106 protein-coding genes and 1 pseudogene (2 of these 107 only partly in view) are annotated in these 113,721 nt (G+C 71.7%); 66 read left to right on the plus strand and 41 right to left on the minus strand.

Annotated elements, in window-relative coordinates:
* The 6 genes from EDF24_RS05165 to EDF24_RS19070 form a co-directional block, all read right to left on the minus strand.
* A protein-coding gene (locus tag EDF24_RS05165; protein ID WP_123701315.1) for a hypothetical protein crosses the window boundary here: on the minus strand, positions 1-1,135 show its 5' portion. 302 nt of this gene lie to the left of the window's left edge; only the first 1,135 of its 1,437 coding nucleotides appear in the window; the start codon lies at positions 1,133-1,135; the stop codon falls past the left edge of the window.
* On the minus strand, positions 1,132-2,256 hold the full coding sequence (locus tag EDF24_RS05170; RefSeq protein WP_148070798.1) for a glycosyltransferase: 1,125 nt from the start codon (positions 2,254-2,256) through the stop codon (positions 1,132-1,134). The genes EDF24_RS05165 and EDF24_RS05170 overlap by 4 nt, the downstream gene beginning before the upstream one ends.
* Positions 2,253-3,557: a glycosyltransferase family 4 protein gene (locus tag EDF24_RS05175; RefSeq protein ID WP_185021559.1), complete on the minus strand. Its 1,305-nt coding sequence runs from the start codon at positions 3,555-3,557 to the stop codon at positions 2,253-2,255. The genes EDF24_RS05170 and EDF24_RS05175 overlap by 4 nt, the downstream gene beginning before the upstream one ends.
* On the minus strand, positions 3,554-4,162 hold the full coding sequence (locus EDF24_RS05180) for a sugar transferase (protein WP_123701318.1): 609 nt from the start codon (positions 4,160-4,162) through the stop codon (positions 3,554-3,556). Before EDF24_RS05180 ends, EDF24_RS05175 begins: the two co-directional genes overlap by 4 nt.
* A complete protein-coding gene (locus EDF24_RS05185; RefSeq protein WP_123701319.1) occupies positions 4,159-5,529 on the minus strand; it encodes a polysaccharide biosynthesis tyrosine autokinase in 1,371 nt (456 codons plus the stop codon). The genes EDF24_RS05180 and EDF24_RS05185 overlap by 4 nt, the downstream gene beginning before the upstream one ends.
* 279 nt (positions 5,530-5,808) lie before the next feature.
* Positions 5,809-7,731 carry a hypothetical protein gene (locus EDF24_RS19070; protein WP_185021560.1) on the minus strand — a complete coding sequence of 641 codons (1,923 nt, stop codon included), beginning with the start codon at positions 7,729-7,731 and terminating at the stop codon, positions 5,809-5,811.
* 175 nt (positions 7,732-7,906) lie between these two features.
* Between EDF24_RS19070 and EDF24_RS19075 the strand changes: the two genes are divergently transcribed.
* Positions 7,907-9,229, plus strand: a complete 1,323-nt coding sequence (locus EDF24_RS19075) for a right-handed parallel beta-helix repeat-containing protein (protein ID WP_185021561.1) — start codon at positions 7,907-7,909, stop codon at positions 9,227-9,229.
* 6 nt (positions 9,230-9,235) lie between these two features.
* On the opposite strand, the gene EDF24_RS05200 is transcribed toward EDF24_RS19075, so the two are convergent.
* Complete coding sequence (locus EDF24_RS05200) at positions 9,236-11,692, minus strand: M60 family metallopeptidase (protein ID WP_123701321.1); 2,457 nt, start codon at positions 11,690-11,692, stop codon at positions 9,236-9,238.
* Positions 11,693-11,759: 67 nt separating this feature from the next.
* On the opposite strand from EDF24_RS05200, the gene EDF24_RS05205 reads away from it, so the two are divergent.
* A complete protein-coding gene (locus tag EDF24_RS05205) occupies positions 11,760-12,908 on the plus strand; it encodes a class I SAM-dependent methyltransferase (RefSeq protein ID WP_243698160.1) in 1,149 nt (382 codons plus the stop codon).
* 65 nt (positions 12,909-12,973) lie between these two features.
* Here the strand turns inward: EDF24_RS05205 and EDF24_RS05210 are convergent, their stop codons facing one another.
* A complete protein-coding gene (locus EDF24_RS05210) occupies positions 12,974-13,804 on the minus strand; it encodes an aldo/keto reductase (RefSeq protein ID WP_123701322.1) in 831 nt (276 codons plus the stop codon).
* A 116-nt stretch (positions 13,805-13,920) separates the two neighbouring features.
* On the opposite strand from EDF24_RS05210, the gene EDF24_RS05215 reads away from it, so the two are divergent.
* Positions 13,921-18,111 carry a hypothetical protein gene (locus tag EDF24_RS05215; RefSeq protein ID WP_148070802.1) on the plus strand — a complete coding sequence of 1,397 codons (4,191 nt, stop codon included), beginning with the start codon at positions 13,921-13,923 and terminating at the stop codon, positions 18,109-18,111.
* Positions 18,112-18,159: 48 nt separating this feature from the next.
* Here the strand turns inward: EDF24_RS05215 and EDF24_RS05220 are convergent, their stop codons facing one another.
* On the minus strand, positions 18,160-18,579 hold the full coding sequence (locus EDF24_RS05220; protein ID WP_123654551.1) for a pilus assembly protein CpaE: 420 nt from the start codon (positions 18,577-18,579) through the stop codon (positions 18,160-18,162).
* A gap of 232 nt (positions 18,580-18,811) precedes the next feature.
* Between EDF24_RS05220 and EDF24_RS05225 the strand changes: the two genes are divergently transcribed.
* The 4 genes from EDF24_RS05225 (at position 18,812) to EDF24_RS19465 (ending at position 25,044) form a co-directional block, all read left to right on the plus strand.
* Entirely contained in the window at positions 18,812-21,514 is a 2,703-nt protein-coding gene (locus EDF24_RS05225) for a glycoside hydrolase family 2 protein (protein ID WP_123701324.1), read from the plus strand.
* A 111-nt stretch (positions 21,515-21,625) separates the two neighbouring features.
* Positions 21,626-23,110, plus strand: a complete 1,485-nt coding sequence (locus EDF24_RS05230) for a sugar transferase (RefSeq protein ID WP_123701325.1) — start codon at positions 21,626-21,628, stop codon at positions 23,108-23,110.
* Positions 23,111-23,256: 146 nt separating this feature from the next.
* On the plus strand, positions 23,257-23,544 hold the full coding sequence (tatA, locus tag EDF24_RS05235) for a twin-arginine translocase TatA/TatE family subunit (RefSeq protein ID WP_395867408.1): 288 nt from the start codon (positions 23,257-23,259) through the stop codon (positions 23,542-23,544).
* Positions 23,545-23,646: 102 nt separating this feature from the next.
* Positions 23,647-25,044: an MFS transporter gene (locus EDF24_RS19465; protein ID WP_123701326.1), complete on the plus strand. Its 1,398-nt coding sequence runs from the start codon at positions 23,647-23,649 to the stop codon at positions 25,042-25,044.
* Between the two features lie 84 nt (positions 25,045-25,128).
* Here EDF24_RS19465 and EDF24_RS05245 read toward each other — a convergent pair.
* Positions 25,129-26,247, minus strand: a pseudogene (locus EDF24_RS05245) (heparan-alpha-glucosaminide N-acetyltransferase domain-containing protein); the annotation flags it as partial.
* Positions 26,248-26,364: 117 nt separating this feature from the next.
* Between EDF24_RS05245 and EDF24_RS05250 the strand changes: the two are divergent.
* The 10 genes from EDF24_RS05250 to EDF24_RS05290 are packed head-to-tail and all read left to right on the plus strand — an operon-like array spanning position 26,365 to position 35,118.
* The gene (locus EDF24_RS05250) at positions 26,365-28,533 is read left to right on the plus strand and encodes an ATP-dependent Clp protease ATP-binding subunit (RefSeq protein WP_123654542.1); all 2,169 of its coding nucleotides are present in this window, start codon (positions 26,365-26,367) and stop codon (positions 28,531-28,533) included.
* A gap of 10 nt (positions 28,534-28,543) precedes the next feature.
* Positions 28,544-29,098: a DUF2231 domain-containing protein gene (locus EDF24_RS05255; protein ID WP_185021562.1), complete on the plus strand. Its 555-nt coding sequence runs from the start codon at positions 28,544-28,546 to the stop codon at positions 29,096-29,098.
* Positions 29,099-29,147: 49 nt separating this feature from the next.
* The gene (locus EDF24_RS19470; protein ID WP_260233355.1) at positions 29,148-29,270 is read left to right on the plus strand and encodes a hypothetical protein; all 123 of its coding nucleotides are present in this window, start codon (positions 29,148-29,150) and stop codon (positions 29,268-29,270) included.
* Positions 29,271-29,292: 22 nt separating this feature from the next.
* Positions 29,293-29,946, plus strand: a complete 654-nt coding sequence (locus tag EDF24_RS05260; RefSeq protein WP_123654538.1) for a response regulator transcription factor — start codon at positions 29,293-29,295, stop codon at positions 29,944-29,946.
* Between the two features lie 5 nt (positions 29,947-29,951).
* Entirely contained in the window at positions 29,952-31,076 is a 1,125-nt protein-coding gene (locus EDF24_RS05265; protein ID WP_123701329.1) for a HAMP domain-containing sensor histidine kinase, read from the plus strand.
* Between the two features lie 47 nt (positions 31,077-31,123).
* Positions 31,124-31,633, plus strand: a complete 510-nt coding sequence (locus tag EDF24_RS05270; protein WP_123701330.1) for a hypothetical protein — start codon at positions 31,124-31,126, stop codon at positions 31,631-31,633.
* A 26-nt stretch (positions 31,634-31,659) separates the two neighbouring features.
* Positions 31,660-32,154 (plus strand): hypothetical protein, encoded by a 495-nt coding sequence (locus EDF24_RS05275; RefSeq protein ID WP_123654532.1) that lies wholly within the window; start codon positions 31,660-31,662, stop codon positions 32,152-32,154.
* The gene (locus EDF24_RS05280) at positions 32,151-33,200 is read left to right on the plus strand and encodes a peptidoglycan-binding protein (RefSeq protein ID WP_123701332.1); all 1,050 of its coding nucleotides are present in this window, start codon (positions 32,151-32,153) and stop codon (positions 33,198-33,200) included. The genes EDF24_RS05275 and EDF24_RS05280 overlap by 4 nt, the downstream gene beginning before the upstream one ends.
* Positions 33,197-33,934, plus strand: coding sequence for an ABC transporter ATP-binding protein (locus tag EDF24_RS05285; protein ID WP_123701333.1), 738 nt, complete (start codon positions 33,197-33,199; stop codon positions 33,932-33,934). Before EDF24_RS05280 ends, EDF24_RS05285 begins: the two co-directional genes overlap by 4 nt.
* A complete protein-coding gene (locus tag EDF24_RS05290; protein ID WP_123701334.1) occupies positions 33,931-35,118 on the plus strand; it encodes an ABC transporter permease in 1,188 nt (395 codons plus the stop codon). Before EDF24_RS05285 ends, EDF24_RS05290 begins: the two co-directional genes overlap by 4 nt.
* Before the next feature lie 89 nt (positions 35,119-35,207).
* Here the strand turns inward: EDF24_RS05290 and EDF24_RS05295 are convergent, their stop codons facing one another.
* Entirely contained in the window at positions 35,208-36,131 is a 924-nt protein-coding gene (locus EDF24_RS05295) for an SGNH/GDSL hydrolase family protein (RefSeq protein WP_123701335.1), read from the minus strand.
* A 306-nt stretch (positions 36,132-36,437) separates the two neighbouring features.
* On the opposite strand from EDF24_RS05295, the gene EDF24_RS05300 reads away from it, so the two are divergent.
* From EDF24_RS05300 to EDF24_RS05325, 6 genes are all read left to right on the plus strand, one after another.
* Entirely contained in the window at positions 36,438-37,763 is a 1,326-nt protein-coding gene (locus EDF24_RS05300; protein ID WP_221180734.1) for a sugar ABC transporter substrate-binding protein, read from the plus strand.
* 3 nt (positions 37,764-37,766) lie between these two features.
* Positions 37,767-38,804 (plus strand): carbohydrate ABC transporter permease, encoded by a 1,038-nt coding sequence (locus EDF24_RS05305; RefSeq protein WP_123701336.1) that lies wholly within the window; start codon positions 37,767-37,769, stop codon positions 38,802-38,804.
* Positions 38,801-39,685, plus strand: a complete 885-nt coding sequence (locus EDF24_RS05310) for a carbohydrate ABC transporter permease (protein ID WP_221181339.1) — start codon at positions 38,801-38,803, stop codon at positions 39,683-39,685. The genes EDF24_RS05305 and EDF24_RS05310 overlap by 4 nt, the downstream gene beginning before the upstream one ends.
* Before the next feature lie 177 nt (positions 39,686-39,862).
* Positions 39,863-40,651, plus strand: coding sequence for a DeoR/GlpR family DNA-binding transcription regulator (locus EDF24_RS05315; RefSeq protein WP_123654519.1), 789 nt, complete (start codon positions 39,863-39,865; stop codon positions 40,649-40,651).
* Positions 40,648-41,688: a 1-phosphofructokinase family hexose kinase gene (locus EDF24_RS05320; protein WP_123701337.1), complete on the plus strand. Its 1,041-nt coding sequence runs from the start codon at positions 40,648-40,650 to the stop codon at positions 41,686-41,688. The genes EDF24_RS05315 and EDF24_RS05320 overlap by 4 nt, the downstream gene beginning before the upstream one ends.
* Positions 41,685-43,793: a fructose-specific PTS transporter subunit EIIC gene (locus EDF24_RS05325; RefSeq protein ID WP_123701338.1), complete on the plus strand. Its 2,109-nt coding sequence runs from the start codon at positions 41,685-41,687 to the stop codon at positions 43,791-43,793. The genes EDF24_RS05320 and EDF24_RS05325 overlap by 4 nt, the downstream gene beginning before the upstream one ends.
* A gap of 374 nt (positions 43,794-44,167) precedes the next feature.
* Here EDF24_RS05325 and EDF24_RS05330 read toward each other — a convergent pair whose 3' ends face one another.
* Both EDF24_RS05330 and EDF24_RS05335 read right to left on the minus strand, forming a co-directional pair.
* The gene (locus tag EDF24_RS05330; RefSeq protein ID WP_395867419.1) at positions 44,168-45,196 is read right to left on the minus strand and encodes a UDP-N-acetylglucosamine 4,6-dehydratase family protein; all 1,029 of its coding nucleotides are present in this window, start codon (positions 45,194-45,196) and stop codon (positions 44,168-44,170) included.
* A 42-nt stretch (positions 45,197-45,238) separates the two neighbouring features.
* On the minus strand, positions 45,239-46,933 hold the full coding sequence (locus tag EDF24_RS05335; protein ID WP_123701340.1) for a beta-N-acetylhexosaminidase: 1,695 nt from the start codon (positions 46,931-46,933) through the stop codon (positions 45,239-45,241).
* A gap of 36 nt (positions 46,934-46,969) precedes the next feature.
* Here EDF24_RS05335 and EDF24_RS05340 point away from each other — a divergent pair, with 36 nt between their 5' ends.
* Together EDF24_RS05340 and EDF24_RS05345 are read left to right on the plus strand one after the other, a co-directional pair.
* The gene (locus EDF24_RS05340; protein ID WP_185021563.1) at positions 46,970-48,130 is read left to right on the plus strand and encodes an ROK family transcriptional regulator; all 1,161 of its coding nucleotides are present in this window, start codon (positions 46,970-46,972) and stop codon (positions 48,128-48,130) included.
* A gap of 51 nt (positions 48,131-48,181) precedes the next feature.
* Complete coding sequence (locus tag EDF24_RS05345) at positions 48,182-48,889, plus strand: DedA family protein (RefSeq protein ID WP_123701342.1); 708 nt, start codon at positions 48,182-48,184, stop codon at positions 48,887-48,889.
* On the opposite strand, the gene EDF24_RS05350 is transcribed toward EDF24_RS05345, so the two are convergent.
* Positions 48,876-49,079 carry a DUF2945 domain-containing protein gene (locus tag EDF24_RS05350; RefSeq protein ID WP_123654508.1) on the minus strand — a complete coding sequence of 68 codons (204 nt, stop codon included), beginning with the start codon at positions 49,077-49,079 and terminating at the stop codon, positions 48,876-48,878. The genes EDF24_RS05345 and EDF24_RS05350 overlap by 14 nt on opposite strands.
* 189 nt (positions 49,080-49,268) lie before the next feature.
* On the opposite strand from EDF24_RS05350, the gene EDF24_RS05355 reads away from it, so the two are divergent.
* Positions 49,269-50,321, plus strand: a complete 1,053-nt coding sequence (locus EDF24_RS05355; protein WP_185017255.1) for a serine/threonine-protein kinase — start codon at positions 49,269-49,271, stop codon at positions 50,319-50,321.
* Positions 50,322-50,370: 49 nt separating this feature from the next.
* Entirely contained in the window at positions 50,371-50,997 is a 627-nt protein-coding gene (locus EDF24_RS05360) for a phosphoribosylanthranilate isomerase (protein WP_123701343.1), read from the plus strand.
* Positions 50,998-51,038: 41 nt separating this feature from the next.
* Here EDF24_RS05360 and EDF24_RS05365 read toward each other — a convergent pair whose 3' ends face one another.
* Genes EDF24_RS05365 through EDF24_RS05375 form a run of 3 tightly spaced genes read right to left on the minus strand, consistent with a single transcriptional unit; the run spans position 51,039 to position 52,895 of the window.
* Positions 51,039-51,809, minus strand: a complete 771-nt coding sequence (locus EDF24_RS05365; RefSeq protein ID WP_123701344.1) for an HAD-IIB family hydrolase — start codon at positions 51,807-51,809, stop codon at positions 51,039-51,041.
* A 52-nt stretch (positions 51,810-51,861) separates the two neighbouring features.
* Positions 51,862-52,284, minus strand: a complete 423-nt coding sequence (locus tag EDF24_RS05370) for an acyl-CoA thioesterase (protein ID WP_123654501.1) — start codon at positions 52,282-52,284, stop codon at positions 51,862-51,864.
* 20 nt (positions 52,285-52,304) lie between these two features.
* Positions 52,305-52,895: a nitroreductase family protein gene (locus tag EDF24_RS05375; RefSeq protein ID WP_123654498.1), complete on the minus strand. Its 591-nt coding sequence runs from the start codon at positions 52,893-52,895 to the stop codon at positions 52,305-52,307.
* 114 nt (positions 52,896-53,009) lie between these two features.
* Between EDF24_RS05375 and EDF24_RS05380 the strand changes: the two genes are divergently transcribed.
* The gene (locus EDF24_RS05380) at positions 53,010-53,933 is read left to right on the plus strand and encodes an AEC family transporter (protein WP_123701345.1); all 924 of its coding nucleotides are present in this window, start codon (positions 53,010-53,012) and stop codon (positions 53,931-53,933) included.
* Between the two features lie 103 nt (positions 53,934-54,036).
* Here EDF24_RS05380 and EDF24_RS05385 read toward each other — a convergent pair whose 3' ends face one another.
* A complete protein-coding gene (locus EDF24_RS05385; RefSeq protein WP_123701346.1) occupies positions 54,037-54,873 on the minus strand; it encodes an exodeoxyribonuclease III in 837 nt (278 codons plus the stop codon).
* Positions 54,874-54,979: 106 nt separating this feature from the next.
* Between EDF24_RS05385 and EDF24_RS05390 the strand changes: the two genes are divergently transcribed.
* From EDF24_RS05390 to EDF24_RS05415, 6 genes are all read left to right on the plus strand, one after another.
* Positions 54,980-55,426, plus strand: a complete 447-nt coding sequence (locus EDF24_RS05390) for an Asp23/Gls24 family envelope stress response protein (protein WP_123654492.1) — start codon at positions 54,980-54,982, stop codon at positions 55,424-55,426.
* Positions 55,423-55,614, plus strand: coding sequence for a DUF2273 domain-containing protein (locus EDF24_RS05395; protein ID WP_123654490.1), 192 nt, complete (start codon positions 55,423-55,425; stop codon positions 55,612-55,614). The genes EDF24_RS05390 and EDF24_RS05395 overlap by 4 nt, the downstream gene beginning before the upstream one ends.
* 89 nt (positions 55,615-55,703) lie before the next feature.
* Entirely contained in the window at positions 55,704-56,030 is a 327-nt protein-coding gene (locus tag EDF24_RS05400) for a hypothetical protein (RefSeq protein WP_123701347.1), read from the plus strand.
* Complete coding sequence (locus EDF24_RS05405; RefSeq protein ID WP_123654487.1) at positions 56,027-56,614, plus strand: hypothetical protein; 588 nt, start codon at positions 56,027-56,029, stop codon at positions 56,612-56,614. The genes EDF24_RS05400 and EDF24_RS05405 overlap by 4 nt, the downstream gene beginning before the upstream one ends.
* A complete protein-coding gene (locus EDF24_RS05410) occupies positions 56,611-57,207 on the plus strand; it encodes a hypothetical protein (RefSeq protein WP_123701348.1) in 597 nt (198 codons plus the stop codon). The genes EDF24_RS05405 and EDF24_RS05410 overlap by 4 nt, the downstream gene beginning before the upstream one ends.
* A 4-nt stretch (positions 57,208-57,211) precedes the next feature.
* Positions 57,212-57,985 carry an aminoglycoside 3'-phosphotransferase gene (locus EDF24_RS05415; RefSeq protein WP_311316791.1) on the plus strand — a complete coding sequence of 258 codons (774 nt, stop codon included), beginning with the start codon at positions 57,212-57,214 and terminating at the stop codon, positions 57,983-57,985.
* A gap of 16 nt (positions 57,986-58,001) precedes the next feature.
* Here EDF24_RS05415 and EDF24_RS05420 read toward each other — a convergent pair whose 3' ends face one another.
* Positions 58,002-59,348, minus strand: coding sequence for a M23 family metallopeptidase (locus EDF24_RS05420; RefSeq protein ID WP_148070804.1), 1,347 nt, complete (start codon positions 59,346-59,348; stop codon positions 58,002-58,004).
* A 65-nt stretch (positions 59,349-59,413) separates the two neighbouring features.
* Positions 59,414-61,039 (minus strand): hypothetical protein, encoded by a 1,626-nt coding sequence (locus EDF24_RS05425; RefSeq protein WP_148070806.1) that lies wholly within the window; start codon positions 61,037-61,039, stop codon positions 59,414-59,416.
* A 77-nt stretch (positions 61,040-61,116) separates the two neighbouring features.
* Here EDF24_RS05425 and pyrE point away from each other — a divergent pair, with 77 nt between their 5' ends.
* A complete protein-coding gene (gene pyrE / locus EDF24_RS05430; protein ID WP_123654483.1) occupies positions 61,117-61,668 on the plus strand; it encodes an orotate phosphoribosyltransferase in 552 nt (183 codons plus the stop codon).
* Positions 61,665-63,812 carry a septum formation family protein gene (locus tag EDF24_RS19625; RefSeq protein ID WP_123701351.1) on the plus strand — a complete coding sequence of 716 codons (2,148 nt, stop codon included), beginning with the start codon at positions 61,665-61,667 and terminating at the stop codon, positions 63,810-63,812. The genes pyrE and EDF24_RS19625 overlap by 4 nt, the downstream gene beginning before the upstream one ends.
* A 71-nt stretch (positions 63,813-63,883) precedes the next feature.
* Here EDF24_RS19625 and EDF24_RS05440 read toward each other — a convergent pair whose 3' ends face one another.
* Positions 63,884-64,837: an aldo/keto reductase gene (locus EDF24_RS05440; protein WP_123701352.1), complete on the minus strand. Its 954-nt coding sequence runs from the start codon at positions 64,835-64,837 to the stop codon at positions 63,884-63,886.
* A 68-nt stretch (positions 64,838-64,905) separates the two neighbouring features.
* Here EDF24_RS05440 and EDF24_RS05445 point away from each other — a divergent pair, with 68 nt between their 5' ends.
* Entirely contained in the window at positions 64,906-65,550 is a 645-nt protein-coding gene (locus EDF24_RS05445; protein WP_123701353.1) for a HEAT repeat domain-containing protein, read from the plus strand.
* Between the two features lie 285 nt (positions 65,551-65,835).
* Positions 65,836-67,128, plus strand: coding sequence for a sodium:proton exchanger (locus EDF24_RS05450; RefSeq protein WP_260233356.1), 1,293 nt, complete (start codon positions 65,836-65,838; stop codon positions 67,126-67,128).
* A 366-nt stretch (positions 67,129-67,494) separates the two neighbouring features.
* Here EDF24_RS05450 and EDF24_RS05455 read toward each other — a convergent pair whose 3' ends face one another.
* On the minus strand, positions 67,495-68,184 hold the full coding sequence (locus tag EDF24_RS05455) for a metal-dependent transcriptional regulator (protein ID WP_123654476.1): 690 nt from the start codon (positions 68,182-68,184) through the stop codon (positions 67,495-67,497).
* An 80-nt stretch (positions 68,185-68,264) separates the two neighbouring features.
* Here EDF24_RS05455 and EDF24_RS05460 point away from each other — a divergent pair, with 80 nt between their 5' ends.
* From EDF24_RS05460 to EDF24_RS05470, 3 genes are all read left to right on the plus strand, one after another.
* Entirely contained in the window at positions 68,265-69,254 is a 990-nt protein-coding gene (locus EDF24_RS05460; protein WP_185021564.1) for a CPBP family intramembrane glutamic endopeptidase, read from the plus strand.
* Positions 69,255-69,371: 117 nt separating this feature from the next.
* Positions 69,372-71,162, plus strand: coding sequence for a phosphatase PAP2 family protein (locus tag EDF24_RS05465; RefSeq protein WP_123701356.1), 1,791 nt, complete (start codon positions 69,372-69,374; stop codon positions 71,160-71,162).
* 158 nt (positions 71,163-71,320) lie between these two features.
* A complete protein-coding gene (locus EDF24_RS05470; protein WP_123701357.1) occupies positions 71,321-72,193 on the plus strand; it encodes a L,D-transpeptidase in 873 nt (290 codons plus the stop codon).
* Positions 72,194-72,479: 286 nt separating this feature from the next.
* Here EDF24_RS05470 and EDF24_RS05475 read toward each other — a convergent pair whose 3' ends face one another.
* Together EDF24_RS05475 and EDF24_RS05480 are read right to left on the minus strand one after the other, a co-directional pair.
* Positions 72,480-73,268 (minus strand): methyltransferase domain-containing protein, encoded by a 789-nt coding sequence (locus EDF24_RS05475; protein ID WP_123701358.1) that lies wholly within the window; start codon positions 73,266-73,268, stop codon positions 72,480-72,482.
* Between the two features lie 2 nt (positions 73,269-73,270).
* Positions 73,271-74,068 (minus strand): HAD-IIA family hydrolase, encoded by a 798-nt coding sequence (locus tag EDF24_RS05480; protein ID WP_123654467.1) that lies wholly within the window; start codon positions 74,066-74,068, stop codon positions 73,271-73,273.
* Positions 74,069-74,244: 176 nt separating this feature from the next.
* Here EDF24_RS05480 and EDF24_RS05485 point away from each other — a divergent pair, with 176 nt between their 5' ends.
* The 3 genes from EDF24_RS05485 to EDF24_RS05495 all read left to right on the plus strand — a co-directional run bounded on the left by EDF24_RS05485 (position 74,245) and on the right by EDF24_RS05495 (position 76,032).
* Entirely contained in the window at positions 74,245-74,943 is a 699-nt protein-coding gene (locus EDF24_RS05485) for a TetR/AcrR family transcriptional regulator C-terminal domain-containing protein (protein WP_148070807.1), read from the plus strand.
* Between the two features lie 50 nt (positions 74,944-74,993).
* Positions 74,994-75,290 (plus strand): DUF4190 domain-containing protein, encoded by a 297-nt coding sequence (locus EDF24_RS05490; RefSeq protein WP_123701360.1) that lies wholly within the window; start codon positions 74,994-74,996, stop codon positions 75,288-75,290.
* Positions 75,291-75,357: 67 nt separating this feature from the next.
* Entirely contained in the window at positions 75,358-76,032 is a 675-nt protein-coding gene (locus EDF24_RS05495; protein WP_207909540.1) for a TrmH family RNA methyltransferase, read from the plus strand.
* 57 nt (positions 76,033-76,089) lie between these two features.
* Here EDF24_RS05495 and EDF24_RS05500 read toward each other — a convergent pair whose 3' ends face one another.
* The 5 genes from EDF24_RS05500 to EDF24_RS05520 form a co-directional block, all read right to left on the minus strand.
* Complete coding sequence (locus tag EDF24_RS05500) at positions 76,090-77,079, minus strand: LacI family DNA-binding transcriptional regulator (protein WP_123701361.1); 990 nt, start codon at positions 77,077-77,079, stop codon at positions 76,090-76,092.
* Between the two features lie 66 nt (positions 77,080-77,145).
* A complete protein-coding gene (locus EDF24_RS05505; protein ID WP_123701362.1) occupies positions 77,146-77,949 on the minus strand; it encodes an NAD(P)-dependent oxidoreductase in 804 nt (267 codons plus the stop codon).
* 192 nt (positions 77,950-78,141) lie between these two features.
* Positions 78,142-80,376, minus strand: coding sequence for a YhgE/Pip domain-containing protein (locus tag EDF24_RS05510; RefSeq protein ID WP_123701363.1), 2,235 nt, complete (start codon positions 80,374-80,376; stop codon positions 78,142-78,144).
* Positions 80,373-81,104 carry a hypothetical protein gene (locus EDF24_RS05515; protein ID WP_123701364.1) on the minus strand — a complete coding sequence of 244 codons (732 nt, stop codon included), beginning with the start codon at positions 81,102-81,104 and terminating at the stop codon, positions 80,373-80,375. The genes EDF24_RS05510 and EDF24_RS05515 overlap by 4 nt, the downstream gene beginning before the upstream one ends.
* Entirely contained in the window at positions 81,101-81,745 is a 645-nt protein-coding gene (locus tag EDF24_RS05520) for a TetR/AcrR family transcriptional regulator (RefSeq protein WP_123654459.1), read from the minus strand. The genes EDF24_RS05515 and EDF24_RS05520 overlap by 4 nt, the downstream gene beginning before the upstream one ends.
* A 162-nt stretch (positions 81,746-81,907) precedes the next feature.
* Between EDF24_RS05520 and EDF24_RS05525 the strand changes: the two genes are divergently transcribed.
* The 4 genes from EDF24_RS05525 (at position 81,908) to EDF24_RS05540 (ending at position 87,801) form a co-directional block, all read left to right on the plus strand.
* Positions 81,908-85,501 carry a S8 family serine peptidase gene (locus EDF24_RS05525; RefSeq protein WP_185021565.1) on the plus strand — a complete coding sequence of 1,198 codons (3,594 nt, stop codon included), beginning with the start codon at positions 81,908-81,910 and terminating at the stop codon, positions 85,499-85,501.
* Positions 85,502-85,567: 66 nt separating this feature from the next.
* Complete coding sequence (locus tag EDF24_RS19080) at positions 85,568-85,732, plus strand: hypothetical protein (protein ID WP_165931285.1); 165 nt, start codon at positions 85,568-85,570, stop codon at positions 85,730-85,732.
* A 210-nt stretch (positions 85,733-85,942) separates the two neighbouring features.
* Positions 85,943-87,241, plus strand: coding sequence for an adenylosuccinate synthase (locus EDF24_RS05535; RefSeq protein ID WP_123654455.1), 1,299 nt, complete (start codon positions 85,943-85,945; stop codon positions 87,239-87,241).
* A 2-nt stretch (positions 87,242-87,243) separates the two neighbouring features.
* The gene (locus EDF24_RS05540; RefSeq protein WP_123701367.1) at positions 87,244-87,801 is read left to right on the plus strand and encodes a low molecular weight phosphatase family protein; all 558 of its coding nucleotides are present in this window, start codon (positions 87,244-87,246) and stop codon (positions 87,799-87,801) included.
* On the opposite strand, the gene EDF24_RS05545 is transcribed toward EDF24_RS05540, so the two are convergent.
* Positions 87,798-89,066 carry an MFS transporter gene (locus EDF24_RS05545; protein ID WP_123701368.1) on the minus strand — a complete coding sequence of 423 codons (1,269 nt, stop codon included), beginning with the start codon at positions 89,064-89,066 and terminating at the stop codon, positions 87,798-87,800. The genes EDF24_RS05540 and EDF24_RS05545 overlap by 4 nt on opposite strands.
* Before the next feature lie 53 nt (positions 89,067-89,119).
* Between EDF24_RS05545 and EDF24_RS05550 the strand changes: the two genes are divergently transcribed.
* The 4 genes from EDF24_RS05550 (at position 89,120) to EDF24_RS05565 (ending at position 92,076) form a co-directional block, all read left to right on the plus strand.
* Complete coding sequence (locus EDF24_RS05550; RefSeq protein ID WP_123701369.1) at positions 89,120-89,875, plus strand: helix-turn-helix domain-containing protein; 756 nt, start codon at positions 89,120-89,122, stop codon at positions 89,873-89,875.
* 222 nt (positions 89,876-90,097) lie between these two features.
* Positions 90,098-90,430 (plus strand): hypothetical protein, encoded by a 333-nt coding sequence (locus EDF24_RS05555; protein ID WP_123701370.1) that lies wholly within the window; start codon positions 90,098-90,100, stop codon positions 90,428-90,430.
* 62 nt (positions 90,431-90,492) lie between these two features.
* On the plus strand, positions 90,493-90,813 hold the full coding sequence (locus tag EDF24_RS05560) for a hypothetical protein (RefSeq protein WP_123701371.1): 321 nt from the start codon (positions 90,493-90,495) through the stop codon (positions 90,811-90,813).
* Between the two features lie 141 nt (positions 90,814-90,954).
* Positions 90,955-92,076, plus strand: coding sequence for an acyltransferase (locus EDF24_RS05565; RefSeq protein ID WP_123701372.1), 1,122 nt, complete (start codon positions 90,955-90,957; stop codon positions 92,074-92,076).
* Here the strand turns inward: EDF24_RS05565 and EDF24_RS05570 are convergent.
* Together EDF24_RS05570 and EDF24_RS05575 are read right to left on the minus strand one after the other, a co-directional pair.
* Positions 92,057-92,788 (minus strand): SOS response-associated peptidase, encoded by a 732-nt coding sequence (locus EDF24_RS05570; protein ID WP_123654432.1) that lies wholly within the window; start codon positions 92,786-92,788, stop codon positions 92,057-92,059. The two genes, EDF24_RS05565 and EDF24_RS05570, sit on opposite strands and share 20 nt — an antisense overlap.
* Before the next feature lie 32 nt (positions 92,789-92,820).
* A complete protein-coding gene (locus tag EDF24_RS05575) occupies positions 92,821-93,492 on the minus strand; it encodes a hypothetical protein (protein ID WP_123701373.1) in 672 nt (223 codons plus the stop codon).
* 131 nt (positions 93,493-93,623) lie between these two features.
* On the opposite strand from EDF24_RS05575, the gene EDF24_RS05580 reads away from it, so the two are divergent.
* Genes EDF24_RS05580 through EDF24_RS05590 form a run of 3 tightly spaced genes read left to right on the plus strand, consistent with a single transcriptional unit; the run spans position 93,624 to position 95,412 of the window.
* A complete protein-coding gene (locus tag EDF24_RS05580) occupies positions 93,624-94,049 on the plus strand; it encodes an organic hydroperoxide resistance protein (RefSeq protein ID WP_123701374.1) in 426 nt (141 codons plus the stop codon).
* 4 nt (positions 94,050-94,053) lie between these two features.
* Positions 94,054-94,437 carry a YchJ family protein gene (locus EDF24_RS05585; RefSeq protein WP_123701375.1) on the plus strand — a complete coding sequence of 128 codons (384 nt, stop codon included), beginning with the start codon at positions 94,054-94,056 and terminating at the stop codon, positions 94,435-94,437.
* An 18-nt stretch (positions 94,438-94,455) separates the two neighbouring features.
* Entirely contained in the window at positions 94,456-95,412 is a 957-nt protein-coding gene (locus EDF24_RS05590) for an SDR family NAD(P)-dependent oxidoreductase (RefSeq protein WP_123701376.1), read from the plus strand.
* Positions 95,413-95,426: 14 nt separating this feature from the next.
* Here EDF24_RS05590 and EDF24_RS05595 read toward each other — a convergent pair whose 3' ends face one another.
* A complete protein-coding gene (locus tag EDF24_RS05595; RefSeq protein ID WP_123701377.1) occupies positions 95,427-96,302 on the minus strand; it encodes a shikimate dehydrogenase in 876 nt (291 codons plus the stop codon).
* Between the two features lie 58 nt (positions 96,303-96,360).
* On the opposite strand from EDF24_RS05595, the gene EDF24_RS05600 reads away from it, so the two are divergent.
* The gene (locus tag EDF24_RS05600; protein WP_260233357.1) at positions 96,361-97,377 is read left to right on the plus strand and encodes an iron-siderophore ABC transporter substrate-binding protein; all 1,017 of its coding nucleotides are present in this window, start codon (positions 96,361-96,363) and stop codon (positions 97,375-97,377) included.
* A gap of 69 nt (positions 97,378-97,446) precedes the next feature.
* Here the strand turns inward: EDF24_RS05600 and EDF24_RS05605 are convergent, their stop codons facing one another.
* Positions 97,447-97,851 (minus strand): DUF1304 domain-containing protein, encoded by a 405-nt coding sequence (locus EDF24_RS05605; RefSeq protein ID WP_123701378.1) that lies wholly within the window; start codon positions 97,849-97,851, stop codon positions 97,447-97,449.
* Between the two features lie 114 nt (positions 97,852-97,965).
* Here EDF24_RS05605 and EDF24_RS05610 point away from each other — a divergent pair, with 114 nt between their 5' ends.
* Positions 97,966-98,271 carry a chorismate mutase gene (locus EDF24_RS05610; RefSeq protein ID WP_123654425.1) on the plus strand — a complete coding sequence of 102 codons (306 nt, stop codon included), beginning with the start codon at positions 97,966-97,968 and terminating at the stop codon, positions 98,269-98,271.
* Positions 98,268-99,341 carry a beta-propeller fold lactonase family protein gene (locus tag EDF24_RS05615; protein WP_123701379.1) on the plus strand — a complete coding sequence of 358 codons (1,074 nt, stop codon included), beginning with the start codon at positions 98,268-98,270 and terminating at the stop codon, positions 99,339-99,341. Before EDF24_RS05610 ends, EDF24_RS05615 begins: the two co-directional genes overlap by 4 nt.
* Before the next feature lie 95 nt (positions 99,342-99,436).
* Here EDF24_RS05615 and EDF24_RS05620 read toward each other — a convergent pair whose 3' ends face one another.
* From EDF24_RS05620 to purS, 4 genes are read right to left on the minus strand one after another with little or no spacing between them, the layout of a single operon-like run.
* Positions 99,437-100,357 (minus strand): 2-hydroxyacid dehydrogenase, encoded by a 921-nt coding sequence (locus EDF24_RS05620; RefSeq protein ID WP_123701380.1) that lies wholly within the window; start codon positions 100,355-100,357, stop codon positions 99,437-99,439.
* A gap of 6 nt (positions 100,358-100,363) precedes the next feature.
* Positions 100,364-102,745, minus strand: a complete 2,382-nt coding sequence (purL, locus tag EDF24_RS05625; protein ID WP_123701476.1) for a phosphoribosylformylglycinamidine synthase subunit PurL — start codon at positions 102,743-102,745, stop codon at positions 100,364-100,366.
* A gap of 50 nt (positions 102,746-102,795) precedes the next feature.
* Complete coding sequence (gene purQ, locus EDF24_RS05630; protein WP_123654422.1) at positions 102,796-103,491, minus strand: phosphoribosylformylglycinamidine synthase subunit PurQ; 696 nt, start codon at positions 103,489-103,491, stop codon at positions 102,796-102,798.
* 5 nt (positions 103,492-103,496) lie between these two features.
* Positions 103,497-103,751 carry a phosphoribosylformylglycinamidine synthase subunit PurS gene (gene purS / locus EDF24_RS05635; RefSeq protein ID WP_123654421.1) on the minus strand — a complete coding sequence of 85 codons (255 nt, stop codon included), beginning with the start codon at positions 103,749-103,751 and terminating at the stop codon, positions 103,497-103,499.
* Positions 103,752-103,896: 145 nt separating this feature from the next.
* Between purS and EDF24_RS05640 the strand changes: the two genes are divergently transcribed.
* Positions 103,897-104,505 (plus strand): PadR family transcriptional regulator, encoded by a 609-nt coding sequence (locus tag EDF24_RS05640; protein ID WP_243698158.1) that lies wholly within the window; start codon positions 103,897-103,899, stop codon positions 104,503-104,505.
* Entirely contained in the window at positions 104,502-106,133 is a 1,632-nt protein-coding gene (locus EDF24_RS05645; RefSeq protein WP_123654420.1) for a DHA2 family efflux MFS transporter permease subunit, read from the plus strand. Before EDF24_RS05640 ends, EDF24_RS05645 begins: the two co-directional genes overlap by 4 nt.
* A 263-nt stretch (positions 106,134-106,396) precedes the next feature.
* Here EDF24_RS05645 and EDF24_RS05650 read toward each other — a convergent pair whose 3' ends face one another.
* Positions 106,397-107,197 (minus strand): cytochrome c oxidase assembly protein, encoded by an 801-nt coding sequence (locus EDF24_RS05650; RefSeq protein ID WP_185021566.1) that lies wholly within the window; start codon positions 107,195-107,197, stop codon positions 106,397-106,399.
* A gap of 215 nt (positions 107,198-107,412) precedes the next feature.
* Here EDF24_RS05650 and EDF24_RS05655 point away from each other — a divergent pair, with 215 nt between their 5' ends.
* Together EDF24_RS05655 and EDF24_RS05660 are read left to right on the plus strand one after the other, a co-directional pair.
* Positions 107,413-107,856 carry a Fur family transcriptional regulator gene (locus EDF24_RS05655; RefSeq protein ID WP_123654418.1) on the plus strand — a complete coding sequence of 148 codons (444 nt, stop codon included), beginning with the start codon at positions 107,413-107,415 and terminating at the stop codon, positions 107,854-107,856.
* A 103-nt stretch (positions 107,857-107,959) separates the two neighbouring features.
* The gene (locus EDF24_RS05660) at positions 107,960-109,489 is read left to right on the plus strand and encodes a catalase (protein WP_123701382.1); all 1,530 of its coding nucleotides are present in this window, start codon (positions 107,960-107,962) and stop codon (positions 109,487-109,489) included.
* A gap of 105 nt (positions 109,490-109,594) precedes the next feature.
* Here the strand turns inward: EDF24_RS05660 and EDF24_RS05665 are convergent, their stop codons facing one another.
* Complete coding sequence (locus EDF24_RS05665) at positions 109,595-110,161, minus strand: GNAT family N-acetyltransferase (RefSeq protein WP_123701383.1); 567 nt, start codon at positions 110,159-110,161, stop codon at positions 109,595-109,597.
* Between the two features lie 141 nt (positions 110,162-110,302).
* Entirely contained in the window at positions 110,303-111,187 is an 885-nt protein-coding gene (locus tag EDF24_RS05670) for a VOC family protein (protein ID WP_123701384.1), read from the minus strand.
* A gap of 264 nt (positions 111,188-111,451) precedes the next feature.
* On the opposite strand from EDF24_RS05670, the gene EDF24_RS05680 reads away from it, so the two are divergent.
* The 4 genes from EDF24_RS05680 to EDF24_RS05695 form a co-directional block, all read left to right on the plus strand.
* The gene (locus EDF24_RS05680; RefSeq protein ID WP_132046695.1) at positions 111,452-111,919 is read left to right on the plus strand and encodes a hypothetical protein; all 468 of its coding nucleotides are present in this window, start codon (positions 111,452-111,454) and stop codon (positions 111,917-111,919) included.
* Complete coding sequence (lepB, locus tag EDF24_RS05685; RefSeq protein WP_123701387.1) at positions 111,916-112,527, plus strand: signal peptidase I; 612 nt, start codon at positions 111,916-111,918, stop codon at positions 112,525-112,527. Before EDF24_RS05680 ends, lepB begins: the two co-directional genes overlap by 4 nt.
* A 17-nt stretch (positions 112,528-112,544) precedes the next feature.
* On the plus strand, positions 112,545-113,372 hold the full coding sequence (locus EDF24_RS05690) for an AraC family transcriptional regulator (RefSeq protein ID WP_165931282.1): 828 nt from the start codon (positions 112,545-112,547) through the stop codon (positions 113,370-113,372).
* A gap of 63 nt (positions 113,373-113,435) precedes the next feature.
* Positions 113,436-113,721 carry the beginning of a YhcG family protein gene (locus EDF24_RS05695; RefSeq protein ID WP_123701388.1) on the plus strand. The gene runs 731 nt beyond the window's last position, so the window shows 286 of its 1,017 coding nt (coding positions 1-286); its start codon is at positions 113,436-113,438; its stop codon lies off the right edge, out of view.

Raw genomic sequence — 113,721 nt, forward strand, 5'->3', positions numbered from 1 at the left:
CGAACCCGTCCGCGAACAGGTTGGCGTTCGCGTACCCGTTCGACCCCGGGACCAGGAACGCCGCGATGCGCTTCGGTGGCGGGAGGTCGTACGGGTAGTCGACCCATGTCCGGAGGAACGAGTAGCCGTACCCGGCGACCGGGTTGTCGGAGAAGAACTGGACGTACACGGACGTGAGCAGCCCGGGCGTCAGCATGAAACGACGCGTGAACACCGAGGTCCAGGTGATCCCGCCCTGCAGCGCGTCTGCGACCGCGGAGACGATCATGATCGCGATCGGTGCCACGAGGAAGGACAACGACGCGCGTTGCGCGCGGCCACGGAACAGCAGGGCAACGCCGAGCACCGCGACGAACGAGAACAGCACCGCCTTGAACCCGGTGCTGGAGTAGAGCAGGAACTGGCCGGCCGACGCGAGCACGACGAGTGCCGGGCGACGACGGGCGATCCCCCTGGCCAGCAGGAGCGGGTTGACGACGTAGGCCTGGCCGGTCAGCAGGTACCCGAGCGTGCCGCCGGAGCCGACGTCGGCGGTGTACGCGGCCCGGACGTCGTAGATGTCGTCGAGAGCGAGGAACCGGACGTGCACGCCGACCGTGGCCGTCATCACCGCGTAGGTGAGGGCGGAGTACGCCGCGCACACGGTCCAGGTCAGGGCTCCGCGGTCGACGGACCGTGCGCCGAGGCGGATGACGTCGCGCTCAGGTCCATCGGACGTCGGCACGGACCGAGCGGCAGACGCCCCGCAGACCGCGAACGACGCCCCGACGACCGCGAAGGACGCCCCGATCGTCGCACTCAGCGCGAGGGCGGTCCCGATCGACAGGTACCCCGTCGACGGGCTCATGAGCATCGCCGGCGCGACGCACACGACGAAGATCGTCCAGAGCACCACGTGCGACGCGCGACGGATCGTCGCCGGCAGGCACATCGCGACGCCGATCGTCAACGCCACGACGACCAACCGCGCGGGCCACGGGGCAACGACGTGTGTGAACCCGCTGTACGAGAACAGCGGCGCGACGAGGTGCGCCGCGATCCAGTCCGTCGTCGTCGCGAGCACGGTGACGGTGACCCCCACCAACACCAGGCGGCGGAGCAGCCCCCGGAGCAGGGCGCGCTCGGCCCGCTTCACCGGCGCCCGCCGCGGACACCGGGCAGGAGCTCGTCGTACATCGCGACGAGCCGTTCGGCCTCCGGCTCCCACCGGAACCGCTGGGCCGCGGTCCGCGCCGACGCACCGTGCCGCCGGAGGAGCTCCGGGTCGTCCGCGTAGCGCCGGATCGCCCGCGCGATCGCGCCGGGGTCGTCGCCCGGCACGAAGGTGACGCACTCCACGCCGTCGAGCAGGTGCCGCCACAGCGGCACGTCCGTCGCGATCACCGCGAGGCCCGCGGCGAGGTACTCGAACAGCTTCGTCGGGAAGATCTGGTCCGTCACCAGCGTCCGCCGGAACGGCACGAGTCCGATCCGCGCCGACAGGAGGAGGTCCCGGGCCGCCGTCGGTCCGACCGCGCCGCCGTGGTGCACCCGTCCTGTTCGTGCCGCGGCGTCGAGTCGTGTGCGGTCGGTGGCGGCGTCGATCGAACCGACCAGCTCGATCCGCCACGTCGGCGGGAACGACGGGTCGTCGGCGACCGATGCGACCACGTCGATCCCACGGTCACGACTCAGGAGCCCGACGTGCGCGACCAGGGTGGGGCGAGCCTCCAGGCCGACCTGTCCGTCGTCCTCGGCACGCGCCGTCGGGAAGTTGTGGATCGCGATCCGGCGGGTCGCCGGGAACCGCCGGCCGGTCCAGGCCGTCGCGGTCACGATGCGGTCCGCGGTCCCGGCGACCCGCAGCAGCAGGAGGGAGAGCATCGCGAACACCCCGCGCTGGCGGTGCGACAGGTAGTCCTTGCCCCAGACCTGGTCCGGGAGGTCCTCGTGCGCGTCGTACACCACCCGCCGCCCGGCGACGCGCAGGACGGGGATGGTCCAGATGAGCTCCGGGTCGTGGAGGTGGACGACGCGGGCCCGCGAACGCAGCGCGAGGACGAGCGCCTGGGTCGTGGAGACGGTCATCCGGCGGATCCGTCGCCGACGCGGGATCCGGACCACGTCCACCCCTGTCGGTGGTGCGCCGAGGTCGGAGTCCACCGCGATCAGGCGCACGCGGAACCCGGCCTCGGCCGCGGAGGCCGCCTCGCGCAGGTGCACCCGGTTGTCGACCCACGGGTGCGCACTCGACACGTGGACGATGTCCGGGATCACGCGCGGCTCCGTCCTGCTGACCACGCGGCGTCCAGCGCTGCTCCGTACCGCCGGGCCAGCGCCCGGTAGTCGTGTTCCCGCAGCACGTGCTCGCGGCCGCGTGCGCCCATCGCGGCACGCTCGTGCTCGGGCATGCGGGCGAGCGCGAGGATGCCGTCCGCGAGCGCGTCGGGTGCGTCGGGCGCGACGTGCACGCCGCACCGCGCTGCTGCCACCGGCGCGAGGACCACCGGACTGGCGACCAGCAGCGGCCGGCCCGTGAGCATGTACTCGTACTGCTTGTTCAGCGAGACGCCGTGGCGGTAGAGCGGCAGGTCGTGGACGGCGACCACGAGGCAGCCTGCGCTGCGTCCGATGTCGCGGGCTTCGTCCTGTGACACGCGTCCGTCCCAGATCACGCGGGCACCGGCCGGGAGGCGCGACACGCGCTGTCGGAGAGCGTCGCGGTCCGGCCCGTCCCCGACCATGCGCAGGGTCAGTTGCGGTCCGTCGGTGGGGTTCCGGCGGTGGGCGGCGGCGAAGCCGTCGATGACGGTCTCGAGGGCGTTCGCGGTGCCCATCGAGCCGATGTAGGCGACGGTGAACGGCGCCTGGTCTTGGTCTTGGTCTTGGTTCGGTCGGCGCGGTTGCGGACCGGGCTGCGTGGGCTCGTCGGGGTCGACCCCGTTCGGCACCCACGTGAACGGCCGGGGCTGCCCACGATCTGCGTAGTACCGCCCGACACCGTCGAGCGGGGAGACGACGTGCACGGCCCGTGCGATCGTGGTGCGCTCGATCAGGCGGAGGACGCGGACCACCGGATGCCGCTCGGACATCCGGGTGAGCGCGACCGCGGATTCCGGCCAGAGGTCGCGCGGCTCGAACACGAACGGGACGTGGTGCCGTCGCGCGAGCACCGAGGCGGCCCATGCGGCGAGCGGGTGGAAGGAACCGCCGACGACGACGTCGGGGTGGGGGAGCCCGCGGAGCATCCCGGGCACGAGCAGGAGGGCGGTGAAGAGCCCGATGTCCGCGAGCCGTCGCAGCGTCCGTCGGATGCCGTGTCCGCGGTGGTCGACCCCGCGGAGCCAGCAGAACTCGTGGTCGTCGCCTGCCCACCGTTCGCGCAGACGGACGCCGTCGAGGTGCGCCCGACCCGTCGGGTGGTCGGTGCCGGCCGCGATCACGACAGCGTGCCAGCCGGAGCCCGGGAGACCCGCGGCGAGGTGCTGGTGCCGCGTCGCCCGCCCGTCCCGCTCGCGGTGGTGGGCGTAGTGGTTCACGATCCAGACGGTCTTCACGGGGCGCTCCTGGTGCTTCACGGCGTGCTCCTCGTGCCGTTCGCCGATCCGGTGAACCGGTCGGAGGTGACGTGGCCGGGGGTCGTGATGCCCTCGCGTCTGGCGACGACGACCACGGTGCGCGCCAGGATCCGGGCGTCGAGGGCGAGCGTGGCCGTGTCGACGTACTCCACGTCCGAGCGGAGGCGGTCCGGCCAGGGGAGGGCGTTGCGGCCCCGGACCTGTGCCAGGCCGGTGAGACCCGGCCGGACATCGTGCCGTCGTGCTTCTTCGGCGGTGTAGAGGTCGAGGTACCGGCACAGGCTGGGTCTCGGTCCGACGAAGCTCATCTCGCCGCGCAGGATGTTCCAGAGGCTCGGCAGCTCGTCGAGACTCGTCGACCGGAGGCGCTCGCCGAAGGGGGTCAGTCGATCGGCGTCGGAGATCCGTCCGGCTGCCCGGTCGACCTCGCGCATGGTGCGGAACTTGAGGATCGTGAACGGTACGCCGCCGAGGCCCGGCCGCTGTTGCCGGAACAGCACCGGCCGGCCCAGCCGGATCGCGACGAGGGCAGCGAGTGCGGCGAGGACCGGGGCGAGCAGCACGAGGAGGGTGCCGGCGCCGAGTGCGTCGAGGGCGCGCTTCACCGCGCCGGCTCCGTCGTGCGCCGCGCGCCGTACTCCGAGCGGTAGTACGACCGCCGCGAGATGGCATGCCGGGTCTTGGTCAGGACGATCCCGTCGGCGTGCTCGCCGACGCGAGCGAGTGCCTCCACGACCGCGCGCGCGTCGGAGCGGCGCCCCTGGTTGGCCGCGACGACGATGAGGGTCGTCGAGACGAGGGTGCTCATCAGCGCGGCGTCCGTGACCGCCAGGACCGGCGGGGTGTCGACGAGCACGACGTCGAACCGCCTCGCCAGCTCGGCGATCACGCGCTCCATCGCCTCCGAGCCGATGAGCTCGCTCGGGTTCGGTGGGACAGTCCCAGCCGGCAGGACGTGCAGACCATCGTCGCCCCACGGCTGCAGGACGTCCTCGAGTTCCGCCCGGGCGACCAGCACGTCGGTGAGCCCGGCCGCTCCCTCGAGTCCCATCGTCTGCGCCATCGCGGGCCGACGGAGGTCCGCGTCGACGATGACGGTCCGGAGCCCGCCGGTGCTCATCGCGATCCCGAGGTTCGCGACGGTGGTGGTCTTGCCCTCGGCCTGGCGGGCGCTCGTGACGGCGATCGTCGGAGCGCCGCCGGACCGGAGGAACTGGATGTTCGTCCGGAGGCTGCGGAAGGCCTCCGATCGCGCGCTGGAGCCGTCGTCGCGGACGATGAGCGGGCGGCGCTCCACGTCCGGGTCGAAGGCGACGTCACCGACCACGGGGACGTCGACGTCGAGGTCCTCGGCGGTCCGGACCCGCGTGTCGACCGCGGCGCGGACGAGCGCGAGGAGGACGCCGGCGGCCAGGCCGGCGCCGATCCCGAGTGCGAGATCGGCGGCGGGCCGTGGCGACGACGGCGTGGTCGGCACCGTCGCGGGCATGACGGGCTCGAGCGTGACGGAGGCCATACCGCTCGCGGCCGCCGGCTCGATGTCCGAGACGACCTCGGCCAGGGACGAGCCCACCGCGGATGCGAGGGTCTTCGCGGCGCGGGCATCGGGATCGTTGGCGGTGATGACGATGATCACGGTCCCGGTGCGGGTCGTTGCGGACACCCGGCTGCCCAGGTCGGCGACGGTGGTGTGGAGCCCGAGCCGCTCCACGACCGGACGGAGCACGCGGGGTGAGGAAACGAGGGCGATGTACGACGTGATCTTCTGCTGCGCCGCCGTCGATCCCTGGGCGATCTCGCCGGCGGACAGGGCGTCCTGACCGGTCACGGAGACGTAGAACGAAGTGCTCGCCCGGTAGACCGGGGTCGTCGCGTTCGTGACCAGCAGTGCGGCGCCTGCTCCCAGCGCAGTGGTCGCCATGACGATCCACCAGCCGGCGAGCACGGCGCGGGCGACGGTGACGACGAACATGTCCCGTTCCTCAGCCGACGGGGATCGTCAGGAGTTGGGACTTGACCGTCACGGTCTGCCCCTCACGCCAGGTCGACGGCCACGGGACGCAGTACCCGCTGGTGGTGGTGACGTCCTTGACGTCGACACCGAACCCGGGGGCGCGAGGGCCGTGATGGAGACGAGCGCGGTGAGGGCCGCGGTGGCGAGCCGCCGCCGGAGGAGAAGGGTCATGAGGTGCTCCGAGCGTGGGACGGGGCCGCCGTCGGTCGGACGGCGGCCCCGGGGTGGGTGGTGGGATCAGCGGGTGTTCGCGGGCAGGGTGAAGAGCTTCGTCGTGTAGGACGAGCCGTCGACCGTGATGCGGAACTTGAAGCTGAAGCCGAGCTGGCCCTTCGACACGTCACGATCGAACGACCACTTGCCGTTGCTGTCGATGTCGCGCTTGCCCGGCAGGAGTGGGCTGCCCGAGGCGTTGAGGACCTCGTACTCGGCGTCCGCGGGGCCGGTCCCGGTGAAGGTGTTCAGCTCACCGGGCAGGACCGTCTTGTTGGTGACCGTCACCGGGGCGAATCCGGCGTTCGCAGCGATGACGAACAGCTCTGACCGATCGGTCTGGTCGCCCTTCGTCTGGACGATCCGGAACTGGAACTGCTTCGCATCCCAGCTGATCGTGCGGTCGAACGTCCACGTGCCATCGCTGGCGACCCTGAGTGGACCATCGACGATCGGGGTGCCCGAGACGTTCACCACCTCGTAGGTGGCGTCCGGTTCGGCCGTGCCGCGGAAGGTGTTCACGACGCCCGGTGTCACGGTGGTCGGTGCGACCAGGGTCACCGGCGCGAGTCCGCCGGTCTCGCCGGGGTTGATCGTCACCTCGGCCACGGTCGTGTTCGCACCCTTGGACTTCTGGACCACACGGAGCACGTGCTCCGCACGGTCGAGGTCCGTGGTGTCGAGCGACCAGTTCTTGTTCGGCAGGACGCCGTCCTTGCTCGTGCCGACCAAGGAGTTCCCGCCGTTCGTGACGTCGCGGACCTCGATCGCGGAACCCGGTTCACCGGCGCCCGTCATCCTGAGCGGACCACCGGCGTGCGAGGACCCGTCAGCGGGCGTCGTGACGGTGACGGCGGCACCGTACTCGACGGACCGCGTACGGTCGTGCGCCGAGTCGCGGACGCCGTCCATGAACTGCGCCGCCGTGACCGCGTACCCGCCGCCCCGGTTGGGCGCAGGGATGGTCGTCGTCCACGCGCCGGTGATCGGGTTCGCCGTCACCGTGCTGCCGATCTGCTTGCCGGACGCGTCGAAGAGCGAGACCTCGGCGCCGGGGTGCGCCTTGCCGGAGGCGATCACCGGGGCATCGCGGTTCCCCGAGAACGTCGCGTCGAAGGTGAGCGCGTCGGCGACCAGGTCGGCGTCGAGCACCACGTCGCCGGTCTTGACGGAGCCCTCGTACTGCTCCACCTGGATCGTGTTCTTCCCGAGGTCGAGTCCGCGGACCGACGTCGACCAGCTGCCGTCCTTCGCGACCGTCACCGGCGACCCGCCGTTCACGAGGATCGTGGCGTCGGGGGTGCCCGAGCCGGAGATGTACGCCGTCCTGGTGAGGACGTCCACGCGGTCGAGGTCGGCGCTGAACGCCCCGACGAAGTCGTCGAGCGTGGGGATCCGGTCGGCGACCGTCTGGGACTGCAGGCGCATGACGCTGTCGGTGTTGTACAGACCGAGGAAGCCACCGTTGTACGTCGACTGCAGACCGGTGCCGATCGGGTTGTTCGACCCGGTGTTGGCGGCGAGCGTGAACTGCTGGGCGGGGGCGCCGGCGACGCAGTTCTGGAGCGTCACCGGCGACGAGTTCTCGATCGTCGTCGAGCCAGCCGTCAGGCACCGGCCCGGAGCCGAGACCGGCCGGACGTTGGTCGTGGACCCGGGCGCCGGGATGAACCAGCGTGTGGCCGCTGCCCGCGCTTCCGCCAGGGTCCTGGCACGGTTCGCGGCGACCGCTCCGCCGACGGTGCCGGCGGAGGGGGCGCTGAACGCCGGGCTGTCGGCGAACGACGACGTCTCGGTGACCAGCGGGCCGACCTGTTGCGCATCGGCTGCGCGGGACTCGCCCGCCCAGGCGGCACCGGCGGTGAGACTGCTCGCAACGGTCGCGATCACCACCGCCCCGATGCCGAGAGCGAGCGGTGCGCGCGGGGACGATTGGGACTTCTGCATTGGTGCTCTCTCTTCGTCAAGGATGAATGCGCAGGGAACATATCACATTCACACGCCGAGTCGCGGGGATTTGCATTCAACATTTCTCCTCGCATTATTCAGCGAATATCGCCATGGTGATGAGCGGTATTCTGAGATTCCAGAGAGGGAGACCGAGATGGATGCTCGACATCGCTTGCTCCGCAGGCAGTTGCTCATCGGTGCCGGGGTGGTGGCCGTGGTCGGGGCCGCCTCGCTCGTCGGTGGGTTCGTCCCGCTCGTTGCCGATGGTGAGGAGCCGGGCGTCGATGCGCTCCAACGTCGGCTCGACACCCTGCCAGCCGGTGGCGTGCTCACGATCAGCACCCCGCAAGCCCGGACCAAGAGCCTCGTGGTCCGTCGCGCCGTGACGATCCGTTTCGTGGGGAGCGGTGCGCTGCGGATGGGTGCGGACGCCACGGCGATCCTCGTCACCGCTTCGGGAGCGCGGATCACCGACCCGGTCATCGACGGCGTCGGTGCCTCGACGGGCGGGGACGCACACGCGATCGCGGTGATGGGCACCCGTGCCGCACCGATCAGCGACGTCCGGGTGTCCGGGGGGCGGCTCCGCCAGCTGCCCCACGACGGCGTCCACGTGGAGTACTGCTCGGGGTTCCTGCTCGAGAAGACCTCGATCGCCGCGGTCGGGTACGCGGGCGTCGCACTCCTCGGGGTGCAGGACGCCATCGTGCAGGACACCGCGATCTCCGACGTCCGTCAACCGGCAGGCCGGGTCAACTCGTACGGGATCACGGTGACCCGGGACGCCACCGCAGTGGTGAGCGTCACACGCCGGTCCGCCCGCGTCCGCATCCTCCGCAACCACGTGAGCGGCGTGCCGGCGTGGGAAGGCATCGACACCCACGCCGGGGACGGCGTCGAGATCCGGGACAACGTCGTGACCGGATGTCGCGTCGGGATCGCGGCAGTCCCGAGCAAGTCGGCGACGAACCGGGCGCAGACCGACGTCGCTCCCACCGGCCTCGTGATCGCCGGGAACCGCATCACGCGCACGGCCGCGCTCCCTGCGGGTTCCGGCATCGTGGTCAGTGGAGCCGGCAGCACCGTCGGGTCGACGGCCCCCCGGGCGACCGGGTCGGTCACGGGCAACACCGTCACGGGCGCGGGTGGTACGGATGCTGCCGGGATCCTCGTGAAGCTCACCCGCGGGCTGCTCGTCGCCGACAACACCGTCACGTCGAGCGTCGGGGAAGCGATCCGGATCGAGCACTCGAACGCATCCGTCACGGTTCGTGGCAACCGGATCGCCGAGGTGTCCGGCAAATCCGTCGGCATCGACGTGGCCGCCGGTGCCAACGACGGCTCGATCCTGGCCAACCGCATCGACTCGACGTCACCGCGGGTGCGCATCGGGCTGCGGTTCGGCAGTCCGGACAACCGTTTCGTGGTCCGCGGGAACGCCCTGCGCGCTGCCGTCGTCCCGGAGGCGGACGGTCGAGCCCGGATCACCCGGTGATCGGTTTCACACGCCGAGCCGGACCGATCCGCCGTCAGTGGTGCCGTTGAGCTCCCACCGCATCCCGAACTCGCCCGCGACGGCGTCCTCCGGCGTGTGCACCTGCGGGCTCCACCGCGCCGCGGCTCCCTGGGTCAGTCGGAACGAGGAGGCCGTGTCCAGCCGGAACGAGATCGTACGTCCGTCGGGGGAGCGCTTTCCGTTCCGGAGCGTCATCGACGACGCGGGCCGCCATCCCTCGCCGGGGTTCCGGTACTCCCCGGTCAGGGTCGACTGTCCCGCTGCGAAGACGGTGCCGTCCGGGGCGACGACGACGAGGTCTGCCCGGAGCTCGGTGAGTTCTCGCCCGGCGACGATGCCGAGGGGCACCGCGGTGTCTGCTCCACGCGCGAGCTCCACCGCGTCGACCGGCAGGACGCGCACGGCCGCGTCCACGATCGGCTCGATCCGGTCGTCGACGATGCGGAAGCGTTGGACGCGATCCGAACGGCCGGGGAGCTCGTCGCCGTCGCGGTACGCGGTGAGTCGGGACCGTGGCTCGGCATGTCGGATCTCGAGGACCTGTCCCTCCTCGTACCGCTGCGCGAACGACGCCGCCACGACGGCGCCGGACTCGTCGCCGCGGATGGTCCACTCCCCGAGGACCTGCGCTTCGTCGGCGTCACGGAGGGTGAAGCCGACGTACTCCTCGCCGGTGAACCCGGTGTGCGCCTGGGAGCCCGTGACCTGCACGAAGCGGAGCGCGCTGGCGAGCGGGTCGAGTGCGAGCCACCCGATCGTCCGGTCGCTGAGGCCTCGGAAGCGGAACGCGTTGCCGGCGCCGACGTCGACGGGCGTGGACACGGTCTCTCGGATCCCGCGGTCGTTGCGGAGCACGACGAGCGCGTGCCCGACGCCCGGCTCGTCCGCCTCGAGCGCATGGCCGACGACCCGCGTCGCGCCGGTCCCGTCGGTGTTGCCGAGGTCGGTGGCCCTCGGCGCGGTCCCGAGCTGCCGCTGCCCGACCGTCGCGCGCTCGGTGACCGGCTCGGCGGTGCCGGTCGGCGCACCGTACGTCGGGAGATCCCGTTCACGGACGGTGTCCGCCGACCGCGTGTTGTGCCAGATCGGCGTCGTGAGGGCAGGAAGCCGGGCCATGGACGCCGCGGTGTCCGCGTCGAGCGGGAATCCCCACTGGCGGAAGAACGGGCGCAGGTCGCGGTCGGCGATCTGCGCCGCGATGCTCGCGAAGTGCTGCTGTTTCGCAGCGTCGTCGCGGAGGCCCACCTCGCCGGTCCGGAGTCGGACGCGGAGTTCCTGGTCGAGTGACGGGTAGAACTCCTGCCCGAATGCGCGGCGGAGCTGGTCGAACATGAGCAGCCGGACCCAGACGTCCTCCTCGGCCGCGAAGCTCCGGGTCTCGACGGGCTGTGCGAAGAACCGCGTGATGGCGCTCTGCTGACCGTCGAGACGATTCGCGCCGAACACCGTCGCCTGGACATCGAGCGCGGAGACGTTGTTGACGACCTCGACCATGCCCTTCCAGTTGTAGGCGGGGGGCTGGTACGTGTGTCCGACTTCGTGCCAGAACCCCCAGAGGTCCCCCGCGCGCATCGTGAAGAGCTCGGCGGCGGCGCCCGTGTCGACCTGGAACACGATCCGGTCGTGGCTCGCGCTCGCGTACCCGGCGCCCGAGTCCGGCGAGGCGACGTAGATGCGGTGGGGCGCCTTGCGGGCCGACCCGACGCCCTCGTCGAGCAGTCCGTGGTGGTCGTTCGTGACCTCGATCACCCGGTCCCAGTCGTGGACTCGTGATGCCAGGTCGGACGTCGTCATCGCGGAAGCCGTCCTCGCCTGGAAGTCACCGAAGACCCGTTCCCCGATGATCGTCACCATCGGGGCGTCCGGGAAGCGTTCGAAGTCGCGCAGGAAGTCCTCGTTCGACGTCTGTCCCGCGATGAACACCGGGACGGGTTGGCCGCCAGTGACCTCGACGTCCGCGGAGCCCGACGTGGCGGTACTCGTGAGGAAGACCATGCCGTCTCGATCCGCCGTGACCGTGTTCGCGCCCGGTGACAGTCGGGTCGACTCCATCCCACGGTCCGCGCCGTCGTTGAACGCCGCGTACCTGCCGTCGAGGCCGATCACGACGTGCATCGCAGGAGATCCCATCGGCACGTCGACCGTGACCGGCTGGCCGTGCCGGACGAACCGCCCCGTCGGCTGGAGCGCGCTGTGCCGCATTCCGCGGCCTTCCCGGATCCGTTCGGCTTCCGGGTCGCCGAGTCCGTGGACGAGGATCGTGGTCGACCGGCCGTCCTCGCTCCGCGTGATCGAGGTGGGCAGCGGGCCGTCCTCGGCGGACTCCAGCGACGCCGTTGCACTCGCGGACGCGACGGTGACGACGATCGTGGAGACGACCGCCGCCGTCACGGCGGCGACGAGCGCGACGGTGGCACCGCGACGGAGCAAGAAAATCGGCATTCACTCAGTATTTCACATATTGACAATGCCGTCGAGGAGGCCAGGCTCGACGGGCTACGCTGCACCGGTGCCCGCGTTCGACTTCGCCGACTTCTTCCGACGGACGCCCGACGACGACGGGCCCGACCTCATCACCATCGACGGCACCGATCGGTTCCTCCTCGACGAGGCGCCCCACGTGCACGGCGACGCGCTCCGGCACCCCGGTGCGGTCACGGTGGTCGACGACCAGCGCGGCGTGCTGACGCTCGGAGTCCTCGCCGTGCACGGTGCTGACGACGTCCGCGTCGTGCAGGACTCGCTCGTCAGCGAGCGTGCGCTCGAGTCCATCGCCGGCACGTTCGGACGACGGGGGTTCCACCACCCGGAGACCTACGAGGACGCCTTCACGGACGCCCGACTCGTGCTGCTCCGGCTCTCGAAGTCGCACGACCGCCTCGACGAGGTCGCCCGGGCCGTCGCCCGGTTCGCCGCGCCCGACGTCGTGCTGCTCTGCGGCGGCCGGACGAAGTACATGACGCTCTCCCAGAACGACGTGCTCCGCCGGTCCTTCGGGGAGGTCGCCGCGTCCCGGGGTCGTGGCAAGTCCCGGCTGCTCGTCGCGCAGGACCCGCTCCGTGCGGCTGCGAACCGCGCGGCGATCACCGACCCGTGGCCGCGGCGTGTGCACCTCGACGAGCTCGGGATGACCATCGCCGCGCACGGCGGGGTCTTCGCCGGGGCGTCGCTCGACCTCGGGACCCGCGTGCTCCTCGGGGAGATGGACGCCGCGGTCCCCACCGCCCGGGTCGCGGTCGACCTCGGGAGCGGCAACGGCGTGATCGCGACCGAGATCGCCCGGCGCCGCCCGGGTCTCCGGGTCATCGCGACCGACGTCTCCGCGGTCGCCGTCGCGAGCTCCCGCATGACGGCGGACCTGAACGGGGTCGGAGACCGCGTCCGGACCGTGCGGAGTGACGCCGGTGACGAGCTCGACGAGGGGTCCGCGCAGCTGGTGCTGTGCAACCCGCCGTTCCACGCGGACACCACCGTGAGCACCGACGCGGCCGAGGCGATGTTCCGGAACGCGGCCACGATCCTCCAGTCCGGTGGCGAACTGTGGTGCGTCTGGAACTCGCACCTGCGGTACCGGCCGGTGTTGGAGAAGACCGTCGGCCCGACGCGGCAGATCACCCGGACCGACCGCTTCACCGTGACGGCGTCCCGCCGGTCCTGATCGACGTGGACACGGCATGACGGAGGGCGGCCGCGCACTGCGCGGCCGCCCTCCGCATGCCGGGACTACTCCGGGACGTAGTCGAACGTGTCCGGGTCCGGACCCGTCCGGTGCCCCTTGTCGAGCGTCGTGATGTCGGTCATGTCCTCGTCGGAGAGCTCGAAGTCGAAGATCGCGAAGTTCTCCTCGACACGGGCACGGGTGACCGACTTCGGGAACACGATGTCGCCGCGCTGGATGTGCCAGCGGAGCACGACCTGCGCGGGGGACTTGCCCGTGGCCGCGGCGATGCGGGTGATCGTCGCGTCGTCGAGCACGAGGCCCTGCGCGATCGGGGACCAGGCCTCGGTCGCGATGCCGAGCTCACGGTTCACCGCGCGGAGGTCGTCCTGCGCGAGGTACGGGTGCACCTCGACCTGGTTCACCGCCGGGGTGACGGTGGTCTCCGCGATGAGGCGGCGGAGGTGGTGTGCGTTGAAGTTCGAGACGCCGATCGAGCGCGCGGTGCCGGCGGCGTAGAGCTCCTCGAAGGCCTTCCACGTCGGGACGAAGTCCGAGACGGTCGGGAGCGGCCAGTGGATGAGGAAGAGGTCGGTGTAGCCGCCGAGCAGCTCGGCGGACTTTTTGCCGTTCTCCAGCGCCGCCTCGGGGGCGTGGAAGCCGTTGTTCAGCTTCGAGGTGACGAAGATCTCGTCGCGCGGGATGCCGGACGACGCGATCGCCTCGCCCACCTCTTTCTCGTTGCCGTACATCTCGGCGGTGTCGATGTGGCGGTAGCCGACCTCGAGCGCGGTGAGCACCGCGTCCTTCGTGTCGGCGGGGTCGATCTGGAAGACGCCGAAGCCGAGCTGCGGGATGGTCTTGCCGTCGTTGAGGGTGATGTTCGGAACGGTCATGACCCCAGACAACCAGCGCACCCCCGAGTGTCATTCCGGGGACGTTCAGCCGGGCGCGGCGCGTTCGTATGCAGAATACTGATATTCTCCTGAGGTTGCCCACGGATGAAGGACCCATGACTGCACTCGCTCTGCCCTTGCTTGCTCGCGCCGCTTCGGCGGCCACCGCCCTCGGGCTCCTCGCGGCCCTCGGTACCCCGCTCACCGCAGCTGCCGCACCGAACCCGTCGGCCGTTCGCGGTGCATCCGCCGCGGGCGCCATCACGGGGAAGGACCCGCGGGTGCTGTTCGTGGAGGACTTCGAGCACGGGATGGGGTCCTCCCCGAGGATGCTCGACAAGTACGTCGGCGCGACGGGCGAGACCTACGCTGCCGATCCCCAGTGGCTCTCGTCGGCGTGGTGCAACGGCATCATCACGAGCCGGTCGAGCTCCGACACGGCCGGCTGTTCCGCGAACGCCGGCCTCCGCTCCCTCGCCGGTGCACTCGGGGAGATCAGCGGAACCGATCCCGCGACGAACCATGCCGTGAGCGCCTACACCGACGGCTCGAGTCCGGGCGCGAACCGGATCCAGATCGAGTCCCGTGAAGCGTTCTCCCTCGGCGAGTCCGGACGGTTCGTGTCGTTCGGGGTGTCCGCAGCGGCTCAGAACTGCCATTCGAACCATCCGCTCCTGGACTTCCTGCTCGTCGATGACGGAACCGAGCGTCCGGTGTCCGACCGGCCGCTCGACCCGTGTACCGACCCGCGGTCGAGCGACCACGGATCCGTGCGAGGCGGCGAGTTCGTCTCGAGCGGTGGCGTCCTGTTCTCCGGCGACAGCCTCCGCTGGCGGCTGCGCAACGCGCAGGGCTCCGGTGACGGCAACGACGGCGCCTTCGACCGCGTGACGATCGTCGACTCGACACCGACCCTCGCGAACGAGTTCTCCACCGGCACCATCGTCGGCGACACCGCGCGGATGACCGTCCGCGTCGTGAACACCAGCGAGCACGGCGCGAAGCCCGGGTGGTCCTTCGCGGAGACCCTGCCCGCCGGCCTGACCGTCGCGGCCGATCCGAAGACCGCCACGACGTGCGCGGCGCCGACCCTCGACGTCGACGCGGGTGCCAGCGCGGTGGGCGCGAGCGGTGGCCTCGCCATCGACGCGCCCGACTGCACGGTGACCTTCGACGTGACCGCCGCCACCGCTGGCACCTACACGGTCGCCCCGGACGCGGTCACGAAGCGGGTCGGGCTCGACGCCCCCGCCGCGTCGAGCGTGACCTTCGCTCCCGAGCGCAACGAGCTGCGCGCCGACGAGCAGATCACGCTGGGCGGCGGCAACGGAGACGCCGTCGCGGACCTCGGTGAGACCATGACCTTCCGCACCGTCGTCGAGAACGCGGGGAACGTGCTCGTGCACGACCTCGACGTCTCCGGGACGCAGGGCGCCGTGAGCTGCGATCGTTCGGAACTCACCCCCGGCGCTTCCGCGACCTGTGTCACCGCTGCCCGGCCCGTGACGCAGGCGGACGTGGACCGTGGATCCGTCGAGGACGCCGTCACCGCGTCCGCGTCCTCGCGGCTCGGCGTTCCGGTCTCGGCCACCGCCGCGGCGACGGTGTCCACGACCCCGTCCGCATCAGCTGCCGAACTCACCGTCACGCCCGTGACGACCGGCGGAGCACCCGCGCTCGGCGACGACGTCCGGCTCGCGGTCGAGGTCCGGAACCACGGGAACGTGTCCCTCGACCGGATCGCGGTCCGGGTCGACGGTGAACCGACGATGACCGTCGACTGCCCGACGGGCAAGCTCGCTCCTGGAGCAACGATCACCTGCGCGCTCGAGGGCGCGCACCGCGTGACACAGGGCGACGTCGACGCCGGAACCGTCGTGTTCCACGCGGCGATGACCGCCGTCGACACCGCCGGGAAGCCGGTCGCCGCTGTCGCGACCGCGACCCAGGAGACGCAGACGCAGGCTCCGGCGCTCGCCACGACGATCACGCCCGTCCTCGAGACGGCCGGGAAGGCCCCGGCCGTCGGCGACGAGGTCGCGCTGACGATCGCGGCGCGCAACAGCGGGAACGTGACCCTCACCGACCTGCGCGGCGTCCTCCGCGGTCGCGACGGTGCGGCGGACTGCCCCGCCGGCGCACTCGCGCCCGGTGCTCCTGCGACCTGCACCCTGCCGAGTCACGTCCTGACGCAGGACGATCTGGACCGGGGGGAGATCCAGTTCGAGGCGACCGCCTCGGCGACGGGGCCGAAGGGACAGGCAGTGTCGGCATCGGACTCCGCCACCGTGACGCTCGACCGTCAGCACGGCATCGTGGCCACCGTCACCGCGGCCCTCGCCGACGACGGAGCCGCCCCGGTCGCGGGTGACGCGGTCGGCCTCCACGTGGCCGTCCGGAACTCGGGCAACGTCACCCTCCGTGACCTGACCGGCGAGGTGGACGGCCGGTCGATGGACGTCGAGTGCGCCGACGGCGCGATCGCCCCCGGTGCCGAGGTCACCTGCACCATTGACGACCATCGGCTCACGCAGGCCGACGTGGACCGTGGGCGGGTGAGCTTCGACGTCAGCATGACCGCCGCGACGCCGTCCGGTGGGACTGCCTCCGCCACGGACGCCACCGAGGTCCAGCTCGCTCGTGCTCCGCACGTCGCAGTGTCCGCGACGAGTGTCCTCGACGCCTCCGAGCACGAGGTCCCGCGGGCCGGCGACGGCGTCACCGTGGCGATCACGGTCCGCAACACCGGCAACGTCACGGTCGTCGACGTCGACGGCGCGGTGCGCGACCGGAAGGGCATGGACGTCACGTGCCCCGGTCGTGCGCTGGCACCCGGCGAGGAACTGACCTGTGTGGTGACCGCGTACGAACTCGGTCAGGACGACGTCGACGCCGGCACCGTCCGGTTCGAGGTCGTCGGGTCGGCCACCGGTGCCGGTGGCACCCGGGTCGAGGGAACCGCATCGACCGAGACGACCATCGTGCGAGCGGCCTCGATCGCCGCGAGCACCTCGGCCCGTCTCGAGTCGACGGGTCGGGAACACCCGGTCGCCGGTGACACGGCAGCGCTCCGGGTGGCGGTCCGGAACACCGGGAACGTCACGGCGACGGACCTCGACGGCTTGGTCGAGGGACGCGACGGCATGGTCGTGACCTGCCCGGCCGACGCGATCGCTCCGGGCGGTTCGGCGGAGTGCGCTTCGTCGACGACGGTGACGCAGGACGAGGTCGACGCGGGCACCGCGCGGTTCACCGTCCGGTCCACGGCGACGGCTGCCGGTGGGAGCCGCGTCACGGCCGAGTCGGACGCGTCGGTCGCGATCGAGCGATCGGCTGCGGTCACGCTCGACCTGACGGCGCACCTGGCGGACACGGAGCGTGCGCGCACCGACGACCCGAAGGCGGGCGACCACGTCTCGGCGTCGATCAGCGGCACCAACGCCGGGAACGTCACGCTCCGTGACGCCCACACGGAGGTCGTCGAGCTCGCTGACATGACGGTCGAGTGCGCACCAGGGTCGGTGACGCCGGGAGCCACGATCGACTGCACGGTGCCCGACCACGTCCTGACCCAGTCGGACATCGACCACGGCCAGGTCACCATCGCGGCCGTGCTGGAGGCCACCGGACCGGACGGGCGACGGGTCACCGACCGCGCCGATGTCCGCGTCGGCCTCACGGCCGGCAGCGCGCTCGACCTGACGGGCGAACCGGTGCTCCTCGGGTCCGACGGCGAGCCGTCCCCGATCCCGGAGGGCCGCGCGGTCCGTCCGGGCGAGCAGGTCGCGATGCGCTACGAGGTGCTGAACACCGGGAACACGACGGTGGACGACGTCCAGCGCACCGGTTCGACCGGGCCGTTGACGTGCGAGCTGACGACGCTCGAGCCCGGCGCGAGCACCGCCTGTGCGAGCAGTGCCGCGCACACCGTCACCGCGGGCGACGCCGAGCGGGGCGAGGTCGTCACCGTCGGTCGGGTCAAGGGCTCGGTCACGCGGGCTGACGGCGAGACCGTCGAAGCTCCTGGTGCTGCAGACACGACGCAGTCCGGCGTGCGGACGCGTGCAGCGGCCGTGGCGAACGGCCGGGTGTGGGTGTTCTCCCAGGAGCTCCGCACCGTGGCGAAGGCCGAGCTGGAACCACAGCAGGTGGAGGGGACGGAACCGGACGAGCTCGCGTTCACCGGGTCGGAGATCACCGCGGTGGTGCTCCCCGCGGGCATCGTGCTCCTGCTGGCAGGACTGACGCTGCTCGTGTACGTCCGGCGTCGTCGACAAGGGGACGACATCACGACGCCGCGCTCCTGATCGACTGACGACGGAGGGCACCCCGAGCGGGTGTCCTCCGTCGTGGTGTCAGTCCAGCGCCGCCGCGATGTACGCCGCCAACGCCTCCCCGTACGCCACGGCCGGGTCCGCCGCCGCGAACGTCCGGTCCTCGCCCCGCAGCGCGATCGTCACGGTGTACACGACCCGGGACGCCGCGGCGACCCGCGTCAGCCCGACGAACGAGGGCCCGAGGAGCTCGCGGAGCTGGTCCTCGCGGGGCAGCCACAGCGACTCCTCCGCGGACACCGAGTCGAGCGCCCACTCGGTCGTCCCGTTGAAGCCGAGCGTCGTGCCCGTCGGGTGGTCGTGCCGCTCGACGGTCATCTCCGACACCGTGTAGACGTCGTCGTCGACGCCGGGCTTGTCGATGACGAACCGGTCGCCGGTCGCCGGGTGCCAGCGGAGTCCTGCGTCGCGGAGGGTCTTGGCGAGTTCGACGGTGATCACCACCCCAACCTGCCACGGTCGCCCGTGCATATGTTCCGGAAAGCAACCCGTACTAGCATCGCGGGGCACCCCTCGTGCGCGGATCGCCCGACGCTCCGCGCGCGCGACGCGACGACGCCCGGACGACCGGTGCCGTGCCTCCAGGCCGTACGAACCGGCCCCGGGACGGACCGAGCGCCGGACCCCGACCGCGGCTGACCGCACCAGCGGCCCGCTGAAGAGAAGGACCGCAATGACCCTCGACCGCGAGGAACTCCGCGACCGCTGGACCGTGTCCATGGTGCGCGAGAACGCGCCGGCCGGCGCACCGGCCGGAGCTGCCGCCGGGATCCCCGCGACCGTCCCCGGCCAGGTCCACACCGACCTGCAGCGCGAGGGACTCCTGCCGGACCCGACCCTCGACCGCAACGAGGACGCCGCGAAGTGGGTGGGCCGTTCCGACTGGACCTACCGCCGCTCGGTGGACGTGGACCCGCGCGGCCACGAGCGCGTCGACCTGGTCTGCGACGGCCTCGACACCGTCACCGAACTGACCCTCGACGGCGTGCAGATCGGCGCGACGCGGAACATGCACCGCCGCTACCGCTTCGACCTCCGCGACGTGACGGACGGCAGCAACGCGCGGACGGAGCGCGACCTGGAGATCCTCTTCGAGTCCCCGTACCGCGAGGCTGGCCGCGTCGCCGCCCGGGCCGGCGCGATGCCGGGCCCGTACGACGAGCCGTTCCCGTACGTGCGGAAGATGGCGTCGAACTTCGGCTGGGACTGGGGGCTGACCGCCGTCACGAGCGGTCCGTGGCGTCCCGTCGCGATCGAGCGCTGGTCCACCGCGCGGCTGCGCGACGTCCGCCCGCTCGTGGACGTCGAGGCCGGGGAGGGCGTCCTCGACGCGCACATCGCGTTCGAGCGCTCCGGCATGAACGACCTCGACCAGGACGGCGAGGACGACGACCTCGTGCTCGTCGTGACGGTCGCGGGGGAGACCGCCGACGGCACGAAGACCCGGCAGCGTTCGCGGGCGCAGGTGACCCCGAAGGAGAACGAGACCGTCGTCACGGTCCGGATCCCGGAGGCCCGGCTCTGGTGGCCGCGCGGGTACGGCGAGCAGCCCCTCTACGACGTGTTCGTCGAGCTGCAGACGGTCGAGGGCGAGGTCCTCGACCGGCACACCTTCCGCACCGGTTTCCGGTCGACCCGGGTGGACACCGCGGTCGACGACATCGGCCGCCCGTTCAACATCCACGTCAACGGCACGCTCATCGACGTCCGCGGCGTGAACTGGATCCCGGACGACGTCATCGTGTCCAGGGTGGACCGGTCGCGCTACGAGGACCGGCTCACGGCTGCCGCGTCGCTCAACACGAACCTCGTCCGCGTCTGGGGCGGCGGCGTGTACGAGTCGCACGACTTCTACGAGGTCTGCGACGAGCTCGGGCTGCTCGTCTGGCAGGACTTCCCGTTCGCCTGCTCGGCCTACCCCGAGGACGAACCGCTCCGCAGCGAGGTCGTCGCCGAGGCGCGTGACAACGTCGCCCGGCTGTCCCGGCACCCGTCCCTGGTGCTGTGGAACGGGAACAACGAGAACATCTGGCTCCACGACGCCGACGGCTGGGGCGAGGTGCTCGGCGACCGAGGCTGGGGTCTCGACTACTACCTCGACCTGCTGCCGACGATCGTCGACGCGGTCGACCCGTCGCGCTTCTACACGGTCGCATCGCCGTGGTCCGGCTCGGAGTCGCTGTTCGCGAACGACGTCGACCACGAGACGCACCACTCGTGGGACGTCTGGAACCGCGAGTCCGACGACCACTACCGCGACTCCGTGCCGCGCTTCGTCTCCGAGTTCGGCTGGCAGGCGCCGCCGGCCTGGCGCACGCTGCGTGACGCCGTGTCGGACGAGCCGATGACGCCGACCTCGCCGGGCGTCGTGCACCACCAGAAGGCCGCCTCCGGCATGGCGAAGCTCGCGAACGGCCTTTCGCCCCGCTTCGGCACCGGCTGGGACACCGACTTCGACCGCTGGCACTACCTCACCCAGCTGCAGCAGGCGCGTGCGATCGCGACCGGCGTGGAGCACTGGCGGACGCACTGGCCGCGGAACACCGGCGTGGTCGTCTGGCAGCTCAACGACCTGTGGCCGGTCTCGTCGTGGTCGGCGATCGACTCCGCCGGGCGGCTGAAGCCGCTGGCGCACGAGCTGCGTCGGCTCTACGACGACGTGCTGCTCACGATCCGGCCGGCGTCCGACGTGACGGTCGCGGTGGGTGGTCCGGTCGCGGACACGGCAGGGCGGCCGGGAGGCTCGGAGCAGGTGACCGCGTCCCTTCCCGTCCCCGACATGGCCGGGTCCGGTGCCGCGGGTCCTGCCGCGGGTTCCGCCGCTGGGGACACCGCGGTCATCGAGACGTCCGGTGCGTCGCGGATCGAGGTCGCGGTGCGGTCGACGCGTCGCGGCCTGGACAGCGTGGTGCGGGTCCGCCGGATCGACATGTCCGGGCGCACGCTCGCCGAGGTCGAGCTCCCCGTGCACCTCGACGGTGCCGGGGTCGCGGTGGTGGCGCTGCCGTCGTCGGTCGGCGTCGTGGCCGACCCGACGGCCGAGCTCGTCGTCGCCGACATGGACTGGCGTCGCGCCGTCTGGACACCGGCGCCGGACAAGGACATGCGCTGGGAGCCGGCGCACTACCGGGCGGCGTTCTCGCCGGCGGCGGACGGCGACGGCCTGGACCTGGTCGTCGAGGCCGAGTCGCTCGTGCGGGACCTCCTGCTGCAGCCGGACCGGGTCCGGCCCGAGGGCACGGTCGACCGCGGCTTCATGACGCTGCTGCCGGGGGAGCGGGTGGCCTACCGGCTGCGCGGGGTCACCGAGGCCGACGTCCCGCAGCTCACCGGCACCGCGGTGCTCTGGAGTCTGGACCGCGTCCTCGACCGTTGATATACAACATACAACTTGATATATTGGGGAGGCGCCGACCTGTGTCGTGACCCGTGATGACCCGGCGTCCGGTGCGACTCTGTCGCGCCGGTGGCCAGCAGGAGGTCTCCGTTGTCAGTCGCGCTCCACCCCACCCCGTCGCCCGCTCCGTCACCCGCCCCCGCGTCCGCCCGCGCCGGGGGTGCTCGGCTCCGAGGCAGTCGCGCGCTCGGTGTCGCCGCGCTCGACCTCGGACTGCTGCTCGCTGCGTTCGGCGGCGCGCACCTGCTGCGCTTCCCCTGGGACGCGGCGACCGGCATCGCAGGGGAAGGCTGGCTCGAGGTCGTCGTCGCTCCGGCGATCATCGTCCTCTGGATGCTGCTGCTCTCGACGTTCCGCACCCGTGACCCACGCATCGCCGGGGTCGGCGGCGACGAGTACCGCCGGCTCCTCACCGCGAGCCTCCTGACCGGGGCGCTGGTCGCCGTGGTCGCGTACGCCCTCCAGGTGGACATCGCCCGCGGGTACGTCGCGATCGCCCTTCCGCTCGGCCTCCTGCTGCTCGCGCTCGGTCGGAAGAGCACCCGGGCCGCGCTCGCACGCCGCCGGGCATCCGGCGAGCAACTCATGGACGTGCTGCTCGTCGGCGACGCCGAGGACGCCCGCTACGTCGGGCGCCGCATCGCCGCCAGCCCGGGGGCCGGCTACCGGGTGCGCGCGGTCGTCACCGACTGTCTGCCGGTCGGGACCGAGATCGAGCTCGGGGACGCCGTCGTCCCGGTCCTCGGTGGTGTCGGCGGGGTGCTGGCCCTGGCCGAGGCCACCGGCGTCCCGGCGGTCGTCATCGCCGGGGCGGTGCCGGGCGGCCACGAGCGACTCCGTCGACTCGGATGGCAGCTCGAGGACCGGGGTGTGGAGCTGGTCGTGTCCTCGCCGCTCGCCGACATCGCAGCGGGCCGGGTGCACGAGCGCCCGGTCGACGGGCTCCCGCTCATGCACGTCGAGACGCCCGAGTACCGGCGTCGCTTCGGCAAGCGGTTCGTCGACGTCGCCGGAGCGGGCCTCGGGCTGGTGCTGCTCGCCCCGGTGATGGCCGCCGTCGCACTGCTGATCCGGCTCGACGACGGTGGACCGGTGCTCTTCCGGCAGACGCGCGTCGGGCGAGGGGGCGTGGACTTCTCGATCCTGAAGTTCCGGACGATGTGCGTCGACGCCGAGGGCCGGATGGCCGCCCTGCGGTCGCAGAACGAGGGCGCCGGCCCGCTGTTCAAGATGCAGGACGACCCCCGCGTCACCCGGGCCGGGGCGTTCCTCCGCAGGACGTCGCTCGACGAGCTGCCGCAGCTCTGGAACGTCCTGGTCGGGTCGATGAGCCTCGTCGGACCCCGCCCGGCGCTGCCCCGTGAGGTCGCCCTCTACGAGGACTTCGCCGACCGACGGCTGCTCGTGACCCCCGGGATCACCGGCCTGTGGCAGATCAGTGGCCGCTCGGACCTGGACTGGGCCGACGGTGTCCGGCTCGACCTGCACTACGTCGAGAACTGGTCCTTCGTGCACGACGTCGTGATCCTCGCCAGGACGATCCCCTCGGTGCTGCGATCGCGCGGGGCGTACTGAGGGTGAATTCCTGTGCGAACGGTGTCCGTTCAGGAGTGCGGCCTGGGCATCCCGGCCCGCGGGAGTTACGATGGGACGAACTCGGCTTCCGCCGGGCGGATCGATGACGACCCGCTGACGGCGACCACTTCCAGAACCAAGGAGTCATGATGCTCGGAAACCTCACCGGTGTGCACCTGCTGATCATCCTCGGCATCGTCGTGCTGCTGTTCGGTGCGACCAAGCTCCCGGCCCTCGCGAAGGGGCTCGGCCAGTCGATCAACATCTTCAAGAAGGAGATGGACATCGACGACAAGAAGGCCAAGGGCACCGACACCACGGTCCAGAACACCGCCGCTCCGGCAGCCCCCGCCGAGCCGGTCGTGAACCAGGCCCCCGTCGTGAACCCGGGCCCGTCGGTTCAGCCGAACGCCACCACCGACCACCGGAACTGATCCGGTCCCGCCCCGTCACCGAGCCTTCGGGCTCGAAGCCCCCGTGATCCCACACGGGGGCTTCGTCGTGTGCGCAGCGCCCGGAACGCGCATGATGAGCGCATGACTGCTCCCGTCCACACCGCACCGCTCCGTGACGACCGGCGTGTGGTGCTCGTCGTCGCGATCCTGGCGTCGTTCGTGGTCGGCCTCGACTCGAGTGTCGTGAACGTCGCGCTCCCCGCGATCCGGCAGGAGCTCGGCGGCGGGCTCGTCGTGCAGCAGTGGACCGTCGACGCGTACCTCGTGACGCTCGGTTCGTTGATCCTCGTCGCGGGTTCGCTGTCCGACCTGTACGGCCGCGTCCGGATCATCCAGTGGGGCCTCGTGGTGTTCGGGATCGCCTCGATCGTGTGTGCGATCGCACCGAACGGCGAGGTCCTCATCGGTGCCCGGGCGCTGCAGGGCGTCGGCGGTGCCCTCGTCACCCCGAGTTCGCTGGCGCTGATCATCGCGGCGTACCGGGGAGCGGCCCAGTCGAAGGCGATCGGCTCGTGGACGGCGTGGTCGAGCGCGGCGATCATCGTCGGACCGGTGATCGGCGGCCTGATCGTGGACGGCATCGGGTGGCGCTGGATCTTCGTGCTCACCGCGATCCCCATCGCCGTGACGATCCCGCTGGTCCGGCGCATCTCCGGGGACGTCGTCGCCGGGGACCACCCCCGAGTGGACGTCGTCGGGGCGGTGCTCGCGGTGGTCGGGGTCGGCGGCGTGGTGCTCGGGCTCATCGAGCAGGAGCGGCTCGGGTGGGGCTCGCCCGTGGTCGTCGTGGCGCTCGTCCTCGGCGCCGTGGCGCTCGCCGCCTTCGTGCCGTGGGAGCTCCGCGTGACTCGGACGACCGGCGCCCCGCTGGTGCCCCTCGGACTGTTCCGTGCCCGGAACTTCGCGGTCGGCAACATCGCCACGCTCTCGATCTACGGCGCGCTCGGGATGGTCGGATTCGTCGTGACGCTCTTCCTGCAGGAGGTCTGGGGCTTCCCGGCCTGGCTCGCCGGTCTCGCGACGCTGCCGCCGACCGTGGTGCTCCTGCTGCTGTCCACCACCGTCGGCGGCTTCGCCGGGCGGTACGGTCCGCGGTGGTTCATGGCGGCCGGGCCCGCGATCGCCGCGATCGGTGCGCTGCTGATGGTGACCGTGGGGAGCCAGCCGGACGGGTACTGGCCCGCGGTGTTCCCGGGGCTGGTCCTCATCGGCCTCGGGATCACCCTGATGGTCACACCGCTGACCAGCGCGGTGCTCGGATCGGTCCCGCAGACCGAGGCAGGCGTCGGGTCAGCGGTGAACAACGCGATCGCCCGGATCGCCAGTCTCGTGATGGTCGCGCTCGCCGGCGTGGTGCTCGGTGGCGAGATGAGCGTCGCGGGTCTGCACCGCGCGGTGGTCGTGATGGCGCTGTTGCTGGTCGCCGGGGCTGTCGTCAGTGCGATCGGCATCCGGAACCCGGACCGGCCGCGGCCCTGACGGCGCTGGGTCGTCGAACCGCCGCGATGCCCACCGTGTGAGTCGTTCGAGCGGCCCGCTCCCGCGGAGCCGTCGCCAGAGGACCGCGAACACAGTGCTGGCGAGGGCCAGCACGAGGAACGGAACCCACCCGCCGAGCGGGGGCGCCGGGTCACCGCCCGTCGGCCCGCCCGGTTCCGCGGCGCCGGGGGTCCCGAATGCCGTCCAGATCCGGAACGCGACCACGTGGGCGCAGTACAGCGTGAGCGCGAGCGTGCCGACGGTGGCGATCGGGCCGAGGACGTGGCGTCGACGGCGGGTGAGCAGACAGCAGATCGCCAGCACTGCCATCGCGACGCCCAGTCCGCCGAGCAGCTCGGCGGTCGAGCCGGCGTGCGGGAAGAGCCCGGTCAGTCGCTCCCAGTCCAGGTGGACGCCCGCGGACCCGTCGGTCGCGATGGGGGCGACCGAGCCGTCCGGGGGCACGGCGACGGAGGAGCCGCCTGCGGAGTCACCCCCGAGGTCGGCGGCGTTCACCGACGTCGACGGCGCCGGGGGCTCCAGCCCGAGGCCGAGGCGCAGGAGGACCCCGCCGCCGTACCCGACGAGGGCGCACCCGGTGCCGGCGACGAGCAAGAGCGCGAGCGCACGGCCCCGCTCGAGGCCGGCCCGGCCCACCACGACCCCGGCGAGCACGATGCCCCACCAGGAGACCGCCGGGTACCCACGGACGAGGACGTCGCCGACGAATCCGGACCCCGGACCCGTGAGTGCCTCGCCGACGACGGCCACGACCGGCCCCACCACGAGCGAGGTGCCCGCCAGCAGGACGAGGGTGCGGAGCCGGGCCCGCAGGAACGGCACAGCGGCGACGAAGAGCACGGCGTAGGTGGGGAGGATGACGTTGATGGGCGTCTGCAGGACCATCAGCACCGCCCCGAGGGCGAAGACCGCGATGGCCCGGCCGGCCACACGTCGACGGTCCGTCACCCTCGCGAGCGGCCCGTCGACACGACCGGCGGTGGCGAGCACCAGGGAGACGCCCGCACAGAAGGCGAACAGGATCGACGAACGGCCGTGCACGAGCGCGGACCACGAGGCAGGGTCGGCCCAGGTGAAGGGCGTGGCAGCGGCACCGACGTGCGCGGCGAACATGCCGAGGACGGCGATTCCACGAGCGACGTCCAGCCCGTTTACCCGTGGACGAGTGTTGAGGTTCATCATGTGGAGAGCACACCGCTCCCGGTGTTTCGCGGACGTATCCCGGAATACGGCCCGCCGGGCGTAAGTTGAGTGCAGTAGACTCAAGTTCAGGACCAACGCAAGGAAAGGACAGAACGCATGGCGAACCTCCAGGGCGCTCCTGACTCTGCGGAGCAGCAGAAGACCGCCCTCGAGCAGTACGGCGTCGACCTCACGGCGATCGCCCGGAGCGGCAAGCTCGACCCCGTGATCGGCCGCGACGCCGAGATCCGGCGCGTCTCCCAGGTGCTGACGCGCCGCACCAAGAACAACCCCGTGCTCATCGGTGAGCCGGGCGTCGGCAAGACCGCCGTCGTCGAGGGACTCGCGCAGCGCATCGTCGCCGGTGACGTCGCCGACTCGCTCAAGGACAAGCGCCTCGTGTCGCTCGACATCTCCGCGCTCATCGCGGGTGCCAAGTACCGCGGTGAGTTCGAAGAGCGACTGAAGGCCGTGCTCAAGGAGATCAACGAGTCCGACGGCCAGGTGATCACCTTCATCGACGAGCTGCACACGCTGATGGGCGCGGGCGGCGGAGAAGGATCCGTCGCTGCCTCGAACATGCTCAAGCCGATGCTGGCGCGTGGCGAACTGCGACTCATCGGGGCGACGACGCTCGACGAATACCGCGAGTACATCGAGAAGGACGCCGCACTCGAACGCCGCTTCCAGCAGGTCTACGTGGGGGAGCCCAGCGTCGAGGACTCGGTCGCGATCCTCCGCGGGCTCAAGGAGCGCTACGAGGCGCACCACAAGGTGACGATCAACGACTCCGCCCTCGTGGCCGCGGCGAGCCTGTCGAACCGGTACATCTCCGGCCGACAGCTCCCGGACAAGGCGATCGACCTCATCGACGAAGCAGCGTCCCGACTCCGCATGGAGATCGACTCCAGCCCCGTCGAGATCGACGAGCTGAAGCGGAACGTGGACCGGCTCCGGGTGGAGGAGTTCGCGCTGAAGCAGGAGAAGGACGACGCGTCCAAGGCGCGCCTCGAGATCCTGCGGAACGAGCTGCACACGCGCGAGGAACGGCTCGCCGAACTCGAGGCGCGGTGGCAGGCGGAGCGGGCGTCGCTGAACCGCATCGGTGAACTGAAGCAGCAGCTCGACGAGCTCAACATGCGCTCGCAGCGAGCCCAGCGCGAAGCCGACTTCGAGACGGTGTCGCGGCTGGAGTACGGCGAGAAGCCCCGGATCGAGGCCGAACTGGCCGCAGCGGAGCAGGCCGAGTCGGCCGACCGGATGGTCAACGACAGTGTCACCGACGAGGACATCGCCGCCGTGATCGCGCAGTGGACGGGCATCCCGATGGGGCGTCTGCTGCAGGGCGAGACCGAGAAGCTCCTGCACCTCGAGAGCGAACTCGGCCGCCGCATCATCGGGCAGCGCACCGCGGTGCAGGCCGTGTCCGAAGCCGTCCGCCGCACCCGCGCCGGCATCTCCGACCCGGACCGTCCGACCGGGTCCTTCCTGTTCCTCGGGCCGACCGGTGTCGGCAAGACCGAGCTCGCGAAGGCACTCGCCGAGTTCCTGTTCGACGACGAGAAGGCCCTCGTCCGCATCGACATGAGCGAGTACGGCGAGAAGCACTCGGTCGCACGGCTCATCGGTGCCCCGCCCGGGTACGTCGGGTACGAGGCCGGTGGCCAGCTCACCGAGGCCGTCCGGCGGCGCCCGTACTCCGTGATCCTGCTCGACGAGGTCGAGAAGGCGCACCCCGAGGTCTTCGACGTGCTGCTGCAGGTGCTCGATGACGGGCGGCTCACCGACGGGCAGGGCCGCACGGTCGACTTCCGGAACACGATCATGGTCCTCACGTCGAACCTCGGCTCGCAGTTCACGACGGACATGTCGCTGACCGAGGAGCAGCGCGAAGAGGCCGTGCGCGAACTCGTGCAGCAGGCGTTCCGCCCCGAGTTCATCAACCGGCTCGACGACATCGTGGTGTTCCAGGCGCTCACCTCGGAAGACCTCGGGCAGATCGTGTCGCTGTACGTCGACCGGCTCGCACGACGGCTCTCGGACCGCAGGCTCGAGCTCGCGGTCACCCCCGAAGCCCGGGGCTGGCTGGCCGAGCGCGGGTACGACCCGGTCTACGGCGCACGTCCGCTCCGCCGGCTCATGCAGCGCCAGATCGACGACCAGCTGGCGCGCGCGATCCTCGCCGGTGACGTCCGGGACGGCGACACCGTCCGGGTGGACGTCGCCGAGGATGGCAACGGGCTGGTCGTGGAACCCTTCGAACTCGCGGAGATCGTCGAGGAGTAGCGTCCAGCGCATGCCGGAGATCCTCGCGATCCGTCGCGTCACCGAGTCCATCGAGCACGCGAGCGTGCTCGACAAGGCCGTCGACATCGACCGCAAGGTCGTCGACGCCCTCGTCCGCCCCCGAGGCCTGCGGAAGCTGCTGCACGGCGTCCCCTTCGGGCACCCGCTGCACCCGCTGATGGTGCAGGTCCCGCTCGGCGCATGGATCTCCGCCGCCGTGCTCGACCTGCTCGGCGGGAAGGGCAACGCGAAGGCGGCGAAGACGCTGGTCGGCGTCGGGCTGGTCTCCTCGGGCAGCGCGACGGCCGCCGGGTACGCCGACTGGTCCGAGCTCGACCGCGAGCAGCTCCGGACCGGATGGGTGCACCAGGCGGTGAACTGGGTCGGCATCTCGCTGTACGGGCTGTCCTGGCTGCAGCGGAAGCACGGCAACCACGGCGCCGGCAAGCTGCTCGGGTTCGCCGGACTCGCGGTCGTCGGCGTCGGCGGCTACCTCGGAGGGCACCTGGCGTACCGGCAGCGAGCCGGGGTCAGCCGGTCCGGCGAGGTCCCGTTCGACGTCTGACGCCGTCCGCGTAACGCCAGCGAAACAGTCGGTTCGCGAAGCTCGGCGCATGGACCAGCTCACGATCGACACCGTCCCGTTCTCCTTCGTCCCCGGCGTCCGCTGCGTCGAGTTCGTGGTCCGGATCGATGAACAGGCCGGTGCCGTGCATGTCGATCCAGCCAACGCTTAGGAACATCACGTGCAATATACGAGTGCGCGTACTGGTGGTGGATGACGAGGTCCCGCTCGCGGACCTCGTCGCGAAGGGACTGACCCGGCAGGACATGGCGGTGGACGTCACCTACCGCGGCGACCACGCTGACGAGCTCCTCTCGGTGAACGACTACGACGTCGTCGTGCTCGACCGTGACATCCCCGGGATGCACGGCGACGAGGTCGCACGTCGACTCGCAGCACGGGGGAGCCTCACGCGGATCCTCATGCTCACCGCGGCCACTGCCCTGGCCGACCGGGTCAACGGACTCGAACTCGGGGCAGACGACTACCTCGCGAAGCCCTTCGAGTACCCCGAGCTCGTCGCACGGGTCCGCGCACTCGGACGGCGCACCGTCGCTCCGGTCGCGCCGGTGCTGTCGCGGGTCGGGCTCGTCGTCGACACGAACCGCCGCATGGTCACCCGGGACGGTCGGCTGCTCGACCTCACCTCGAAGGAGCTCGGGGTCCTCGAGACCCTGCTGCGCGCGGACGGTCGCATCGTCTCGGCCGAGGAGCTGCTCGAGAAGGTCTGGGACATGAACATCGACCCGTTCACCGCGGCGGTCCGGGTGACGATGTCGAAGCTCCGCAAGAAGCTCGGCGAACCGGACCCGATCAGGACGGTGCCGGGCAGGGGCTACGCCCTGTGAGACGCATGTGGAGCATCCGTGCCCGCACCGCCCTCGTCTTCGCGCTCGCCGCCATGGCCCTTGCGACCGGGGTCGTGGTGTTCACGAACGTGATGTCCCTCGCGGGAGTGGGCGCCGTCTCCACCGTGGCGGTGGAGCGCGAGGAATCCGAAGGGTCCGGACCCACGACGTCGGCGACGGAAGGCACGACCGCCGCGACCGCCGCGACCGTGGTGAGCGTCGTGGCCGTTCGGCAGTGGCGATGGTCCGCGGTCGGAGTCACCGGCGCGGGCGTCCTCGCCGGTGGGCTCGGGTGGCTCGTCAGCCGGCGGATGCTCCGCCCCATCGACAGGATCACGGCGACCGCGAACCGGATCACCGCGTCGAACCTGCACGAGCGCATCGACCTCGGTGGTCCGGACGACGAGCTCCGGCGCCTCTCGCGGACGGTCGACGATCTCCTCGACCGCATGGAGACCGCGTTCGAGAGCCAGCGGCGTTTCGTCGCCCAGGCCTCGCACGAACTCCGGACCCCGCTCGCCGTTCAGCGAGCGGCGGTGCAGATCGGACTGCACGAGCATGCCGGCCCCGAGGAGCTGTGGGCCACGCGCGAGGAGCTCCTGGCACAGAACCGCCGAACGGAGCACCTCGTCGAGTCGCTGCTGGTCCTCGCGGAGGCGGACCGCGGACTGACCGACGCCGGATCGGCGATCGACCTCCGAGCGCTCGCCGACGAGGTGACCACCGCCCTCGCTGAGACCGGCCGGGAGCACGAGGTGACGCTGACCCACACGGCGCGATCCGAGCCTCCCGTCCGGTGTGTCACCGGTGAGCCGACGCTCGTCCGCCAGCTCCTCACCAATCTCGTCGGCAACGCCGTCGAGTACAACGAGCCCGGCGGGTTCGTCCTGGTCGTCACCGACGACCGCGGGTTCATGGTCGAGAACTCCGGGCCGGCAGTGCCCCGCGAGATCGCGCCGCTGCTGGTCGAACCGTTCCGTCGCTGCCCGAGTCGAGTCGGTTCGGGCCGGCACAGCGGCCTCGGCCTCTCGATCGTCGCCTCGATCGCGCAGGCGCACGGGTGGCAACTCGCGATCGCCGCTCGCGACGACGGCGGGCTGCGCGTGCGGGTCGACGTTTCGCCGCTGTAACGCGGCGGGTACACGGGCCGAAACAGCCTCTCCGGTGTGCTGGTCACATGAAGCACACACCACGGAGCCACCGCACCGCACTGGTCGCGGCCGCACTCGTCATCTGCACCCTGCCCTTCACCGTCGCGGCGTGCTCGACGTCCACCGGGACCGACACCGTCGCCGACGCGAGCGCCGGCATCGGGGCCAAGTGGGGCTCCTGCATGCGCGACGCCGGGTTCGACGTCAAGGACCCGAGTGACGCCGCGGCCGAGTCCGGCATGATGCAGGCGCCGTCCGGCGCCGACGGCGACGAGTTCACGGAGGCCGGTGCCACGTGCAGGAAGCAGGCCGGAATCGCCGGGCACAGCAAGGCGGACATGCAGAAGTGGGAGCGCGAGTCCGCCGAGGTCGCCAGCTGCCTCCGCGAGAACGGCTACGCGGACTTCCCCGAGCAGAAGCCGGGCGTGATCGACCTGAACGGCTACGCCCGCGCTCAGGAGCCGGCATTCCAGGAGGTCATGCAGGAGTGCACGGACGAGTTCGCACCCGACACCCAGACCCAGGACCTCGGCTGATGCCGGAACCACGCAAGGAGATCACCATGCAGAAGACCACGAAACTCACCACCATCGTCGCCGCGGCATTGCTGCTTCCCGGACTCCTCGCGGCGTGCTCGAGCGGATCGCCGACGAGCGACGAGACGTCCCCCGGTGCGAAGAGTGCGAACGCAGCGGAGTGCATGCGGGGCAAAGGCTACGACATGGCGGACCCGGACACGTCGAAAGGCGTGGACATGCAGGTTCCCGAGGGCGTCGACAAAGACCAATGGGTGCAGGATCTCGGAGCCTGCCTCGGCGCCGAGAGCGGCGCCGAGAGCGGCGCGGGGCAGGCAGGGGAGGCCAAGGAGGCGCCCGGCACGGAGAAGCAGATGCGCAAGATGGCAGAGTGCATCCGCGACAACGGGTTCGAAGACTACCCGGACGACCCTGCCGCGATGGCGAAGTTCACGCCCGATGACGAATCGACGTTCGACGACGTCGCCCACAAGTGCGGCACCGAGGCGTTCGGCGACGGTGGAGTGGCGGAACAGCGGTGAACACCAGGACGCGGAAGCGCGCCACCGTCGCCGGCGTCTGCCTCGTCGCGGTGATCGCGGCCGGGACGGGGACGTGGGCGATCGTCGATCTGCCGTCGAGTCCTCCTGCCGCCGCTGACGACGGGACGAAGGAGCGCCGCCCCACCACCCCGGTCGTCAAGGGCGACCTGACGGACTCGAAGGTCTTCGCCGGAACGCTCGGCTACGGTGCCCCGGTCGGCGTTCCGGGAGCTGCGGCCGGGACGCTCACCTGGCTGCCGAAGCCGGGCACCGTCATCCACCGCGACGAGACCCTCTACGCGGTCGACGAGCGCGCAGTGCGCAGCATGCACGGCACGGTCCCGCTCTGGCGGGATCTGCAGCGCGGGAGGAAGGGCACCGACGTGCGGCAGCTCAACGACAACCTGGCAGCACTCGGCTACGACGTCGCTCAGGACGACACGTTCGGTCCCCGGACGCAGCGCGCCGTGCGGCAGTGGCAGAAGGACCGTGGCCAGAAGGTGACCGGGGTGCTCACCGCGAACGACGTCGTGTTCGTCGACGGCGACGTCCGCGTCGCGTCCGTCACCGGGAAACTCGGTCAGCCGGCGGGCGGCGACGTGGTCACGGTCACGAGCACGAAGCGCATCGTGACCGCGACGGTCTCCCAGCGTGACGCCGAACGGCTCGCGGTCGGGACGAAGGTCGACGTGCGGATCAACGGGACCGGCGACCCGATGACCGGGGAGGTCACGGACGTCCAGCCGAGTGCCGGGGAGGACTCCGGCTCGAAGGTGGACGTCCAGGTGTCGTTCGAGTCGGGCGACCGGCAGCTCCCGGCGGCAGCGTCGGCGCAGATCGACGCGAAGGGAACCACCGAACGCGACGTGCTCTCGGTCCCGGTCTCGGCCCTGGTCGCCCGGGGCGACGGGCGGTACGCCGTCGACGTGGTCCGGAAGGACGGCACGAGCGATCGGGTCGCCGTCGACCCGGGGTTCATCGCCGACGGTCGGGTCGCGATCACCGGCGAGATCGCCGAAGGCGACCGCGTCGTGGTGCCGGGATGACCGGCGCAGCGGTCCTCGCGCTCCGGGAAGTCACCAAGACCTACGGGGACGTCGGCGCCCTCCGCGGCGTCTCACTCGACGTCGCCGCCGGCGAGCTCGTGGCGGTCGTCGGGCCCTCGGGATCCGGGAAGTCCACGATGCTCAACATCGTCGGCACCCTGGACCGCCCGACCTCGGGCACGGTGACGATCGCCGGCAACGACGTCGCGACGATGTCCGACGACGCGCTCTCGCTCCTCCGCGCGGACCACATCGGGTTCGTGTTCCAGCACTTCCACCTGCAGGCCGGCGCGACCGCGGCGGAGAACGTCGCCGACGGGCTCCTGTACACCGCGACCGGGCGGCACGAGCGCCATCGACGTGCGGTCGATGCGCTCGGCACGGTCGGACTCGCACACCGTGTGGACCACCGCCCGAACCAGCTCTCCGGCGGTGAGAAGCAGCGGGTGGCGATCGCGAGGGCGCTCGTCGGGGATCCGACGATCCTCCTCGCGGACGAACCCACCGGAGCGCTCGACACGGCGTCCGGGACCGCGATCCTCGAGTTGCTCCGCGCGCTGAACGCTGCCGGCACGACGGTGCTGGTGATCACCCACGACCTCGAGCTCGCCGCCTCCCTCCCGCGCCAGGTCCGGATGCGCGACGGCCGGGTGGAACAGGACTCCGGACCGGACGCCGACGGCGCTCCGGCCGACGCGGCGGCCCTCGCGACCGCGATCCGGGGCGGACGATGAGCCGCCGGTCCGGAGTCAGCGGCGCGGACCTCCTCCGGCTCGGGGTCTTCGGCCTCCGGACCCGCCCTGGCCGCGTCGTGCTCTCCGCCCTCGGCATCGCGATCGGCATCGCGGCGATGATCGCGGTGGTCGGCATCTCGTCCTCGAGCAAGGCCAAGCTCGACCAGGTCCTCGACGCGCTCGGCACCAACGTGCTCACCGCGACCCAGGCCCAGGGGTTCGGCGAGGTCCCGCCCCTTCCTCCGTCGGCACTCGAGTCCGCCCTGCGGCAGGACGAGGTGCAGTCGGCAGCGGCCGTCGGCACGGTCGAGGACACCGCCGTCTACCGGAACCCCTTCATCCCCGCTCCGGAGACGAAGGGCATCGGAGTCTCGGCCGCGTGGGGCGACGTCCCGGAGGTGCTCGGTGGAGCCGTGGCGTCCGGCAGGTGGATCGACTCGTCCGCGGACGCGCCGGCGCAGGTCGTCCTCGGTGCCGATGCCGCGGCGGCGCTCGGGATCGACCGGGTGCGCGACGACACCCGCGTGTGGATCGGCGGCCGGTGGGTGCAGGTCGTCGGCATCCTAGAGCGGCTCGAACTCGCGGACGACCTCGACAACCAGGTGTTCGTCCCGCGTTCCCTCGCGTCGGACCTCGGGTTCGACGGGTCGCCGACCGCGGTCTACACGCGGGTCGACCCTGAACGGGTCGCGCAGGCCCGCGACGTCCTCGCCGGAGCCATCCGGTCCGACGCGCCGCAGGACGTCGGAGTCACACGGCCGTCCGACGCGCTCGCCGCGAAGAACGCGACGGACGACTCGTTCACGGGGCTGCTGGTGGGCATCGGCGGTGTCGCGCTGCTGGTCGGCGGGATCGGGGTCGCGAACACGATGGTGATCACGGTGCTCGAGCGGCGCGCCGAGGTCGGTGTCCGGCGAGCGCTGGGTGCCCGACGACGCAACATCCGGGACCAGTTCCTCGTCGAGTCGCTGCTGCTCTCGTTCCTCGGCGGTGTCGCCGGGGTGGTGATCGGTGTCGGGGTGACGATGGTCTTCGCGATCGGCCAGGGGTGGCCGGTGACGATCCCCGCCTGGGCGGTCGCGGGCGGACTCGGCGCGACGGTCGTCATCGGTGGGGTGTCCGGGTTGTACCCGGCGGCGCGCGCAGCGCGCATCCCGCCGACCAGCGCGCTGGCTGCGGTCTAGGGACCACGGCTCTGGACCCGGACGGGAGGCCCGGTGCCGGTCTGCGGGACCGGCACCGGGCCTCCCGTCGGTGCGTCCGGTGCCGCGGTTCAGCCGGCCAGCACCGCGTCCGCGACCAGGTCCGCCATGCCGGCGTGGCCACGCAGGGTCGGGTGGACGAGGGTGTCGGTGCCGTCGGCGGAGCGCAGGCCCTCGATCCAGCGCGATGCCGGGTCCGCGCAGACATCGTTGCCGGTGCTCGCCGCCGTGGGGTCGACGTGGGTGATGCCGTGCGCGATGCTCTGCGCGGCGATGCCGAGGTTCAGGCGGTCTTCGGCGAGCTTGAAGAACGGCAGGTCGGACCGGGTCACGAAGGAGAACTGCGTCGGTTCCTTCCACGTGCACGTCGACGGGTCCGCAGGCGCCAGCTGCGGGTACCCGACGGTGACGATGCGGGCGTTCGGTGCGGCGTCGTGGACGGCTTCGAGCATGGTGCCGTACTCGGTGAGGACCTGCTGCATCCGCTGTTCCAGCTCGTCCCCGAGTCGACCGCCGGCGACGTCCGCGCCGTACGAGGTCGTGCACGGGGTGCCGGGCTTCTCGGAGACGGCGATGCCGAGCGCGAGGCACTTCGTGAGGACCGGGCCGAAGCCGAAGGAGTTCCCGCCGAGACCGATCGTCACGACCTCGGTCCGGTCTGACAGCGCTTCGATCTGCGGTGCAACGGGATCGGTGCCCGCGGGTGGGACCTGGCTCTCCCAGACGTTCCTCGTCTCGGCGCCGACGCACGAGACGTTGCGGAGGACGAGGTCCGGCCGGGCCGCGGCGTGCGCGACCACCGGGTACGCGCCGTTCGTGCGGAGGCACCCGTCGCGCGGCTCGAGCTGGTCGCCGGCGAAGTAGCCAGCGGTGTAGGAGTCACCGAGGACGGCCCATTCGCCGTCCGGTGCGTCCGCGGCGGCGGCCCCGGGCACGGCGCCCACGGCGATGAGCGCTGCGGTCGTGGTGGTGAGGGCGAGCAGGATCTTGCGCATCACGTCTCCTTCTCCCCGTCGCGTCGGTGCGACGAGTGGTTGCGAGCATGCAATACCCAGAACATCAGCATGTCAACGCGCTATGGACGAAGCGGGATGGCGGTCGTCAGGGGTCGGTGATGATGCCTGGTCATGACCAGTTCGTCAAGAGATGTTCCCGATCCGTTCGGCATCCGTGATCCCCCGGAAACACGCGGATCGAATGTCTCCACAGGGACCGATCCAACGGTTGACAAGGGGCGCTCGAAGGTCTTCTATTGCGAATACGCAACGTCCTTTCATAAAGGTCGGACCAAGGGAGTCAACGTGACACGCACGCGATTCGCCGCACTCGGTGCGCTCGGCCTGGCAGCCGCGCTCGCCCTCACCGGGTGCTCCGCCGGAAGCAACGCCGCTTCCGACAGCGGGACGAAGTCCATCGGCACACCCGATGGCAAGGGCAAGACCATCACCGTCTGGATGATGAACGGCGACCTCAGCGACAAGGTGCTCAGCGCCGCCGAGCAGCAGTTCACGAAGGCCACCGGCGCGAAGGTGAAGGTGCAGCTCCAGCAGTGGGACGGCATCACCACGAAGCTGACCACGGCACTCGCGCAGAAGGACGCCCCGGACGTGGTGGACCTCGGCAACACGCAGGTCCCCGTGTACGCGGCGACCGGCGGGCTGATGGACCTCACCCCCTACGAGAAGGAACTCAAGGGCGGTCAGACCTGGCTCTCCGGGCTCGAGGGACCGGCCACCGTCGACAGCAAGCTCTACGGTGCGCCGCTGTTCGCCGGCAACCGCGCCGTCGTCTACAACAAGAAGGTGTGGGCGGACGCCGGTGTCACCACGGCGCCCACCACCTACGAAGAACTCACCGCGGACCTCGACAAGGTCAAGGCGAAGAACACGGCGAGCGACTTCTCCGCGTTCTACATGCCCGGCCAGTACTGGTACGGCGGACTGCAGTGGGTGTGGGACGCCGGCGGCCAGATCGCGACGGAGAAGGGCGGCAAGTGGACCGGCACGCTCGACTCCGCGGACGCCGTGAAGGGCCTCACCGCCTGGAAGGACTTCCAGAACGCGTACTCGGCGAAGTCGACGCAGGACATCAACACCGACAAGCCGTCGCAGAGCGACGTCTTCGCCCAGGGGAACACCTCGGCGTTCCTCGGGTCCGCGTGGGAGATCGGCTCGGTCACCACGGCCAAGCCGGAGCTCAAGGACCAGATCGGCACCTTCCCGATGCCGTCCGCATCGGGCAGCGGCACGCAGCCGGTGTTCCTCGGCGGCTCGGACCTCGGCATCCCGGCGAAGGCGGCGAACCAGGACCTCGCGCTGTACTACCTGAAGATCCTGACCTCGAAGAAGTTCCAGCAGGACCAGGTGTTCGGCGTGGACGGCTGGGAGCCGAACTCGACGCAGCTGCTGAAGTCCGTCGCCGGTGACGTCGACGAGCTGCACAAGCCGTACTTCGAGGCTGCATCGACCAGCCGTCCGACCCCGGCGACCCCGGGCTGGGCGACCATCGAGGGCGACGCGAGCTTCCAGTCGATGTTCGCGGACGTCGCGACGGGCCGGAAGTCGCCGAAGGAGTCCGCCACGGACTTCTCGAAGCACCTCACCTCGGCGCTCAACGCGAGTCTGTAGTCGATGACGTCCACCGCTGACACGGCGACCGGTTCGGCTGCGGCCGGGCCGGTCGCCGGCGCGGGGCAGCCACCCGTGGCCGGCCGGGTCCCCGGACCCGGCCGCCCCGGGCGGTCCGGACGACCGCCCCGCCCGCGTCGACGTCCCGTCGGGGCATCGCGTGCACCGCTCGTGCTGCTCGCCCCGGCCGCCGTCATCCTGCTCGCGCTCGTCGTCTACCCGCTCGTCCGGCTCGTCGTCATCTCGTTCCAGGAGTACGGCCTCCGGGCGATCTTCACCGGTCAGGCCGGGTTCGCGGGGTTCACGAACTACACGAACGTCCTGACCGACGCCAGCTTCTGGCCGGTCATCCTGCGCACGATCGTCGTCACCGCGTCGATGGTGCTCGGCACCCTGGTGATCGGCATGGCCGTGTCGCAGCTGCTCACCCGGCTCGGCGTCGTGATGCGCACCGTCGTCAGTGTCGTGCTCGTGCTCGCCTGGGCGATGCCGAACGTGGCGTCCAGCCTGGTCTGGCAGTGGCTGTTCCAGCCGTTCTACGGCGTGCTGAACTGGCTGATCACCTCGGTGCGGGTGTTCGGCGACCACACGCAGGACAACTGGGCGTCGCACCCGGGGCAGGCGTACACGATCGTGCTGACGCTGGTGATCTGGCAGGCGGTGCCCTTCGTCGCACTGACGCTCTACGCGGCGCAGTCGCAGATCGCGCCCGAGTACTACGAGGCCGGGGCGCTCGACGGGGCCTCCACGTGGGCGATGTACCGGTCGATCACGCTGCCGGCCCTCGCCCCGACGCTCCTCCTCGTGACGATCCTCTCGGTGATCTGGGACTTCAACGTCTTCAACCAGATCTGGCTCCTCACCAGGGGCGGCCCCGAGGACGCCACCCTGACGCTCGGCATCTGGACCTTCGTCAAGTCGTTCGTCTCGAACGCCTACGGGCAGGGTGCGGCGATCGCGGTCATCTCGACGGCGATCCTCGGCGTGCTCACCAGCTACTACATCCGCCGGCTCATCCGGAGCGGGGAGGAAGACCTGTGACGACTCCGACTGTGCGGACCCCGGCACCGGCTCCGGTACCGGGTCCGGTGCGTGCTCGCAAGCGCAAGCCGCGCGTGCTCGCCAACACCCTGGCGGTGCTGTTCTGCCTGGTGTGGGTGTTCCCGATCTACTGGATGGTGAACACCGCGTTCAAGCCCGCGGACGAGGTCACCACGATGACCCCGATCTGGTTCCCGCTCCACCCGACGATCGAGAACTTCACCCGGGCGCTCACGCAGAACGACTTCCTGGTCTACCTGCGGAACTCCGCGATCGTCGTCGTGGCCGCCGTGGTGCTGTCGATCGTCGTCGGGTTCCTGGCGTCGGCCGCGCTCTCGCGGTTCCGGTTCAGGGGACGACGGGCGATCCTCGTCGCGATCCTGTTCGTGCAGATGATCCCGTCGGGGGCGCTGCTCATCCCGCTGTTCCTGTCGTTCCAGTCGCTCGGGCTGCTGAACAGCTACATCGGGTTGATCCTGGCGTACGTCGCGAGTGTCCTGCCGTTCTCCATCTGGGTGATGCGCGGGTTCTTCGTCGCGGTGCCGATCGAGATCGAGGAAGCGGCGAAGACCGACGGGGCGGGGACCTTCCGCATCCTGTGGAGCGTGCTGTTCCCGCTCGTGATGCCCGGGGTGATCGCCACGAGCGTCTTCGCGTTCATCGCCGCGTGGAACGACTACCTCACCGCGTACGTGATGCTCAAGGACCAGGGGATGTACACGCTGCCGGTGTGGCTCGCCGGGTTCTCGACGAACAAGGGGACCGACTTCGGCGGGCTGATGGCGGCGAGTGTGCTGTTCAGTCTGCCGGTGGTCGTCTTCTTCCTGATCGTCCAGCGCCGCCTGGTGTCCGGCATGACCGCCGGCGCCGTCAAGGGCTAGCCCCCCGCCGCCCACTCCCGCCGAGATCGCACTTGGTGTCGCCTGCCTTCGGGGAGGACCGACACGAAGTGCGATCTCGGCGTCTTCGGTTGTGTTGGTTCCGGGGCGAAACGGTTGCGATTGTGTGGGATCGCGGCGTATCGTTCTCGAAACCAACGAGAACGAAGGAGTTCGGGCATGTACGCAACGGAGCGCCACGACGCCATCGCCGCACAGCTGCACAGCGCCGGTCGGGTCTCCGTCGCCGACCTCGCCGAGCACTTCGACGTCACCACCGAGACCGTCCGCCGTGACCTCGACCAGCTCGAGTCCGCCGGGGTCCTCCGCCGGGTGCACGGGGGAGCGGTCCCCGTCGGTCGCTCCAGCGTCGTCGAGCTCAGCGTCGCCGAGCGCGAGGGACAGCACGGCACCGCCAAGTCCGCGATCGCCCGAGCCGCGATGCGCCTGGTGCCGCCGACCTTCACCGGGTCGATCGCTCTCGACGCCGGCACCACCTGCGCCGCCGTGGCCACCGAGCTCGCCGCGTGGGAGCCCGCGGAGCCGGGCGCGACGATCACCGTCGTCACGAACTCCGTCCCGATCGCCGCGACGCTGCAGCACAGCGCGCACGTCGAGCTGCACCTGCTCGGCGGACGCGTCCGCGGGGTCACGAGCGCCGCGGTCGGCACCGCCACCGTCGAGCAGATCGGCGCGCTCCGCCCGGACATCGCCTTCATCGGGACGAACGGTCTCTCCGCCGGCTTCGGCCTGAGCACCCCGGACGAGTACGAGGCCGCGGTCAAGGGCGCGTACGTCCTCGCCGCTCGCCGCAGCGTGGTGCTCGCGGACGCCGCCAAGCACGGCGTCGAGGCCCTGATGCGCTTCGCCCGGCTCGACGAGGTCGACACGATCGTCACCGACCAGGAGCCACCGGCCGACCTCGCCGAGGCGCTCGCCGAAGCCGACGTCGAGGTGGTCGTCGCATGAGCGGGCGCATCGTCACCGTCACCCCGAACCCGTCCCTCGACCGCACCATCGAGCTCGCCGGCGAACTGCAGCGCGGCTCGGTCCAGCGCGCCACCCGGTCCACGGCGGAGCCCGGTGGCAAGGGCGTCAACGTCTCACGCGTCGTCGTCGCCAGCGGCGGGGACACCGTCGCGGTGCTGCCCGGGGACGAACTCGACCCGGTGCTGCTCGGCCTCGCGGCTCGTGGCATCCCGACCGCCGCGCTGCCGATCGGCGCCCCGCTCCGCTCGAACGTCACCGTGACCGAGCCGACCGGCACCACCACGAAGCTCAACGAACCGGGCCCGTCGCTCGCCGGACGCCTGGAGGACCTCGCCGCCCTCGTCGCCGACACCGCCGACGTCACGCCCACCGGGCCGCGTGCCCGATGGGTCGTCCTCGCCGGCTCCCTGCCGCCGGGCCTGCCGGACGATGCGCTCGCCGTCCTGGTCCGGGCCGTCCGTGCCCGGCACGGCGCGGACGTGCGGATCGCGGTCGACTCCTCTGGCGTGCCCTTCACGGCGCTGCTGCAGTCCGGAGAGCACCTCGATCTGGTGAAGCCGAACGCCGAGGAGCTCGCCGAGATCGTCGGCGGGGACCCGGACGAGTACGAGCGCGACCACGAACTCGCGGCGGCGGCGGCCGAACGGCTCCGTGACCGCGGCGTCGAGACAGTCCTGCTCACCCTCGGCAGCGCCGGCGCGATCCTGATCGGCCCCGAGGGGTCGTTCTTCGCCGCCGCACCGCGCATCACGGCCCGGTCGACGGTCGGCGCGGGGGACTCCTCCCTCGCCGGCTACCTGCTCGCCGAGGTCGCCGGACGCTCACCCGAGGAACGGCTCGCACAGGCCGTCGCCACCGGAGCCGCCGCGGCCGCACTGCCCGGCAGCGACGTCCCGGCCCTCGACCACACCGACCCGGACGCGGTCACCGTCGTCCGCCTCACCACCGACGAACCCGTCACCGCCACGACCCCCACACCTGAACCCACTGCGTCACTGCAAAGGAGCACACCATGACCGCTGAGCGCACCACGAGTCCGGGACTCATCAGCGTCCCCCTCGTCGGCCTCGACGAGGACCTCGGCGCCACGTCCGCCGACGTGATCCGCGTCCTCGCCGACCGCGTCGCCGCCAGCGGCCGCGCCGCATCGGGCGAGACCCTCGCCGCCGACGCCATCAAGCGCGAGGCGTCGGTCGGCACCGGCGTCCCCGGTGGCATCGCCATCCCGCACGCCCGCTCGGCATCCGTCACGGAGCCCACGCTGGCGATGTCGCGGCTGGCCCGGAAGGTGCCGTTCGGCGCCCCGGACGGCGACGCCGACCTCGTCTTCATGATCGCCGTGCCCGAAGGCGCGGACAAGGACCACCTCACGGTCCTCTCCACACTCGCCCGTGCGCTCATCCGCGACGACTTCACCGCCGCGCTCCGTGCCGCGACCACCCAGCAGGAGATCGTCGACCTGGTCGACCGCGAGGTGACCGGCGAGGTCGCCGACGCCGGTGTGACGGGCGCACCCCGAGCCTCCACCGCGGTGCCCGGACCGGCGGACCCCGCCGCGGACGGCGGACGCAAGGTCATCGTCGGCGTGACCGCCTGCCCGACCGGCATCGCCCACACCTACATGGCGGCCGACGCGCTCGTCGCCGCCGCCCAGCGGGCCGGCGCCGAGATGCACGTCGAGACGCAGGGGTCCTCGCAGGTCGAACCCCTCGACCCCGCGCTCATCGCCCGCGCCGACGCCGTGGTCTTCGCGGTGGACGTCGACGTCCGCGACCGCTCCCGCTTCGCCGGCAAGCCGCTCGTGTCCGGCCCGGTCAAGCGCGGCGTCGACGAACCCGACGCGATGATCGCCGAGGCGCTCCGAGCCGCCGACGACCCGCACGCCGCCCGCGTCTCCGGCACCGTCGGCGACGCGTCCAGCAGCACCGCCAAGGACGAGCACTTCGGCCAGTCGCTCAAGCGCTGGTTGCTCACCGGCGTCAGCTACATGATCCCCTTCGTCGCCGGCGGTGGCCTGCTCATCGCGCTCGGCTTCCTGCTCGCCGGGTACGGCATCGCGCTCCCGCACGGTGACTCCGGCCAGAACAACGCCGTCTACACGCTGACCAACTACACGCTGCTGCACCTGCCGCCCCAGGGTCTGGCGTACTACCTCGGTGCCGCCGCGTTCCAGATCGGCGGCGTCTCCCTCGGCTTCCTGGTCGCGGCGCTCGCCGGGTACATCGCCTATGCGATGGCCGACCGTCCAGGTATCGCACCGGGCTTCGTCGCCGGGTCGATCGCCGTCTTCATGAACGCCGGGTTCCTCGGCGGTCTGGTCGGTGGCCTCATCGCCGGTGCCGCCGCGTACTGGATCGGTCGCATCCCGGTCTGGCGCTGGCTGCGGGGCCTGATGCCCGTCGTGATCATCCCGCTGTTCGCGTCGATCATCGCGTCCGGGCTGCTGCTGCTCGTCCTCGGCGGACCCATCGCCTGGGTGATGACCGAGCTCACCGCGTGGCTGAACTCGCTGTCCGGCGCGTCGGCAGTCCTCCTCGGCATCATCCTCGGCCTGATGATGGCGTTCGACCTCGGCGGACCCGTGAACAAGGTGGCGTACGCGTTCGCCGTCGCCGGGCTCGGAGCCGGGACCGCGACGAACGTGGTGCCGTTCGAGATCATGGCGGCCGTGATGGCTGCGGGCATGGTCCCGCCGCTGGCCCTGGCGCTCGCATCGACCCTGCTCTACCGCAAGGGGTTCACCAAGCCCGAGCGCGAGAACGGCAAGGCCGCGTGGCTGCTCGGCGCGTCCTTCATCTCCGAGGGGGCGATCCCCTTCGCCGCCGCCGACCCGCTCCGCGTGATCCCGGCATCGATGGTCGGGGCCGCGGTCACGGGTGCGATCTCGATGGCGGCCGGCGTGACCTCGCGGGCGCCGCACGGAGGGATCTTCGTGTTCTTCGCGATCGGGGACGTCGGGATGTTCATCGTCGCGATCCTGTCCGGCACCGTGGTCTCCGCGCTGGTGCTCGTCGGGCTGAAGAAGTGGGTGCGCCGCGCGCCGGCCGCCGATGCGGCTCGGGCGGAGGAGGCGGCACTCGCCGGCGACGCCGTCGACCAGCGCACGCCGGTGGCCGCATAGCGCGATCGCGGCTGGGGCCGCGTCGGGGCGCCGCTGCTTCGTCGAGACGCCGCCGTGTGCGCGAGAAGCCGCCGGAATCGGCGGCGTCTCGCACCGCGTGCGGCGTCTCGCACCGCGTGCGGCGCCGCGAGTCGGACGCGACCATGCCACGGACGGGAGGCCCGGTGCCAGCTGGCACCGGGCCTCCCGTCCGTGGTCTGGCTTGGCCGGGCACCGCCGGGTCACCGAGACGCCGCCTTGTGCTCGAGACGCCGCCGGAGTCGGCGGCGTCTCGTGCACAGAGCGGCGTCTCGCGGACCGGGCCGCGTCTCGCTGACCGAGCGGCGTCTCGCGGACAGAGCGGCGTCTCGCGCGGCAGTGCGGCCGGCGCCGTGTCAGGCAGCCAGCAGGACCGGCGCGACGTTCGCGCGCGGCGCGGCGTCGAGGGCCGACGGTGCGAGCGGGGGCACGGAGGCGTGCGAGATCTTCGGGTGCACCGGCCGCCGCTCCGTCTCGCCGCGGCCGATGAGGTCCTCGTGCAGCTTCTCGCCAGGCCGGAGCCCCGAGAACACGATGTCGGAGGACCCGCCCAGCGCGGACACCATCCGGCGCGCGATGTCGAGGATCCGCACCGGCTGCCCCATGTCGAGCACCAGGACTTCCCCCGGTTGCGCGACCGCCGCCGCCTGGATCACGAGGTGGCACGCTTCGGGGATGGACATGAAGTACCGGGTGGCGTCGGGGTGCGTGACGGTCACCGGCCGGCCCGCGCGGATCAGGTCCGCGAAGAGCGGCACCATCGACCCGCGACTGCCGAGGACGTTGCCGAACCGGACGGACACGTACGCGCGGCCCGTCTCGGCCGCGGTCCAGGCGGTGAGCCGTTCCGCCATCCGCTTGGTGGATCCGAGGACGCTCGTCGGGTTCGCGGCCTTGTCCGTGGAGATGTTCACGAGCGTCCCGACGCCCGCTCCGGCCGCGGCGGCGAGGACGTTGCGGGTGCCGAGGACGTTCGTCTTCCAGCCTTCGTCCGGGTACTGCTCGAGCATCGGGAGGTGCTTCAGCGCCGCGGCGTGGAACACCACGTCGGGGCGCCGGTCGAGCATGATGTCCCGGATCGTCGTGGCGTCCCGGATGTCGGCGAGGACGACGTCCCTGGTGTCGAGGAGGCCGTGCCCCGCGACCGACACCTGCACGTGCTGCAGGGCGGTCTCGTCGCGGTCCAGCATGATGATCTCCGCCGGCTCGAAGCGCATGAGCTGCCGGCACAGCTCGCTGCCGATCGAGCCCCCGGCCCCGGTGACGAGCACCGACTGCCCGCGGACGAAGTCGACCGCGAGTTCGAGTTCGTCGTGCCGCGGCCGGTCCCCGAGGAGCGCTTCGATGTCGACGCCGTCGAGGCCGGGGCTGCTGGGGATGGGCATGCCTGCGACCCTACGACATTGATACATCAGATGTCGAGGGCGTCACTCCGCGATGTTGGCCGTCACCGCGTCGATGTAGGCCGCACGTTCCTCCCGCGAGTGCGGACGGCCCGGCACGCCCGGACGCTCCTGCCACGGGAACGGCCCGGTCTCGTGGCGGTACTCGATGCCCATGGCCTCGAGCCGCGCGAGGTGCTCGGCCAGTCGCCCGGAGAAGTCCGCCAGGTCGCGCGGGCCGGTGACGTCCGCGGACCAGAGGGCCTCGGACAGCGCCGCGACGCGCGGGAACAGCTGGTAGTCGAGCTTCCGGACGGAGTCGACGTGCTCGCACCACATGTTGCCCTGGCCGCCGATGACGTGCGCCCGCTCGGCGTCCGTCAGGCCGGCCGGGACCGGGTCGAACCGGAACACGTCGTCCACGGTGAGGACGATCGACACCGGGATCGGCTCGTTCGGCAGGTCGCTCTGCCGGTAGTCGAGGTACACCTGGTCGTCCGGGGAGGAGATCACGTCGTGCCCGCGCTTGGCCGCGGTGGTGGCGCCACGGAGCCCGCGCCAGGAGACGACGGTGGCGGACTCGGAGAGGGTCCCGCCCTCGAGGATCTCGTCCCAGCCGAACGCACGGCGGCCCTGTGACTCGATGTGCGCCGCGAGCTGGCCGATGATCCAGGCCTGGAGCTGTTCCTCGTCGGCGAGGCCGAGCTCGCGCATGCGCGCCTGCGTGCGGGCGTCGCCCTCCCACTGCACCTTCGGGCACTCGTCGCCGCCGACGCCGATGTACGCGGACGGGAAGAGGGTGATGACCTCGTCGAGGACGTCCTTGAAGAAGTCGATCGTGGCGTCCTCGGCGTTCAGGACGTCGTCGGCGATACCCCACTCCGTCCAGACCTCCACGGGCTGGTCCGGGGTGACGCCGAGTTCCGGGTACGCGGCCAGCGCGGCGCGGACGTGCCCCGGGCTCTCGATCTCCGGCACGACCGTGACGAACCGGTCCGCGGCGTAGGCCACGATCTCCCGGATGTCGTCCTGCGTGTAGTAGCCGCCGTGCGGGCGGCCGTCGAAGGCCTGCGGGCGGAGCACCCCGTCGGCGTCGGCGACGTGGGCGCCGACCTGGGACTCGCGTCGCCACGACCCGATCTCGGTGAGGCGCGGGTGCTTCCGGATCTCGATCCGCCAGCCCTGGTCGTCGGTGAGGTGGAAGTGCATCGTGTTGATGCGGTGCGCGGCGAGCTGGTCGATCACGCGGAGGACCTCGGCCTTGGTCCGGAAGTGCCGGACCACGTCGAGCATCACCCCGCGCCACGCGAACGCCGGGGCGTCCGCGATCTCCTGGACGGGCACGGTCCACGGACCCGCGTCGACACGGCCCTTCCGGTACACGTCCGCCGGCAGGAGCTGGAGGAGCGCCTGGACGCCGTAGAAGACCCCGGCGGCGCCCCCGCCGACGATCTCGATCCCGTCGGTCGTGACGGTGAGCCGGAACGACTCCTCGACGGACCCGGCGGGGCCGGCCAGCAGGTCGTCGGCACCGACGCGCAGCGCGATGGTGTCGGACCCTGCGGTCTCGGCGTCGCGCACGGGCAGTCCGGTCGATCCGCGCAGTGTCTGCTGCAGGTACAGTCGGACCGAATCGCTCGCGTCGTCTGCGGCGATGCGGGTCGTCGGGGTGATCTCGAACGAGCCGACACCGGGTGTCGACAGGCGCGGGCGGGGGATGAGCATGTCGGCGTCCACCATTCCTCAATGATCTTTCGTAATGTGGAGGCTATGGCTGTGAGCGAGACCCTGTCAACGATCCCGAGCGGGGTCGTGGGAAGCTCGCCCGGCACGCTCAGGCTGATCAACTCCCGCGCGATCCTCGACGAGCTGTTCCGCGGCGACGGCTCGTCCGCCACCGAGACCTTCACCGTCACCGAGCTGAGCCGACTCGTCGGGCTGTCCCGACCCACCGTCGAGGCGTCGCTGGCGGACCTCGTCGCGGAGGGCTGGGTGCGGGAGGCGGACGCGATCGCGACGCCGAACAAGGCCGGTCGCCGGGCGAAGCGGTTCCGTGCGGACGCGGCCGTCGGGTCCGTGCTCGGGGTGGACCTCGGGCTGCACGGCATCGTCGGCGTGCTCGCCGACCTCCGTGGCGAGCAGATCGCCCGCGTCGACGAGGTCTACCCGAACCTGGCATCGGCAGATCAGGCATGGGCGAGCGTGCAGGACGTCGTGACACGCCTCACCTCGACGCCCGGGGCCGGCGGGCTCCTCGCCGCGACCTTCGGCGTCCCGGCCGTGGTCGACCGGGACGGTTCGATCGACTACACGATCGCGGTGCCGCAGTGGGTCGAGGGCCGCATGCCCGGCCGCATCCAGGACCTCTTCCCGACGGCGATGACCTTCTTCGGCAACGACGCCAAGCTCGCCGCCACCGCGGAGACGATGTGGGGATCGTTCCGCGGGGTCCGGGACGCGCTCTACCTCGTGATGGGCCGCCAGATCGGCGCCGCGTACCTGATCGACGGCGCGCTCGCCCGCGGAGCCCGCGGCGCGGCCGGCGAGGTGGGTGGCCTGGCATCGACGGGCTGGCCCGGCGCACCCGCCCGACTGGAGGCACGGATCCCGTCCGGCGCGGACCTCGAGTCCGTCATGGTGTCGGCCGGGCAGGGCGACGCGGCCGCCGCGGACGTGGTCCGGGCGCTCGCCGCCGACGTCGCGACCGGCGTCGCGCAGCTCGTGGCGACCATCGACCCGGAGGTCGTGGTGGTCGGGGGAGAGGTGACCCCGGCGGCCGAGGTGTTCTGCGCGGCGCTCGCCGAGGCGGTCGGGCCCCAGCTGCGCCACCCCGTCGCGATCGTGCCGTCCACGCTCGGACGGGACGCCGTCGCGCGCGGAGCGCTGGCGCGGTCGCTGACCCATGTGCGCGCGACGCACATGGGCCTCGGCGGCTGATCCCCAGGCCGCTCTGCGCGACCTGTCAGGCCGTTCAGGGACCATGGCGGCATGACGACTGCCCTCGCCGCCGCCGCCACGTCCGTCGCGTCGTCCTCCTCATCCGACGCGGAGATGGGCGGGCTGTCGGGGATGGTCCTCCGGCTCATCGACGCACTCGGCGAGTGGGGCGTCGCGCTGATGCTCTTCGTCGAGACGGTGTTCCCGCCGATCCCGTCCGAGGTGATCCTGCCGCTCGCGGGCTTCCTCGCCGGCGCTGGACGCATGAACCTCGTCCTCGTGCTGGTCCTCGCGACCCTCGGCTCGTACGTCGGGGCGCTCGTGCTCTACTGGCTCGGCCGGGTGATCGGCTTCGAGCGGACCGTTCGGTGGCTCGGCAAGCTGCCGCTCGTCGACGAGGACGACTTCCGGAAGGCGGCCGGCTGGTTCCACCGGCACGGACGCAGCGCGGTGCTCTTCGGGCGCCTCGTGCCGATCGTCCGGAGCCTGATCTCCCTGCCCGCCGGCGCCGACCGGATGAACCTCGTGTCGTTCTCGGTGTTCACGATCATCGGGTCCGGGGTGTGGAACAGCCTGCTCGTCCTCGGCGGAGCGGCCCTCGGCACCCAGTACGAGAAGATCGAGGGCTACACCGAGTGGATCGACCGCGGGATGTACGCGGCGATCGCCGGCGTCGTCATCGTCTTCGTGGTGCGGCGCGTCCGTCGCTCGCGGGCGGAGAAGGCCGACCGCCGGCGGTCCGGCGTCACGCCTTCGTGAGCGCCGACTCCTTGTGTGCGGCCCGCTTGCCGGACTTTTCCGACTCGACGATCCAGTAGGGGTCGTCGTCGGTCGGCTTGAACGTCTGACCGTCGAACTCGAAGTCGCTCGTGCGCTTCTGCACGAGCTTGCCGGTCGTCTTCCCCTGCGAGGTGTTCCAGTGCACCTCGTCGCCCTTCGTCAGCGCCATGAGTCATCCTCTCCGGGTGATGTGGGCAGAGCCTAAACCCCGATACATCCGCATGAACACAGGGATGTACCCCTGGTCACGAAGGCATAACACCCGCGCTTTCAGCCTCGCGAACGCGTACCGTACTGGATGAGCCACCACGCGAGCAACCATCGCCTCCTCCTGGCTCCCGACGGAACGACACGCACGATGACCCTGGTCGACAACCAACGGACCGAGACGGTGCTCTCCGGTCGGTACCGGCTGTCCCGGCTCATCGGCACCGGGGGGATGGGCTCGGTCTACGAAGCCCGCGACGAGCACACCTACCGGCTCGTCGCCGTGAAGCTCTTCGCGACACCGCAGGCCATGACGACGGCCGACCGGGTGCGCCAGGAACGCGAGATCCGGCTGCTCAGCATGCTCTCGCACCCCGGCCTGATCCCGCTCTACGACGCCGGCACGCACGAGTTCTCCGACGGACCGCACCGGTACATCGTGATGGAGCTCATTGCCGACACGACCCTGCTCCGCCGCCTGGCCGAGGGGGCTCTCCACAACTACGAGGCCGCTGACCTCGGCGCGCAGCTCGCCGACGCGCTCGCGTACGTGCACTCCCGCGGGATCGTGCACCGGGACGTGAAGCCGGCGAACATCCTGATCAGCGACCACGGGTCCTCCGGGTTCGCCCGCACCGTGAAGCTGACGGACTTCGGGGTCGCGCACTTCGTCGACGGCTCCCGGCTCACCAACGACGGCACGATCATCGGCACCGCCGCCTACCTCAGCCCCGAGCAGGTCGCCGGGGAGCCGATCAGCTACGCGACCGACGTCTACTCCCTCGGTCTGGTCCTGCTCGAGGCGCTGACGGGCAAGCAGGAGTACTCCGGCACGCTCGTCGAAGCAGCGCTCGCCCGACTCCGCCGGAGCCCGGAGATCCCGGACGCCGTCGGCCCGGACTGGCGAGACCTGCTCCTCCGGATGACCGACCGCGACCCGGCACGACGACCCACCGCGGTGGCCGTCGCCCGTGCGCTCCGCGGGGGATCCACCCAGGTCACCGGCCCGGTCCCGCTCGGCCCGCAGCGGGTCGCGCACAAGCGCGACCACCGCATGCACCGGGCGGCGCACCGGCACGCCAAGCGCGGCACGTTCGTGGCCGTCCGGCGGTGGCGGCGACGGAACATCCTCACCGGGTCGTTCGCCGCGGCAGGCGTGCTGCTCGCCTGTGCCCTCAGCTACGTCGCCGGCACCCTGCACTGATCGCGCCGAGCGAACCCGACCGCCGGTCCCGTCGGGCAGGATGGAACGCATGAGCACCGACCAGCGCTGGATCAAGATCTGCGGACTCTCGACGCCGGACACCGTCGACGCCGCCATCGACGCGGGCGCCGACGCGGTCGGGTTCGTCTTCGCCGCGGGGAGCCCCCGGACCGTGACGGCCGACCTCGCGAAGGAACTCGTCGAGCGGGTCCCGGACGGCATCGACGCGGTCGGGGTGTTCCGCGACCAGGAGATCGACGAGATCGTCGGCATCGCCTCCGCGGTGGGGCTCACCACGCTCCAGCTCCACGGTGGCGAGTCGGCGCCCGACTTCGCCCGCGCCCGTGACGCCGGGTTCTTCACGATCCGTGCCGTCGCCGCCGAGGACTACCTCCGCGAGACCCCGGAGCAGCGCGGGTCCTACGACCACGACCTGCTGCTCCTCGACGCCGCCGTCCCCGGCAGCGGCCGACTGATCGACCCGTCCGTCATCGCCGACGGCATCGACGAAGCCTGGATCCTCGCGGGCGGACTCACCCCCGCGAACGTCGTCGCCGCGGTCGAGAGCCTCGACCCGGACGGGGTCGACGTGTCGAGCGGTGTCGAGTCCGAGCGCGGCGTCAAGGACGCCGCGAAGATCCGGGCGTTCGTGGAAGCGGTCCGCAGCATCGGCTGACGGAGCCGCACCGGGCCTCCCGGCGGGGTGCGAACCGGCCGTCAGGCGGACGTGCGCCCGAGCGTCGGGATCAGCTCCGTGAGGAACGCGTCGGTGTCCTCCCAGCCCTCGACCGCGTGGCAGGGGACGCCGAGGGCCTTCACCGGGTAGTCGTTGCCCTCGGGGTCGAGCCGGTCGCCGACGAAGAGCATGTCGTCGAGCGCGATGCCGGTCAGCTCCGCGAGACGCTGCATGCCGTACGCCTTGTCGATGCCCTTGCGGGTGATGTCGACGCTCGTCGAGCCGCCGGAGCGCACCTCGAGGTCGGGGAGCTCCGCCTGGGCGCGACGACGGAGGTCGTCCTTCTTCGCACCCGTCGGGTCCCACGCCTTCTTGACGTCGACCGGCGCCGCCTGGCCGAGCGCGGAGAACGTGATCTGCGAGCCGCGGTCCTCGAGGATCGCGCCCCAGGTCTCCGACTCCCAGTAGCCGGCGTCCTTCGCTTGCGCCTCGACGACGGCGAGGGCGCGGGCCTTCTGGTCTTCGGTGAGGTCCTCGGCGTACTGCAGTGCCCAGTCGTCGCCCGCCCAGCGGTAGTAGCGCGTGCCGCAGGTCGGCAGCAGGTGCAGGTCGTCGAGGGTGAGCCCCTCGCGGTGCCGGAGCGGCGTGACGAGCTGCGTCTCGAACTGCTCGAAGTTGCCGCCGGAGATGACCGCGACCGGGACGACCTCGAGCAGGGCGGCGAAGGTCTCGAGCATGCGGGGATCGAGCGAGGACTTCGACGGGGCGAGCGTGTCGTCCAGATCGAAGGCGACGAGGCGAGGTGCGGTCATGTCCCCGATTCTGTCAGGCGGCTGCTCGGAGACTCCAACCAGCCGCATGGCTTCACGCGATGTGTGCGGGAACCCGGTCGCGTGCGTACGTGATGTCGGTGTAGCCGTGCGGCGCGGGGTTGCCGTCGGCGTCGAGGTTCACGAACACGACCTCGTCGATCGTCAGGATGCTCCGGTGCGTGAAGAGGTTGCGCGCCTCGGCACGCATCGTCAGGGACGTGCGGCCGAAGCGCGTCGCGACGAGGCCGATCTCGACGATGTCGCCCTGCTTCGCGGAGGAGACGAACTCGATCTCCGACATGTACTTCGTGACGACCTTGCCGTTGCCGAGCTGGATGATCGCGTAGACGGCGGCTTCCTCGTCGATCCAGCGGAGCAGGCTGCCACCGAACAGGGTGCCGTTGGCGTTGAGGTCCTCGGGGCGCACCCACTTGCGGGTGTAGAAGTTCATCTCGGGTTCGTCGTGCTGCTCCATGTCACGACATTCTACGCGAGCTACTCCTTGACGAGCACGACCTCGTCGAGGGGGATGCGGGTGCGCGGTGCGACCTCGCGCTCGGCGGCCTTCTCGTCGAGCTGCGACGGGTCGGCGACCGTGCCGATGGCGGTCACCGTGAAGGGGACGAAACGCTCCGGCAGACCGAACGCGGCGGCGAGGCCGGCGGCGTCGATGCCCGCCATCTGGTGCACGTGGAGGCCCTCGGCGTGCGCCTGGACGGTCAGCGCGGCGATCGCCTGGCCGAGGTCGTACTCGGCGAAGCGGCGGACGTCGCCCTCTTCGGACTGCGTCTCGAGGACACCGACGACGAGTGCGCTCGCGCGGAAGGCCCAGCCGGCGTTGAAGCCGATGAGGTTCTCGTTGATCTTGCGGAAGGTCTCGGTGCCACGGCGGCCGGCGATGAAGCGGCGCGGCTGGAAGTTGTTCGCGGACGCGGCCCAGCGAGCCGCTTCGAGGACGGCGTCGAGCTGGTCGTCGGAGACCGTCGCGGTCTCGTCGTAGGAGCGCGGGCTCCAGCGCTCCTCGAGCAGGGGGACGAGGGGCTGGCTCGAGTCGGTCGAACGGGTGAGCGTCGTGGCGTTGGTCATGATGCCGTCAACGCTATTCGATGCGTACGCATTTCCGTCCTGAACGACGTCACATGTCGCCGACGTTGCGGCACGCCCGCCGCGCCGGCTCGCGCGTCTGCCAGGATGGACCCGATGGGTGGCGTACTGATCGGCTTCGCGATCATCGGCGCGATCATCGCGACCGGGTACGTCGTCGGCCGCGTCGGGCTCCTCGGGCCGCACGCCCAGTTCGTGATGAGCCGGCTCGCGTTCTTCGTGCTGATGCCGTGCCTGCTGTTCCACACCATCGCCACGGCCGACATCGCCTCGCTGGTGTCGCCGATGCTGTGGGTCTCCCTGCTCAGCGCCGTCCTGGTCGCCGTCGGCACCGCGCTCGTGTTCGGGCTCGTGCTGCGGCGCTCGATCACGGTGACGACCGTCGGGGCACTGGCCGCCAGCTACGTCAACGCCAACAACATCGGCCTGCCGGTCGCCGTGTACGTGCTCGGCCAGGCCACCGCGGTCGTGCCGGTCATCCTGCTGCAGCTCGTCGTGATGGCACCGATCGCGTTGACGATCCTCGACGCCGCGACGGCATCAGGAGGCGGATGGCGGCGCCGGGTGCTCGGACTGGTGACGAACCCGCTCATCATCGCGTCGCTGCTGGGGCTGCTGTTCTCCGCGCTGCACGTGCAGCTGCCGGATCCGGTGCTGCAACCGTTCGCACTGGTGGGGGCCGCGGCCGTCCCGGTCGTGCTGCTGTCCTTCGGGATGAGCCTGCACGGGGCGGCGCCGCTGAAGGACCCGGCGATCCGGACCGACGTCATCGTGGCGTCCTCGATCAAGCTCGTGGTGATGCCGGCGGTGGCGTTCGTGCTGGCGCGGTTCGTGTTCGGGCTCGACGGGCAGCAGGTGTTCGTGCTGACGACGCTCGGGGCGTTGCCGGCGGCGCAGAACGTGTTCAACTACGCCCAGCGGTACGACGCGGCGGTGCCCGTGGCCCGCGACGTCGTGCTCATCTCGACGCTCGGCGCGGTGCCGGTGCTCGTCGCGATCGCGGCGCTGCTGCACCCGTAGCGATGAGCGGGGTGTCGTGACCCCACATCGGACGGGAGGCTCGGTGCGGGGCCGCCACGAGCCTCCCGTCCGGTGTCGCGACCGGTCCGCGCGCGCCCGCGGCTCAGAAGATCATCGGGCGGTCGTCGTCGAGCGAGGTCTCGAGGTCGAGGTCCACCGCCACCGGGACGTGGTCGCTCGGGGCGTCGCCCTTCCGCTCGTCGCGGTGGATCGTCGCCCCGGTCACCACGTCCGCGAAGGCCTGCGACCCCATCACGAAGTCGATGCGCATGCCCTCGCCCCGCGGGAACCGGAGCTGCTTGTAGTCCCAGTACGTGTACCCGGTCGGTACCAGCGGCCGGACGACGTCGTGCAGCCCGCGCTCCTCGAACGCCCGGAACGCGGCGCGCTCCGGCTCGCTGACGTGGGTGGCACCCTCGAAGACGCGCATGTCCCAGACGTCCTCGTCGAGGGGCGCGACGTTCCAGTCGCCCATCAACGCGAGCTTCAGCGACGGGTCCTCCGCGAGCCACTCGGTGGTGCGGTCCGCCAGCTGCGCGAGCCAGTCGAGCTTGTACGTGTAGTGCGGGTCCCCGACCTCACGGCCGTTGGGGACGTAGAGGCTCCAGAGCCGCACGTCGTCGACGGTGACGCCGATGGCGCGGGCCTCGACGGGGAGCTCCGGGCCCTCGTGCCCCTTGAGGAACCCGGGCTGGCCGGGGAAGTCGCGCGTGACGTCGTCCATCGGGAGCCGGCTGGCGAACGCGACGCCGTTCCACTGGTTCAGGCCGTGCGCCTCGACGTGGTAGCCGGCTGCCTCGAAGGCCTCCACCGGGAACTGCTCCGGCTTGCACTTGATCTCCTGCATGCCGAGGACGTCGACGTCTTCCCGGACGAGCCAGTCGACGACCCGACCGACTCGGGTGCGGACGGAGTTGACGTTCCATGTCGCGACGCGCATGGGATCGAACCTACCGGTCGGGGCTCCGGACGACGTGCGGGCAGATGGTGTTCCCTGGAGCGAGCAACAGCAGCGAGCAGACAGCGCAGATGTGAGGAGCACCACCATGGCATCGACGAGCAACCGCGTCGACGGGACCACGTCCACCGGCAGCGTCACCACGCAGGTCACCAGCGCCGGACGGACCATCATCGACGACCAGGTCGTCGCCAAGGTCGCGGGCATCGCCGCCCGGGACGTCCCCGGCGTCTTCGCCCTCGGCGGCAACGCGGCACGCGCGTTCGGCGCCATCCGTGACGCGATCGGGTCGAGCGCGCTCGGCCAGGGCGTCCGCGTCGAGGTCGGCGAGACCCAGGTCGCCGTCGACCTGACGATCGTCGTCGACTACCCGACGCCGATGATGGACGTCGCCTCCGCCGTCCGGGCGTCCGTGACGAAGGCCGTCACCGAGCTCGTCGGGCTCGAGGTGACCGAGGTCAACATCGCCATCAACGACGTCAACATCCCGGCGCTCAACCAGGCTCCCGACGAGGCCGAGGGTCGCGTCCGGTGACCGCCACCGTCGTCGGGATGGGGGTCGGCGCCCTCCTCGCGATCGTCGCGCTGACCCTCGGGTTCTGGGCGTTCGTCGTGGTCGCCGTCTTCATGCTCGTCGGCGGCGTGGTGGCACGCATCGCGACCGGTGACATCGACTTCCGCCGACTGCTCGACGTGCTCCGCGGTCGTCGGAGCTCGTCGTGAGCGGAGCGCCCACGCTGCCGTCCGCCGGTCCTGCCCCCGTTCCCGCCGGTCCTGTCCCCGTTCCCGCCGGTCCTGTCCCCGTTCCGCGCGTGGCCGGGTACGACCGGATCGGCACCACCGCTCTGGTCCGGACCGCGCAGGCGGTGGCCGCCGAGGCGCTCCGTGCACCCCTCCGGGAGGTCCGTGCCCGGGTCGCCGACGACGGCCGCGGTTCCCTCGCGGTCACCATCACCGCCCCGCTCGCCGTGCCCGTGCTGGGCTCGCACACGGTCCCCGACGAACCGGTGGTCCGGACGGCGCACCGAGCCCGTGCGACGATCGCCGAGCGCATGGTGGTCATCACCGGCCGCCAGGTCGAACGGGTCGACGTGACGTTCTCGTCGTCCGTGATCGACACCCCGAGGAGGGTCCGATGACCTCCGAACACGACGCCCTGTACCGCCGGGTGCTCCGGCGCGAGACGCACGTGTCCCGCTCGGGGACGGTCGTCGTCGCGATGGTCGTCGTGCTCGTCGTCGCCGCTGCCGCCGTGTTCGCCGCGACGCTCGTGTTCCTCGACCAGAACGTCGCGGGCATCGACCCCCGAGCGGTGGTCGACGCGGCCGCCGGTGCCCCTCGAGGGCTGATCGACGCCGTCGTCATCGGGGTCGGCGCCGTGGTCGGCTTCGTCGGGCTCGTGTTCCTGCTGCAGGGCGTGCTGCCCCAGCGACGTCCGCGGCACCAGATGGCCTCGCGCCGCCTCGCCGTCGTGGTCGACGACGAGGTCCTGGCCTCCGCAGCAGCCCGCGCGGCCCGGGGAGCGACCCGGCTCGGCCCGGACGCGGCCGTCGGCACGGTCGGCCGCCGCACGGTCGACGTGGTGCTCCGTCCCGCTGCGGGCGTCGACGTACCCGCCGTGGCCGCGACCGAAGCGGTCGAGCGCGAGTTCGCCGACATCGCCACCGTGCCCGCGGTCACCGCGCGGGTCCGGGTGCAGCCGACCGGACGGGTCGACGGATGAACGCCACGAACCGGGCGCTCAGCCGCACCGCGCTGATCGTCGTCGGCGTCGCGCTCCTCGTCGCCGGGGTCGGGGCGGTCCTCGTGCAGACGGTCCCGCAGGCGGCTGACCTCTGGCACGACGCAGCCCGTGCCGCCCTCGGCGACCTCGGGGTCGACGCGGCACGCGGTGCCTCGATCGCCGCATGGTCGTGGGTCCTCGGCGGCGCCGTCCTGCTCGGGGTCCTCGCGCTCGTCGTCCTGACCACGCTCGGTGGCGGACGGGTCGGCACCGTCGTCGAGGACGACGGCGCGTCGGACAGCCTCCCCGGCGCGGTCCGCATCGACGCCGCCGCGGTCCAGCACGCGCTCTCGTCGGCGATCGGTGACCTGCCGCAGGTCGCCTCGCTCGCGGTCGACGTGTACCGCGTCCGCCGCCGTCGCGCCGTCCGGATCAAGGTCCGGCCGCGCAAGGGGGCCGCACCGCGGGAGATCACCGAGCGGGTGGAGGGCATCGTCGCCGACCTCGACGCGCTGCTCGGCGACGAGCTGCCGGTGCTGCTGGAGATCGCGCGCGGGGGAGCCGGCTCGTCCCGCCCGGACCGCGTGCACTGACGTGGTGTCGATCGGCAGCAGCATCCCCGCGCCGGACGCCGCGGTGCCGGTGCCGGCGGTCGTCGCCGCGATCGCTGCCGGTCGGCCGCTCGTGCCGGTGTGGCTGAACGAGATCGGTGGGAAGACGTTCCGTGTCGGCGGCTCCGGCGGCGCCGACACGGCTGAGGAGTACCTGAAGTGGGTGCCCAGCCGGTACGCCGGGTGGATCACGTCGGAGGCGGAACGGCTCGAGTGGGCCGGTCGCTGGCTGCGCGTGCCCGAGGTGCTCGACCACGGGGTCGACGACGACGGCGCCTGGCTCCGTACGCGGGCCGTGCCGGGGTGGAGCGCCGTCGACCCGCGCTGGCGGGACGAACCGCGCACCGCGGTCGTGGGCATCGCCGAGGGGCTGCGGGCGATGCACGACACACTGCCGGTCGCGGAGTGCCCCTTCGCCTGGTCGGACGACGCGCGCCTGGACCGGGCACGAGCGGCCGGTGTCGACGTCGACGTGATCGGACCCGCCCCGGCGCCGGACCTGGCGGTCGTCTGCCACGGGGACGCCTGCTCGCCGAACACGCTGCTCGGGGCGGACGGCCGGTGGAACGGGCACGTCGACCTCGGCGCGCTCGGGGTCGCGGACCGGTGGGCGGACATCGCCGTGGCGACGATGGCGCTCGGGTGGAACTACGGGCCGGGGTGGGACGCGGTGTTCCACGACGCGTACGGGATCGCACCCGACCAGGAGCGGACCGCCTGGTACCGGGCGCTCTGGAACCTGGACGTCGACGAGGTCTGACGCGGCGGGTGCCGCGCTAGAACGCGACGCCGCGGGCCGCCATGAAGGAGACCGGGTTGGTCGTGCCGCCGCCGACGTGGGTCTCGTAGTGCAGGTGGCACCCGGTGGAGTTGCCCGTCGACCCGACGAGCGCCACGAGCGTGCCCGCAGCGACCCGCTGCCCCGGCGCGACCCGGAAGCCGCCGCTCACGATGTGCCCGTAGGCGCTCTTCACCCCGCCACCGTGGTCGATCCGCACGTAGTTGCCGTAGCCGCCGTACCAGCCGACGTACTCGACGGTCCCCGCTGCCGCCGCGACGATGGCCGTCGAGCAGCCGCTGCCGAGGTCGATGCCGTCGTGGAAGGTCACTGCGCCGGTGATCGGGTGCACGCGGGAGCCGTACCCGCTGGTGATCCAGCCGCCGGCGGGACGGACCCAGCCGGAGCCGGAGCCCGAGCCGACCGCGCCGGACCCGCCGCCGCCACCGCTGCTGCCCCCGCCACCGCTGTTCGCTGCTGCTGCCGCGGCGGCCGCCGCAGCCGCGGCACGGGCACGTGCTTCGTCGGCCTTCCGCTTCGCCTCGCCCTTGGCGAACTCCGCTTCGGTCCGGACGCGGCCGGACGTCAGGGTCGCGAGCTGGGCGTCGAGTCGGGCCTTGTTGTCCTGCTGCTCGTCGTACGCGGTCTGTGCCCGGTCGGACGCGGCCTGCGCGTCGGCCATCCGGGCTTCTGCCTCGGCGGCGAGCTCGGCGAGGGCGGTGGCCGCCCGGTCCGCCTGCCCCGAGAGCGCCCGAGCAACGGCGGCGTCGGCGCTCGCCACGGCTTCGACCCGTTCGGCCTGCTCGGAGAGCTTGCTGAGCGCACCGAGGTCGTACAGGAGGTCCCTGGCGTCTTCACCACCCGTGAGCACGCTCGTCGTGACGTCGGCCCCACCGGAGCGGGCCATCTGCGCGGCGAACTGGCCGGCCTGCGCGGCGCTCTGCTCGGCGATCTCGGCGTGCTCCTCGGCGTCGGCGCGGAGGGTCTGTTCCTTCTCGGCGGCGCGCTGGGCCTTCCGCTGGGCGGCGGAGTACTCGTTGCCGCGTGCTTCCGCTTCGGCCACGGCGGCATCGGCCTTCGAGGCGAGGTCGCCGATGAGGGTCTCGATGTCGGCGATCTGGTCGTTCTTCTTCGACTCCTGCCCGCGGGCGGCCATCACGTCGTCCCACGACGGGTAGGTCGCCGCCTGCGCCGGGGGAGCGTCGAGGACGAGTGCCCCGGCGAGTCCGACGAGCGAGAACGCGGCCACGGCGACGCGCAGCCGCACGGCCAGCGGCGACCGCACGGCGCGCGGCATCCGCGCGGACGGTCGGGGATGCGGGGAGCGGGCGGCGGAGCGAGTCATCCCGGCGAGCCTATACATCCGCACAGGAACCGCGCGATGCCGACGCACCACTGTGGAGAACTCTCTTACGAACCGGCCGCGAACCCGCGCTCCTGCAGGACCGCGGTCGCGCTGCCGACGACGTCCCGCCGGAGCACGTCCGCGCCGTCGGTGCCCGCGTAGTCCCAGATGTCGAAGCCGCTGCAGTGGGTCACCGACACCGGGGCGCCGAGGGAGTCCTCGACCGGGGTGGACCAGACGTCGCCGGACCCCACCACGACGAAGGTCGGGGCCACATCTCGGTAGGCGCCGAGGTCGACGAGCCACGGGTACACCTGGAACGTGTCCCGGACCTGCAGCATGTCCACGTTCGTCGCCGCGTAGGTGGCGAGCGGTCGGACCGTCCAGAACTGACCGACGCCCACCACGTCGCGCCCGTCGGCCCACTGGTCGAGGCAGTCGGCGGGCTCGTACGCGGCCGTGCGGACGGTGCGGACGGTGCTCGGGGTCACGGCGACCCCGGCGGCGAGCACCACTGCCGCGCCGATCGCCAGCGTGACGCGGACCCCGCGGAGCGGCCGGTGCACGCGGGTCTTCCGGACGGCGGACCGGGTGAGTTCGCACACCGCGACCAGGGCGAGGAGCGGTGCGACGACGACGGGCTCCAGGTACCGCGGGGTCTCGGACCCGGCCGCGATCACCCCGACCGAGACGGCGGCGACCGTGACGAGCGGCAGGAGCGTCGCCACGAGGACGGTGCGCGAGGTCCGCACCCGCCATGCCCACACCGTCCCGCCGACCGAGAGCAGCACGCCGATCAGCATGAGCACGAGGCCCGCGTCGCCCGCGGCCGTGCCCGCTCGCACGTCGGTCAGGGACGCGAAGAAGCCGAGCGTGGTCAACGCGTGCTCGGGGTGGACGTAGGTCGACGGGTCGAGCGAGACGAACGGCCGGAGCGGGATCCGCACCAGGTACCCGACGACGGCGCCCGCGACGACCACGCCCGAGAGCCACGACGCCAGCCGCCACGGCACCCGCCGGGCGAGCACGAGCAGGGCGAGCGTGACGACGACGGGAGCGCCGGACCAGGGGACGTACAGCGGGTTCGACGCCGTCGTGCACGCGGCGACGAGCCCGAGGACGACGAGCACGGTGGTCGAGGCGCGGCCCGTCCGGACCGCGCGAAGCACCAGCACGGCCGTCGCGAGCAGCGCCAGGGCCACCCCGTAGTAGTACGTGGTCGTGAGCAGCAGGGACGCGAGCTCGAGCGAGGTCGCGGTGGCGCTCGACTCGGTGAGGACGACGAGGGTCAGGAACCCGAGCGCGATCGCGGACACCGCGATGCGGGCCGGGCGTCCGGCAGCCGGCATCAGCTCGTTCGCCGCCGCCCGCAGGAGTGCGTACACCGCGACGAGGACGAGCACGCCGTTCAGCGCCAGGGCCTGCTGCGGGGTCCCGGTGACGACCGAGCACAGCAGGTAGACCGGCAGCTCGGGGAAGAAGAACAGCGCCGGGGACATCGCCCACTCGAAGGGCTCACCCGCCTGCATCGACCGGACGACCATCGGCAGCAGCACCGAGTCGCCGTCGTACCAGAGCAGCGAGACCCGCGCCGTGGCGATGACGTGGCGGAGGGCGATCACGGCCAGGGCGAGCGCCACGAGCCCACCCAGCGCCTCGTGCCCGAGCGAGCGGAGACGGGCGGAGGGCATGGACGGAGCGTACCGATCGTGGCTCCGGACGGACCCGATGAGCGCCGTCATGGCGGGACCGGCTACCCTTGTGCGCTGTGACGGACGCGCGCGAGCAGTTGATCGACCACATCAAGGCCGAGGCGGTGTTCCACGGCGACTTCACCCTGACCAGCGGGAAGAAGGCGACGTACTACATCGACCTCCGCAAGGTGAGCCTCGACCACCGTGTCGCGCCGCTCATCGGGCAGGTCATGACCGAGCTCGTGGACCAGGTCCCCGACGTGTTCGCGGTGGGCGGGCTCACGATGGGCGCCGACCCGATCGCCAGCGCCGTGCTCCACCAGGCCGCCGCGCAGGGCAAGGCCTACGACGCCTTCGTCGTCCGCAAGGAGCCGAAGGACCACGGCCGCGGCAAGCAGGTCGAGGGTCCGGACCTCGCGGGCAAGCGCGTGGTCGTGCTCGAGGACACCTCCACCACCGGCGGTTCCCCGCTGAAGGCCGCGGAGGCGCTCGAGCGCGAGGGCGCGATCATCGCGGCCGTCGCCGTCGTCGTCGACCGCGACACCGGTGCCAAGGAGACCATCGAGGCCGCCGGCTACCCGTACTTCGCAGCCATCGGGCTGGCTGATCTGGGGCTGACCGCGTGACCGGGGAGCGTCCGGACGACGCGCGCGAGCCTGACGACGCCGCCCGCCCCGCAACGGGGGCAGACGGCCAGGAGGCCCCGCCCGCGTCCGCCTCGGACGCTCGGTTCCCCGGACTCCGCAGTGCCGCCGACATCTTCGGTGCGCCGCGGACGGCCGACGAGTGGCCGTCCCGCCGTGAACGGCGCGAGGCCGAACGTGCCGCCGCCGAGACCGGCGCGCCGCTCCCGGAGCCCTTCGAGCCGCCGACGGTGCCGTCGGCCCCGGAAGCGCCGGAAGCGCCGGAAGCGCCGGCGGTACCCGAAGCACCGGCAGCGCCCGAGCAGCCGATCCCCGATTCGCCGATGGACGAGTCCACCCAGGCGATCTCGATGCCCGAGGAACTCGCCCGTCCCTCGCAGCCGGCGCAGCCCGCCTCGGACCCGGACCGCTCGCTCCTCGGCAGCCGCATCCCCGCGGCAGCGCCGGTCCCCCCGAACACCACCGCCCCGCACCCGAGCTCGATCGTGCTGCCCACCGCGCAGGCGCACCGGGACGAGCGGGCCGCGCAGACCCGCGCGATCGAGGACGAGCGGCGCCGCACCGACCCCCGCGGCGAGGGCCGTGACGACGTCGACTGGCTCGGCCGCGCCACGGGCGCACCGCTGCCGCCTGCCGGCATCGCGGGCGTCCCCGCACCGACCGGCCCGATCGCGCAGCCCGTCGGCGTGCCGAACGCGCTGCCCCCGACCGAGGAACCGCCGAGCTTCACCGACCTCCTGCGCATCGCGCCGACGGCCGAGCCGCCGCAGGTCGACCGTCCGTTCGACTGGGCGGTGCAGGACGACGTGACCGGCGAGGTCCCGACCACCCTGACGTCGAACCCGTTCGACACGACGACGACCGCGATGCCGATCCCGTCGGCGGAGCGCACCGACCCGGCCCCCGCACCCACGCCGGTCCCTGCGCCCACGCCGGCCCCGGCACCCGAGACCGAGTCGGCGCCGGCCACCGAGTCGGCTCCGGACACCGACAGCGGCAGCTGGTCCCTCGTCGACGATGCCGTCCGCACCGGCGAGACCCCGTGGTGGGCCGAGCCCGACGCCGCGCAGCCGACCCCGACGACACAGGTGCCGCCCCTCGTCGAGCCGACGCCCGCACAGCCGGCGTCCGCGAACGACGTGTACCCGGCGCACCTCCCGCCCGCCGTCGGCGAGGACCTCGACGCGATCCTCGGCATCCGCGGCGCCACGGACACCGGCCAGCAGGACACGACGCTGCCGCGCACCGCGCCGGACGACCTCGACCAGTCCGAGTGGGACGGTCGCGAGACCAGCGACACGAGCGCCATCAAGGACCTCTTCGGCACGCAGGCGGTCAACCAGCTCGGCACCACCGGGTACGACCCGCACGACACGGGGACCCGGATGATGCCGGCGGCGATCACGCCGGCACACGCGCCGGCGCCCGGCCGTCCCGCGTACGCCGCCGGTCCGCCGGTCCCGCCGCCCGCGGACAGCGGCAACTTCATCAACGAGGGCTTCGCGAAGCTCCGGGGCGAGGGCAAGCGCGGCAAGCAGCTGCTCATCGGCGGCGCAGTCGTGATCATCCTCATCGCGCTCGTCGCCGTCTTCGCACTGACGCGGTGGATCATGGGCAACAACATCGAGGAGCACACGACGCCGACGAAGTCGCCGGCCGCCGCGTCCGCCTCGATCACGACGAAGTCCTCCGCAGCCCCCGCGGCAGCGCCCACGCCAGCCTCGGCCCCGACGATCTCGTTCGCGACCACCACCGCATCGGCCGGGCAGCACGCCTGGTACGAGCTCGCCGGTGGCGAGTGCCTGACGCCGTTCACGAACGCCTGGGCCGAGGACTTCACCGTCGTCGACTGCTCCGCCGCGCACCTCGCACAGCTGACCAGCCGCGGCGCGATCGAGGCGGACGCCTACCCCGGCACCGCCGAGGCGCAGCGGATCGCCACCGACCAGTGCCAGTCGACCGGGGCGTTGAACGTCACCGCCGCGTCGTCCTACGGCGACGTCCAGGTCCAGAGCGTGTACCCGCCGGACGCCGCCTCCTGGCAGGCCGGTGACCGGTTCTGGTCCTGCTTCGTGACCCGCTCCGGCGGCGGCACGATCACGGGGTCGCTCGCGCCGTCCGCGTAGTCACCACGGGACGGACGGGAGGCTCCCCACCGGTCCGGTGGGGAGCCTCCCGTCCGCTCTTCGGTCGTGTCTCAGGCCGCGGCCGGGACCTTCGCCGACGCGTCCGAGAGCGTCCGCACCTCGTCCGCCGTCAGCTCGAGCTCGGCGGAGGCGAGGAGCGCCGGCAGCTGCTCCGTGTTCCGGGCGGAGGCGATCGGCGCGACGACGTCGGGCTGCGCCTGCAGCCAGGCGAGCGCCACGGTGGCGATCTCGGTGTCGTGCGCGCCCGCGATGGTGGACAGCGCGTCCACGACCGCGAGGCCCTCGTCGGTGAAGTACCCCGAGACCTGCCCCTCGCGGTCCTTGCCGGCGAAGTCGTCCTTCGTGCGGTACTTGCCCGTCAGGAATCCGGCGGCGAGGGAGAAGTACGGCACCACGCCGAGCCCGGCCTCGTGCGCGAGCGGCGCGATCTCGGACTCGTAGGGCTCGCGGGTGACGAGGTTGTAGTGCGGCTGGATCGCCACCGGCTTCGCCAGGCCGTGCTCGTCCGCGATGCGGATCCACTCCGCCGCGCGGTCCTTCGAGTAGTTCGAGATCGCCGTGTACCGGACCAGGCCCTCGCGGACGAGCTGGTCGAACGCGCGGACCGTCTCCTCGAGCGGCGTGTCCTGGTCGTCGAAGTGCGCGTAGTACAGGTCGATCCGGTCGGTGCCGAGCCGCTGCAGGCTCGCGCGGGCGGCCTTCGCGACGTTGCCCGCGGAGAGCCCCGGGAACTCCGGGTGCTGCGAGACCTTCGTCGCGATGACGACGTCGTCCCGTTTGCCGGACTTCGCGAACCACGACCCGATGACGGTCTCGGACTCGCCACCGGAGTTGCCGTCGCCCCACGCCGAGTAGACGTCGGCCGTGTCGACGAAGTCGCCGCCGGCGGCCGTGTAGGCGTCGAGGACCTGGTGCGAGGTGGCCTCGTCCGCCGTCCACCCGAACACGTTGCCGCCGAGGGCGAGGGGGAAGACGGTGAGGTCGCTGGTTCCGATGCGGGGCATGCGGATTCCTTTCAGATCGGTACGGTTCCGGGCCCACGCTAGGCCGCGACCCTTGGCATGATCGGAACATGACGTCACTGGTCACGTACCTCACCGACCCCCGCGCCACCGTGCGGCTGCGCGCCGTGATGGCGGCGGGGACGACGCCGACGGCGGACGATCTCGAGACGCTCGTCGACCAGTGCGCGATCGAGCCGGACCTGCAGGTCCGCGAGATGCTCACGTGGGCGCTCATCCGGCTGCCGGCGGAGCTCGTCGTACCGCGCGTCCTGCGGGAGCTCGACCGGCCGGAGGCGCAGGCGCGGAGCCAGGCGCTGCACACGCTCTCGAAGATCCACGACCGGTCGGTGTACCCGCAGGTCGCAGCGCGGCTCGAGGACCTCGACCCGGGCGTCGTCCGGACGGCCTGGCGGGCCGCGGCGGTGCTCGTGCCCGACGACTCCCGTTCCGCGCTCGCCCGCGCACTCGCCGTGCAGCTCGGGCAGGCCGACCCCGAGATGCGGCTGTCGCTGAGCCGGGCGCTCGTCGGACTCGGCGCTGACGTGGTCGAGCCGGTGCTGGGCGACGCGGCGTCGCACCGGAACGAGGACGTCCGCGCGCACGCCGCCGAGACCGAGCGGCTGCTGCACGACCCGTCCGCCGGGTCGGAGCTCGCGCGGGAGCGGGCGCGGCGCGAGGTCGCACTCGGCCGGACGCGGTCCGCGAAGGGCTGAACCGCTCCGCGCATCGGCGGCGCGGGTTGTCGACACTCAGGATTCGGGATGCCGAACAGGCCCGATCGGCTTGCGCATGCCGATCGGAGCGCGCCAAGGTGGGTGTCGAAGGGGAGTAGCTCCCAGCGCGTGCATCGACACACTGGCCATCACGACGATCGGCCCGGTGCACCACCTCGGCCCGTGCCCACCGCACGGCAGAGGCGAGCGAGACCTTCGGCCGTTCCGCCATGGCCGAAGCCGCTCAGGTGTGTGCAGCGTCATGGCTCGACCACGAGGACCACCATGACGAACACCCTCTCTCCCGCAACGGCGACCGCCGTCGCGGTGTCGCGGATGGGCGCCAGCGCCTGGGGACGCATCGCGATCTGCATCGCCGTCGCCCTGCCCGCCGTCGTCTTCCGGATCGGCGGGTTCGCGCCGAACCCCGTCGTCGACCTGCTCGTGTTCGGTGCGGCCGTCGTCGCCGCGTCGTTCCTGCTCGCCTGGGCAGCCGAGGCCGCGCAGAAGGACATCGCCGGCGCGCTCGCCATCGCGATCCTCGCGCTCATCGCCGTGCTGCCCGAGTACGCGGTCGACCTGTACTACGCGTTCCGCTCCGGATCCGACCCCGCGTACGAGCAGTTCGCGGCCGCCAACATGACCGGGTCGAACCGGCTGCTGCTCGGGTTCGGCTGGCCCCTCGTCGTGATCATCTCGCTGCTCGTCGCCCGGCGGTTCGTCCGCAGCGGCGCGATGCCCCCGATCGCCACGAAGGTGCTCGAGCTCGAGCGCTCCGCACGGCTCGACGTCGGGTTCCTGGCGCTCCTGGCGCTCGTCGCGTTCCTCATCCCGCTGATGGGGTCGATCCCGATGTGGTTCGGGTTCGTGCTGCTCGCGGCGTTCGTGCTGTACCTGTGGCGGGCGTCGAAGGTGTCGGACGACGGGGACGACGACGACGAGGAGCTCGTCGGCATGGCGGGCAACATCGCGTCGATGTCGCAGACCTCCCGGCGGTGGACGATCGTGGCGCTCTTCGTCGTCGCCGCGGCGGTCATCCTGTCCTCCGCGGAGCCCTTCGCCGATGCCCTCGTGCAGTCGGGCAGCGCGCTCGGGATCGACAGCTACTTCCTCGTGCAGTGGCTCGCGCCGCTCGCGACCGAGGCGCCGGAGTTCATCGTCGCGGCGCTGTTCGCCCTGCGGGGGATGGGCGGCGCGGCCATCGGGACGCTCATCGCGTCGAAGGTGAACCAGTGGTCGCTGCTCGTCGGCTCGCTGCCGATCGCGCACGTGCTCGGCGGTGGCACCACCGGTGGGCTGCCGCTCGACGGCCGGCAGATCGAGGAGTTCATGCTGACCGCGTCGCAGACCCTGCTCGGGGTCGCGATCATCATCGCGCTGCGGTTCCACCGGTGGTCGGCGATCGCCCTCGCGGCGCTGTTCGCGGTGCAGTTCGCCGTGACGGACACGAACGGGCGCTGGGTGCTCAGCATCGTGCACGTCGTCGCGGCGCTCGTGGTGTTCTGGATCAACCGCCGCGACATCCTCCCCACGCTCGCGGCCCCCTTCCGCCGCCCGTCGTCCCCGTCCCTGCGCTGACGCGCCCCGTGCCGCGCCGCGCCGCGCCGCGCCGCGCCGCGCCGCGCCGCGCGCCCCTTGCGGGCCGGTGAGATCGCACTTCGTGTCGCCGCGACGACCGCGAGCCGACAGGAAGTGCGATCTCGGTGCCGGGTCCAGGCCCCGTTCTGGACTGGAGGCTCGGCGCGGGTCCGCACCGAGCCTCCAGTCCGACGGTGTCGGCCCCACCTCCCCCCCACGTTCCGTCGCCGTCGAGATCGCACTTCGGGTCGCCTGCGGCGACCGCGACCCGACACGAAGTGCGATCTCAGCGGGGTGCGCGGGGTGCGCGGGGTGCGCGGGGTGCGCGGGGTGCGCGCCGCGGGCGCGGCGCGCCGGGCGCGGGGCTCAGTCGGCGTCGGGAGCGAGCCAGATCGCGTCGGCCGCCGCAGCCGGCAGGTCGACGAGGGACTCCGTCCCGTCGGCGGCCCGCCGAGCCACCGCGATGACGCCCGCGTAGTCGCGGACCTGCTCCACCCGGAGGTGCGTGCCGAGCCCCACGCCGAGCTCGTCGAAGTACCGCAGCAGCGACGGGTCGTCGTCGGACACCCGGTCGACGGTGCCGCACGACCCGGGCGCGATCGTCCCGAGGAGCGCTCCGGGGGAGTCAGGCAGGGTGCCGTCGGTGCGCGGGATCGGGTCGCCGTGGGGGTCGTGCGTCGGGTGCCCGAGGTCGGCGTCCACCCGGTCGAGGAACGTCTCGGACACCGCATGCTCGAGCGCTTCGGCCTCGGTGTGGACCTCGTCCCAGGTGTAGCCGAGCCGGGACACCAGGAACGACTCGATGAGCCGGTGCCGGCGGACCATCGCCACGGCGACCTGCTGCCCGAGCGGGGTGAGCACGACGCCGTAGTACGGGGTGTGCTCGATGAGGCCGTCGCGGTCGAGCTTCCGGAGGTTGCCGGACACGGTCGAGGCGGAGACCTTCAGCGACGCGGCGATGTCCCTGGTCGCGATGCCGGTGTCGCCGCGCTCCCGGGCCTTCCAGATCAGCTTGACGTAGTCCTCCGCCATGGTCGACAGAGAAGGGAGTCGCATCACGCCGCCGTGGTGCTGTGGCTACTACGGGCCATGGTCGAGAGCGAAGGAAGGCGCATGTCCCAATGGTACAAACAGGCATGACCGAACAGAGACGGCGCTGGCCCGTCCCGCCGTCGCTCCTGGTCGGCCTCGCACCGATGCTCGTGTTCGCCGCGATCAGCGCCTGGCGTGCGCGACCGAGCGACGACTACCCGTCCCTCGGGCTCACGGTCGACAGCGTCGTGCAGGCGCTCGTCATCCCGGAGGGGATCGCGGCACTCGGGCTGGCGGTCGTCGTCACGGCCCTCGGCTGGTGGCGGATCGCGACGGTCGACCCGACCCGGGGACGCCCACGGTGGACCTGGACCGCGCCCGCGCTGATCCTCGCCGTCTGCCTGGCGCGCCTGCCGCTCGTCGACTGGACCGCGCTGCCGTGGCACTACTTCGCGCTGCTCGGGGTCGGGGTGCTCTTCGTCGGGTTCTTCGAGGAGCTGATGACCCGCGGCGTGCTCCTCGTGGGGCTGCGCCGACGGCTGCCCGAGTTCGGCGTGTGGATCGTCTCCTGCGTGCTGTTCGGGCTGCTGCACCTGCTCAACGCCCTCGCCGGCGCCGGGATCGGCCCGACGCTGATCCAGGTCGTGTTCGCGGCGTCGTTCGGCTCCGTCCTGTACGTCGCCCGTCGGCTCAGCGGGAACCTGCTCCTGCCGGTGCTCCTGCACGCGGTGTGGGACTTCGGGTCGATCGCGGTGTCCGCGACCGCGAACCGGGGCTTCGGCGACATCGCGCTCGCGGGGCTGCTCGGGCTCGTGGCGTTCGCGGTGCTCGTGCTCGGCATCGTCGCCGGCGGGGTGATCGCGTGGCGGGACGACCGGCCGCGCCGACTGCGGCGACGCTGGCGGGACGTGCCGCCCAACGACGTGCCGCCCGACGACGTGCCGCCGAACGACGTGCCGCCCGAGGACGTGCCCCCGAACGACGTGCCGCAGCGTGACGTCGTGCGGCCGCCCGGCGTGTACGCACGCCGGGCCGTTCCCGGCGTGCGCGACCTGCGAGACTCCACAGACACCCCGTCCGGTTCACCTTCCTGACGCTGGCCGTTCGCCGGACCGACACCGGGCCTCCTTACCGTCTGACCGTTCTCGTCAGCAACTGACGGTCGGTACACAGAGAGGAGCGCCGCCCGGGTCCCCGGGCGGCAACCACGCATGCGCACATCCGCACGCGCCGTGGCCACGGGGGTGACCGTCGCGGCGATCGCGACGTCCCTGGTCATCGGCACCCCGCTCGCGGCCTCCGCCGCCGGCTACCCGAGCGACACCACCAAGCCGGACCTGACCTCGCTCCTGGGCGGCTACGACTCGTTCTGGAAGTCCAGCGGCACGAACGACCTGCACGGCACGGTCGTGGGCGCCGCGACGCTCGCGAAGAACGACGAGCTGGCGTCCTGGATCAACCAGAACGCCACGACGGCGCAGCAGTTCCGGGCGCTGCAGGACTCCGAGTACAACAACGCGACGAACACCGCCTACGACCAGTCGTTCACGGTGTCCCAGGGGCTCGGTGCCGCACTCGAGAAGATCTACGTCGACGGCCGTACCGACGGGGACCTCCCGCTCACCAGCGCGCTCATCAACAGCTCGAACGGCACCACCGGCGCGTACGTCAGCACCGGCGACGCGAAGGCGCACTTCAGCTACCCGCGCCCGTACCTGCCGGCCACCACCACGGCGACGTTGCCCGCGGGCGACGACCAGACCGGTTGCGCACCGACGACGGTGAACGCCTCGTCCGTCACGCCGAACCGCGTCGGGAAGTCCTACGCCAGCGCCGACGGCACGCTGAAGATCACGCGGGTCCCGGTCGCCACCGACACGACGAGGGAGTTCTCGCCGAACGACGTCGTCCTCGACGCCGGGTACGGCACGGCCGGCATCTGCACCGGCGGCTCCTACCCGAGCGGGCACACCACGACGGCCTACCAGGCGGGCATCACGCTGGCCACGCTCGTCCCGGAGCTCGCGCCGGAGATCCTCGCGCGCACCTCGGAGAACGGCAACGACCGCATCGTCCTCGGCGTGCACTACCCGCTCGACATCATCGGCGGGCGCATCGACGGCGAGGCGGCCCTGGCGGCCCGCTGGTCGGACACCGCGTACCGGACGGACGTCCTCGAGCCGGCCCGCAAGGAGCTCGTCAGCTACCTCGAGGCGAAGTGCGGCGACACCCTCGCGAACTGCATCGCCGCCGAGCAGCCCTACGAGAACGACCCCTACGGCGGCAAGGCGATCCCTGGTGGCACGTCGCAGGTCATCACCGACCGCGCCTCGGCCGTGAAGGTCTACGAGGAGCGCATGACGTACGGCTTCGCGGCGACCGGCACGACGGGGCTCGCGCCGTCGGTCCCCACCGGTGCGGAGAACCTCCTGCTCACCACGTTCCCGACCCTCACCGACGCGCAGCGCACCGCGGTGCTCGCGCAGACCGAGATCGCATCGGGCTCGCCGCTCGACCAGTCGGGCACGGCGAACGGTTCGTGGCAGCGCCTCGACCTCGCCGCCGCGACGAGCGCGACCGTGGCGGTCGCCGCTGACGGGTCCGTGCAGGTCGTCTCGACGGGTGGCACGGCGAAGGTCGTCACGGGTGTCATCACCGCCCCGAACGGCACGAGCGTCCAGGCCGGCACCGAGCTGGCCCTCGCCGGCACCGGCTTCACCGCCGGCGCGCGCTACCAGGTCGTGCTGCACAGCGACCCGGTCGTGGTCGGCACGCTCATCGCGGACGCCTCGGGCGACCTGTCCGGCAACGTCGCGATCCCGGCCGCCACGGCCGCCGGCTCGCACACGGTCGACGTAGTCGACGCGACGGGCACCTCGGCGCTCGTCGACCCGCTCGCGATCACCGTGACGGCAGCGGCCGCCCCGGCAGGCAGCGGGAACGGCACCGGCACCACCGTCGTCCCGACGACCGGCATCCACCTGCCCGTCGTCAGCGGCTGACGCACCACCACCGGTCGGCCGGCGTGCACGGCACGTCGGCTGACCGGTCCCGTCGGCCGGCGTGCACGGCACGTCGGCCGACCGGTCCCGTTCCACCCGGCCGGGAGGCTCGGCTCACCGCCGCCCCGCCGGCTCCCACCCCGAGAGAGACCGTCCCCTTGCACAAGCGCACGCTCTGGACCTCCGTCAGCATCGCGGCAGCGGCCGTCGTCGCCGCCGGCGCGCTCGCCGTCCCGCTGCTCGGCAGCACCCCGGCTGCTCCGGGGGCCACGCCCACGTCCCCGTCCGCGTCGGCCGCCGCGATCCCGGCGGTGCCGTCGGTCTCCGCCGCCACGCTCGCCGCGTTGCCCGAGGCGCAGTACTCCGCGGTCATCGCGGGACTCGTCCCGGTCGAGCACACCGTGACGGAGGACACCGTCTTCCACCTGCGCGCCGATGCGCCCCTGTTCGGCGCGGACCGCCACACGGCCGTCGCCCGGTTCGCGAGCAAGGACTTCCTGCAGCAGCCGACGACCGTCGTCGGGCTCCGCCGCGAGGGCGCGTGGGAACTCGTGCTCACCCCCGCCCGTCGGCAGCTGCCGTCCGCTGCCGGAGTGTCCGGAGCCGCGGCGCAGACCTCGGCCTGGGTGCCCGCCGCGTCGCTGACGCGGGTGTCGACGCCGTCGTCGCGCGTGGTGATCTCCACGGAGGACCAGACCGTCTCGATCGTGTCCGCCTCCGGTGCCGTCCAGCAGCGCTTCTCGGCCGGGGTCGGCACGGCGGACACCCCGACGCCGACCGGCGTGACGGGCTACCTGGAGCAGCGCTACGTCGACCCGAGCCAGGGCACCGGCGACCACCCGATCCAGCTCACCTCGCTGCACTCCGCGGCGGCCGACGAGCCGTACGGCGGGCACGACGGCGGGCTGATCGGGATGCACTGGAACGCCGCGACCTCGGGTGCCGTCTCGCACGGGTGCGTCCGGCTCGACGCCGACGCCGTGGCAGCGGTGAACGCCCTGCCGCTCGGCACCCTGGTGACGGTCGAGTAGGCGCGCCGCGCGCGCGCCGCGCGCCGCGCGCCGCGCGCCGCGCGCGCCGCGCGCCGCGCGCCGCGCGCGCCGCGCGCCGCGCGCCGCGCGCGCCGCGCGCCGCGCGCCGGCCGCCGGCCCCGGTGAGATCGCACTTCGTGTCGGTCGGCGTCCGGGGGACGCGACACGAAGTGCGATCTCACCGGACGGGGACGACGCGCCTCGCCCGCCCCGCGCGGGCGCCCCGCGCGGGCGCCCCGCGCGGGCGCGCCGCGCGGGCGCGCCGCGCGGGCGCGCCGCGCGCGCGTCAGCGCTTGCGGGCGACCGTGAAGACGCGGCGGAAGGGGTAGACGGTGCCGTGCGGACCCGCCGGGTACGCGTGCCGCAGGCGTGCGGCGTAGGTGGCCTCGAACTCGGCGGTCAGGGAGCCGGACGGGTCGGCGACGTCGAGCGCAGCCAGGGCCGGTCGGAGCCCGGTGCCCCGGACCCAGTCGAGCACCGGGTCCTCGCCCTGCAGGAGCTGCATGTACGTGGTCTCCCACGCCGACGCCCGGAAGTCGTTCGACTCGAACAGGTCGAGGTACCCGGCCGCATCGAGCACCGGGTCCGCCCGGAGCACGCCGGACAGCGCCGCCGCCCATGGGCCCTCGTCCGCGACGGCACGCATCAGCGCGTGCGACGGGGAGTCGAAGTTGCCGGGGACCTGCATCGCGAACCACGAACCCGTCGGCATCGCGGCGAGCCACCCGGGCAGCAGCGACGTGTGCGACGGGACCCACTGCAGCGCGGCGTTGGTGACCACGACGTCGTCCGACGCGGTGGGAGCCCAGTCCTCGATGGGGCCGAGCGCGAACGACAGGTTCGGGGAGCGCTGGGTCAGGGGAGCCGCGTCCTCGAGCATCTCCGCGGAGGAGTCGATCCCGACGACGCGGGCCGACGGCCAGCGTTCCGCGAGGGTGGCCGTGAGGGCCCCGGAACCGCAGCCGAGGTCGACGACGCGACGGGGAGCCTCCTGGCCGATCTGCGCGACCAGGTCGTGGAACGGGCGCGACCGCTCGTCGCTGAACGCGGCGTACCGCGCCGGGTCCCAGCGCATGCCTACATCTCGACTTCGACGGGCTCCGTGCGCACGAGCTCGTGGACGCCGGAGATGACCTCGCTCGGCCGGAACGGGTAGCGGTCGATCTCGGCCTGGTCGCTGATGCCCGTCATCACGAGGACGGTGTGCAGCCCCGCTTCGATGCCGGCCTGGACGTCGGTGTCCATCCGGTCGCCGATCATCCCGGTGTTCTCCGAGTGCGCACCGATCCGGTTCATCGCGGAGCGGAACATCATCGGGTTCGGCTTGCCGACCACGTAGGGCTGCTTGCCGGTGGCCTTCTCGATCATCGCGGCGATCGCGCCGGTGGCGGGCAGGACACCCTCGGCGCTCGGGCCGGTCGCGTCGGGGTTCGTGACGATGAACCGGGCGCCGTCACGGATCAGCCGGACGGCCTTCGTGATCGCCTCGAACGAGTAGTTCCGGGTCTCGCCGACGACGACGTAGTCGGGGGCGGTCTCGGTCATGATGAAGCCGGCTTCGTGGAGCGCCGTGGTCATGCCGGCTTCCCCGATGACGAACGCGGAGCCGCCGGGCATCTGGGACTTGCAGAAGTCCGCCGTGGCGAGTGCGGAGGTCCAGATGCGGTCCTCCGGCACCTCGAGGCCGGACCATCGGAGCCGGGCGCTGAGGTCGCGCGGGGTGAAGATCGAGTTGTTCGTGAGGACGAGGAACTCGGTGCCCTCGTCGAGCCACTGCTGGATCAGTTCGGGTGCACCGGGGAGGGCCTGGTTCTCGTGGACCAGCACGCCGTCCATGTCCGTCAGCCAGCACTCGACGTCGTCGCGGGATGCCATGGCCTCACCCTAGTGCGCGCACGTGGCGGCCCGGCACGGGGTGGGCTTCGAAAGGGCCGGGAGGCTCCGATCGGCTCTTGCGCGCCGCTTCCGGACCCGAGAAGGTCGAGACACCGAACGCCACTCGGCTTTGCCCTAGGCTTTTCGGGACACGTACCGCAACAAGGAGGCCACCCGTGCTCGTCGAACCCGGAAACCCGACCGTGACACCCCGACCGGCTGTGGCCGCGGTGTCGGCTGCGGCCTCCGCCGCGGGTGAGGTCGTGGCGCCGCGACGACGCCGGGGTCGCCCCAACGTGCTGAGCCGCGAGCAGGTGATCGACGCCGCAACGGTGATCGCGAACGAGGACGGGCTCGAGCGGCTCTCCTTCCGGGCGCTCGGGCAGCGGCTCGGCGTCGCCCCGATGACGGTGCACCGGACCATCGGCGGCCTCGACGACCTGCACGCGGAGATCGTCCGCCGCACCGTGGACGAGTTCGCGTCGACGTTCGTCTGGCCATCGGAGTGGCAGGCGGTGGTGCGGACCTTCGCGACCACCTTCCGTGACCTGATGCGCACCCACCCGCTCGTGCTCGAGTCGCACAGCCGCCGCGGGCCGCTCGTGTCCGACGAGTCCGACGGCGTGGTCCGGACGGTCGTCGGCGCCCTGCGCACCGGCGGACTGCCCGACGCCGAGGCGATGTACGCGTTCTTCGTCGTCTACGACTTCGTCGTGGGGCACGCCGGCGTGCAGGTCGGGCGCGGCGACGCGGATGCCGGACGACCGGAACGGCACGCCCTCGTCAGTGAGCTCGTCGGGACGCACTCGTACGAGGACCGCTTCCAGCTCGGGCTCGACGTCCTGCTCGCGGGCATCGAGTCGCGCGTGCGCTGAATTTCGATACGGTTCCCAACAAAAAAAGATCTGAGATACCGTCTTTCACGATGTCCACTCAGTACCAGTTTCCCCAGCCCGCCACGCAGCAGCCCTCCGCATCCGTCCCCCAGCGAACGAACACACTCGCGATCATCGCGCTCGTCGCCGCGTTCGTCGCACCGCTGATCGGGTTCGTCCTCGGTTTCGTCGCGATGTCGCAGGCCCGCAAGCGGTCCGAGGGTGGCCGCGGTCTCGCGCTCGCCGCGGTCATCGTCGGCGGGGCGATCACACTGCTGTACATCCTGCTGTTCGTGCTGATCGCGGTCCTCGCGGCGAACGCTCCCGCCCCGTCGTACTCGTACTGACCGTCGTCCGGGGGCGTGCTCGTCCGGGCCGGCCCGCGCCTGACCGCCGCGGCTCTACCCTGGAGTCGTGACCGACGAGCCCGCCCCGACCGAGTCGCCCGCTCCGACCGACCTGCCCGCGCCGACGCACGAGCGCACGACGCACGGGGTCGGCCCGCACCCACGGCCCTGGCCGGACGACCCCCGGCTCGACCCCGAGTTGCTGGAGCACGGGGACACCCGCAACGTCGTCGACCACTACCGCTACTGGTCGATGGAGGCCATCGTCGCGGACCTCGACACCCGCCGGCACGGCTTCGACGTGGCGATCGAGAACTGGCAGCACGACCTCAACATCGGATCGATCGTGCGGAGTGCCAACGCGTTCCTGGCGGGCACCGTGCACATCATCGGGCGTCGCCGGTGGAACCGCCGCGGGGCGATGGTCACCGACCGGTACCAGCACGTGCGGAACCACCCGGACGTGGCGTCGTTCCTGGCGGCCATGCGCGACGAGGGGCGGCCGGTCATCGCGATCGACAACACCCCCGGAGCCGCGATGCTCGAGACCGCCGAGGTGCCGGAGCGGTGCGTGTTCCTGTTCGGGCAAGAGGGGCCGGGGCTCACCGACGAGGCCGTCGCCGGTGCGGACGGGCACCTGGAGATCGCGCAGTACGGGTCGACGCGGAGCATCAACGCCTCGGCGGCGGCCGCCATCGTCATGCACGCCTGGATCGTCCGGCACGCGGCGCCCGCCCGCTGAGTGCCGGGCCGGTGCCGGTCTGGCGGGGGTGCGGTGGGCCTCCCGGCCGGGGTGGCGTCAGCGCCTGGCGGTCGTGCGCCGGGCGACCAGGCGGGGTTCCACCAGTGTCTCCGTCGCCGCGATGTCCGGATCCGCGATCCGGGCGAGCAGGCGTTCCCCGGACCCGCGGCCGATCTCGACGCTGCGGTCGTCGATGCTCGTCAGCCCGACGTACCGGGTGGCCGCGATCGGGGTGTCGTCGTAGCCGATGACCGAGACGTCCTCGGGGACGCGGAGTCCGCGCTCGGCGAGGGCGGACATCGCGCCGAGCGCCATCACGTCGTTGCCGGCGAACACGGCCGTGACGTCGGGGTGCTCGTCGAGGAGCGCCCGGGTGGCGCGTGCTCCGGCGTCCTCGGTCAGCTCGCCCGCGAGGCTGGAGACCGCGACGGCAGCGGACTCGCCGACACCCTCCCGGAAGCCGGCGAGCCGCTCGACGGCCGCCGCGGACTGCGCGCCGACGAAGCCGAGCCGGGTGTGTCCGAGTCCGAGGAGGTGCTGCGCCGCCATCCGGCCGCCGGCACGGTCGTCGTTCGCGACCGTGTCCGCGCGGGGGATCGACAGCCGGCCCCCGGCGATGACGAGCGGGGTGGACGCGGGGATGGCGAGGTCGGTGTCGGGCTCACCCGCGATGACGATGCCCTCGACGCGCATCGAGAGGAAGCCCTCCACCGGGGAGGCGTCGAGTCCCGTGTTGAGGAACCGGTCCGCGACGACGAGCCGGTGGCCCTGGTCCTGCAGGGCCTCCCGGAGGCCGGTCAGCAGGTCCACGAACCACTGGTTGCGGAAGTCGTCGAGCACGACGCCGATCGTGCGGCTCCGGGTGCCGGCGAGCGAGACCGCTGCGGTGGAGGGTCGGTAATCGAGTTCCTGGATCGCCGTGAGGACGGCTGCTCGGCGTTGCTCGCTCACGCGCGGGGACCGTTGCAGCACGAGCGAGACGAGCGACTTCGACACCCCCGCCCGGGCAGCGACGTCGTAGATCGTCGCGGGTTTCGCGTCTCCCATTGTCAGCATCGACCTCCGGCTTGCGTCCCCCGATCGTAGCGGGGCGCGCCTGGGGTACGGGGCGGTTCAGTCGCGCGGGTGTCCGAGGGGCATGTCCGCCATGCCGCCGCCGAGGAACGCCATGTCCTCCGGCGGGAGCGCCGCGCGTTCGTCGGCGTCGAGCACCGTGGAAGCGTCGTCGACGGGGTGGAAGCCGATCCGCTCGCCGGCGGTGAAGTCCGCAGGCGCGCCGCTGTTCCGCGACACCGCCCACACCACGTGGTGCCCGGGTTCGGTCAGCTCGACCGTCGCCGACACCAGCCGGGCGAGGTCGTCCGGCGAGCTCCACATCAGCAGCGCCCGGCGCGAGTCCGGGCGCTCCCCGAACGCGCCGATCCGGGCGGACACGACGGACATCTCGTACCGGTCGGCGAAGAGGCTCCCGAGGAGCTCCATCGCCGCCTTCGTCACGCCGTAGTACGAGTCGGGCCGGGGGAGCCGGTCGCCGGGGACGCTCGCGGGTGCGTCGGACTCCTCCGGCACCCTGCCGACGGCGTGGATCGAGCTCGCCTGGACGACCCGGAGGACCCCGGCGGCGGCAGCGGCCTCGAAGACGTTCTTCGTCCCGGTGACGTTGGCGTCGATGAGCGCTTCCCAGGTGTCTTCGGTCGGGATGCCGGCCAGGTGCACGATCGTGTCGACCCCGGGCAGTGCGGTCTCGAGCGCCGCGCGGTCGTTCACCGACCCGGGGACGAACCGCTCGCGATCCCCGACCGGTGGGTCCGGGGGCCGCTCGTCGAGCAGCACGAGGTCGTGTCCAGCGTCCAGCAGCCGGGGACGCAACGCCGTCGCGATGCGTCCGGCCGCCCCGGTGATGAGCAGCGTCGCCATGCCCGCGACGCTACGCGCGCCGAGGTCGCGGCGCTCGCGGGCGCCGGGCGCGCGCGCGGTGCGGCGCGGCTTCGCATAACCGAAAGCACTCCGCACCACGGGATCACGTGGTGCGGAGCGCTTTCGGTTGTGCGAAGGCAGGCGGCGCCGGCGCCGGCGCCCGGCCGCGGCCGCCGCCGCGGGCGCCGGGCGCTACCCGATCAGGCTCGGGCGCAGGTCGCGCAGCGTCCGGGAGCGGCCCTGCCGGGCAGCCACCACGAAGGTGACCAGCAGCGCGCCGAGCATCCAGCACGCGAGCACGCCCGCGTCCGACCACGCCGCACCCGCTGACCCGCCGTACATCGTCTGCCGCAGGGCGTCGACGGAGTACGTCATCGGCAGGGCGAAGTGCAGTGCTGCCAACGGCCCGGGGAGGGTCTGCCAGGGGAACGTGCCACCGGCGGTGACGAGCTGCACCAGCATGAGCACCAGGCCGAGGAACTGTCCGACGGACCCGAGGAGCACGTTGAGCGCCATCAGGACCGCCGCGAACGTCGCCGATGCCAGCACCATCACCCCGATCGTCGCTCCGGCGTGCACCACGTTCAGGTCGAGCGCGAACCGCACGATGAAGAACAGCGCCACCATCTGCACGATGCCGAGCACCACGGGGGTGAGCCACCCGCCGAGGACGATCTGCAGCGGCTTCCGCACGGCGGTGATCGCCCGCTTCGAGATCGGCTTGAGGATGAGGAACAGCGCGTACATGCCGATCCAGGCGGCCAGTGAGATGAAGAACGGCGCGAGGCCGGCTCCGTAGTTGTCGGCCGCGGCGACGTTGTCGTCACCGACCTTCACCGGGTTCGAGATCACCGAAGCCTGCGCCGATCGCTGGGACGCGGTCGACGCCGGGATCTTCGTCCGGCCCTCGTCGAGCTTCGACGCGAGCGTGGACGCACCGGAGGACAGCGTGTGCAGCCCGCTCGCCAGCGACTTCGCGCCGTCGTCGGCGGAAGCGGTCCCCGTGGCCAGCGTCGCGGCGCCGTTCGACAGCGTCGGTGCGGCAGACGCCAGCTTCGACGTGCCTGCTGCGACCTGCGAGGCGCCGTTCGACAGCGTGGACGCACCCGTGGCTGCGGAGGAGATGCCGTTGGTCAGCGCCGGTGCCGCGGCCGCGAGCTTCCCGGTGCCGGCGGCGAGCGAGTCCGACCCGTCGGAGAGCTGCTGGACGCCGGACGTCAGCTGCGGCGCGGCGGTCGCGAGCTTCGACGCGCCGTCGGACACCTGTGCGCTGCCGGTCTGCAGCTTGCCGAGCGCCTCGGACACCGCGGCGCCGCCGGCGCCGAGCTGCGAACTCTGCGTCTGGAGCGTGTCCAGGGTGGCGAGGAGCTCGGTCTTCTGCGCTGCGGTCAGCACCGTCGACGCCTGCACGACGGGCTTCAGCGTCGCGACGAGCTGCGGTGAGTCGGCGGCGAGCTGTTCGACCCCGTCGATGAGCGGCTGCGCGTCCGTCGCGAGCGTCGCGTTCCCGGAGGCCACTGCGGCGGCACCGGTGGCGAGCGTCTTCGTGTCGGCCGGCAGCGTCGCGGTCTGGTCGCGGAGCTGGTGGAGCCCGCTCTGCAGCTTCGTGGCGCCGTCGTCCAGCTGCGTGGTCTGGGACGGCAGCGACGCCGTGGACTGCTGCAGCGTGGACAGCCCGGACGACAGCGTCCCGGCACCGGTCGCCACCTGCTGCGCGCCGTCGTTGAGCTTCGTCGTCTGCGCGGGGAGGTCCGCGGTGCCCGCGGCGAGCTGCGCCGCGCCGCTCTCGAGCTTGCCGGTGCCGTCGGCGAGCTGGTCGGCACCGTTCGATGCGGTGGTGGCTCCGGAAGCGAGGTCGCCGGCCCCGTCGACCGCGTCGCCGAGGCTGTCGCGCACGTCGGCCAGCCCGACGAGCAGGGTCTTCGCCGCCTTCTTGCCGACCTGTTCGGCCACGGCGGTGCGCATGGTCTTGCCGGCCTGCTCCGCGATGGTCGACGCGAGGTAGGAGTTGGTGTCCGCCGTCGTCATGACGAGTTCGGCGCGCTTCGGATCGTTCGTCTGCGCGGACACCAGGGACTCCGAGAAGTCGTGCGGGATCGTCACCACGAAGTCGTACGTGCCGTTCCGGACACCCGAGCGGGCGTCGGCCGCGGTGGTCTTCACCCACCCGAAGTCGCCGCCGTCGATCGCGCGCTTCGTGACGTCCTTGCCGTAGTTCACGGTGTCGCCGTCGAGCGTGGCGCCGGCGTCCTGGTTCACGATCGCCGCGGGGACCTGGTCGAGCTTGGCGTACGGGTCGCGGTTCGCCCAGAGGTACGCGCCGCCGTAGAGCAGCGGGACGACCATGAGCGCGATGAACGCCAGGCGGGCGAGCGGGGTCGCGGTGAGGCGCGCGAGTTCGGCGCGGACGAGCGAGGTGGTGGTCACGAGCGGGTCTCCAGGGTGTCCGACGGGAGGCGCTGCTCGCCTCCGGTGGGGGAGGTCGCGTCATCGGGACCCTCAGTTGCGGATGCGCCCTCGTCGGGCAGGTCGTCGTCGTTCGGTACGGGGATGGTCGCCAGCAGGCGCTCGGCGGTCTCCGCCGCGGCCTTCGAGGTGACGAGGAGCACGGTGATGCCGCGCTGGGCGACGTCGCGGACGACGGCGAACCAGCTCGCGACCGAGCCGCCGTGGCGTTCGGGGGAGGTGATCACCAGGCCGGTGACGCCGTCCCGCAGCAGTGCGAGTTCGACGAGCAGCCGGACCCGGACGTCGGTGGGGACGCGCTGCACGGCGGTGTCGGCGTACGCGCTCACGCCGAGTTCGTCGAGCACGGTGTCGACGTGCTCGCGGGAGGGGCGCTGCCCGGCGAACGCGAGCTCTTCACGCACGATGCGTCGGAGCGTCATCACGGGGAAAGGCTCGGCGACCCCCGGGGTGTCCACGAGCGCGAACGCCCTGCGGAGCGCCGCGGGGTCGTCGTGCCCGTCGAGGAGCACCCGCCCGCGGTCCGGCTTCATCCGGCCGCCGGCGACGAGGGAGGCGAGCACGGGGGCCTGCTCGGTCTCGACGGCGACGATGCCCGGGCGGTGCGGCCCGGCGACGGCGGAGACGACGGGCAGCGGTGCTCCCGGTTCGTCGCCGATGCCGGCGGTGTCGATCTCGAGCGTGCTCATGCTGGTGCTCCCTGGGCGGGGTCGAGTGGGTCGGTCAGTGCGGCGGTGCGCCAGTCGATGCCGGCCATCCCCAGTGCGGAGAGGACGACCATGCGTCGGCCGGCCTGGTCCGGGGTGCCGGAGCGGGTGGCTTCGTCGAGGACGGCGATGCACGCGCCCTCGACCAGACGTCCGAGTGTGGCCGCGTCGACGTCGGTGCGCATCGATCCGTCCGCGATCCCGAGCGCGCACGCGTCACGGACCTGGGCACGGAGCGGCGCGAAGACCTCGGCGACGGACTCCCCGTAGGGGCTCCGGACGGCGATCCGCGCCATCGAGCGGACGTGGGAGACCTCGGACCAGAGGGTGACGGCGATGGCCGCGATGCGCGCTGCCGGCGGGAGGTCGCCGAGATCGGTGGAGGTCGGCATGGCTGCGGCGACGCGCGCGGCACCGGCGGTGACGACGGCGCGGACGAGGTCGTCGCGGGAGGGGAAGTGTCCGTAGACCGCGCGGCGGGAGAGCCCGGCCGCGGTCGCGATCGTCTCGAGCGAGGCGTCCGGATCCCGCTGCAGCACGGTCTTCGCGGCGTCGATCAGGGCAGCCCGGTTCTCGGTCGCGTCGCGCCGGGGGGCGCGGATCGGTGTGGTGGGGGTGCTCACACGACCATCGTAATAACGTGCACACGCCTGTGCAAGTTAACCGGATCGGGGTACCCCCGTTCGGGGGACGTCCCCCAAAGTGCCGACTCCCGCGTCTGTGAACCACCACATAGCTTCTGAGCAATTCCCAAAGCAACACGGATGGAGCTCCAGGTGCGCCCAGTGAACCGTGCAACACCGAACACCCCGAACGACCACAGTCCACATCGCTTCACGCGCATCGCGACGGCGCTCGTCGCTGCCGGAGCCCTCGCCTGCGGCGGTCTCGCCGTCGGCGGCGCGGCATCGGCGGCGCCGGCCGGCGTCGGCTCCGCGGACCTGAAGCTCGCGGCCCCCCTGCGGGACGCGAAGTCGCAGACCACCGTCGCCGCCTTCGTCCGCACCACGGGCGAGGGCGCGCTCGCCGTGGACGCGAAGGCGAAGGGCGGCGACCTCACGAAGTCGAAGACCCCGTCGACTGCCGCGAAGCAGCGCGTCTCGGCGATCGAGTCGACGACGTCGGACGTCAGCGATGCCGTGCAGTCCGTCGACAGCGACGCGACCGAGCTGTACACGACCGAGTACACCGTGCCGGGGGTCGCCGTCGTCGCCGACGTCGCGGCGCTCCGGGAGATCGCGGACCGTGCGGACGTCGAGAGCATCATCCCGCTCACCCCGAAGAAGATCGTCGACCCGAGCGTCAGCGACAGCGCCGACGCGGCCCCGAGCGGTGTCGACCCCGACGCCGTCAAGCCGGGCGTCGACGGTGTCAGCCCGAAGAACGCGGCGAGCGACGTCTACACGCGCTCCCTCGACGCGTGGCAGCAGACCGGGCACACCGGCAAGGGCGTCAACGTCGCCGTGCTGGACACCGGCCTCGACTACACCCAGGCGGACTTCGGCGGCCCCGGCACCACGGCCGCGTACGACGCAGCCCTGGCGAGCACGAGCGCCCCGGCAGCGGGTTCCTACGACCCCGAGAAGTTCCTCGGTGGCTACGACTTCGCCGGTGCGACCTACAACGCGGACCCGAGCGACCCCGCCTACGACCCGACGCCGGCCCCGGACGCGAACCCGATCGACGGCAAGGGCGGCGACCACGGGACGCACGTGTCCGGCACCATCGCCGGGTACGGCCTCGACGCCGACAAGCAGACCTTCGACGGCGACTACACGAAGCTGACGACCGAGCAGGTCCAGGACATGTGGGTCGGTCCGGGCACCGCACCAGAGGCGGGTCTCTACGCCCTGAAGGTCTTCGGTGACGGCGGCGGTTCGACCGACCTCACCGGTGCCGCGCTCGACTGGGTCGGCCAGGCGCTCACCGAGGGCAAGGAGATCAACGTCCTGAACCTCTCGCTCGGCTCCGACTACGGCGCACCGGACGACCCCGACAACGCGAAGATCGACGCGCTCACCGCCCGCGGTGTCCTGCCCGTCATCGCCTCGGGCAACGCCGACGACTTCACCGACATCGGCGGTTCGCCGGGGAACGCGGAGGGTGCCCTCACGGTCGCCGCGAGCGCCACCGGCCAGAGCCTCTACGACGGTGTCCAGGCGACCGCCCCGGCGGACGTCGCGAAGACCTGGCGTGCGCAGTACTCGCAGAACTACCAGGGTGAGCTGCCCGTCGAGGGCGACGTCGTGGTCCCGACGACGAACGTCGACGGCTGCGCCGCGTTCAGCGCCGACGAGGCCGCGAAGATCGCCGGCAAGGTGGTCTGGCTCAAGTGGACCGACGCCGCGCTCGAGTGCGGCTCCGGCGTGCGCTTCACCAACGTCGAGGCCGCCGGCGGCGTCGGCGTCCTCCTCGCCGGGACGATCAACACCTTCGCGTCCGGCATCGCGGGGAACGCGACCATCCCGGGTGCCGAGCTGACCGCGGACAGCGTGTCGAGCCTCCAGTCCGCTGCTCAGGCCGGGACGCTGCACGTGCGCTTCGCCGACGAGCTCAAGGGCTTCGAGCTCGCCACCGACGCCGAGGCGGTGAACACGCTCGCGCAGTTCACCAGCCGGGGTGTCCACGGTTCGTACGACGACATCGTCAAGCCGGACATCGCCGGTCCCGGGGTCAACGTGATCTCCGCGGCCAACGGCACCGGTGACGGCCGTCTCTCGATGAGTGGCACGTCGATGGCGACGCCGGACGTGGCGGGCATCGCCGCGCTGACGTTCCAGTCGCACCCGACCTGGTCGGCGCCGGACGTCAAGGCGACCCTGATGAACACCGCGACGCACGACGTGCTCGACGGTGACGGCAACGCGACCCTGCTGCGACAGGGCACCGGCCGCGTCGATGCGCTCCAGGCGGTCACCGCCGGCACCACGGTGCGGAGCGTGGAGAACGACCAGCTCGTCACGGCCTCCTTCGGCGTCGTCGAGGTCACCTCGCCGACCACCGAGAAGCGCACCCTGCAGATCAAGAACACCGACGGTCGACCGCACACCTACGACGTGGCGTACGAGTCGCGCGTGGCACAGGCCGGCGTCGCGTTCTCGGTCGACAAGAAGCGCGTCACGGTCGTCCCGCACGGCACCGCCACCGTCACCCTGACGATGCGGATCGCCGACCCGACGAAGATCGGTCGCACGATCGACCCGACCCAGGAGTCGACCGAGCTGGGCTACCAGCGCGAGTTCGTCTCGGCGGCCACCGGCCTGGTGACCTTCACCCCGACCGACAAGAAGCTCAACCCGCTGCGGCTCGGCACCTACGCCGCGCCGAAGGCGGTGAGCGCCGTGCACGGTTCCGACGTGACGTTCCCGGCCTCCGCGACCACCGCGAGCATCACGCTCGCCGGACGCGGTGTGACCGGTGCGCTCGTGGCGCCGTTCGTGCTCGGTGGGACGGACCCGCAGGAGTCGTTCCCGGACGGCTCGGCGAAGCAGTCCCTGCAGGCGGCTGACGTCCGTGCCTACGGGGCGAACGTCGCCGACGGCACGCTCGCGTTCGGTGTGCAGACGGCCGGTCCCGACGCCAACCCCGGCGCCGTGACCAACGTCGAGGTGCTCATCGACGCCGACCGTGACGGCACGCCGGACTACCTGGTGTACGACGCGAAGTCGGCGACGGTGGACGCGACGTTCGCGACGACGATCGACCTCGCCACCGGCGACACGCTCGACTCGCAGCCGCTGAACGGCGGGGCGCCCGGCCAGGACGTCAACACGTTCGACAGCGCGGTGAAGGTCCTGACCGTCTCGCAGGAGGCGATCGGCGTCACCGGCGCGTTCGACTACTCGGTGCTCACCGAGTCGTCCTACGCACCGGCGCTCGCGACGAGCGGTTCCTACGTGGTGGACGACACGAAGACCGCGACGTTCGACCCGTCCGCCCCGGCGCTGTCCTTCGGGTCGTCGGTGCTGCACCCGGACAGCGGCTCGCTCGCGGTCACGCGTGCGGCGTCCACGTCGAGTGCACAGGTGCTGCTCCTGCACCTGCACAACGCCGCGGGCGACCAGGCGGACACGGTCAGCGCGACCGTGGCTGCACCGACGGTGACGCTCCGCAAGGGCAGCGCCGTCACGGTCTCCGGGGTGACGAAGGTCGGCAAGAAGCTGACCGGACACCACGGCTCGTGGGACGCCAGCGGGGTCCGCTACTCGTACCAGTGGCTCCGGGACGGCGAGGCCGTCAAGGGGGCAACGGCGGCGACGTACAAGCTCGGCTCCTCGGACGCGGGTCACCGCTTCCAGGTCCGGGTGACCGCGTCGGCGAAGGGCTACGAGGACGGCACCGCGACGTCGAAGGCCACGGCCAAGGTGACCAAGCGGTAGCCGCTCGTGGTGCGTCTGACGGATAGGTAGTTAGGGGAACTAGTGAAAATGTGGCACGGTGTCCTCATGCAGAACACGTTGACGCAGCTCCGGCAGAACCCCGCCGAATGGCGCCGTCGCGGTCTGACGCCGCCCGACGTCATCCAGGCGATGGTCGAGCGCCGGTTGGCCGAACCCGGCCACCACGCCCCGGTGGGCGACCCCAGCTACGCGGACTTCTTCCGCGGCTGATCCGCGAGACGTCACCAGACAGACCGACGGGAGGCACGGTGCCAGCTGGCACCGTGCCTCCCGTTCGTCGTGTCCCGGCGCGGGGCCCGTCATCCGGTGGCGCGGGGCGGGGCCCGTCATCCGGTGGCGCCCCGACGGGCGTCCGATAGACTCGGGTGGACCACCGGCCCGAGGCCGTGTGAGGTCCTCCGCGAACGTGAGGAGAACCAGATGCCCGCAGCAGTCATCATCGGCGCCCAGTGGGGCGACGAAGGCAAGGGGAAGGCGACCGACCTCCTCGGCAGCCGCATCGACTACGTCGTCAAGTTCAACGGCGGCAACAACGCCGGGCACACCGTGGTCGTCGGCGGCGAGAAGTACGCGCTGCACCTGCTGCCCTCCGGCATCCTGACCCCCGGGGTCACGCCCGTCATCGGCAACGGCGTCGTCGTCGACATCGAGGTCCTGTTCCAGGAACTCGACGCGCTGAAGGCCCGCGGCGTCGACGTCTCGAAGCTCCGCGTCTCCGCGAACGCCCACGTCATCACGCACTACCACCGCACCATCGACAAGGTGACCGAGCGCTTCCTCGGCAAGCGTCAGATCGGCACCACCGGTCGCGGGATCGGCCCGACCTACGCGGACAAGATCAACCGCGTCGGCATCCGGATCCAGGACATCTTCGACGAGAACATCCTGCGCCAGAAGGTCGAAGCCGCACTCGACCAGAAGAACCACCTGCTGGTGAAGGTCTTCAACCGCCGCGCGATCGATCCCGAAGAGGTCGTCCAGTCGCTGCTGTCCTTCGCCGAGCGTCTGCGCCCGATGGTCGCCGACACCGCGCTGGAGATCCACCGTGCCCTCGAGCGGGGCGAGACCGTCCTGTTCGAGGCCGGACAGGCCACCATGCTCGACGTCGACCACGGCACCTACCCGTTCGTGACGTCCTCGTCCGCCACCGCCGGCGGCGCCGCGACCGGTTCGGGCATCGGCCCGGGCAAGCTCGAGCGCATCATCGGCATCGTCAAGGCGTACACGACGCGTGTCGGCGCCGGGCCCTTCCCGACCGAGCTGTTCGACGACTCGGGGGAGTTCCTCCGCGCGAACGGCTTCGAGTTCGGCACCACCACCGGGCGTCCGCGCCGCTGCGGCTGGTACGACGCCCCGATCGCGCGCTACACGGCGCGCATCAACGGCGTGACGGACTTCGTGCTGACGAAGCTCGACGTCCTCACCGGACTCGACACCATCCCGGTGTGCGTGGCGTACGAGGTCGACGGCGAGCGGGTCGAGGAAGTGCCGGTATCGCAGTCGGACTTCCACCACGCGAAGCCGATCTACGAGGAGTTCCCCGGCTGGACCGAGGACATCACCGGAGCACGGTCGTTCGACGACCTGCCGAAGAACGCGCAGGACTACGTGCTCGCCGTCGAAGCGATGTCCGGTGCCCGCATCTCGGCGATCGGCGTCGGCCCCGGCCGTGACGCGATCGTGGTCCGGCACGACCTGCTCGGGACCGACGAGTCCTGACCATGCGGATCCTGTTCGTCTGCAGCGGCAACCTCTGTCGGTCGCCGCTCGGCGAACAGGTCCTGCGTGCCCGGCTCGGACCCGCCGCCTCGGCCCACCTGGTCGAGTCGGCGGGCACCATCGCCGAGGACGGCGCCGTGATGGACCCTGCCGCCGCCGCACAGTCCGTCCGGCTCGGCGGAGACCCCTCGTCGCACCGGTCCCGGTACCTCACCGAGGCCGTCGCGGGCTCCGCCGACCTCGTGCTGACCGCCGAGCGGTCGCACCGTGCGGAGGTCGTGCGCCGGGCCCCGCGCGCCGCGAAGCGGGCGTTCACCATCACGCAGTTCGCCCGGGTGCTCGACGGGCTCGAGCCGGGCGACCTCGCCGACGTGTCCTCGCCGGAGGCGCTGGTCGAGCGCGTCGCACGGTTGCGCGGGACCGTGCCGCCGCCCGCGGACCCTGCCGACGACGACGTCGACGACCCCTACCGGCGGTCCGCCGCGACGCACGAGCGGGTCGCGGACGAGATCGACCGGGCGCTCACGACGATCGCCGACGCGCTGCGGGCGGTCTCCTAGGACTGCCGGTCCGCCGAGCGGCGCTGCAGGACGTGTCGCTCCCGGCTCGCGGCCGCCCCGGCGAACCCCTGCACGACGAGCAGTGCCACCAGCACGACGATCGGCACCGTCCAGCTCCCCGTCACGGTGTGCAGCAGCCCGATCCCGAGCGGTCCGAGCCCGGCGAGCAGGTAGCCGATGCCCTGCGCCATCGTGGAGACGTGCGCGGTGTGCCGGGCGTCGGGGGACCGCCACACGATGTAGCTCAGGGACAGGCTGATCGCCCCGCCCTGACCCAGGCCGAGCAGGGTCATCCACAGCCACGCCCCGGCGGCCGGTGCGACGCCGAGCCCCACGAAGCCGGTGACGCAGAGGGCCACGACGACCAGGACCGGCACCCATGACGGGCGGACCCGTCGGGCGAGCGCCGGACCCGTGATGCCGGTCAGGATCCCGGGCAGGCTCGAGTACGCCAGCATCAGCCCCGCGGTGTGCGCGGAGACCCCGGCGTCCTGCAGCACCGTGGGCGCCCACGTCAGGAACGCGTAGTACGACAGGCTCTGCAGCCCCATGAACCCGGTCACCGCGATCGCCACCGGGTCCCGCAGCAGGGCCGCCATCCGGGGCTCGTCGGCCTCTCGCGGGGCGTCGGCGACCCGGCGCGACCCCCGGACGTGCCCGGGACTGCGGAGCGCCCGCGGGAGCCACACCACGAACGCCAGGGCCGCCGGCAGCGCCCAGAACGCCAGGGCCGGGCGCCACGCACCGCCGAACGCGGTCATCAGCGGTACGACGGCCGCCGATGCCACTGCCGCGCTCAGGAAGAGCGCCGTCGAGTAGAGCCCCATCATCAGGCCGACGCGGTGCGCGAAGTCGGTCTTGATCGCCGCGGGCATCAGCACGTTCGCCACCGCGATGGCCGCGCCCGCCAGGACGGTCCCGCCGTAGAGCGCCCATCCGTGCGGCTCGAGGCGCAGCGCGATGCCGAGCGCCAGGACCGCCATCGTCAGTCCGAGCAGCCGGTGCAGCCCGATCCGCCGGGTCAGGACCGGCGTCAGGAACGCGAAGGCACCGAACGCGAACACCGGGATCGTCGTCAGCAGGCTGGCCGCCGAGGGAGACAGGTGCAGGGACCGCTCGATCGCGGCCAGCACCGGTCCGACCGAGGCGACGCCCATCCGCAGGTTGATCGCCACGAGCAGGAGCCCCGCCCCGACGTACCACGCCGCCAGGACCCGGCGCCGAGCGGTGGGGACGGGGACGGATGCGGTGCTCGCGGTGGCCATGGCTCCATCCGACCAGCTGCCGCGGCTGCGCGGAACACGTACACTGCCGATCGATGTCGGATTCCCGCCTTGCTGACGACCGGCCCGAGGCCGCCTTCCGGTTCGACCACGCCGAGACCACCGAGCCGCACACCCATCCGCGCGGGCACCTCGTCTACGCCGCGAGCGGCATGCTCTCGCTCATCACGGACGGCGGCGCGTGGATCGCGCCACCCAACCGGGTGGCCTGGGTGCCGGCCGGTGCCGAGCACCGGCACCGGGCGCACGGGGTGACCGACATGCGCGTCGTGTACCTGTCCCGGGAAGCCGCCACGAGCCTCCCGTCGGGTCCCGCCGTCCTGGCGGTCACCGCGCTCGCCCGGGAGGCCGTGCTCGCCATCACGACGGACGGTCACCGTTCCGACATGGCCAGGTCGCACCTGCGCGCGGTCCTGGTGGACGAGGTCGCGTCCGCCCCGGAGCAGCCGCTGCACCTGCCGGAGCCGGCCGACCCCCGGCTGCGCCGTGTCGTCGCGCTCGTCGAGCGGGACCTGGGCGCCCCGCGGTCGCTCGCAGCCCTCGCGCGGGAGACGGGCGTCGGGGAGCGGACGCTGACGCGCCTGTTCCGGGAGGAGACCGGGATGGGCTACCGGCAGTGGCGGGCGCAGCTCCGGGTGCACCGCGCGCTGGTGCTCCTGGCGCAGGGGCGGTCGGTGACCGACACGGCGGCTGCGTGCGGCTGGGCCACGACGAGTCAGTGCATCGAGCAGTTCACGCCGCTGGTCGGGCTCACACCGGGTGCGTGGCGTCGCGCTGCGGAACGCGGCTGACGTCCGCGGACGGGTCGGGTGACGCCTGTCCGCTGAACGCGGGAGGGGTCGGGGGACGTGTACCCCGGAAGTGCGTCGCACCGCCCCGGGAAACCGGGAACAGCCGATGGTCGGCATGAACGGAAGCCGTGAATCGACGCGGGCCCATGGCGAGCGAGGTCGGTGACGCCATACGGTCGTACCACCGCACGATGTACCCCGGAACGCGACAGGAGCAGCGCCATGAGCATGACCGCCAGCAGCACGAAGCCGCAGCGTGAACTGACCCTCGACACCGACACGGTCGACACGATCGCGGTGCTCGAAGCCGAAGCGACCAGCAGCATCCGTCCCGCGCGGGCCAAGCTCACCTGGACCCAGGAAGACGCCGGTGAGTGGATCGCGAACTACGGCGGCTACTTCGGCGGCTCCGTGGACAAGCGCGACGGCCGGTACATCGCCTCCGACACCTTCGGCCTCGTCGTCGGCGAGTTCGCCTCGCTCGAAGACGCCCAGGCGAACCTGGCGGACCGGCTGCACGTGATGCTGCCGACCGTCATCCGCCCCGTCGAGTAGTCGGCCGCAAGAACCAGCAACCGCCCGGGCAGGGCACCGCGTCGCGAAGGAACACCACGAGCATGACCGACACACACCACGCACCGGCCGAGGTCACCCTCGACACCGAGACCATCCGCGTGATCACCGCGATCGAGGCAGAGGTCGTCGCTCCCGAGCAGCGCGCGCACATCACCTGGAGCCGTCCGGACACCGGCCTGTGGGCCGCGAACTACGGCGGCTACTACGGCGGCACCGTCGACCGGCAGGGCACCCACTTCTTCGTCTCCGACACCTTCGGGCAGTACGTCGGGGACTTCCGATCGCTCGACGAAGCGCAGGCGGCCCTCGGGGAGCGACTGCACCGGATCCTGCCCGACGTCATCCGGCCCGTCCGCCCGTAGTCCCGGAGCCCCGGAGTCCCGTCCGGGGGTGACCCCGCACCCCGTGGAGTGCTCGGCGCGGGTGATCTCTGCGGTGGCGGTTTCCCGCACGGATCCCGATGACGCTGGCTCGCGTCCACCGGCGTCTCTAGCCTCGGCCCCGTGAGCATTGCTGACGTACAGGGGCGACGCAGCCTCGGCGCGCGGTTCGATCCGCGCAGGAACTCGCTGAACGCGATCCGGCTGATCCTGGCCGGACTCGTCGTGCTGTCCCACTCGTGGCCCATCGGTGGGTACGGCCCCGATCCCGTACTCGGGGACCAGGGCCTCGGGAGCTGGGCCGTCGCCGGCTTCTTCTGCATCTCCGGCTACCTCATCACCACGAGCCGGGTGAACAGCCGCTCCCTCGTCGACTTCGTCTGGCGCCGGGTGCTCCGGATCTACCCGGCGTTCATCGTCGCGCTCGTCGTGGTCGCCTTCGGGATCGCCCCGGCCGTCGTCGCGATGTTCCCCGGTGGCGGCACCTGGACGTTCACGGGCGCGGCGGGGTACGTCTTCCACGACGCGTTCCTCTACATCCGCCAGTACGGCATCACGGGCACGCTGGGGCACGTCCCGTACCCGAACGCGTGGGACGCCTCGCTGTGGACCCTGTTCTTCGAGTTCCTCTGCTACCTCGCGATCGGGTTCCTGGTGTCGCTCGTCGCCGTGCGGTGGCGGACGCGCGCGGTCGTCGCGCTGCTGGTCGTCTGTGCCGCGATCGTCCTCCTGCAGGCAGCCGGGGTGCTGCACCTCCCCGGACAGATCGAGGCCACCGCCCGGCTCGGCGGGTACTTCGGCGGCGGTGCGCTGCTCTACCTGCAGCGCGACCGGATCCCGGTCGCCTGGCCGCTCGTGCTGCTGGCCGCTGCACTCGTGGTGGCCGTCGCGGCGCTCGGGGTGTCCGGTGCGCTGGTCGGCGTCCCCCTCGCCTACCTGTGCCTGGTCGCCGGCATCCTCCTGCCGCTGCACTGGATGGGCGCCCGCAACGACGTCTCGTACGGCCTGTACATCTACGGCTTCCCCGTGCAGCAGACGATGGTGCTCGCGTTCCCGCACCAGCAGCTGCCGGTCGTCGTGTTCGCGGCGCTGTCGGTCGTGGCGGCGCTGCCGTTCGCATGGGCGAGCTGGCTGTTCGTCGAACGACCGGCGATGCGCCTCAAGCGGGTGTTCGCCCGACGCCCCGTCGATGCCGAGGGGCACGTCGAGGAGCGGTCCCTGTCGGCTACGCCACCGGCTCGATGAGCTGCGGGCCGTTGTTCTTCACGCTGTTGACCGTCCGGGAGACCTCGTACTGCTCGAGGCCCGCGGCCACCTCGAGCGACTCGTGGTCGAGCAGCGCGAGCAGGTCGTCGGTGTGGAGCTCCCCGCCGAGCCAGTCGTCGTAGCCGTCCGGGGTCAGGAAGGCCGGCATCCGGTCGTGCACTTCCCCCGGGGCGACGTGGGCGTCCCTGGTGATGATCGCCAGCGACAGCTTCCACTTGTCCGGGTCACCCTCGGGCTTCGTCGGGTCCGGCCACGCGCTGACGACCCCGGCCATCGCGAGGGCACCGCCGGGCTCGTGCACGAAGTGGGGTTCCTTGCCGTCCTCGCGCACCACCCACTCGTAGTAGCCCTGCGCCGGGACGATGCACCGGTTCGTGGCGAAGGCGCGCTTGAACATGCCGCTCGTCGCGACGGTCTCGATGCGGGCGTTGATCGGCTTCGGGCGCTGCTTCTGGAAGTCCTTCGCCCAGCTCGGGACGAAGCCCCAGCTGATCTGCGGGAGTTCGCGCTCCCCGTGGCGCTGCCGGACGGCGAAGACCGGGTCCGTGGGGGCGACGTTCCAGCTCGGGACGAGCCCGGTGCCGACGACGCCGGTGTCCTCGTCGACGTGCTCGGTGCGATCGGCGAGTTCCCCGATGAGCTCGGGGAGCAGGTCAGCGGTGGTGTCGGAGACGACGAAGCGGCCACACATGCGCCCAGTGTGCCCGCTGCCGCCGACAGTCGTCAGTCCCCGGGGAGCTGGATCTTCGACCCGTTCGGGGAACGCCGTCGCCCGGGCGGCCGCTCCGGAGCGGCCGGGACGTCGGGGAGCGTCGCGGCGAGGGCTCGGGCGCGCTCGACGCGGCCGAGCCGGATCACGTTCATGACGGTCCGCACCGCCGTGATGAGCGCCACCCAGACGACGATGCGTGCGGGGAGGCCGAGGAGGGCAACGCCGGCGACGGCGAGGGCCGTCGCCGCGACGACGACAAGCCCCCGGTAGACCTCGGGGAGCACGCCGGCACGAACGGCCTCGGCATCGCGCAGCACGTCGTCCCGGTCGCGCGGGTCGATCGTCGGGGCGGTCCTCGCCCGGAAGTACCGTTCGACGTGGTCCGGTGCCGCCATCTGCGATCCCGACCAGTACAGCCGTGCGCCGTCGGCGGTCCGCGGGCGGAGCGGGACGAGGGCGACCGCGAAGGCGCCGGGTCCGGTTGCGAGCAGCGCGGCTCCGATCCATGCCGCCGGCCCCTGGAGGTCCGGCCACGGGGCGACCAGGCCGACGACCACCAGCACCACGAACGCGGCGACCGCGGTGACGACGCCGACGACGAACCCGAAGCGGCGTCGGTCCGCGGGCACGTCCCGGCCGAAGTGGTCGCGGAAGACGCGCCAGCCGAGGGCGTACGTGCTCATGTGTTCCCTGGTACTCCTCAGCGCTGAGCATCGCTCGGACACGCCCGACGAGCCGGGTTCGGACGCGCGCTGGTCCGCGTCGCGGAGCCGCTCGTCAGGAATCGTCCAGACAGGCACGGTCACCTGATCCCATGAGTCTCGACATCGTCTACACCGCCGTCGCCCACGCCTCGGGAGGCGGCCGCGACGGGCACGTCCGCAGCGAGGACGACCGTCTCGACCTGGACACGCGTCCACCGAAGGAGATGGGCGGCAGCGGCGAGGGCACCAACCCGGAGCAGCTCTTCGCCGCCGGCTACGCGGCGTGCTTCCTCGGCGCACTGCACGCGGCGGGCAAGGAGCTCGGCGTGGACACCGCGGACGCGGAGGTCTCGGCGGAGGTCGGCATCGGCGGCAACGGCAACGGCGGCTTCGGGCTGGCCGTCGAGCTGGACGTCTACACGCCGAACGTCGAGCAGGCCAAGCGACAGCGGGCCGTCGAGCGCGCGCACGAGATCTGCCCGTACTCGAACGCCACCCGGGGCAACATCACCGTCACGCTGTCCCTCGTCGACTGACCTCGTGGCCACCACGCGCTGTCCCTGTCTCAGCGGGAACCCGTACGACGAGTGCTGCGGGCCGCTGCACGCGGGCGCCGCGGCGCCGACGGCGGAACGGCTGATGCGCTCGCGCTTCTCCGCGTTCGCGCTCGGGCTGCCCGAGTACCTGCTGCTCTCGTGGCACCCGAGCACCCGACCGGACACGCTCGAGCTCGACGTGGAGCAGCGGTGGACACGGCTCGACGTCCTGTCGACCCGGGACGGAGGCCCGTTCGACTCGCGCGGACAGGTCACGTTCCGCGCGTGGTGGCGGACCGACAGCGAGCGTGGCACGCTCGAGGAGACGAGCGACTTCGTCCGCGAACAGGGCCGCTGGTTCTACGTCGACGGCGTGGTCGCCACCTGAGTCCCGACAGGAGTGCCCATGCCGTCCCGTGACCTCGCCGCCTTCGGTGCCCGGACCACCGCCGCCGAGGTCCTCGACGGCATCGACCTCACCGGACGGACGGCGATCGTCACCGGCGCCGCCTCGGGCATCGGCATCGAGACCGCCCGGGCGCTCGCCGGCGCCGGTGCCGTCGTGACGATGGCCGTGCGCGACGTCGCAGCGGGGCACCGTGTGGCAGACGACATCGCCCGGTCCACCGGACGAGCAGCACCCGCGGTGCGCGCACTGCACCTCGACCGCCCCGATTCCGTCGAGGCCTTCGCGGCGGACTGGGACGGCCCGCTCGACGTCCTGGTGGCGAACGCCGGGATCATGGCCGCGCCGGAGTCGTACACGGCGGCCGGGTGGGAGTCGCAGTTCGCGACGAACCACCTCGGGCACTTCGCGCTCGCACGCGGCCTGCACCGGGCACTCGCCGCGTCCGGCTCCGCGCGGATCGTCGCCGTGTCGTCGAGCGGCCACGGATCATCGCCCGTCGTGTTCGACGACCTGTTCTTCCGCCGCCGTCCCTACGAGCCCGGGCTGGCGTACGCGCAGTCCAAGACGGCGAACGCCCTCTTCGCCGTCGGGGTCGGACTCCGCTGGGCCGAGGACGGCATCACCGCGAACTCCTGCATGCCGGGCGGGATCTGGACCGGGCTGCAGAAGCACTGGGACCCGGACGTCCTGGCGGCGACGAAGGTGGCTGCCGCCGACGTCGTGAAGACACCCGAGCAGGGCGCGGCCACGTCCGTCCTGCTCGCCACCGCTCCGGAACTCGCCGGAGTCTCCGGCCGGTACTACGAGGACTGCCACGAGGCCGCCGTCGTCGACGCGATCCAGGACGGGCTGTACGGGGTACGGCCGTGGGCGCTCGACCCGACGGACGCCGACCGGCTGTGGGACGTGTCGGTCGCGCTCCTCGACGCCGAGGGTCGGACCCGACAGGCCTGAACCGACGGCCGGGGTCAGCCGCCGATCTGCTCGGGCAGGCCGACGGCGCCGCGCATCGCACGGCGGACCGCGGCCTCCGACGGCAGGAGCTCGTCCTCGTCGCCGGTCAGGAAGAACCGGATCTGGCCGATCGCCTGCTCGGTGAGCATGTCCAGGCCGTTCAGCACCCGTCCGCCGGCGGCTTCCCAGCGCGTGGACGCCGCGGTCGGCCACGGCTCGTACGCGACGTCGAAGAGCACCGCGTCGGAGCCCGACGGGCGCAGCGGCAGCTCGTCGGCCGCGCCGCCGGGGAGCGTCGAGATCACGAAGCCGAGCGGCCCCGCCTGCTCGAGGTCGGCGAGGGGGTGCACCTCGAGCGTGATCCCGAGCCGGGTCGCGAGGCCGACGAGGTCCCGCGCCTTCGCGGTGTCGCGGAGGAACACCCGGACGACACGGGCGCCGAGGCGGAGCGATGCCGTCAGCGCACTCGCCGCCGTCGCCCCGCCGCCGAGGATCGTCGCCTCACCGGGGACGTGCCCGAGGGCGGCGACCGGACGGACCAGTCCCTCGACGTCGGTGTTCGCGCCGGCGCGCACCACCCGGCCGCCCTCGGAACGGAACGCGAGCGTGTTGGCGACCCCGAGCTCGTCCACGAGTGGTGTCGTGCGATCGAGCAGCGGGAGCACCTCGCGCTTCAGCGGCATCGTCAGGCTGAGCCCCCGCTGCGCTGGACCGAGCCCGGCGATGAACGCGTCCAGACTGCCGGAGGCGACCTCGTGCCTCCCGTACGTGAAGGGCAACCCCAGGACGTCGTAGGCCGCTGCGTGGAGCGTGGGCGAGAGCGAGTGTGCGATCGGCGAGCCGAGCACGGCGAGGCGTGTGCGATCGGGGTCCTGGTACGACGTGGCCACGGGTCCAGAGCCTATCCATCCGCGTTTCGTGGCGGACCCTTAGGTTAGGCTTACCTTCGTGATCCGTACCTCCCTCTCCAAGCAGCGCTTCCGGCGCGTACTCGCCGCCGCCGGTGCCGTGGTGGCCGCCTCGCTCGTCCTCGCCGGATGCTCGTCCGGCTCGTCGACCACCTCGCCGGAGGCATCGTCGTCCTCCGCCGACGGTCAGTTCCCGGTGTCGATCACCACGGCACTCGGCACGACGAAGATCGACTCGCAGCCCAAGCGCGTCGTCGCCCTCGGCTGGGGCGACGCCGAGACCGCACTCGAACTCGGCGTGCAGCCCGTCGGTGCCAGCGACTGGCTCGCCTTCGGCGGCGACGGCGTCGGCCCGTGGCTCAAGGGTGCGTACACGAAGTCCCCGAAGATCATCAACACGCTCGAGCCCAGCTACGAGGACATCCTCAAGCTCAAGCCGGACGTGATCCTCGACGTGAAGTCCTCCGGCGACAAGGACCGCTACGCCAAGCTCTCCGCGATCGCGCCCACCGTGGCGATCCCGAAGGGCGCGGAGAACTACCTCGCCTCGACGAAGCAGCAGACCACGATGATCGCGAAGGCGCTCGGCAAGGTCTCCGAGGGCAAGAAGCTGCTCGCCGGCGTCGACGACGCGTACGCCGCCGCGCGGAAGGCGCACCCGGAGTTCCAGGACAAGACCGCGGTGATCGGTGCCTACACGTCGGAGGGCTTCGGTGCCTACGCCTCCGCGGACAGCCGGGCCACCTTCATGCAGAACCTGGGCTTCACGATCCCGGCGAAGATCGACCAGGAAGCCGGCAAGCAGTTCTCCGTCCACCTCTCGGACGAGAACCTCGACCTGCTGAACGCCGACCTCACGGTGATCCTGCCGATCTACGTCGAGGCGTCGGCGGCAGAGTCCGATCCGCTGTTCCAGAAGGTGCCGTCCGTCGAGGCCGGCCACTCCATCGTGTTCTCCGACAAGGACGTCTCGTCCGCGTTCTCGATGGGGACCACCGCTGCGATCGAGTGGGCGCTCAAGCGCCTGCCGGACCAGTTCGCGTCGAAGCTCGGCTGATGAGCGCCGCTGTTCCGCCCGGGCCCGGTTGCCCGCAGCCGAGCCCGGGCGGGTCGGTTCGCAGTGCGGTCAGTTCGCGAAGAGCGAGCCGAGGAACGCGAAGAGCAGCGTGATGAGCGGCAGGGAGCCCTGGACGAACGCGGAGTTGAGGTACCGGCGACCGGTCCCCGCGAGGATCACCGCGGCGCCGAGCATGCTCGCCGTCGAGAAGACGATCAGCGTCCAGCCGCTCACCGCGCTGCCCGTCACGACGAACAGGACACCGAGCACCGCGCCGATCGCGAGGAACAGGTTGTAGAAGCCCTGGTTGAACGCGAGGGCTCGCGTCGCCCGGGCTTCGGCGTCCGAGGCCATGCCGAAGATCCGCCGGACCCGGGGGCTGGTCCACGCCACCGACTCGAGGAAGAAGATGTACACGTGCACGAGTCCAGCGAGGACCGCGCACACACTCGAGATGACGAGGAGCACCGACATGGGTTCCATTGTCCCAGCACCGAAGGGGTGCTCAGGTCCCACTCAGCTTCGGACGTGGCGCGCTCTCGCGTAACCGACACCTGGCGGCCAGCCGGACGCCGTTAGGCTCGGCACATGAGCGAGTACGACGACGCGGCCGTGGCTGAACTGCAGAGCATCCGGCAGAGCATCGACAACATCGACGCCGCCGTGATCCACATGCTCGCGGAGCGCTTCAAGTACACCCAGCGTGTGGGGTACCTCAAGGCCAGTGCGGGGATGCCGGCGGCGGACCCCGACCGCGAGCGCATCCAGGTCGCCCGACTGCGCTCCCTCGCCGCCGAGTCCCATCTGGACCCGGCGTTCGCGGAGAAGTTCCTGAACTTCATCGTCGCCGAGGTCATCCACCACCACGAGCAGATCGCCGAGGAAGAAGCGTGAGCGCTCCGGCGCTGCCCACGCTGCTCGTCGGGTCGTACACCGCCACCGGCGGCGGCACCGCGACCGGCATCTCCGTCGTCGAGGACGGGGTCGCCTCGACCGTCGCCGTGCTGGACGACCCCTCGTTCCTGGCGGTCTCCGGCGACCGCGTGTACGCCGTGTCCGAGCTCGCCGACGGCAGCGTGAGTGCCTTCCGCCGACGCGGCACCGCCCTCGAACACCTCTGGGACGCACCGTCCGGCGGGGACGCCCCGTGCCACGTCCGTGTCGATCCGTCCGGTGCGCTCGTCGTCACGAACTACGTGTCCGGCACCGTCACGGCCGTGTCCCTGGCCGCGGCGGAGTCACTCGCCGCGTCCGTCCTGGCGAGCGACGGGGTCGTCGGTGCGCACGGGGCAGGGGACTCCGTCGTCGTCCCGGAATCCGCCGTGGACACCGCGGTGCTCCCCGACGCCACCGGCCCCGTCGAGGACCGGCAGGAGGGGCCGCACGCCCACCAGTCGATCGCGACGCCCGACGGCACGCTGCTCGTCGCGGACCTCGGCGGGGACGCACTGCACGAGTACCGGGTGGACCTCGGTCCGGAGTCCGTCGCGCTCGAGGTGGTGCGCGTGCACCACGTCGAGCCCGGCGTCGGCCCGCGGCACATGGCCTGGTACGACGGCGACCTGTTCGTCGCGGGGGAGCTCGACGGTCGCGTGCACCGCCTCCGTCGTGACGAGTCCGGAGCGTTCCGCGTCGTCGCGTCCGCACCGACGTTCGACGGTCCGGTCGGCGAGTCGCTCCTCAGCCACATCGAGGTGGACGAGGACGGCCGCGTGGTCGTCGCCGTCCGTGGACGTGACGTGATCGTCGTGCTGGACGCCGCGGACGGCGGGCTGACGCTCGTCGGGTCCGCACCGTGCGGCGGTGTGTGGCCGCGGCACTTCGCCCGGGTGCCCGGGTACGTCCTGGTCGCGAACCAGATGTCGGACGCGATCGCGGTCCTGCCCGTGGGTGATGACGGCGTCCCCGGGGAGGCAGTCGCGCAGATCCCGGTCGGGACGCCGACCTGCATCGTCCCGCTGTAGCGGTCCTGCGGGCCGCGCTGGCTTGCGGACCTGCGGGCCTGCGGGCCTGCGGGCCGCGGACCTGCGGGTCGCGCTGGCTTGCGGCTCGCGCTCGGTCAGACCTCGATGAGGTTCTCGAACGCGCGGCCCTCGGCCAGCGCCGCCACCTGACGGCGCATCAGCTCGATGGACCGCGGCACGCTGAGGTCCGTGTTGCCGCCGACGTGCGGTGTCAGCACCGTGTTCGGCGTGGTCCAGAGCGGGTGCCCCTCGGGGAGCGGTTCGGGGTCGGTGACGTCGAGCCCGGCGGACAGCCGGCCGCTCGAGAGCTCGGCGACGAGGGCGTCGGTGTCCACGACCTTGCCGCGCGCGACGTTCACCACCAGGGCGCCGTCGGGCAGTGCGGCGAGGAGATCGGCGTCGACGAGTCGTTCGGTCTCGTCCGTCAACGGCGTGATGAGCACGAGCACGTCGGTCGTCCGCGCGAGCTCGGGCAGCTCGCTGAACGCGTGCACGTGCCGGCCGTCCTGCTCGCGGGCGGTCCGAGCCACCACGGTCACCTCGGTCTTGAACGCCTCGAACCGGGTGGCGATCGCACCGCCGATCGCGCCGTAGCCCACCACGGTGACCCGTCGGTCCGCCAGTGACCGGGTCTGCCGGACGTCCCAGACGCCCTTCGCACGGTCGAACTGGAACTGCCCGAGTTCGCGGAGGGACGTCAGCGCGAGCCCGACGGCGAGTTCCGCCGTCTCGTCGTCGTGGATCCCACGGCCGTTCGCCAGCTGCGCGTGTCCGGGGACGTGCGGCACCGCGTGCTCGTAGCCGGCGCTCGGCAGCTGCAGGAGCTGCAGGTTCGGCAGGTCGTGCACGTACTGCCAGCGGTGGCGCCCCTGGAAGTAGAACGGCAGGAGCGTGACCGCGACCTCGTCAGCGCGCGGGTACGGCGCCTCGAGGTCCCAGACGTCGAGCTCGACGCCGTCCGGCACGGGGCCGAAACGGTCGACGAGTTCAGCGAAGGGCAGCGTGACGATCGGCACCGGGGATCAGCTGTCGGTGCGCGGCGAGAAGGTGCCGTCCGAGGCGAGCGGGCCACGGCCCAGGACACCTTCGGTGACGGCCTCCTGGATCACGTCGCCGAAGTGGCCGGGCAGGGTCGCGCCGTGCGTGCCACGGAGCTCCTCCACGGTCGCTTCGAACGCGCCCTGGACCTCGAGCGCCTGCGAGGTGCCGTCGGTCACGCCGATGCGGAGCACCGGGAAGCCCCGGCCGTTGCAGAGACCCTGGAAGCGGACGTCGTCTTCACGGCGGACGGTCACGATGACGCGGGCCGTCGACTCCGAGAAGAGCGCCGTCGCGGTGTCGACGCCGTCACGGCTCTCGAGCTCGTCGAGCACGACGCGTGCACCGACGCCGAAGCGCAGGACCGACTCGGCGAGCGACTGGCCGAGGCCGCCGTCCGCGAGGTCGTGGGCGCTCGTCAGGAGCTGCTCGTCCGCAGCGGCGTGCACGAGCTCGGCGAGTGCCTTCTCGCGCGCGAGGTCGACGCGCGGCGGCCGACCACCGAGGTGACCGTGCACCGTGCCGGCCCATGCGGAGCCGTCCAGCTCGAGGTTCGTCGTGCCGAGCAGGTAGATGTTGTGACCGTCGTCCTGCCAGCCGGACGGGATCCGGAGTGCGACGTCGTCGATCACGCCGAGCACACCGACGACCGGGGTCGGGTGGATCGGGGTCGACCCGGTCTGGTTGTAGAACGACACGTTGCCGCCGGTGACCGGGATCCCGAGCTCCATGCAGCCGTCCGCGAGGCCCTCAACGGCCTCGGAGAACTGCCACATGACCTCGGGGTTCTCCGGGGAGCCGAAGTTCAGGCAGTCGGTGACCGCCGCGGGAACGGCACCGGTGACGGCGACGTTCCGGTACGCCTCGGCGAGGGCCAGACGCGCGCCCTGCTTCGGGTCGAGCTGGCAGTAGCGGCCGTTGGCGTCGGTGGCGATCGCGACGCCGAGCCCGGTCTCCTCGTCGACGCGGATCATGCCACCGTCGTCCGGGAAGGAGAGCGCGGTGTTGCCGAGCACGTAGGTGTCGTACTGGTTCGTGACCCAGTTCTTCGACGACAGGTTCGGCGAGCCGAGGAGCTGGAGGAACTGCGCCTTGAGCGCCGGACCCGTCTCCGGGCGGTCGAGCGAGTCCGCGCCGTCGGCCTGCAGGGCGTCGATCCAGGTCGGGTACGCGACCGGGCGGTCGTAGACCGGACCGTCGACGGCGACCGTGCGCGGGTCGACGTTCACGATCTCCTTGCCCTGCCAGTCGATGACGAGGCGGCCGGTGCCGGTGACCTCGCCGAGGACGCTGGTCTCGACCTCCCACTTGTCGACGACGGCCAGGAAGGCGTCGAGCTTGTCGGGGCGGACGACCGCCATCATGCGCTCCTGGCTCTCCGACATGAGGATCTCCTCGGCGGTGAGCGTGGGGTCGCGCAGCAGGACGTCGTCGAGCGAGATGTGCATGCCACCGTCGCCGTTGCTGGCGAGTTCCGAGGTGGCGCAGGAGATGCCGGCGGCGCCGAGGTCCTGGATGCCCTCGACGAGCTCCTTCTGGAACAGCTCGAGGCAGCACTCGATGAGGACCTTCTCGGCGAACGGGTCGCCGACCTGCACGGCGGGGCGCTTGGTGGGGCCGCCCTCGGTGAAGGTGTCGGACGCCAGGATCGACGCGCCGCCGATGCCGTCGCCGCCGGTGCGGGCGCCGAAGAGGACGACCTTGTTGCCGGCGCCGGAGGCGTTCGCCAGGTGCAGGTCCTCGTGACGCAGCACGCCGACCGCGAGCGCGTTGACCAGCGGGTTGCCCTGGTACACGGAGTCGAAGTAGGTCTCGCCGCCGATGTTCGGCAGGCCGAGGCAGTTGCCGTAGAACGAGATGCCGCCGACCACGCCGTGCACGACGCGCGCCGTGTCCTCGTGGTCGATCGCGCCGAAGCGGAGCTGGTCCATCACGGCGACCGGGCGGGCGCCCATCGAGATGATGTCGCGGACGATGCCGCCGACACCGGTGGCAGCACCCTGGTACGGCTCGACGTAGGAGGGGTGGTTGTGCGACTCGACCTTGAAGGTCACCGCCCAGCCGTTGCCGACGTCGACCACACCGGCGTTCTCGCCCATGCCGACCATCAGGTTCTTGGTCATCTCCGGCGTGACCTTCTTGCCGAACTGCCGGAGGTAGTTCTTGCTCGACTTGTACGAGCAGTGCTCCGACCACATCACGGAGTACATCGCCAGCTCACCCGAGGTGGGGCGGCGGCCGAGGATCTCGCGGATCTTCGCGTACTCGTCCGCCTTGAGCCCGAGGGCTTCGTAGGGCTGGTCCTTGTCGGGCGTCGCTGCGGCGTCCTGGACGGTGTCGGGCTCGGGGCGCACGAAGGTCGTCACGGTGTTGTCGTTCCCTGCTGCAGTGGAGTCGGTCACGTCGGTCGGCTCGGTCACTTGACGAGCGTCGACTCGATCACGGAGGTGAAGAAGGTGAGGCCGTCCGTGCCGGAGGCCATCGCCGCGGGGGTGTCCGGGCCGAAGCCGGGCTCGGTCGCGTGCTCGGGGTGCGGCATCAGGCCGACGACGTTGCCGCGCTCGTTCGAGACGCCGGCGATGTCGTCGATGGACCCGTTCGGGTTCACGCCGAGGTAGCGGAACACGACCTGGCCGTTGTCCTCGATGCGCTTGATCTCGTCGGCGTCCGCGACGAAGCGGCCGTCGGCGTTCTTCAGCGGGATGGTGATCTCCTGCTGCGCGGTGAACCCGGAGGTCCAGGCGGTGCCGGCGTTCTCGACGCGGAGCTTCTGGTCGCGGCGGATGAACTGCTGGTGCGCGTTGCGGGTGTGGGCGCCGGGGACCAGGCGCGCTTCCGCGAGCATCTGGAAGCCGTTGCAGATCCCGAGGACCGGCATGCCCTTGCCCGCGGCGTCGATGACCTCGGCCATGATCGGCGCCTTGGCGGCGATCGCTCCGGCACGGAGGTAGTCGCCGTAGGAGAACCCGCCGGGGAGCACGATGGCGTCGACGCCCTGCAGGTCGTGGTCGCCGTGCCACAGCGCGACGGGGTCGGCGCCGGCGAGACGCACGGCGCGCTGGGCGTCGCGGTCGTCGAGCGAACCGGGGAACGTGATGACACCGATGCGCATGGAGGTCACTCCGCGTCGGCGACGCTGACCGAGACGACGTCCTCGATCACGGCGTTGGAGAAGATGTCGGCCGCGATCTCGCGGACCTCGGCGAGCTTGGCGTCGTCGACGGGGCCGTCGACGGTCACCTCGAATCGCTTGCCGATGCGGACGTTGGTCAGGTCGTTCTTGCCGAGGCGGGCGAGGGCGTTGCCCACCGCCTTGCCCTGGGGGTCGAGGATCTCGGCCTTCGGCATGACCTCGACGACGATCGTTGGCACGTGTTCACTCCAGCACGGGGGGTCGGGTGGGGACCGCATCAGTCTATGCGGCGCGCGCGGCGCGCGCGACCGGTTGTGAAGAACTCCTCCAACGCGTATATTCCAACTCGAATAGTCCACCCGGAACATCTGACTGGAGGCTCGTGTGACGTCGCTCACGCCGCTCGCGTTCGCCTCGCTCGGCCTCCTCGCCGAGGGGCCGATGCACCCCTACGAGATGTTCCAGACGATGATCCACCGCAAGGACGACCGACACGTCAAGGTGCGGCCCGGCACGCTCTACCACCAGGTCGGCCGTCTCACGGAGCTCGGCCTGGCCGAGGTCGTCGGGACCGACCGGGACGGCAACCGCCCCGAACGCACCACCTACGCCATCACCGACGCCGGGCGTTCCGCGCTCCGCGACGGGCTCCGACGCATGGTCGCCGAGCCCGCCGAGGAGTACCCGGAGTTCCACCTCGCCCTCGCGGAGATCGAGAACCTCCCCGTGCCCGAGGCGGTCGATGCCGTCCGGGTGCGAGTGGCGGCGCTCCGTGACGAACTGGCCTTCTACGACCAGGGACTCGCGGACATGCGCGCCAAGGGCCTCGCGGAACGCTTCCGCCTGGACGTGGCGTACGTCCGTGCCATGCTCACGACGCAGATCGAGTGGCTCTCCGCCACGGCCGACCGGATCGCGAGCGGCGACATCCCCTGGGACGGTCCGGCCGTCCCCGACGACATCACCACGAACAGCAAGGAAACCACTCGATGACCACCGTCACGCCCCCGCGGACGACCGAGAAGAAGCCGTGGCCCGCGCTCTGGGCGCTCGTCGTCGGCTTCTTCATGATCCTCGTCGACTCGACCATCGTGTCCGTCGCCACCCCCACCATCGCGCAGAAGCTGGACGCGGACATCAACGCCGTGATCTGGGTGACCAGCGCCTACCTCCTCGCCTACGCGGTCCCGCTGCTCATCACCGGACGCCTCGGTGACCGGTTCGGCCCGAAGGTCCTGTACCAGGTCGGCCTCGTGGTCTTCACGCTCGCCAGCCTCTGGTGCGGGCTCTCCGGCTCGATCGAGATGCTCATCGTCGCCCGCGTCGTGCAGGGCCTCGGCGCCGCGATGATGACCCCGCAGACGATGTCCGTCATCACGCGGATGTTCCCGCCGCAGAACCGTGGCGCGGCCATGGGCCTGTGGGGTGCCACCGCGGGCATCGCCTCCCTCGTCGGTCCGATCGCGGGCGGCCTGCTCGTCGACGGCTTCGGCTGGGAGTGGATCTTCTTCGTGAACGTCCCCGTCGGCGTCGTCGCGTTCGTCCTCGCGCAGCGCTTCGTGCCCTCGTTCGACCGGCACCAGCACCGCTTCGACTACCTCGGCATCGTGCTCTCCGCGGTCGGCATGTTCCTGCTCGTCTTCGGCATCCAGGAAGGCGAGACCTACGACTGGGGCACCATCGCCGGTCCGATCTCCGTCTGGGCGCTCATCATCGCCGGCCTCGTCGTGCTCGCCGCGTTCGTGGTCTGGCAGGGCGTGCAGAAGACCGAGCCGCTGCTGCCGCTCGGGCTCTTCAAGGACCGCAACTTCACGCTCGCGAACATCGCGATCACGGCCGTCGGCGTCGCGATCTCCTCGTTCGCCCTCCCGCTGATGCTCTGGGCGCAGGACGTCAAGGACTTCAGCCCGACGCAGGCCGCGCTGCTCCTCGTCCCGATGGCCGTGCTCTCCGCGGCCCTCGCACCGCTGGTCGGCAAGAACCTCAACCGCTGGAACCCGCGCTGGGTCGCCGCGTTCGGTCTCGCCTGCTTCTCGGGTGGTCTGTTCTGGTTCGCCGGCCTCGTCGCGGCGAACGCCGGCTGGCAGGTCATCCTGCTGCCGAGCGCCCTGCTCGGCATCGCCAACGCCTGCATGTGGGGTCCGCTGTCGGTCTCCGCGACGCGGAACCTCTCGCCGCGCCTCGCCGGTGCCGGCTCGGGCGTGTACAACACCACGCGCCAGATCGGTGCGGTGCTCGGTTCGGCCGGCATCGCCGCCCTGATCGAGGCCCGCATCACCGCGAACTTCCCGTCCTCCACAGGTGGGTCGTCCGCGGGCGGCGCCGAGCAGCAGGTCGGTTCGCTGCCGTCCTTCCTGCTCGACCCGTTCTCGAAGGCCATGGGGCAGTCGCTGATCCTGCCGGCGGTCGTCCTCGTGGTGGCCATCGTCGCCGCGCTGTTCCTGGCGAAGCCGAAGCAGACCGTCGCCTGGGCGCAGACCGGTGCGGTCGCGACGCAGCCCGGCGCCCCGGAAGAGCCGGCCCGCGCCGAGCACGGCTCGCACGCCGCCGGTGCCGCGCCGACGAGCCCCGAAGCGGAGCTCGCCGCGTCCGATCACCACGGTCGTCACGCCGACGTGTGACCCGCGCCACCCGGAGCCCCCGCCCACCTCGGTGGACGGGGGCTCCGTCGTGCCTGGCCCGGCGCGTTCGGCCTGCTCCGCTCGGCCCGGCGCGACAACACCGCTGTCGTACGACAGCGGTCCTGTCGTCCGCAGGCGTGCGCAACAGTTGCGCACACCGCCTGACGACGAGGTCGTTGTCGTACGACAGCGGGCCTGTCGTTCCGAGTCGACCCTTCGCGACGCCCCGCAGCCGCGCCACCCGACCCGCCGGCGCGCGGCGCTCACCCGCGGCGGGACAGGTGCGCCCGCGTGAGCGCCTCCATCTCCTCGTCGGAGAGGGCGTCGACGGCGCGGGCCTCGCGGCGGTCGGTCCGCTGCCACCGCACGAACAGCGAGATCAGCACCGGGATGTCCGCGACCTCGGCGATGAACCACAGCAGGTCTCCGGCGAGGTGCTGGTCACGCAGCGGCGACGGGAACCACCCCGGCCCGACGGCCATCCGCGTCGCACCGTCCAGCACGTGGTCGGTGATCCGCAGCACGATGCCCGGGATCGCGTCGAGCATCAACTCCACGAACGCGAGCAGGAACTCCGCCGTGACGAACGTCGACGAGCGCAGCACCCCGGGCTCGGACAGCGGCGCGAGCAGCCCGAACCCGAGCACCGGGACGAGCACCGTGATGGCGATGGCCCAGACCGAGGACGTCCGGATCGCCGCCGACAGCGGTGTCAGCAGGAGGCAGAACAGCGCGAGTGCGACCAGTGGCGACACGATCGCGTTGCCGAGCACGCGCACCGGACGCGACCCCATCAGGACGGAGGCTCCGCGGGCGAGCCGATCCGGGCCTCCCGTCCGGAGCAACGTGACCGGCGCTGCGAACGCGGCGAACGTGGGGACCGCGAAGAAGAGCAGCGAGAGCCGCAGCACGAACGCCCACCGCAGGGTCTGGTCGTAGACGCCGACGATGCCGAACTGCAGGATCCCGAACAGGACCAGGGCTCCGGCGAAGGACAGCGTCCGCCACCACGGCCAGGGCGCGCCGCGTCGGTGTGCGCCGACGACCCACCAGCCGTACGTCACGCCGGCGACGGCGATCAGGACCGCGGCGAGGGGGTCGAGGTGCCAGGTGCTCCAGAACTCGGACGGTGACGGCGTGGGGTGCCTCCTGTGGTCGCTGCACCGACAATCCTCCGCGCACGACCGGGTGGATCGGGGCCGTCCGCCGTGAGAACCGGTTCAGGAGCAGAACCGTGTACAGTGGTGTTGTCTTGATTGCTGCAAAAGAAGGGGACCCCATGGACGCCGATGCAGACCTGCTCCGCACCGCCGGTCTCCGCGTCACGACCCCGCGGCTCGCGGTCCTCCGTGCGACCGAGACGATGCCGCACGCGACGGCCGACGACATCGTCACCGCACTCGCGGCGGAGCTCCCGACCACCAGCCACCAGGCGGTCTACGGCGTCCTCGCGGCGCTGACCGGCGTCGGGCTCGTCCGCCGGATCGAACCGGCCGGCAGCCCCGCACGCTACGAACGCCGCACCGGCGACAACCACCACCACATCGTGTGCACCATGTGCGGCACCATCGCGGACGTCGACTGCGCCGTCGGGCACTCGCCGTGCCTGACCCCGTCGGATGCGCACGGGTTCGCCGTCACCACCGCCGAGGTCACCTACTGGGGGATCTGCGAGCAGTGTGCGGCGGCCGAGCGCGACGACGCCGAGCCCGTCACGGCCTAGCCGCGCCAGCACGAACCGGCGCGAGCGCGAGCACCAGCGCAACCGCCCCACCGACCACCCGAAGCACCCCTGACCGCACAACCGTTCCAACCGAGGAGGACCCGTGTCCGACCAGAACACGACGCCCGGCCAGCCGGCCGGCACCCCCACCACGACCACCAACAGCGGCGCCCCCGTGTCGAGTGACCAGCACTCCATGGGCGTCGGCGCGGACGGGCCCCTCGCCCTCCACGACCACTACCTCGTCGAGAAGCTCGCCCAGTTCAACCGTGAGCGCGTCCCGGAGCGGGTCGTCCACGCGAAGGGCGGCGGCGCCTTCGGCACCTTCACCGTCACGCAGGACGTCAGCCGCTTCACCCGCGCCGCGTTCCTGCAGCCCGGACAGCAGACCGAGATGCTCGCCCGCTTCTCCAGCGTCGCCGGCGAGCAGGGCTCCCCGGACACCTGGCGCGACCCCCGCGGCTTCGCGCTGAAGTTCTACACGACCGAGGGCAACTACGACCTCGTCGGCAACAACACCCCGGTGTTCTTCATCCGCGACGGCATCAAGTTCCCCGACTTCATCCGCTCGCAGAAGCGTCTGCCCGGCTCGCACCTCCGCGACCACGACATGCAGTGGGACTTCTGGACGCTCTCGCCCGAGTCCGCGCACCAGGTCACGTGGCTGATGGGCGACCGTGGTCTGCCGGCCTCGTGGCGGAACATGGACGGCTTCGGGTCGCACACGTACCAGTGGGTCAACGCCGAGGGCGAGCGCTTCTGGGTGAAGTACCACTTCCTCACCGAGCAGGGCCACGCGACCCTGACGCAGGAGGACGCCGACCGCATCGCCGGCGAGGACGCGGACTTCCACATCCGCGACCTCCACGCAGCGATCGAGCGTGGCGACAACCCGCGCTGGACCCTCAAGGTGCAGGTCATGCCCTACGAGGACGCCGCGTCCTACCGCTTCAACCCGTTCGACCTGACGAAGGTGTGGCCGCACGCGGACTACCCCCTCATCGAGGTCGGCACGATGGAGCTGAACCGCAACCCGGAGAACTACTTCGCCGAGATCGAGCAGGCCACCTTCGCGCCGTCGAACTTCGTGCCCGGCATCGCGGCGAGCCCGGACAAGATGCTCCTCGCGCGCATCTTCAGCTACGCGGACGCCCAGCGGTACCGCGTCGGCACGAACCACGCGCAGCTGCCGGTGAACGCGCCGAAGAACGAGGTGCACTCGTACTCGAAGGACGGCGCGATGCGCTTCGACTTCCAGAAGTCCGAGGTCCCCGTGTACGCGCCGAACTCCCTCGGTGGCGCACACGCCGACCCCGCCGCGACCGACGACGCCCCCGGCTGGGAGTCCGACGGTGCGCTGCAGCGTTCCGCGGCGACCCTCCACCCGGAGGACGACGACTTCGGTCAGGCCGGCACGATGTACCGCGAGGTCCTCGACGACGCCGCCCGCGAGCGCCTGGTCGGCAACATCGCCGGTCACGTCTCCAAGGTGACGCGCGACGACCTGCGTGAGCGCGTCTTCGCGTACTGGACGAACGTCGACGCCGACCTCGGTGCGCGTGTGCGCGCCGCGGTCGCGCCGAGCGCGCCGGGTTCGAACGAGGACCCGGAGAAGGTCGCGGTCGAGGCGTAAGCCCCGATCTCCACGGACGGGAGGCACGGTGCCAGCTGGCACCGTGCCTCCCGTCCGTTGGTTGGGTCGAGACCTGCTGGACCTGCGAGACCTGCTGGCCGTCTGCTAGACCTGCTGGCCGTTCAGCCAGATGGGGCCTGCCGGCCAGTCCTCGAGTGCTGCGGTCACCGACCGCACCATCCAGCCGCCCTGCTCGGTGTTGCTGACGCCGGCGCCCTCGGCGGTGAACGCCGAGAACGTGCCGACCGCCTCCGGGAACTCGTGCCAGCCGAGGTGGCTGTAGAACGGGATCCGGTTCTCCCCTGCGCCGAGGAACCCGTAGGGAACGCGGAGCCCGTCGAGCACGGCGTGTGTCCTGGTCATGAGTTCGCGGCCGACGCCGGTGCCCTGCAGCCGAGGGGAGACGGCCACGAGGCCGGTGTCACCCACGAGGACGTCCTCGCCGCCGACCGTGACGAACATCCGCCGGATGCCGACGTGCGCGAGGACCACCCCGTCCGCATCGCGCGCGATCACCCGGCGTTCGGGTTGCATGCCGGACCAGCTGCGGCCGCCCACGTACCAGTGCGACCAGTCCGGGAACGCCTGCCCCAGCATCGCCGCGATCGCCTCGTGGTCGGGGAGGGTCAGCGTGCTCTCCTCGACCACCTCCCACCGGATGTCGTCGCTCATGCGTCCATCCTGCCCGACGGCTCCCGAGGGGCTTGCGCTGTTGGACGTCACTGCGAAGCGCTCGCGGATCGGCAGGGACCACCATGGGCATCACGAAACGGCTCCTCGGGGCTGTGGAGTGATCCCGGAACGCGACAGGCGTCAGCCTCGGCCGGGGGCCGTCACCTCGATGCGGTTCGACCACGGGTCCTCGAGCGCGACCGTCCGCCCGTCGTCCGCGGTCTGCACGCCGTGGTCGCGCATCCGGGTCGTCAGCGCGCCCAGGTCGTCCGTGCCGGGGACCTCGATGCGGACGAGGCCGAGCCCGAGCGCGAGTTGCCGCCGTCCGGCTCCGCGCGAGTTCCACGTGTTCATCGCCATGTGGTGGTGGTACCCGCCAGCGCTGACGAAGAGTGCCTCGCCCCAGCCCGCCGTCGTCGCGAAGCCGAGCTTGTCGACGTAGAAGTCCTTCGCGGCGGTGACGTCGCCGACCGACAGGTGCACGTGTCCGACCCGGCCAGGGGTGGTCGCTGTGGACTCCAGCGCGGAGGACGTCAGGTGCTCCTGCAGGAAGGCGTTCGGGTCCACGTACTTCGTGTCCATGTCGACCATGCCGTGCGTCCACGACCACGCGGTGCGGTCGCGGTCCCAGTAGAGCTCGACGCCGTTGCCCTCGGGGTCCGTGCAGTAGAACGCGAAGCTGACCAGGTGGTCGGCGCTGCCGGTGAACGTCTGCGGGTACTTCGTGGCGACCGAGTACAGGGCGGCCGCGAGGTCGGCCTTCGTGTCGAAGAGGATCGCGGTGTGGAACAGGCCGGCCTCGTGGGCGCCGGCGTGTGCGAGCGCGGGGGAGTGCTCGAGGATCACGATCGGCACGGCGACGCCTGATGGGGACGGCCGTCCGAGGACGGCGACGCCGCCGTCGTTCGCGAAGAGCGACAGTCCGATGCCCTCGCGGTAGTAGCCGATCATCCGGTCGAGGTTCGCGACCCGGAGCGTGACGGCGCCCATCCCGGTGTCGGCGGCGAGGAGGTCCTGCGTGTGCATGGGACCAGTGTCCGCCCAAATAGTTGACGCGTCAACCAAATGTCGCCCTCAGCATCGCACTCGGCGTCCTGTCGGCGGAGCGCGGTCGGGCAGGGCCAAGATGGAGGGATGCCACGCTCACGACGCGCCACCGATCGCGCCCGACCTCCCCGCGGTCGGGGTCCGGACGGGCAGGGTCCGGACCGGCGGGGCCCGGACGGGCGGGGCCCGGACGGGCGGGGCCCGGGCGGGCGGGCGTTCCCCGTTGCGCAGATGCGCGACCGGATGTCCTCGTACATCTACGGGAACATCACCGTGCTCGCTGCTGCCATCGCCGTCGACCCCGAGGCGATCCACCACGGCTCGGCGGTGTGGGCGGTGCTCGCGACGGCGGTCCTGACGTACCTGGCGCACGTGCTCTCACACCTCGTCGCCCACGGCATCGGCGACGACGAGACCGACGACGACGTCCGTCGCGAGTCCGTCGTGAGCATCGTGCGCAACGCGAACCCGATCGCCACCTCCGGCTTGATCCCCGCGGTGCTCTACGCCGCGGCGTGGATCGGCTGGATCCCGGCGCCGTGGGCGCAGACGGCAGCGCTCGTGATCCTCGTCGTCCGCATCGGCATGGTCGGCGTGTTCATGCAGCGGTTCAGCGGCAAGCGCCCGACGTTCCTCGGGCTGTGGGGCGGCATCGTGCTCGCCGCCGTGGCCTTCGTGATCGGCCTCGTGAAGGTGGTGTTGACGCATTGAGCGGATCCTCGACGACCGGCAAACGGTCGAACTGGCGGTTCCTGCGGGACCTCGTGATCATCGTCGTGGCCGCGCTGCTCGCGTCGTTCCTCGTCAAGGCGTACCTGGTGCGCTCGTTCTACATCCCCTCGGCGTCGATGGAGAACACGCTGCTCGTGGGGGACCGGGTGCTCGTCAACGAGCTCGTCCCGAAGGCCGTCGGCCTGCAGCGCGGTGACGTCGTCGTCTTCAAGGACCCGGGCGGCTGGCTCGGGCCGGGACTCGGTGACGACCTCATCAAGCGGGTGATCGGACTGCCGGGCGACACGGTCTCGTGCTGTGACGCGCAGGGACGACTGCAGGTGAACGGGCACGCGGTCGACGAACCGTACGTCCTGCACGACCAGGGATCGGATCGCGTGTCGACCGACTTCACCGAGACCGTCCCGGCGGGCAAGATCTGGGTGATGGGCGACAACCGGTACAACTCCGCGGACTCGCGGGTGCACGGCCCCGTACCGGAGTCGGACATCGTCGGCCGCGCCTTCGTCATCACCTGGCCGATCAGTCGGTGGTCGACGCTGTCGCGCTACGGCAACGAATGGGACGCGGTACCGGACCCGAACTGATCGCGGTACCGTGTCGCGTGGCCGAGACACCGCCGTTCGAGTACGTCACCGGGGGTGACGACGACGTCCGTCTGCGGCGGATCGGCACGAACGGCCCGCAGGCCGGCACGATCGGCCCCCGACCGGACCACGTGCTGTTCTGGCTGTCCGACGGTCGAGCGGTCGTCACCGCGGACACGGGCGAGCGCTGGGAGGTCGAGGCAGGGCGGCCGGTGATGCTCTCCGCCCCGGTCGCGTACGCCTTCGAGACCGATGCCACCCGGATGACACTGCTGCACCTGTCGCCGTCGTTCCTGCACACCGTCGCGGCTCGGGCGGACGCCGGGACGGACCCGTGGGAGTTCGTCCAACCCGTCGCCGGCGACATCCGGCTCGAGCCGCTCCGGACGCTGCTCCGCGAGGTCACCACGCAGATCCTCGACCCGGGACTGCCGGACGCCGACCGGCGGGCCGTGAACCGCCGGGTGGCGAAGGTCGTCCTGTCGACGTTCACCCGGTCACGCTCGGACGTCGAGAACCGGTTGCGTCGCGTGGTGCGGTTCGTGCACGAACACGCCGCGCACGACGTCACCGTCGGCGACATCGGCGATGCAGCGGGCCTGAGTGAGCGCGGGGTGCAGGACCTGTTCCGCCGGACGCTCGACGTCACGCCGATGCAGTACCTCAGGGAGGTCCGGCTCGACCGGGTGCACCTCGAGCTGCAGGTGCGCCGTCGTGGCGTCGTCACGGTGCGGGAGGTCGCCGGGCGGTGGCAGTTCGCGCACCTCGGGCGCTTCGCCGCCGCGTACCGCCGGCGGTTCGGGGAGAGCCCGAACGAGACGCTGGCGCGGACTGGCGGCGCCTGACCCGGGCGGGTGTGAATACAACATGTTTCGTCTGCGGATGCCCGCGGACCTAGCGTCGCCGGCATGGGAGACCCCGTTCCGAGAGATTACGTCCAGACGCTCGACCTGCTGAAGGAGCAGGTGCGCAGCGCACGGTTCACCGCCCAGCGGCGCGTGAACACCGAGCTCGTCCGGCTCTACTGGCGCATCGGCGCGATCATCCTCGATCGCCAGCGGCGGTCGGGGTGGGGGTCGGGTGTCGTCGCTCGTCTGGCAGCCGATCTGCGAACCGCGTTTCCGTCCATGAAGGGATTCTCGCCGCGCAACCTGGCGTACATGCGCGCGTTCGCGAGGGCGTTGCAGGACCCTG

Source organism: Curtobacterium sp. PhB130 (assembly GCF_003755165.1).
GTDB lineage: Bacteria > Actinomycetota > Actinomycetes > Actinomycetales > Microbacteriaceae > Curtobacterium.

Bases quoted from the DNA above. Each gene is read 5' to 3' on its own strand.
- EDF24_RS05325 (WP_123701338.1), top strand. From the start codon at position 41,685: ATGACCGCTGAGCGCACCACGAGTCCGGGACTCATCAGCGTCCCCCTC.
- EDF24_RS05575 (WP_123701373.1), bottom strand. From the start codon at position 93,492: ATGAGCACGTACGCCCTCGGCTGGCGCGTCTTCCGCGACCACTTCGGC.
- tatA (WP_395867408.1), top strand. From the start codon at position 23,257: ATGATGCTCGGAAACCTCACCGGTGTGCACCTGCTGATCATCCTCGGC.
- EDF24_RS05285 (WP_123701333.1), top strand. From the start codon at position 33,197: ATGACCGGCGCAGCGGTCCTCGCGCTCCGGGAAGTCACCAAGACCTAC.
- EDF24_RS05375 (WP_123654498.1), bottom strand. From the start codon at position 52,895: ATGACCAACGCCACGACGCTCACCCGTTCGACCGACTCGAGCCAGCCC.
- EDF24_RS05555 (WP_123701370.1), top strand. From the start codon at position 90,098: ATGAGCATGACCGCCAGCAGCACGAAGCCGCAGCGTGAACTGACCCTC.
- EDF24_RS05490 (WP_123701360.1), top strand. From the start codon at position 74,994: ATGTCCACTCAGTACCAGTTTCCCCAGCCCGCCACGCAGCAGCCCTCC.
- EDF24_RS05270 (WP_123701330.1), top strand. From the start codon at position 31,124: ATGAAGCACACACCACGGAGCCACCGCACCGCACTGGTCGCGGCCGCA.
- EDF24_RS19080 (WP_165931285.1), top strand. From the start codon at position 85,568: ATGCAGAACACGTTGACGCAGCTCCGGCAGAACCCCGCCGAATGGCGC.
- EDF24_RS05360 (WP_123701343.1), top strand. From the start codon at position 50,371: ATGAGCACCGACCAGCGCTGGATCAAGATCTGCGGACTCTCGACGCCG.
- EDF24_RS05290 (WP_123701334.1), top strand. From the start codon at position 33,931: ATGAGCCGCCGGTCCGGAGTCAGCGGCGCGGACCTCCTCCGGCTCGGG.
- EDF24_RS05410 (WP_123701348.1), top strand. From the start codon at position 56,611: ATGAACGCCACGAACCGGGCGCTCAGCCGCACCGCGCTGATCGTCGTC.
- EDF24_RS05465 (WP_123701356.1), top strand. From the start codon at position 69,372: ATGCGCACATCCGCACGCGCCGTGGCCACGGGGGTGACCGTCGCGGCG.
- EDF24_RS05345 (WP_123701342.1), top strand. From the start codon at position 48,182: ATGACGACTGCCCTCGCCGCCGCCGCCACGTCCGTCGCGTCGTCCTCC.
- EDF24_RS05425 (WP_148070806.1), bottom strand. From the start codon at position 61,039: ATGCCCTCCGCCCGTCTCCGCTCGCTCGGGCACGAGGCGCTGGGTGGG.
- EDF24_RS19465 (WP_123701326.1), top strand. From the start codon at position 23,647: ATGACTGCTCCCGTCCACACCGCACCGCTCCGTGACGACCGGCGTGTG.
- EDF24_RS05225 (WP_123701324.1), top strand. From the start codon at position 18,812: ATGACCCTCGACCGCGAGGAACTCCGCGACCGCTGGACCGTGTCCATG.
- EDF24_RS05665 (WP_123701383.1), bottom strand. From the start codon at position 110,161: ATGAGCGACGACATCCGGTGGGAGGTGGTCGAGGAGAGCACGCTGACC.
- EDF24_RS05185 (WP_123701319.1), bottom strand. From the start codon at position 5,529: ATGTTCGTCGTCACCGTCGCCCGCGCCGTGCTCGCCGGCTGGTGGATC.
- EDF24_RS05390 (WP_123654492.1), top strand. From the start codon at position 54,980: ATGGCATCGACGAGCAACCGCGTCGACGGGACCACGTCCACCGGCAGC.
- EDF24_RS05450 (WP_260233356.1), top strand. From the start codon at position 65,836: ATGACGAACACCCTCTCTCCCGCAACGGCGACCGCCGTCGCGGTGTCG.
- EDF24_RS05440 (WP_123701352.1), bottom strand. From the start codon at position 64,837: ATGCCCCGCATCGGAACCAGCGACCTCACCGTCTTCCCCCTCGCCCTC.
- EDF24_RS05385 (WP_123701346.1), bottom strand. From the start codon at position 54,873: ATGCGCGTCGCGACATGGAACGTCAACTCCGTCCGCACCCGAGTCGGT.
- EDF24_RS05540 (WP_123701367.1), top strand. From the start codon at position 87,244: ATGCGGATCCTGTTCGTCTGCAGCGGCAACCTCTGTCGGTCGCCGCTC.
- EDF24_RS05335 (WP_123701340.1), bottom strand. From the start codon at position 46,933: ATGGTGGACGCCGACATGCTCATCCCCCGCCCGCGCCTGTCGACACCC.
- EDF24_RS05380 (WP_123701345.1), top strand. From the start codon at position 53,010: ATGGGTGGCGTACTGATCGGCTTCGCGATCATCGGCGCGATCATCGCG.
- EDF24_RS05580 (WP_123701374.1), top strand. From the start codon at position 93,624: ATGAGTCTCGACATCGTCTACACCGCCGTCGCCCACGCCTCGGGAGGC.
- EDF24_RS05210 (WP_123701322.1), bottom strand. From the start codon at position 13,804: ATGACCGTTCCGAACATCACCCTCAACGACGGCAAGACCATCCCGCAG.
- EDF24_RS05265 (WP_123701329.1), top strand. From the start codon at position 29,952: ATGTGGAGCATCCGTGCCCGCACCGCCCTCGTCTTCGCGCTCGCCGCC.
- EDF24_RS19070 (WP_185021560.1), bottom strand. From the start codon at position 7,731: ATGCAGAAGTCCCAATCGTCCCCGCGCGCACCGCTCGCTCTCGGCATC.
- EDF24_RS05610 (WP_123654425.1), top strand. From the start codon at position 97,966: ATGAGCGAGTACGACGACGCGGCCGTGGCTGAACTGCAGAGCATCCGG.
- EDF24_RS05535 (WP_123654455.1), top strand. From the start codon at position 85,943: ATGCCCGCAGCAGTCATCATCGGCGCCCAGTGGGGCGACGAAGGCAAG.
- EDF24_RS05305 (WP_123701336.1), top strand. From the start codon at position 37,767: ATGACGTCCACCGCTGACACGGCGACCGGTTCGGCTGCGGCCGGGCCG.
- EDF24_RS05365 (WP_123701344.1), bottom strand. From the start codon at position 51,809: ATGACCGCACCTCGCCTCGTCGCCTTCGATCTGGACGACACGCTCGCC.
- EDF24_RS05460 (WP_185021564.1), top strand. From the start codon at position 68,265: ATGACCGAACAGAGACGGCGCTGGCCCGTCCCGCCGTCGCTCCTGGTC.
- EDF24_RS05295 (WP_123701335.1), bottom strand. From the start codon at position 36,131: ATGCGCAAGATCCTGCTCGCCCTCACCACCACGACCGCAGCGCTCATC.
- EDF24_RS05645 (WP_123654420.1), top strand. From the start codon at position 104,502: ATGACCACCGTCACGCCCCCGCGGACGACCGAGAAGAAGCCGTGGCCC.
- EDF24_RS05320 (WP_123701337.1), top strand. From the start codon at position 40,648: ATGAGCGGGCGCATCGTCACCGTCACCCCGAACCCGTCCCTCGACCGC.
- EDF24_RS05680 (WP_132046695.1), top strand. From the start codon at position 111,452: ATGTCCTCGTACATCTACGGGAACATCACCGTGCTCGCTGCTGCCATC.
- EDF24_RS05670 (WP_123701384.1), bottom strand. From the start codon at position 111,187: ATGCACACGCAGGACCTCCTCGCCGCCGACACCGGGATGGGCGCCGTC.
- EDF24_RS05355 (WP_185017255.1), top strand. From the start codon at position 49,269: ATGACCCTGGTCGACAACCAACGGACCGAGACGGTGCTCTCCGGTCGG.
- EDF24_RS05560 (WP_123701371.1), top strand. From the start codon at position 90,493: ATGACCGACACACACCACGCACCGGCCGAGGTCACCCTCGACACCGAG.
- EDF24_RS05545 (WP_123701368.1), bottom strand. From the start codon at position 89,066: ATGGCCACCGCGAGCACCGCATCCGTCCCCGTCCCCACCGCTCGGCGC.
- EDF24_RS05445 (WP_123701353.1), top strand. From the start codon at position 64,906: ATGACGTCACTGGTCACGTACCTCACCGACCCCCGCGCCACCGTGCGG.
- EDF24_RS05350 (WP_123654508.1), bottom strand. From the start codon at position 49,079: ATGGCGCTGACGAAGGGCGACGAGGTGCACTGGAACACCTCGCAGGGG.
- EDF24_RS05275 (WP_123654532.1), top strand. From the start codon at position 31,660: ATGCAGAAGACCACGAAACTCACCACCATCGTCGCCGCGGCATTGCTG.
- EDF24_RS05200 (WP_123701321.1), bottom strand. From the start codon at position 11,692: ATGCCGATTTTCTTGCTCCGTCGCGGTGCCACCGTCGCGCTCGTCGCC.
- EDF24_RS19470 (WP_260233355.1), top strand. From the start codon at position 29,148: ATGGACCAGCTCACGATCGACACCGTCCCGTTCTCCTTCGTCCCCGGC.
- EDF24_RS05250 (WP_123654542.1), top strand. From the start codon at position 26,365: ATGGCGAACCTCCAGGGCGCTCCTGACTCTGCGGAGCAGCAGAAGACC.
- EDF24_RS05315 (WP_123654519.1), top strand. From the start codon at position 39,863: ATGTACGCAACGGAGCGCCACGACGCCATCGCCGCACAGCTGCACAGC.
- EDF24_RS05475 (WP_123701358.1), bottom strand. From the start codon at position 73,268: ATGCGCTGGGACCCGGCGCGGTACGCCGCGTTCAGCGACGAGCGGTCG.
- EDF24_RS05370 (WP_123654501.1), bottom strand. From the start codon at position 52,284: ATGGAGCAGCACGACGAACCCGAGATGAACTTCTACACCCGCAAGTGG.
- EDF24_RS05515 (WP_123701364.1), bottom strand. From the start codon at position 81,104: ATGAGCACGCTCGAGATCGACACCGCCGGCATCGGCGACGAACCGGGA.
- EDF24_RS05330 (WP_395867419.1), bottom strand. From the start codon at position 45,196: ATGCCCATCCCCAGCAGCCCCGGCCTCGACGGCGTCGACATCGAAGCG.
- EDF24_RS05505 (WP_123701362.1), bottom strand. From the start codon at position 77,949: ATGGCGACGCTGCTCATCACCGGGGCGGCCGGACGCATCGCGACGGCG.
- EDF24_RS05420 (WP_148070804.1), bottom strand. From the start codon at position 59,348: ATGACTCGCTCCGCCGCCCGCTCCCCGCATCCCCGACCGTCCGCGCGG.
- EDF24_RS05500 (WP_123701361.1), bottom strand. From the start codon at position 77,079: ATGGGAGACGCGAAACCCGCGACGATCTACGACGTCGCTGCCCGGGCG.
- EDF24_RS05455 (WP_123654476.1), bottom strand. From the start codon at position 68,184: ATGCGACTCCCTTCTCTGTCGACCATGGCGGAGGACTACGTCAAGCTG.
- purQ (WP_123654422.1), bottom strand. From the start codon at position 103,491: ATGCGCATCGGTGTCATCACGTTCCCCGGTTCGCTCGACGACCGCGAC.
- EDF24_RS05570 (WP_123654432.1), bottom strand. From the start codon at position 92,788: ATGTGTGGCCGCTTCGTCGTCTCCGACACCACCGCTGACCTGCTCCCC.
- EDF24_RS05550 (WP_123701369.1), top strand. From the start codon at position 89,120: ATGTCGGATTCCCGCCTTGCTGACGACCGGCCCGAGGCCGCCTTCCGG.
- EDF24_RS05480 (WP_123654467.1), bottom strand. From the start codon at position 74,068: ATGGCATCCCGCGACGACGTCGAGTGCTGGCTGACGGACATGGACGGC.
- EDF24_RS05655 (WP_123654418.1), top strand. From the start codon at position 107,413: ATGGACGCCGATGCAGACCTGCTCCGCACCGCCGGTCTCCGCGTCACG.
- EDF24_RS05215 (WP_148070802.1), top strand. From the start codon at position 13,921: ATGACTGCACTCGCTCTGCCCTTGCTTGCTCGCGCCGCTTCGGCGGCC.
- EDF24_RS05590 (WP_123701376.1), top strand. From the start codon at position 94,456: ATGCCGTCCCGTGACCTCGCCGCCTTCGGTGCCCGGACCACCGCCGCC.
- EDF24_RS05405 (WP_123654487.1), top strand. From the start codon at position 56,027: ATGACCTCCGAACACGACGCCCTGTACCGCCGGGTGCTCCGGCGCGAG.
- EDF24_RS05255 (WP_185021562.1), top strand. From the start codon at position 28,544: ATGCCGGAGATCCTCGCGATCCGTCGCGTCACCGAGTCCATCGAGCAC.
- EDF24_RS05605 (WP_123701378.1), bottom strand. From the start codon at position 97,851: ATGTCGGTGCTCCTCGTCATCTCGAGTGTGTGCGCGGTCCTCGCTGGA.